The organism is Burkholderia sp. 9775_39, from assembly GCF_015712225.1.
GTDB classification, from domain to species: Bacteria; Pseudomonadota; Gammaproteobacteria; order Burkholderiales; family Burkholderiaceae; genus Burkholderia; species Burkholderia cenocepacia.
The window spans coordinates 57,672-171,319 of the sequence record NZ_JACCQC010000001.1; the positions used below are offsets into that span (position 1 = coordinate 57,672).

The window sequence follows — 113,648 nt, forward strand, 5'->3', positions numbered from 1 at the left end:
ACCGCAATCAATAACTCGCCACGATCGACAACGCGACGTCCGCTCCGCCTCGCAGGCTATCGATATCCCGTCGCGGAGAATTACCAAACAGCCGGCTATATTCCCGGTTGAACTGCGTCGGGCTCGCATACCCGACCCTGAACGCCGCCGACGCAGCGTCGAGCCGCTCGGCCAGCATCAGCCGACGTGCCTCGTTGAGCCGTATCCATTTCTGGTATTGCAGCGGACTCATGCCGGTGAGCTGACGGAAGTGGTGATGGAACGTCGAACTGCTCATCTGAACCTGCGCCGCAAGGTCATCGACACGCAACGACTCGTCATAGTGAGCGCGCAGCCACCGGATCGCGCGCGACACACGGTTGCACTGGCTGCCGGTGGACGCAATCTGTCGCAGGCGGCCGCCCTGGTCGCTCGTCAGCAGCCGGTAGTAGATTTCCCGCTCGATGTACGGGCCGAGAACCGCAATGGCGTGCGGGTCGTCCAGCAGCGCGAGTAACCGATTCAGCGCGTCGTACAGTGGTTCGGTCATGTCGCCGACGACGAGTCCGCGGCCTGCTGGCGCATCGTCGTGATCCGGCGCGACTTGCATCATCAGTTCGGCCATGACGCGAAAATCGAGCTTGAGACCGAGCCCGAGAAACGGTTTGTCGGGGCTGGCCTCAATGATCTGCGTCGAACCGGGCAGGTCGAGAGACGTGATCAGAAAGCGATCGGCATCGTAGATGTAGGCATCCCCACTCTGCATGACCCGCTTTGCACCTTGAACGACGAGGCCGAAGCTCGGCTCGACCATGCACTCCATCGGCTGCGTCGGCGCTTCCCGTCGGTGAAAGCTCAAGTTGGGAATGGCCGTGTCGAGGTGATCGACACCTTCGGTCCACCTCGCGACGCGCTCCGCAAGGGTCCGTCGCAGTTCGTTCTCGCGGCTGCGGCCGGTCGAACGGTGGCTTGCCTGGTCGAATGCCGCGATGGCGATGTCGTCGTCTTGTTGGCCGGATATGTATCGGGCGGATGCCGGGTGCATGACTTCTCACTCAGGTAATCGGGTCGACAGGCATGCCGTCGACGTGCAGGGGAGGCCGGCAACGCGTGCACCGCCTGGAATCGCGGCACGGCCGTCTTCACGGAAGGCATGTGCGTGCCGCGACTGGCGGACTACTTCGTTGCCTGAGATGCGCAAAACTGCCAGCGTCGCGATTTCGCCGCCGGTGCCGTCGCGCGCTCGTCGACCGTGCGCCACCAGCGTTCGCCGCGATGCGGTGTGTCGAGATCGAGGCGTTCGCCCATCCGCGGCGTCGACAGCTCGATGCCGCGCACGAGCGCCAGCGCCGTGACGCGCTCGAACGGCTCCTGCCAGCGATGCATCGCGAGGTCGAACGTGCCGTTGTGGATCGGGATCAGCCAGCGCCCGCGCAAATCGATGTGCGCCTGCACGGTTTCTTCCGGCTGCATGTGCACGTAAGGCCATTGCGTATCATAGGCGCCTGTTTCGATCAGCGTGACGTCGAACGGTCCGAGGCGCTCGCCGATTTCCCGGAAACCGTCGAAATAGCCGGTGTCGCCGCTGAAGAACAGGCGCAGGTCGTCGTCGACGATCACCCACGACGCCCACAGCGTACTGTTGCCGTCGAACAGGCTGCGCCCGGAGAAGTGCTGGGCAGGCGTCGCCGTCAGCGTCACCCCGGCCACGTCCACGCTTTGCCACCAGTCGAGCTGGCGGACCTGGTTCGCGTCGATCCCCCATTCGATCAGCCGATCGCCGACGCCCAGCGTCGTCACGAACACGCCGGTGGTTGCGGCGAGCGCGAGCACCGTGTCGCGATCGAGGTGATCGTAATGGTCGTGCGACAGGATCACGCCGCGCAGCGGCGGAAGATCTTCCAGCGCAATCGGCGGCGCATGGAAGCGCTTGGGCCCGATACGCCGAAACGGCGACGCGCGCTCGGCAAATACCGGATCGGTCAACCAGAATTCACCGCGCAACTTCAGCAACAGCGTCGAATGGCCGAGCCGGTAGAGGCTGCGATCGGGCGCCGCCTCGAGCTCCGCGCGGGTCAGCGAATCGACCGGCAACGTGCCGGCAGGCACCGTATGACGCGGCTTGTTGACCAGCATGTTCCACGCGATTCCCAGCGTCTTGCCCAGTCCTTCGGCGGGGCGCGGCGCGACATTGGCAAAGCGCTCGCCATCGTGCTGCGGCGAACTGCCGGACAGCGTCCGGCCACGTCGGGCGGCCGCGAAACCCAGAATGCGGTGAATCAAAACGAGAGGCGATGCCATGTCGGTTCATCCGGAGAATAAAGTACACTAAACAGTGTAGTTTATTTTTGGGATAAGTAAACTGCCCGGTGTAAAATTTCTCGATGGATACCAGCACTCCCCCTCAGCGTCTGACCGACCGAAAGCGCGCGGCCATCGTCGATGCGGCAATCGAGGAATTTCTCGCGGCCGGCTACGATGCGACGAGCATGGATCGCATCGCTGCGCGCGCGGACGTGTCGAAGCGCACCGTCTACAACCACTTCCCGGGCAAGGAGACGCTGTTCGCCGCGATCCTGAACAAGCTGTGGGAGGCGACCCGGACCGGCAGCTCGCCGACCTATCGCGCCGACGTACCGCTGCGCGAGCAACTGCTCGCCTTGCTCGACCGCAAATTGCGCTTGATGAACGATGAGGCCTTCCTCGCGCTGGCGCGTGTCGCGATCGGCGCGGCCATCCATTCGCCGGAACGGGCGCGCGACATGGTCGAGCGTCTCAGCGAGCGGGAGGAAGACCTCACGGTCTGGGTGCGTGCGGCAGCGGCGGCCGGCCGCCTGTCGGTCACCGATCCGGTGTTCGCCGCGCATCAGCTGCATGGCGCCGTGAAGGCCTTCGCGTTCTGGCCGCAGATCACGATGGGCCAGCCGCCGTTGACGGCGCAGGAGCAGCAGAAAGTTGCGGAATCGGCTGCCGACATGTTCCTCGCGTACTACGCGCGACCGGACGACGGCGTCGCACCGCATCGCCAGCAAGACTGAACGCGCCACCGGAAGCATCCAGATCGACGGACAGCTCGAAGCCGCTGCGATGTGCGCGCGGCGTCGACGAGCGGGCAAACCGGCCGATCCCTGGAAGCACGAACGCCAACTGGCGCCTACCCCTGTCGATCGGCCATCTGGCCTAGACTGAACGATACCGCCGGCGCATCCGAAGCCGGACGCGAGCAACGACCCATGAAGACGCTGTTGATCGTCTATCACACGATGACCGGAGGCACGCAGCAGATGGCCGCAGCGGCTGCCGCAGCGGCGCGCGAGCAGCCTGGCGTCGACGTCAGGTTGCAGCGCGCGGACGCAACGAGTGCAGCGGACGTGCTGGCCGCCGACGCGTACCTGTTCGCGACGCCGGAGAATCTTGCGGCGATGTCCGGCCTGATGAAGGATTTCTTCGATCGCTGCTACTACGCGGCGCTCGATCGCGTGAACGGCCGGCCGTATGCGGCGATGATTTGCGCGGGAAGCGACGGACAGAACGCGTTGCGCCAGATCGACCGGATCGCGACCGGATGGCGGCTGAAGAACGTGGCGCCCGGGCTGATCGTCTGCACGCATGCGCAGACGCCAGAACGTATTCTCGCGACGAAGACGATCGACAGCGAAGCACTCGCGCGCTGCGCCGAACTGGGTGCGGGCCTTGCCGCGGGACTTGCGCTGGGCGTTTTCTGATGCCGGATTCGGCGGCGTCGATCTGCCGAATGAACATCGACAGGATTGGCGGCTGTTCGCGCAATACTCATTCCGCAAACGCCGAACCCGCCGGGTCCCGGCACTTCAGCTGTCTTTTACCGTGGTCGAAGGCCGGTGATATTCAGGCCAAAGACGCTTCACGAGATCGCGCGACGCGCCGTAGGCGTAGCAACTGTCGATCTTGAGCGGCTTTCCTTCGCTGTCGCGGTAATCGAGCGACGATCGCCGCATGCCGACCATCGTCTGATAGGCCGTCGTCGCGATCGGGCCGAGCAATTCCTTCAGGTGTGTGCACGTATCGCAGGACGGCAGGCGCTTGCGAACCTCGCTGTTCCAGCCGGCGCCGATGTTCAATCCGACGAGCGCCTGCAGCGAGTCGCCGCCGCCCGGACACTGCGCATACGGATGTGAACGAATGAACGTGGATACGGCGCGGACGACCATGTCGACGTCGAACACCAGCGTCACGCCGAGATCGTGGAGCGGCGTCCGCGCCACGACCGTCCGTGCGCCGCCGGGCGGTGTGAAATCGCTGGTCTTGCGGTCCGCGAGGCAGGCCGTCACTTCGAACAGGCCGTCGCTGCGCCGATAGCCGCGCATGTCGATCTGCCGATGGTGAATCTCCTCGCGCGTGATGCCGTCGTGTGGGGTGTCGTCTTGGGAAACCATGCATCCGCTCCATCTCGTGTAACCGGGGCTTTTCGCAGGCAACGGGATCGCGCCCGGCTGACCGGGCGCGTGGGGAAAAGCAGGCGAGACATGCTGCCAACGAAGTCGATGCGGCCATACTACGCACTTTCCGATATCTTCGTCCGCGCCGCGATCGATGCGGACGCAACGAGTCGTGTATCGATGCCGGTGCACACGAGCGTCAAGGACGCGTGTCGCGCGACGTCGCGGGTCCGCACAACGCGTCGCGGATGCGATACGCCGCCGTTCGACTGTGGGTCGCGCGGAAGATCGCGTATCGGTCGGCCCGCCCCGATTTCCGGCCGTGGCCGCGAATGGCGTGACATCCGGAAGCGTATCCATATAATGCGCAACACGACCGCGCGGACGCATTTCCGGTGCCCCGAATCGGGCGAATGCAGACCGGTGAGTCAACCGGCCGTCCCGCGTACCGGTATACTTCCACTCCTGCCTTGTCCGGCATCGAGGCCGGGTGCCTGAAAACAGAGTGGCGTGCGCGATGCGGCCCCGTAGTATTCCGCACCGGCGGCAGGCCGGCCGCGCGCATGGCGGCGAAGCTTTTGTGCCGCGCGGCATGGCCGCACGAACCACACCTTATATTCCTGGTGGATTGAATTTATGGGTTTTGAACAACTTGCCGAATTGCGGGCGCAGCTCGCAGCGAAGGCCAAGCAGGAGCGCAACGCGAAGCGGCCGGCAGCGCCGACGGACGCCGGTGTGAAGCCGAAGTCCGGCGACCAGCCGTCCCGCGGCGCCAAGCCGGGTGCCGGCGCGAAGGCGCAGCATCGGGCGAAGCCTGCCTCGGCAAAGCCGTCGGCGCCGGTCGATCCGGTCATCGTCGCAATCGGCAAACTGCAGCGGAAGTTTCCGCGCGCGTTCCCGAAGAATCCGGCCCCCAAAGTGCCGCTCAAGGTCGGCATTTGGGACGATCTCGCCCGCGAAGCGCAGGCCGTCGGCCTCAACGAAGCCGAACTGCGCGAAGCGATGTCGACGTGGTGCCGTGGCAACCGCTACTGGTCCTGCCTCGTCGAAGACGCGGTGCGCGTCGACCTGCAGGGCAACGAAGCCGGGCGCGTGACGCACGACGATGCGGCGCGTGCGCGCCGCCTGAAGGCTCGCCGCCCGAACAAGGGCGCGGCGCAGTCGGCCAAGGGGGCGCCGCAGCAGCCGAAGGCCGAGCAGCAGGCCGAGGCAGCTGCCGCGCCGCAACCGGCGGAAGCCGAAGCGGAAACGAAGGTGCAGACCGACGTCGCGCCGCAGGTCGAGCAGCAAGCGGCCGGCAACGAGTAATCCGCACTGCGCTGCCGTCGACCGTACGGCGCGTGCTCGCATGCAGGTTGCATGCGATGAATCACACGACAGACCGACTTGCCTCGACAGAGGCAGGTCGGGACTGCCTTCACCGGCGCCGATCCGGCCGGGACATTCCCCTCTCTCTCGTCGAACAATCAACGCGACCGGACGGACAACGTTCGATCCTGGCGCACACGATATTTCGACCGTGCTGATGGAACGTAAATAATACGCATCACCGATTAATCCGGTGCGTCAGTCAGATAATTCGTTTTACGAAATGATGGCGTGAAAAACGTCGATCGACGCGCGCGCGGTCCCGTGTGCCCATCCCGACAAAACGGCGCGCGATAATCACGGCTGGATCGTCGGACTGGGGGCAAGCCAATCGCCGCGATACAAGCAGCCTTTCGAAAAGTAAGGCAAGCCCGCGTCGGCCCCGAGTCATGCTCAGCTTCATCCACGTCGATACAACCCGGATCATGAACCCGAGACATTCCGCGATTTTCGTCGCGCTCGCCGCCGCTGCGCTGTTCGGCGCCGCGACACCGCTTGCCAAGGCGCTGATCGGCGCGATGTCGCCGTTCATGGTTGCGGGCCTGTTCTATCTCGGCAGCGGCATCGGGCTCGGCATCGGGATCCTGCTGCGCGGCTGGCACAGCCGTCGCGCACCGGCCGCGGATGTGGCGCCGCTACGGCGTACCGATCTGCCGTGGCTGGCCGGTGCGATCGCGGCGGGCGGCGTGGCGGGCCCGGCTTTGCTGATGCTCGGGCTGTCGAGCACGCCGGCGGCGACGAGCGCGTTGCTGCTCAATCTCGAAGGTGTGCTGACGGCGGTGATCGCGTGGGTCGTGTTTCGCGAGAACGTCGATACGCAGATATTCGTCGGCATGGTGGCGATCGTCGCCGGCGGCACGCTGTTGTCGTGGACGCCGGACCGCGCCGGCGTGCCGGTCGGCGCGTGGCTGATCGTCGGTGCGTGCCTGTGCTGGGCGATCGACAACAACCTGACCCGCAAGGTGGCCGCGAACGACGCGATGGTGATTGCGTGCCTGAAAGGGCTGATCGCGGGGCCGGTGAACATCGGCATCGCGCTGGCGACCGGCGCGACGCTGCCCGCGATACCGGTTACGGCCGCGGCGATGCTGACGGGGCTCGGCGGCTACGGGATCAGCCTCGTGCTGTTCGTCGTCGCGCTGCGTCATCTCGGCAGCGCGCGCACCGGCGCGTATTTTTCGATCGCGCCGCTGTTCGGGGTCGTGTTGTCGTTGCTGATCTGGCCCGCGCTGCCGCCCGCGACGTTCTGGATCGCAGCTGCGCTGATGGCGCTCGGCATCTGGCTGCACGTGCGCGAACGGCACGAGCACGCGCATGAGCACGAGCGGCTCGAGCATACGCACCGGCATCGGCACGACGACCATCACCAGCACTCGCACGATTTTCCGTATGACGGCGACGAACCGCACACGCATCCGCACGTGCATTTGCCGATCACGCACAGCCATGCGCATTTTCCGGATATTCATCACCGGCATCGGCATTGATCGTGTCGTGAGCAATGCGTGTCGCGCGTCGCAAGGTGACCGTTTATGGGAAACGCGGACAGCCGGTCGTCGACAGGTCGTCGACGCATGTGCCGGCGACCGCACATCGAAGGCCGCTCGTCACCGGGTCGCGTTGAGGGTGCGGAATGCGCTCCGTTAACCGGATCGCGCGTTCGACGATCATTCGGTCGATGTTGCGCGCGATGCCGGCTCGTGGAAGCGGAATGTGGCGTCGAAGTCGCGTAACGGCAGGTTCTCGCTAGCGACGCGACGAAACAGACGACGGTACGTACGTTGCCGCGCCGATTATCGCGCGCGAGGAAAGCAGAAACCGAAATCCTCGCAGCCCGGGCATCCGGGGGCGGGCCCGGGCGCCACACCGAGCGATGCGGCCACTTCCTGCGCAAGGAATTTCTTCCAGCGCAGATGCGCGACGTTGCGCGCGGCAAGCGCGGGGAAAAAGCGTTCGAGCATCGCGGATACCGCGTCGCGCCCATCGAGCCCGAGGTCGCGCCACAGATGATCGGGGCGCAGACACGCATGCGCGATGATCGCGGCGAGGCAGTCGGCATCGTCGCGAGCGACCGCGGGATTCGCGTCATCCATCAACCGCGCGTGCAGCGTCGCGACGAATGCCGCGTGCGTGGCCGGCAGCGCTGGCGGCGTGACCGTCGGCGCGAGTGCGGCGATATCGGCGGATCGCAGATGCGGAAACTGCCGGGCCAGCAGCCAGGCGAACCGGTCGGGAGACAAGCCCAGCAGCGTCAGTTCGTTACGCCCCGCGCGTGCCGCAACGAGTGTGCCGAACAACCGGGCATCGGGCACGTCGGCGTTGGCTGTCGCAGATTGCAGCGACTGCAACGCCTGTTCGTACGTGCGATCGGCCGAAGCGGTCATCGTCAGCCTCCGGACGGGAACCAGGCCGCACGCATGCGAGGTGCACGACGTATCACCATCGCGATCGTCACACGATCACTCGACGCCGACGATCACGCTCGACGCCTTGAAGATCGCGGACGCAGCGGTGCCGCTCGCGAGGCCGAGACGATCGACGCTGTCGTTGGTGACGATCGCGACGATCTCCGCGCCGCCCGCGGCCTTGATCACGACTTCCGAATTGACCGCGCCCTTCGCGACCGACGCGACGGTGCCCGTCACGCAGTTGCGCGCCGACACCTTGCTGCTGTCCACATCGACCATCACGATGACCGACGATGCCTTGACGAGCGCGAACGCCTTCGTGCCGGCCGCGAGGCCCAGCGACGCCGCGCTGCCGTGGGTGATCACGGCGACGATCTCGAGGCCGTCCTGCGTGCGCAGCGTGATTTCGTCGTTGACGGCACCGGGCTTGACGGCGCCGATCTGGCCGGCGAATTGGTTGCGGGCGCTGGTTCGCATGATGATTCTCCGAGGTGGATGCCGCGGCCGGCCCGGCTGCGGCAGCAGATGAATGGAAATGCATCGGCCAGTGTACCGGCAACGCGGGTGAGCGTCGCCCAGCGGATGCCATGACGCGCATCACGAAAACTCGCTGTCATCGCGCGTTTCGTGCCGGCGGCGATGACGCTACGGCGCTGACGGGCCGCTCGCGGGCGTCGCGGCGGCGGAGCCGGCAGCCGTCGCGCCGTCGCTCTCCCACCCGCCACCGAGCGCGAGGAAGAGCCGCACCTGGTCGGCCGCGACCTGGCCTTCGGCCGCCGCGACCTGCGCCTGCACGCTCGTCAACGTGCGCGTCGCATCGAGATCGGCGATGAACGATTCGCGGCCGGCTGCGTAGAGACGATGGGTTTCGGCGGCGGAATTGCGGGCCGACTCGTACGCGGTGCGCAGCGCGTCCGTACGCTGCACGTCGGCGGCATAGGTCGCGAGGCTCGACTGCGTTTCGCGCAGCGCGTTCAGCACGACGCCGTCGAAGTGCGCGAGTGCGCCACCCGTCGCGGCTTCGGCCTCGCGCACGCGCGCGCGCTGGCCGTTGACGGGGAACGACCAGCTGATCAGCGGACCGAACGACCAGCGATTCGTGGTGGACGAGAACAGATCGGCGGCGACGCCGACCGAGCCGGCCGACGCGCCGATGCTGACCGACGGGTACAGCGCGGCGGTCGCCACGCCGATCCGCGCGGTCGCGGCGGCGAGCTGCCGCTCGGCTTCGCGCACGTCGGGGCGGCGGCGCAACAGCGCGGCGCCGTCGCCGATCGGAATCGGCTGACGCAGCTTCGGCAGGCGTTCGCATTCGGCGGCGGCCTTCGGCAGATCGGCCGGCGCGCGCGCGAGCAGCGCCGCGAGCTGGTACTGCGCGACCTTGCGGCGGCCCTCGAAGCGCGGAATGTCGGCGGAGAGCGTGCGCACCTGCGTCACGCCGCGCGTCACGTCGGTCTGGTTGCCGCGTCCGGCATCGCGCAGCCGCTGCGACAGTTTCACGCGCTGCTGCTGCAACGCGAGCGACTGCTTCGCGATCGCCAGTTCGTCGCCGGCCGAGCACGCTTCGACGTACGCGCGCACGACGTCGGCCACGACCGTGATGCGCGCGAGGTCGCCGGCCGCCTTGACGGCCTCGCTGTCCGCGCGCGCGGCTTCGACGCCGCGCCGCAGCTTGCCGAACAGGTCGAGCTCGTACGACACGTTGATGCCGACCGTGCCTTCGTTGACGACCGGCAGCTTGTTCTCGAGCAGGTATTGCTCGGCCGATTCCTGCGCGCGCTGCACGGCCGCTTCCGCGCCGCCCGAGAATCCGCCCTGTTCGTTCGCGACCACCAGCGCCGCGCGCGAGCGGGCGAGGTTGGCCGCGGCGACGCGCAGGTCGGTGTTCGACTTCAACGCGTCGCGCACGAGCCCGTCGAGTACCGGGTCGTCGTACAGCTGCCACCAGTTGCCGGGCACCGCGTCGCGCGACACCAGCGCGCCGTTCGCGTCGTCGAGCGCATGATTCGCGAGCGGCGCATTGACGTACGCGTGCTGCGGCAGCGTGTAGTCGGGGCCGACCGACTTGCACGCACCGAGTGCGAGCGCCAGCGGGGCGAGCGTTGCCGCGACGCGCAGACCGTGCCGCTTCATTGCGAGGCTCCGGTGGCGCTCGCGGCCGTACCGGACGCGGCCGGAACCGGCGCGCTCGCCGATGCGGTGCTGGCGCCCGCCGGCTTCGCGTTGTCGTTGCGGCGCGCGTCGGCGCCGCGCATCGACACGGTCGCGGTGCGGCCCGCGATCATCCGGAAGTCGTCGGGCACCTCGTCGAGCACGACGCGCACCGGCACGCGCTGCGCGAGCCGCACCCAGCTGAACGCCGGATTCACGTTCGGCAGCAGGTTCGCGCCCTGCGTGCGGTCGCGATCCTCGATCGCGGCGACGATGCTCTGCACGTGGCCGCGCAGCGCATGCGGCTCGCCCATCACGATGATGTCGACCGGCTGGCCGATATGGATGCCGCGCAGCTTGGTTTCCTCGAAGTAGCCGTCGACGCGGAACGAGTTGCGATCGACGACCGACAGCACCGCGCGGCCGGCCGGCACGTACTCGCCGACGCGCGGGGCGCGGTCGTTCAGGTAGCCGTCCACGGGACTGACGATCGTCGTGCGCTGCAGGTTCAGCTTCGCGGTGTCGAGCGACACCTGCGCATCGGCGACGCTCGCTTCGCCCTGCTCGACGCGCGTGCGGCTTTCCTCGACCTGTTCGCTCGCGACCAGGTTGCCGAGCTGCAGGTTGCGCGCGTATTCGCGCTTCGCCTGCGCCAGCGTCGCGCGGCGCTGCGCGAGCGTCGCTTCGGCGAGCCGCTCCGCGAGCGCGTAGCGCGCCTGGTCGATCACGAACAGCACCTGGCCGCGCTTGACCTCCTGGTTGTCGGCGACCTGCACCGACGTGATGAGGCCCGACACGTCCGGCGCGACCTGGATCACGTCGGCGCGCACGTGCCCGTCGCGCGTCCACGGCGAGAACATGTAGTAGTTGATGATGCGCCACAGCACGAGGCCGGCCACGACGACGACGATCAGGGTGAGCAGGACTTGCCCTGCCGAGAGCCAGGTTTTTTTCACGTTAGGTAGCCACGAGTTGGTGGGACACGATCACGACGGCGGCCAGCACGAATACGTAGATGCCGAGGTCGAAGATCGAACGGTGCCAGACGAGGCGGTAGAAGCCGACGCGTTCGAGCACCGCGCGCACGACGATGTTGATCAGGTAGGCGATCAGCATCAGCACGAGCGGGGCCGGCACGAACACGCCGAAGATATCGATTTCGCCGATCATGGTCGCGGTCGGAAGGACAAGATGGAAAGCCGGCTCATGCGCGCGCTCCGTCCGGCGGCTGCGGCGCTTGCGCGGCCGCGGCCGGATACAGCGACAGGCGCAGGCCGACGAGCGCATGCAGCGTGTCGCGCAGCCGGCGGTGCGTGGCGGGCACCGCGGGTGCGGCCGTGCCGTCGGTCGGCGCGGCGTCCGGCAGGGTGCGGCCGGCCACGCGCCGCAGCGCGTCGTCGATCGTCGCCAGCAGCGCGGGCGGCGCGGGCTGGCGCGCGTTCGCGGCCGCGCAGCGCGTGTAGTGATCGGTGACGCCGGCCAGCACGCGATCGATCGCATCGGGCACGTCGCCCGACAGCCGGCGCCGCGAGCGGCGCAGGTCGAGCGCGTTCAGCGCGATGCGCAGGTCGCGGAAGCTTTCGATCGACGGATGGCGGTGGTCGTCGGACGCGCCGAGGCGCGGCAGCAGTTGCGTGACGCGATCGAGCATCCGCGACGCGTGGTTGCGCTGGTCGTCGAGCGGCTGCGTCGACGCGGAGCGCGCGACGTCCTCCCAGCCCGAGCGCAGCAGGCGCCGCACCGCGAGCTCCGCGCCGAACGGCCGCGTCGCGCGCGTCCACACGTATGCGAACAGCAGCCCGGCGACGCCCGCGAGATTGCTGTTCAGGAACACGAAGAAATCGGCTTCGTATGCGCTCTGGATGCTGATGAAGGTGGCCGTGTTCACCGCGACGAGCATCGTCACCATGTTGAACTGCGGGCGCGGCAGCAGCGTGCCGATCAGGATGAACGGGCCCGCGAACATCAGCACGAGCATCGCGAAATCGTGCACGTGCGGCAGCACGACGAACAGGTACAGGCCCGCGAACACGACGCTCGCGGTGGTCGACAGGAAAAACTTGAACACCAGCGGCGCCGGCTCGTCGAGCGCGGCGAAGAAGCTGCACGACACGGCCACGAGCGTGACGGCCGCCGCGCCGTCGTGCCAGCCGGACGAGATCCACAGCCAGCACGCGAACACGATCGCGAACACGACGGTCAGCGTCGAGAACAGCATCATCCCGCGATCGAAGAAGCGCTCGGTGCCGCCGAGCCGCCAGTGCCGGTAGCGCGGCTGCCATACGCCCGATTCGTTCGCGATCAGCGCGCGCAGCGAGCGGCAGTCCTGCCAGATGTCGATGACCTGGCGCAGCCGCCACAGTGCATTCGACATCAGCGCGCCGTCCCAGCTCGCCAGCGCGCTGTCGGGCGGCTGCAGCGCGGCGATGCGCGTGCGCAGGTCGTCCGCGACCGGATCGTGCGCCATGTCGCCGCCCGCGTCGGTCTGCACGGCCGGCAGCGGTGCGTCGAACCACTTCGCGGCGTCGGCCAGCAGCGCGTCGAGCGCGGGCGGGCGCACGTGCAGGTCGCGCATCAGCGCGATCAGCGGATCGGCGAGCGACGACATCAGCGGCAGGAACAGCTGCATCCGGCCCGCGAGCGCCTGCGCGCGCGCGAGGACGCGCGGATGCGCATGGTCGTAGCCCAACTGGCTCAGCAGGAACTCGAGGCCGGTGATGGTCGCGGCGAGCCGCTGCCGGCACGCGGACAGCGCCTTGCCCGCCAGGTGCCCGGACAGCGTTTCGCGGCCGTAGAACGCGGCGTCCTTGAACCACGCGTCGGTGCGCTCGATCAGCGTCGGCGCGAGCCGGTTCGGGAACACGGCGCTGCCGACCACGCTCGCGCACACGATGCCGAGCACGATTTCCTCGGTGCGCGCGATCGCGACGTCGAACACGGTGGACGGATCGGTGACGGTCGGCAGCGCGACCAGCGGCATCGTATAACCGGCGAGCATGAAGACGTAGCTGCGGGCGGTGCGGTCGGAGATCGCGAGGTACAGCAGCGTGCCGCACCAGGTCGCGACGATGATGCTGAACAGGAGCGGCGTCTCGACGAACGGCGGCACGAAGAAGATCGCGGCGGCCGCGCCGAGCGCGGTGCCGAGCGCGCGGTACAGCGCTTTCGAGCGCGTCGCGCCGACGAACGGGTTCGACACGATGTAGACGCTCGCCATCGCCCAGTACGGGCGCGGCAGCTGGAAATACAGGCCGAGGTACAGCGCCAGCATCGACGCGGCGAACGTCTTGCCCGAGAACAGCCAGTCGCGAAGGCTCGGATAGGTCATGACGCGGAATCGTCGGAGTGGGGCGGGCGCGACGCCGGCGGATGCGGGTCGGCCGCGTTGAACGCGTTCAGCACGCGCAGCGTCGCCTCGAGATCGGCGCGCGACACGCCCTTGAGCACCTGGGCGCGCAGCGCGCGCAGGTCTTCCTCCATCTTCGCGGTGACCGCGCGGCCGGCGGCCGTCAGCGAGATCGTTTTCGCGCGGCGGTCGTGCGGATCCTCGTCGCGGCGCGCGAGGCCGGCCGCGCACAGCTGGTCGAGCAGGCGCACGAGCGACGGCCCTTCGATGCCGACGTGTTCGGCGAGCGTGCCTTGCCGCACGCCTTCGCCGAGGCGCCCGGCCATCAGGAGCGGCGTCGCGCAGGCCTCGGACACGTTGTACGCGGTCAGCACGCCGTCACTGGTGCGGCGCCACTTGCGCGCGGTGAGCACGAGCAGGCTGCTGACGGCGAGGCGGAGGTCGTGCAGATTGGTCATGGGCGAGATGATAGGGGCAAAAACATTCGATAGCAAACTATCGTTTTTTGTCACCCGGATGACACGTCGCATGCGGCCCGGCCGGCCCGTCTGAAGCAATGTAGGCGGCGTGCCGGCCGGGGTCAAGCCGTAAGGGGGGCGACCCCGAACCGTCCACATCCGGCGCGGCGACTATATTGAATAGTCAGACGAGAACCGTCCGGCAGCCCGGCGCACCGCCGCGCGCGTTAAGCAAATTCGAAGCCCCGGTTCGGCAAAGCCGACTTCGCGGCCGCGCGCGCGGCGTGCATATTAGGGTCATTGCAAGCGCACCGGAGGCTCCACCCGTGTCGACCTCATCCTCGCAGCCCGCCACGCCCGCATCGCTCGATGCGTGGCTCGGCAAGACCGAAACGCTCGACGACGACATCACCGCGTTCCCGCTGAACGCGCTGGCCGCCACGCTCGACCGCCCGTCGCCCGGCGACGTCGTGCCGCCGATGTGGCACTGGCTCTACTTCCTGCCGATCGCGCCGCTGGCCGAGCTCGGCCCGGACGGTCACCCGAAGCGCGGCGGCTTCCTGCCGCCGGTGCCGCTGCCGCGCCGCATGTGGGCCGGCGGCCGCCTGACGTTCCATGCGCCGCTGCGTGCGGGGCGGCGCGCGACGCGCGAATCGACGATCGCGAACATCGAGGACAAGACGGGTCGCAGCGGCCGGCTCGTGTTCGTGACGGTGCAACACCGGATCGAATCCGGCGGCGCGCTGTGCGTCGAGGAGGAGCACGACATCGTCTATCGCGACGCGCCGCAGCCAGGTGCGCCGGCACCGAAGCCGGTCGCGCCGCCCGCGGGCGAGACGTGGTCGCGCACGGTCACGGCCGACGCTGTGATGCTGTTCCGCTATTCGGCGCTGACCTTCAACGGCCATCGCATCCACTACGACCGCCGCTACGTGACGCAGGAAGAAGGCTATCCGGGGCTCGTCGTGCATGGCCCGCTGATCGCGACGCTGCTCGTCGATCTCGTGCACCGCGAACGGCCGGACGCGACGCTCGCGAGCTTCGCGTTCCGCGCGGTGCGCCCGACCTTCGATTCGGAGCCGTTCACGCTGTGCGGCAAGCCGTCGGACGACGGCCGCACGATCGAGCTGTGGGCGAAGGATCGCGACGGCTGGCTGACGATGCAGGCCACCGCGACCCTCGCATGACGTGATTCCTTCCTTTCCCTCATTCATCGACGACGGACATGCAGACGACGCAACACGACCCGTACCAGGACATCCGCGAAGCGGTGCGCGACCTGTGCAGCCAGTTTCCCGGCGAGTATTTCCGCCAGATCGACGACGCGCGCGGCTATCCCGACGCGTTCGTCGACGCGCTGACGAAGGCCGGCTGGCTCGCCGCGCTGATTCCGCAGGAATACGGCGGCTCGGGGCTCGGCCTCACCGAGGCGTCGATCATCATGGAGGAGATCAACCGCGCGGGCGGCAACTCCGGCGCGTGCCACGGGCAGATGTACAACATGGGCACGCTGCTGCGCCACGGTTCGGCCGAACAGAAGCGCGCGTATCTGCCGAAGATCGCGAGCGGCGAGTTGCGCCTGCAATCGATGGGCGTGACCGAGCCGACCACCGGCACCGACACGACGAAGATCAGGACGACCGCCGAGCGACGCGGCGATCGTTACGTGATCAACGGGCAGAAGGTGTGGATCTCGCGCGTGCAGCATTCGGACCTGATGATCCTGCTCGCGCGCACGACGCCGCTCGCCGACGTGAAGAAAAAATCCGAAGGGATGTCGATCTTCGTCGTCGATCTGCGCGAGGCCATCGGCCACGGGCTGACGGTGCGGCCGATCCCGAACATGGTCAATCACGAGACCAACGAGCTGTTCTTCGACAACCTCGAGATTCCGGCCGACAACCTGATCGGCGAGGAGGGGCAGGGCTTCAAGTACATCCTCGACGGGCTGAACGCCGAGCGCACGCTGATCGCTGCCGAATGCATCGGCGATGGCTACTGGTTCATCGACAAGGTGTCGCAGTATGTGAAGGAGCGCGTCGTGTTCGGCCGCCCGATCGGGCAGAACCAGGGCGTGCAGTTCCCGATCGCGCGCGCGTTCGTGAACGTCGAGGCCGCGAGCCTGATGCGCTTCGACGCCGCGCGCCGGTTCGATGCGCACGCGCCGTGCGGCGCGCAGGCGAACATGGCGAAGCTGCTCGCGGCCGACGCGTCGTGGGAGGCCGCGAACGCGTGCCTGCAATTCCACGGCGGCTTCGGCTTCGCGTGCGAATACGACGTCGAGCGCAAGTTCCGCGAAACGCGCCTGTACCAGGTCGCGCCGATCTCGACCAACCTGATCCTGGCCTACGTCGCGGAGCACCTCCTCGACCTGCCGCGCTCGTTCTGACGGAGGCCGACGATGCGACCCCTCGACGGCATCAAGGTAATCACCCTCGAACATGCGATCGCGGCGCCGTTCTGCACGCGCCAGCTCGCCGATCTCGGCGCGCGCGTGATCAAGATCGAACGGCCGGGCAGCGGCGATTTTGCGCGCGGCTACGACGAACGCGTGCACGGGCTGTCGTCGCACTTCGTGTGGGTGAACCGCTCGAAGGAGAGCCTGACGCTCGACGTCAAGCAGCCCGCTGCGGCGGCCGTGCTCGACGCGCTGCTCGCGGATGCCGACGTGCTCGTGCAGAATCTCGCGCCCGGTGCGGCCGAGCGTCTCGGGCTCGGCTACGACGCGTTGAAGCACACGCATCCGCGCCTGATCGTCTGCGACATCTCGGGTTACGGCGACGACGGCCCGTATCGCGACCGCAAGGCGTACGACCTGCTGATCCAGAGCGAAGCCGGGTTCCTGTCGATCACGGGCTCGCCCGGGCAACCGGCGAAGGCCGGCTGCTCGATCGCGGACATCGCGGCCGGCATGTACGCGTACACGAACATCCTGAGCGCGCTGCTGATGCGCGGCCGCACCGGCGCAGGGTGCCGGATCGACGTATCGATGCTGGAGAGCATGGTCGAGTGGATGGGCTACCCGCTCTACTACGCGATCGACGGGCAAAGCCCGCCCGCGCCGTCGGGCGCGTCGCACGCGACGATCTGTCCGTACGGCCCGTTCCCGGCCGGCGACGGCAAGACCGTGATGCTCGGGCTGCAGAACGAGCGCGAATGGAAGCTGTTCTGCGAGCAGGTGCTGCGGCAGCCGGCGCTCGCCGACGATCCGCGTTTCAACGCGAATTCGAAACGGCATGCGGCGCGCGACGCGGTCGATGCGCTGATCGTCGATGCGTTCGCGACGCTGACGGCCGCCGAAGTGATGCAGCGGCTCGACGCGGCCGGCATCGCGAACGCGCAGATGAACACGCTCGACGACGTATGGCGGCACCCGCAATTGCAGGCGCGCGAGCGTTGGCGCAGCGTCGACACGGCCGCGGGCCCGGTGTCCGCGCTGTTGCCGCCGGGGCTGCCCGCCGGCGTCGAGCCGCGCATGGATGCGGTGCCGGCGCTCGGCCAGCATACCGATGCGATCCTCGCCGAACTCGGCTACGACCGCGCGCGGATCGCTGCGCTGCGCGCGAACGGCACGATCTGATTCCGCTTTCACGACGACGATGACCCATCCGATTCCCGCCATTGCCACCGCCCCCGGCCGCACGCTCGCGACGTTCGCGTCGCAGCTGCGCTTCGACGCGATTCCCGCCGACGTCGTCGCGCGCACCGTCAACCTCTACGTCGACTGGCTCGGCTCCGCGCTGGCCGGCAAGGGCGCGCGCCCGGTCGAGACGATCGCGGCGTTCGCGCGCCGCGCGGGCGGCTCGCCCGGCGGGCCCGGCACGGCCGACGTGCTGATCGACCGCACGCGCGCGACGCCGTACTTCGCGGCGATGACGAACGGCGCGGCATCGCATTTCGCGGAACAGGACGACGTGCACAACGGCGCGGTGTTTCATCCGGCGACCGTCGTGTTTCCGGTCGCGCTCGCGCTGGCGCAGGCCCGCGGCGCGAGCGGGCGCGACTTCATCGCGGCGGCGGTCGCCGGCTATGAAGTCGGCATCCGCGTCGGCGAGTTTCTCGGGCGTTCGCACTACAAGGTGTTCCATACGACCGGCACCGCCGGCACGGTGGCGGCCGCCGCGGCGGCCGGGCGGCTGCTCGGGTTGCCGCCGGAGCGGATGCTCGATGCGTTCGGCTCGGCCGGCACGCAGGCGAGCGGATTGTGGGAATTCCTGCGCGATGCGGCCGATTCGAAGCAGCTGCATACGGCGATGGCCGCCGCGAACGGGCTGATGGCGGCCGAGCTTGCGCGCGACGGGTTTCGCGGCGCCACGCGGATTCTCGAAGGCGCGCAGGGGATGGCAGCCGGCATGTCCACCGATGCGGACCCGGCCCGACTGACCGACCGGCTCGGCGCGCGCTGGGCGACCGCGGAAACGTCGTTCAAGTATCACGCGTCGTGCCGCCACACGCATCCGGCCGCCGACGCGCTGCTCGCGGTGATGGCGCGCGAGCGGCTGGCGGCGGCGGACATCGGGACGGTCGTCACGCACGTGCACCAGGGTGCGCTCGACGTGCTCGGCACGGTCACGGTGCCGCGCACCGTGCATCAGGCGAAGTTCAACATGGGCACCGTGCTCGCGCTGGCCGCGTTGCACGGGCACGCGGGCGTCGACGAATTCGAGCGCGATTACGCGGCTGCCCACGTCGCCGCGTTCCGCGACCGCGTGTCGATGGCGTTCGACGACGAAGTCGATCGCGCGTATCCGGCGCGCTGGATCGGCAAGGTCACGATCACGACGCGCGACGGCCGCACGTTCACGGGCCGCGTCGACGAGCCGAAGGGCGATCCGGGCAACACGCTGTCGCGCGACGAGATCGCGCGCAAGGTACGCACGCTCGCCGCGTTCTCGGGCGCGGCGTCCGGCGCCGAGGTCGAGCGGCTCCTTGCCGATGCGTGGCAGGTCGCATCGTGCGACGCGATCGGCACGCTGTTTCCGGAGGCCTCGGCATGAAGTCCGCGTCCGCCCGTTCGTGGCTGTTCGTTCCCGGCAATCGTCCGGAGCGCTTCGAGAAGGCGCGCGCGGCCGGCGCCGACGCGGTGATCGTCGATCTCGAGGATGCCGTGCCGCCGGACGGCAAGCCGGCGGCGCGCGATGCGGTCGTCGCGCAGCTCGATGCCGCGCGGCCCGTGTGGGTGCGCGTGAACGCGGCCGACACCGCATGGTTCGCCGACGACCTCGCGGCGCTGGCCGCGCATCCGGGCGTGGCCGGCGTGATGCTGCCGAAGTGCGACACGCGTGCGCAGGTGGACGCGGTGCTCGCGCATGCGCATCGCGCACTCGAACTGCTGCCGATCGTCGAGACGGCGACCGGCATCGCGGGGCTCGACCAGGTGTGTGCGGCGCCGCGCGTCGTGCGCGTGGCGTTCGGCACGCTCGATTTCCAGGTCGATCTCGGGATCGACGGCGACGGCGAAGCGCTGAACGCGTTCCGCTCGCGGATCGTGCTCGCGTCGCGGCTGGCGGGGATCGCGCCGCCGGTCGACGGCGTGTCGACGGTCATCGACGATCCGGCCGCGATCGAACGGCATGCGCGCTACGCGCGGGGCTTCGGCTTCGGCGGGAAACTGTGCATTCATCCGAAGCAGATCGACGCGGTGCACCGCGCGTATGCATGGACCGACGCGGAACAGGCGTGGGCGCGGCGCGTGCTCGATGCCGTCGACGCGAGCGGCGGCGCGGCCGTGGCGCTCGACGGCAGGATGGTCGACACGCCGGTGATCCTGAAGGCGCGGCGGATTCTGCGCGGGTAGGCGGCCCGCGACATGGGTCCGAACGATAAAGGTGCCGGATTCGTCTGCGTCCCGGGCACGCCGATTGCCTCGCCCGATTCGACCCGTAAGTCCTGCTTTCGCACGCGATTGCACTAGGACAATATTTTCGGGGTGTCTTTCTGAGCGACCATGCGGAAGCCACGACGGAGACATCGAGATGGGACGGACCGAGGTATCGGCAGGCTGGCGCGACGCGATCGGCGCGGTGCACGGCATCGAGTCGAAATACAAGCGGCTCGTGAAGGCGATCGCCAGCGACATCGAGAACGGCGCGCTCGCGCCGGGCGCCCGGCTCGCGCCGCAGCGCGACGTCGCATCGAGCCTCGGCGTCAGCGTGCAGACCGTCACCAATGCGTACAAGGAGCTGGAGCGCCAGGGGCTGATCCGCTGCGAGGTCGGCCGCGGCAGCTTCGTGGCCGCGCGCGTGACCGAATCGATGTCGAACTACATCCTCGATACGACCGAGCGCGAACTGGTCGACTTCTCGATCGCCCGCATCGTGCACACGCCGGAGCACGATGCCGCGTGGCGCGGCGTGTGCGCGGCGCTGGCCGGCACCGACGACCAGCCGTGGATCCGCTCGTTCCGGCCGATCGCCGGGCTGGATGCGCATCGCGACGCCGGCGCCGCGTGGCTCGCGTCGCTGAACATGCCGGTGCACCGCGAATCGCTGCTGGTCACGAACGGCGCGGCGCACGGGATCTTTCTCGCGCTCGCGTCGATCGTCGGGCCGGGCGATACCGTGTTGTGCGAAAGCCTGACCGATCACGGCGTGATCGGCTCCGCGAACGTGCTCGGGTTTACGCTGAAGGGGCTCGAGATGGACGAGCACGGCATTCGTCCCGAACATTTCGAGGAGATGTGCGACGGCGAGCGGATCAGCGCGCTCGTCTGCACGCCGACCCTCAATAATCCGACCGTGTCGATGATGACCGAGTCGCGGCGGCGCTCGATCGCGCGCATCGCGACGCGCTACGGCGTGTACGTGATCGAGGACGACGTGTACGGTCCGCTGCCCGAGAAGACGGGCACGCCGATCGCGAGCCTGATTCCGGAGCTCGGCTTCTACTGCACGAGCATGACGAAATCGGTGCTGACCGGATTGCGCACCGGCTATCTCGCGATGCCGCGGCGGCTCGCGTTGCGCGTCGAGAGCGTGCTGCGCGTGAGCAGCTGGATGGCGACGTCGCCGATCGCGGAGATCGCGACGCGCTGGATCGCCGACGGCACCGCGCGGCGGCTCGTCGAACTGCAGCGCCAGCGGCTCGCCGTGCGTCAGGAGATGGTGAAGGCCGCGCTGGGGCCGTATGTGCTCGGTGCGCACCCGAACGCGCTGTCGGCCTGGCTGCGCGTGCCCGACTACTGGCAGGCCGAGCGGATCGTGCGCGAATTGCGCACCCGCAAGATCGCGGTGACGTCGCCCGATCCGTTTCTCGTCGGCGGCACGGAGCGGCCGAACGCGGTGCGCGTGTGCATCGGCGCCGAAACGTCCGATGCCGCGTGCAACGCGGCGCTCGAAACGATCGCCGGCGTGTTCGAACAGTATCCGCACCTGAACGATTTCCACTGAACCGGCGGCGCTGCCGCGATGTCGCGCGCAATGTATCAGGACATTCGAAAGCGCGATTTGGAACATTAGACTGGATCGCATCACATTCGTCGCGAGGCGTGCGTTCCATGTCTTTCCTGTCGCTGTCCGACGTCTATCGCGCGCGCCGCCGCCTCGCCGGGCGCGCCGACGGTACGCCGCTCGTCGCGTCCGCCGCGCTGTCCGCGCGGGTCGGCGCCCCCGTTCATCTGAAGCTCGAAACGCTGCAGCCGACCGGCAGCTTCAAGCTGCGCGGCGCGACCAACGCGCTCGCGGAACTCGCCGCGCAACGCGTGACGCGCGTGGTCACCGCGTCGACCGGCAACCACGGCCGCGCGGTCGCGCATGCGGCACGCGCGCTCGGCATCGACGCGGCCGTCTGCATGTCGTCGCTCGTGCCGGCCAACAAGGTCGACGCGGTCGCGGCGCTCGGCGCGCGCGTGGTGATCGTCGGCGACAGCCAGGACGACGCGCAGGTCGAAGCGCGGCGGCTGGTGCGCGACGAAGGCTACGCGTACGTGCCGCCGTTCGACGATCCGCGCATCATCGCCGGCCAGGCGACGATCGGCGTCGAGATTCTGGAAGCGCTGCCCGATACCGCGACGCTCGTCGTGCCGCTGTCGGGCGGCGGCCTGTTCAGCGGCGTCGCGTTTGCCGCGAAGGCGATCCGGCCGCCGATCGAGGTGATCGGCGTCTCGATGGCGCGCGGCGCCGCGATGCATGCGAGCCTCGCGGCCGGCCGCCCGGTCGACGTCGCCGAGCAGCCGACGCTGGCCGATTCGCTCGGCGGCGGCATCGGCCTCGACAACCGCTACACGTTCGACATGACGCGCGCGCTGGCCGACGACGTCGTGCTGCTCGACGAGCCGTCGATCGCGCGCGGCATCGCGCATGCGTATCGGGAAGAACGGCTCGTCGTCGAAGGCGCCGGCGCGGTCGGCCTCGCCGCATTGCTGGACGAGCGGATCGTGCGCCGCGATCGCGGCGGCCCGATCGTGGTCGTCGTGAGCGGCGCGAACATCGACATGGCCGCGCATCGCCGGCTCGTTTCGGAGCACTGACATGGCCCATCCCGTCACGTTGCTCGGCCAGGCGCAATTGCGTGCGCTGGTGCCGCTCGATCTCGCCGCGATCGACCAGGTCGAGGCCGCGTTCGCGTCGCTCGCGACCGACGCCGTCGTGATGCCGCCGATCCTGAATCTCGCGCTGCCGGCGCGCCACGCCGAAGTGGACGTGAAGACCGCGTACCTGCCGCGCTTCGACAGCTTCGCGATCAAGGTCAGCCCCGGCTTCTTCGACAATCCGTCGCTCGGGCTGCCGAGCCTGAACGGGCTGATGCTCGTGCTGTCGGCCCGCACCGGCCTGACCGAGGCCGTGCTGCTCGACAACGGTTACCTGACGGCCGTGCGCACCGCGGCGGCCGGCGCCGTGGCCGCGCGCCGGCTCGCGCGCGCCGATGCGCACCGCGCGGCGATCGTCGGTGCGGGCGAGCAGGCGCGGCTGCAACTCGCTGCGCTGAGGTTGGTGCGCGACATCACCCACGTGACGGTGTGGGCGCGCGACACCGCGCGGGCCGCGCAGTTCGCGGCCGACGTGCGCGCGGCGCACGGCATCGATGCGACGGTCGCGCGCTCGGTGCATGCGGCGCTGGCCGACGCGGACATCGCCGTGACGACCACGCCGAGCCGCGCGCCGCTCGTGCACGCGGAGGACTTGCATCCCGGGCTGCATGTGACGGCGATGGGTTCGGACGCCGATTACAAGACCGAACTCGCGCCGTCGGTGTTCGGCGCGGCACGCTATTTCTGCGACCGGCTGCAGCAGACCCGCGTGGCCGGCGAGCTCGCGCATGCGATCGCGGCTGGCGTGGTCGCGGCCGATGCGGTGTTTCCGGAGCTCGGCGAAATCATCGCCGGCCGGCGCGAAGGCCGCACGCATCGCGACGACATCACGATCTGCGACCTGACCGGCACCGGCGCGCAGGACACCGCGATCGCCGTGCTCGCGCTGCAGCGCGCCCGCGCGGCCGAAGCGGGCACGATTTTTCACAACGACCTCACGACTTGAGAGGAGACAGATGGCCGCAGTCATCGAAACCAACGAAGCCGCGCCGCGTCTCGCGTTCGCGCGCAGCGAATATGCTGCGCGGATCGCGAAGACGCGTGCGGCGATGGAGCGGGCCGGCATCGACCTGCTGATCGTCACCGACCCGACCAACATGGGCTGGCTGACCGGCTATGACGGCTGGTCGTTCTACGTGCACCAGTGCGTGCTGCTCGCACTGGACGGCGAACCCGTGTGGTTCGGCCGCAGCCAGGACGCGAACGGCGCGAAGCGCACCGCGTTCATGGCGCACGAGAACATCGTCGGCTATCCCGATCATTACGTGCAGTCGAGCGCGCGCCATCCGATGGATTACCTGTCGACCGAGGTGATCGCGGCGCGCGGCTGGAGCACGCTGCGCATCGGCGTCGAGCTCGACAACTACTACTTCAGCGCGGCGGCGTACGCGTCGCTGCAGCGGCATCTGCCGGGCGCGCGCTGGGTCGATGCGACCGCGCTCGTCAACTGGCAGCGCGCGGTGAAGTCGCCGCGCGAGATCGAGTACATGCGCGTGGCCGCCCGCATCGTCGAACGGATGCATGCGCACATCGTCGAGACGATCGAGCCGGGCATGAAGAAAAGCGATCTGGTCGCGCAGATCTATGCGACCGGGATCGGCGGCGCGGACGGTTTCGGTGGCGACTATCCGGCGATCGTGCCGCTGTTGCCCACCGGCGCGGATGCTGCCGCGCCGCACCTGACCTGGGACGACTCGACGTTCGCGCGCGGCGCCGGCACGTTCTTCGAGATCGCCGGCTGCTACCGCCGCTATCACTGCCCGCTGTCGCGCACCGTCTATCTCGGCAAGCCGCCCGCGCACTTCGTCGAAGGCGAGCGCGCGGTGGTCGAGGGCATCGAGGCCGGGCTCGCGGCCGCGAAGCCGGGCAACGTGTGCGAGGACATCGCGAACGCGTTCTTCGCGGTGCTGCGCCGCGCGGGCATCGAGAAGGACAGCCGCTGCGGCTATCCGATCGGTGCAAGCTATCCGCCCGACTGGGGCGAGCGCACGATGAGCCTGCGTCCGGGCGACCGGACGGTGCTCGAACCCGGCATGACGTTCCATTTCATGCCGGGGCTGTGGCTCGACGACTGGGGGCTGGAGATCACGGAAAGCATCCTGATCACCGAGACCGGCGTCGAGACGTTCTGCAACGTGCCGCGCAAGCTGTTCGTGAAGGAGTAGGGCGATGCGTGCTTCCCCGATTACGCCGACCGTCGATTTCGACGCGGACGGCGAACAGCACGGCTTCCTGAAGCTGCCTTACTCGCGCGACGATTCCGCGTGGGGCGCGATCATGATTCCGGTGACCGTCGTGAAGCGCGGCGACGGGCCGACGGTGTTGCTGACCGGCGGCAACCACGGCGACGAATACGAGGGGCCGGTCGCGCTGTCGAAGCTCGCCGGCTCGCTGAAGGCGGCAGACGTGACCGGCCGCGTGATCGTCGTGCCGTTCATGAACTATCCGGCGTTCCGCGCCGGCTGCCGCACGTCGCCGATCGATGCCGGCAACCTGAACCGCAGCTTCCCGGGCCGGCCGGACGGCACCGTGACCGAGAAGATTGCCGATTACTTCCAGCGCCACCTGCTGCCGCTCGCGACGCACGTGCTCGACATTCACGCGGGCGGCCGCACGCTCGACTTCGTGCCGTTCGCGGCGATTCACGTGCTGGAGGATCGCGAGCAGGAAGCGCGCTGCGAGCGTGCGATGCGCGCGTTCGGCGCGCCGTATTCGATGCGCATGCTGGAACTCGACAGCGTCGGCCTCTACGACAGCGCGGCCGAGGAAGCCGGCAAGGTGTTCGTGTCGACCGAGCTGGGCGGCGGCGGCACGTCGACGGCGGCGAGCGTCGCGATCGCCGAGCGCGGCGTGTACGGATTTCTCGCGCATGCGGGCGTGATCGCGAAGGACGTCGTGGACGGCAACGCGCCACGTACGACGACGCTGCTCGACATGCCGGACGGTTCGTGCTTCACGACGAGCGAGCATCACGGGCTGCTCGAGATGTGCCGCGATCTCGGCACCGAGGTCGACGCCGGCGACGTGCTCGCGCGCGTGCACGCCGTCGACCGCACGGGCGTCGCGCCGGTCGAATACGTCGCGCGGCGGCGCGGGCTGCTCGCGGCCCGGCACTTCCCGGGCATCGTGCAGCCCGGCGACACGGTCGCGGTGGTGGCCGACATCGTCGAGCGCAACATTCCGGTGGCCGTATGAGGACGCGCACGACGTGATCAAGCTCGACCGATACGACCTCGCGATCCTGCGCCTGCTCGAGCGCGACGGGCGCATCACGAAGTCGAAGCTCGCCGAGGCCGTGAACCTGTCGATTTCGCCGGCATGGGAGCGCGTGCGCAAGCTGGAGGAAAGCGGCGTGATTCGCGGCTATCGCGCGGACGTCGATTGGATCGGCGCGTTCTCGGGCAGCCGCATCGTCGTCGAGGTGACGCTGTCGCGGCACACCGCGCCCGACATGCGGCGCTTCGAGGATCGCGTGGCCGCGGCGCCCGAGGTCGCGCAGTGCTACGCGACGGGTGGCGGCGTCGACTACGTGCTGCACGTGGTCGCGCGCGACATCGACCATTACCAGCGCTTCATCGATGCGCTGCTGATGGAAGACCTCGGCATCGAGCGCTACTTCACGTACATCGTGACGAAGGTCGTGAAGTGCGCATCCGGCGGCGCGCCGGACTGGCTGTAAAAGTTCGCGCCGACGCGCGGCAATACGGAAAAAACCGGCATTTCCGGCCGTGCAAACCGAAATTTCCGCATGCGCCGGCGCGACACAATGAAGTCCGTGCCCACCAACGAGGAGACGCAGCATGCTGCCCGGACACCCCGTTCTGTTCAAGTCGACCTGCTACGTCGACGGTCGCTGGATCCACAGCGACAGTGCCGCGACGGTCGCCGTCGTGAACCCTGCCGACCAGGCCGTGATCGGCCACGTGCCGATGCTCGAACGCGCGCAGATCGTCGCGGCCGTCGACGCCGCGCAGCGCGCGTACGAGACCTGGCGCTGGACGCCGCAAGCGGCGCGCAGCGCGGCGTTGCTGCGCTGGCATGCGCTGATCCTGCGTCACGTCGACGATCTGGCCGCGCTGCTGTCGCTGGAACAGGGCAAGCCGCTGGCCGAAGCGCGCGGCGAGATCCGCTATGCGGCGAGCTTCGTCGAATGGTTTGCGAGCGAGGCGAAACGCGTCGCGGGCCGCACGATCCCGACGCATATCGACGGAGCGCATCTCGGCACCGTGATGGAGCCGGTCGGCGTCGCCGCGCTGATCACGCCGTGGAATTTCCCGGCCGCGATGATCACGCGCAAGGCGGCGGCCGCGATCGCGGTCGGGTGCGCCGTGGTCGTGAAGCCCGCGCACGAGACGCCGTTCTCGGCGCTCGCGCTCGCGCAACTCGCCGACGAGGCCGGCTTGCCGGCCGGCGTGTTCAACGTGGTGCTCGGCGAACCGCAGATGGCGATGGAAACGCTGGTCGGCGATGCGCGCGTGCGTGCGGTGAGCTTCACCGGCTCGACGCGCGTCGGCCGGCTCGTGACCGAAACCGCCGCGAAGGCCGGCATCCGCAAGATCGCGCTCGAACTGGGCGGCAATGCGCCGTTCATCGTGACCGAGGATGCGGACGTCGACCAGGCGGTACAGGTTGCCGTCGGCGCGAAGTTCCAGACGTCCGGCCAGGACTGCTGCGCGGCGAACCGGATGCTCGTCGCCCGCCCGCTGTACGACACGTTCGTCGAACGGTATGCGCACGCGGTGCGGGCGCTGAAGACGGGCCCCGCGTTCGAGCCGGGCGTGGACGTCGGTCCGTTGATGCACCAGGCCGCGTTCGACGCGACCGTGGCGCGAGTCGAGGATGCGCGGGCACGCGGCGCGCGCATCGTCGCGGGCGGCCGGCCGCACGCGCTCGGCGGCTGGTTCTACGAGCCGACCGTGATCGCGGATGCCGCGCCCGGCATGCGCGTGGTCGACGAGGAAAACTTCGCGCCGATCTCGGCCGTCAGCGCGTTCGACACGCTCGACGAAGCGGTCGAAACGGCCAACGACACCGAGTACGGCCTCGCCGCGTACGTGTGCGCGACCCGCATCGACACGATCTTCCAGCTGGTGCGGCGGCTCGATTTCGCGATGGTGTCGGTCAACGGCGTGAAATTCACCGGTGCGCCGATCCCGTTCGGCGGGATGAAGGCGTCGGGCCTCGGGCGCGAAGGCGGCGCCGAAGGCTTCGAGCCGTTCACGGAAACCAAGTACTTCTGCCTCGGCAATCTCGGCCTGCCTGTTGCGGCGACGGCCTGACCCATTCAAAGGAGCTCATCATGACGAAATCGATCGACGCACTGCTGCGCGAGGACCGTGCCCACTTCATGCACCCGTCGACGCACGCATACGACCATGAGACCGGCGCGCTGCCGGGCAAGATCGTGCGCAGTGGCGAAGGCATCCGCATCGAGGATCACCAGGGCAAGCGTTACATCGACGCGTTCGCCGGCCTCTATTGCGTGAACATCGGCTACGGCCGCACCGAAGTGGCCGACGCGATGTACGAACAGGCGAAGCAGCTCGCGTACTACCACACGTACGTCGGCCACGCGTCGGACGCGATCATCGAGTTGTCGTCGCGGATCATCGACTGGTCGCCGGCCGGGATGAAGAAGGTCTATTACGGGATGTCGGGTTCCGACGCGAACGAGACGCAGGTCAAGATCGTCTGGTACTACAACAACGTGCTCGGCCGCCCGAACAAGAAGAAGATCATCTCGCGCGAGCGCGGCTATCACGGCTCGGGCATCGTGACGGGCAGCCTCACGGGGCTGCCGAGCTTCCACCAGCATTTCGACCTGCCGATCGACCGCGTGAAGCATACGGTGTGTCCGCACTGGTATCGCAAGGCGCCGGCCGGCATGAGCGAGGCGCAGTTCGTCGCGTACTGCGTCGACGAGCTCGAGAAGCTGATCGCCCGCGAGGGCGCCGATACGGTCGCCGCGTTCATCGCGGAGCCGGTGATGGGCACGGGCGGCATCATCGAACCGCCGGCCGGCTACTGGCCCGCGATCCAGGCCGTGCTGCGCAAGCACGACATCCTGCTGATCTCCGATGAAGTCGTGTGCGGGTTCGGGCGGCTCGGCTCGAAGATGGGCGCGCAGCACTTCGGGATCGAGCCCGACCTGATTACGGTCGCGAAAGGGCTGACGAGCGCGTATGCGCCGCTGTCGGGCGTGATCGTCGGCGAGAAGGTGTGGGACGTGATCGCACGCGGCTCGCAGGAACACGGGCCGATGGGGCACGGCTGGACGTATTCCGGTCATCCGGTATGCGCGGCCGCCGCGCTCGCGAACCTCGCGATCCTCGAGCGCGAGAACCTGGTCGGCAACGCGGCCGACGTCGGCGGCTACTTCGGCGCGAAGCTGCGCGACGCATTCGGCGCGCATCCGCTCGTCGGCGAGGTGCGCAGCGTCGGCATGCTGGCCGCGCTCGAATTCATGGCCGACAAGGACGCGCGCACGCCGTTCGATCCCGCGCTGAAGATCGGTGCGCAGGTGTCGGCGGCCGCGTTGCAGCGCGGCGTGATCGCGCGGGCGATGCCGCACGGCGACATTCTCGGCTTTGCGCCGCCGCTCGTGATGACGCGTGCGGAGGCTGACGAGATCGTCGCGATCGTCAAGGATGCGGTGGACGAGGTCGCCGAGCGGAACCTGTCGGCCGTCGCGTGACGTTCGAGCGGTGCTGATGCGCGCCTCGGCGCGCGAGATGACGCCGCCGCATGCAAATGCGGCGGCGTTTTTTCTTGCCGGTACGGACACGGTTCGAGCAAACCGTCAGTGCATCGCCTGCGGTGCGCGTCGGCTACCGATCGTCACTCAGTAATCCCACACGACCGGCACGAAACGGAAGCCGTCGCCGTTTCGCGCAACATGGCCGATGGACGGGAACGCGACATGGGCGGCGGCCAGCAGCGCGCCGGTGTCGGCCGCTTCGTTGAACAGCGCGAGACGCACGTCGACCGCCGCGTCCGGATCGTGTTCGAAGCCGTTTTGCCAGTCGGGATGGTCGAAGTTCACTTCGAAAATCGCGTCGCCCGCGAACGTCAGCTTTTCCCCGTTCGATGCGACGTCGACCACGCAGTGCCCCGGCGTATGTCCGCCCGTCACCCGCGCCGACACGCCCGCGGCGACTTCCACGGTGCGATCGAACTGCACGATGTTTTCGCCGTAGAGTGCCATGAACCGCGCTGCCGCCTTGCGCAGCGCGGGCGGCACGGTTTCCGGCATCACCGTCTTGCTGAAGTCCGGATTCTCCCAGAACGCCACTTCCGCGGCCGATACGTGAATGCGGACGTCGGGGTTCAGCTTCGCCTTGACGCCGTCGACGTTCAGCCCGCCGACGTGATCCATGTGCATGTGCGTGATCACGATATCGGTGATCGCGGCCAGGTCGATGCCGGCCGATTCAAGGCGCATCACCGAGCGCCCGGCGCGCGTGAAGTATTCGAAACCGTCGCCGACGCCCGAGTCGATCAGGATCAGGCGATCGGCGCTGCGCACGAGCGCGATGTTGAGCGCCCAGTCGAACATGTCGCGTTGCAGGAAACGGCCGTCGAACCACGCATTGCGGTCTGTTTCGCTCACGTTGGTGGACATGGTGGAAGTCGGCAGCGGTAACACGCCGTCGCTGATCAGTACGACGTCGACTGCGCCGATGCGCACGGCGTAGCGGGACGAAACGAGCTCGCCCGAACCTTCGTGGCCCAGGCGGGCGACAACCGGCTGGACGTTGCGGATGGGTGCGTTCATGTTCAGTAATCCTGTTCGTCGAGTGAGGGAGTCCGCACTGCGCGGTGCAGAGCGGTTCGCGAGCGCGATCGCGAAGGTCGCGCATGTCGGTGCGCCCGGATTCCGATCGAGCGTGTCAGCGATTGTAGTGACGGCCCGCACCCGCCGACAGCGCCGCACGGGGGCACATCGTGTTGTCCGGACGACAACAATCCGGCGGCGGTTTCGGCCGCCCGAAATGCACATCGCCCGCCGTCCGTGGCCGGACGGCGGGCGATGCGATGGATGCCGTTTATGGGAAGCCGGGCGCCGCCGGCGCGCGGGTCAGCCCGGCTGACCGGGAAGCGTGTCCCCGCGCAGCGAACACCCGCGCGTCTCGATCACCGCCAGCAGCGCGATCAACCCGACCGCGCACGCAGCCATCATGTAGTACGCGGGAATCAGCGCGTTGCCGGTCTTGCCGATCAGCCAGTCGTTGACGATCGGCGCGGTGCCGCCGAACAGCGACGTCGACACGTTGTACGCGATCGCCATGCCCGCATAGCGGACGTGGGTCGGGAACATCGCCGGGAACATCGCGGAAATGGTGGCGAGCTGCGGCACGTACAGCACGCCGAGCACCGCGAAGCCGATGAACGCGCCGAGCGGACCGTGCGTCATCAGCGTGAACATCGGCACGGCCGCGACGAACAGCCCGACGAGCGAGATCCACCACATCGTCTTGCGGCCGACGCGATCGGACAGCCAGCCGGCGAACGGCAGCAGCACCATCATCGCGAGCATGCCGATCAGCGGAATCAGCAGCGACATGTTCTCGCTGACGCCGAGTTCCTTGTGCATGTAGGTCGGCATGTATGCAAGCAGCACGTAGTTGACGACGTTCAGCGCGACGACGAGCCCGCCGAGCAGCACCAGCGGCTTCGCATAGCGCACCAGCAGCAGCCGGATCGGCAGCGCGGCCGTCGCACTTTGTTCGCGGCGGTGCGCCTGTTCCTCGAGTTCGCGGAACACCGGCGTTTCCTCGAGGCGCGAGCGCAGGTAGAAGCCGATCAGGCCGAGCGGCGCGGCGACCAGGAACGGCAGGCGCCAGCCCCACGCATGCATCGCCGAATCGCCGAGCAGCAGTGCGAAGCCGAGCATCAGGAACGCACCGAGCGAGAAGCCGGCGAGCGTCGCGAATTCGAGGAAGCTGCCGCACAGGCCGCGCCGCGAATCGGGCGCGTATTCGGCGATGAAGGTTGCTGCACCGCCGTATTCGCCGCCGGTCGAGAAGCCCTGCACCATGCGCAGCACGATCAGCGCGGCCGGTGCGAGCCAGCCGGCCGTCGCATAGCTCGGCAGCACGCCGACGAGCAACGTCGCGCCCGACATCGTCAGCACCGTCAGCGCGAGCACGCGCTTGCGGCCGAGCCGGTCGCCGAGCGGGCCCCAGAACAGGCCGCCGAGCGGGCGGATCAGGAACGAGATCGCGAACGTGCCGAGCGCGAACAGCGTCGCGCTCGCGGTGTTGCCGGGAAACAGCGCGGCGGAAATGTACGCGAGGCCGTACGCGTAAATACCGTAATCGAACCATTCGGTCGCATTGCCGAGGGCGGCGGCCGCGATCGCGACCCGCGGCAGACTGTGCGGCTCCTCGCCGCGTTGGGTGGTCGCATCGTCGGGAATCGACGACGCGGCGGAAACGGAAGTCCACGATGGCACGTATCGCATGAGGGATCCTCGCTATCAGCATGCGCCCGGGCGGGCGCCGACGAGGATCAAAGTAATCCCGCCAATTCGCGATGCCCGATGTCATAGGACGATGTGGGGATCGGGGTTTTCCCGTGGCGGGGCGGCCCGTGTGGCGGCGGGCCGGATGCTCAGGACCGCGTATCGGCCGACGGCAGCAGCGCGGCGAAACGGTCGGCGAGCGTCGGGCGCGACCGTGCGGGCCAGATCGCGCTGAGTTCGAAATTCGGCAGCGCGGCGCCGTCGCGGATCGGGCTGTATGCGACCCCGTCGAACGCGAACGCGTGGATCGACGTCGGCAGCAGCGATACGCCGCAGCCGGCGGCCACGCATGCGACGACCGTCAGCGTGCGGTTCACGTCGAGCACGATGTCGACCGGATGCCCGGCCTGGCGGAACGCGCTGAGGATACCGGCGCGGATCAGCGGCAGTTGATCGTGCGGAAACCACACGAGGCCGGCCGCGGCCAGATCGGCCAGCGTCACCGTGCCGTCGGGCTGGCGCGGGAACGCCTTCGGCAGCACCGCGACGAGTGGATCGCGCCGGATCAGTTGCTCGCGCATCCGGCCGTTCACCGCGACCGGCGTATGCAGCAGCCCGATGTCGATTTCGCCGCGCTCGAGCGCGATCGCCTGCTCGGCATTGCTCATCTCGCGCATCACCAGCTCGACGTCGGGCGCGCTTTCGCGCAGCGCACGGATCGCGCGCGGCAGCGTGTCGAACAGCGCCGCGGTGACGAAGCCGATGGTCAGGCGCCCGGCGCGCTGCGCGCCGATTTCGCCCGCCCGGTGCGCGGCCGCGTCGAGCCGCGCGACGCTCAGGCGCAGATCGTCGACCATCGCGAGCCCGGCCGGCGTGAGCGCCGCGCCGCGCCGCGACCGGTCGAACAGCCGGACCCCCAGCTCCTTTTCCATCCGGTTCAGCGCCTGGCTGAGCGCCGGCTGCGCAATGCCCAGCTCGCTGGCGGCGCGCGTAAAGCTGCCGGAATCCGCGATCGCGAGGAAGTAGCGGACGTGCCTGATTTCCATAAGCGTGTGTTATGAATAATTATTCGAAACATAGTAGCGAATTATCCAAATGATTCATAGGATGCACATCGGGCGTCGTCGAACCCGGCCGCGCCTCCGATAGCGGCGCGCTCAGGCGACGCACGGCGACGACACGAGGAGACCTCCGTTGACCTGGATGCGCGAACTCTCGACGACCGAACGGCGCACGTTGCGCGGCTGCTTTGCCGGCTGGGCGCTCGACGGGCTCGACACGCAGATGTTCAGCCTCGTGATCCCGGCGCTGCTCGCGACCTGGAGCATCGGCAAGGGGCAGGCCGGCCTGATCGGCGGCGCGACGCTCGTGTCGGGCGCGCTCGGCGGCCTGCTGGCCGGCGCGATCGCGGATCGCTACGGGCGCGTGCGGGCGCTGCAGATCACCGTGTGCTGGTTCTCCGCCTTCACGTTCCTCAGCGCGTTCGCGCAGAACTTCGAGCAGTTGCTGGTGCTGAAGGCGTTGCAAGGGCTCGGCTTCGGCGGCGAATGGACCGCGGGCGCGGTGCTGCTCGCGGAGACGGTCGGCGCGCGCCATCGCGGCAAGGCGATGGGCGTCGTGCAGAGCGCGTGGGGATTCGGCTGGGGCGCGGCGGTGCTGCTGTACATGATCGTGTTCGCGTGGCTGCCGTCCGAGTGGGCGTGGCGCGTGCTGTTCGCGATCGGCGCGCTGCCTGCGCTGCTGGTGCTGTATATCCGCCGCGCGATTTCCGAGCCGCCGCGCGCGACGCCTGCGCCCGCGCACCGGGACGATGCGCCGACGGTGGGCATCTTCGACCGGTCGGTGCTGCGCACGACGGTGGTCGGCGGCCTGATCGGCGTCGGCGCGCACGGCGGCTATCACGCGATCACGATCTGGCTGCCGACCTACCTGAAGACCGAGCGGCACCTGTCGGTGCTCGGCACCGGCACGTATCTCGCGGTCGTGATCGTCGCGTTCATCTGCGGCTGTTTCCTGAGCGCGTATTTGCAGGACCGGATCGGCCGGCGTCGCAACGTGATGCTGTTCGCCGCGTGTTGCGCGGTGATGGTGAACCTGTACGTGTTCCTGCCGCTGAACGACGTCGCGATGCTGCTGCTCGGGTTCCCGCTCGGGTTGTGCTCGGCCGGCATCCCGGCGACGCTCGGCACGCTGTTCAACGAGCTGTATCCGCAAAACGTGCGCGGCCGCGGCGTCGGGTTCTGCTACAACTTCGGCCGCATCGTGTCGGCGGGCTTTCCGGTGCTGGTCGGGCGGATGGGCGAATCGCTGCCGCTCGGCACGGCGCTCGGCATCGACGCGGGCATTGCGTACGGGCTCGTCGTGATCGCGGTGTGGTTCCTGCCGGAAACGCGCGGGCGCCGTCTGCCCGACGCGGCTGCTGGGCCGGGCGCCGACGACGACGCGCGCGCCGGCGCATCGCTGTAGTTTTCGTCCTTCGTTCATTCCGTCGCCTGTCGCCCGCTGCCGGGCCGGGCCCCTCTTGCAGGCAAGTCGTCATGGATCGAGCAGTCAATCCGCCGGTCGAACCGGTTTCAGCGGCGCCGGATACGGCCGCGTGGTACGCGTCATCGACGGCCGTCGCGGCGGTCGACGCCCATGCGCACGTGTTTGCGCGCGGCCTGCCGCTCGCGCCGGTCGTGCGCCATGCGCCCGACTACGATGCGTCGCTCGACGCGTACGTCGCGCATCTCGCCGCGCACGGCATCACGCACGCGGTGCTGGTGCAGCCGAGCTTTCTCGGCACCGACAATACGTTCTTCGTCGACGTGCTGCGGCGCTACCCGAGCCGCTTTCGCGGCGTCGCGGTCGTCGATCCGGTGATCGACGACGACGCGCTCGCCGCGCTCGACCGCGCGGGCGTCGTGGGCATGCGGCTCAATCTGGTCGGCCTGCCGATTCCGGATTTCGGCACGCGGGTGTGGCGCGCGCTGTTCGCACGCATCAACGCGCTGGGCTGGCATGTCGAGATTCATCGCGACGCGGCCGACCTGCATGCGATCGCCGCGAGCCTGCTTGCGCAATCGTGCACGCTCGTGATCGACCATTTCGGCCGCCCGTCGCCGGCGCTCGGCGAACGCGATCCGGGCTTCCGTCATCTGCTGTCGCTTGCCGATACCGGGCGCGTGTGGGTCAAGCTGTCGGCCGCGTACCGGAACAGCCTGACCGGCGACGGCACCGACACCGCGCTCGGCGCGGCGCAGGCGCTGCGCGGCGCGTTCACGCCGGAGCGGCTCGTGTGGGGCAGCGACTGGCCGCATACGCAGCATCGCGAACGTGTCGATTTCGGCGCGACCTGCGCGGCGCTCGAACGCTGGCTGCCCGATGCCGGCGAACGCGCGCGCGTGTTGCGCGACTCGCCGCGCACCCTGTTTCGTTTCGACCAATGAGGCCTCGCATGACCGATTCCACCGCCCTTCGTCGCGCCGCTTTCCGGCGCAGCATCGCCGCCCGCCAGGGGCTGCTCGTCGCCGGCACGTTCAATGCGCTCAGCGCGCGGATCGCCGCCGATCTGGGCTTCGGCGCGCTGTACCTGAGCGGCGCCGGCGTCACCAACATGTCGCTCGGCTTGCCGGATCTCGGCTTCGTCGGGCTCGGCGAACTGGCCGAGCACACCGCGCGCGTGCGCGACGCCGTCGATCTGCCGCTGATGGTCGATGCCGATACCGGTTTCGGCAACGCGCTGAACGTGCTGCATACGGTGCGCACGCTCGAGCGCAGCGGCGCCGATGCGATCCAGCTCGAGGATCAGGTGCTGCCGAAGAAATGCGGCCACTTCGCGGGCAAGGAAGTGATTCCGGCCGCGGAAATGATCGGCAAGCTGAAGGCGGCCGTCGACGCGCGCGTCGATCCGAACCTGCTGATCGTCGCGCGCACCGATGCGGCCGCCGTGCACGGCATCGACGACGCGATCGAGCGCGCGCACCGCTATGCGCAAGCGGGCGCCGACGTGCTGTTCATCGAGGCGATGGACACGCCGGAGGACGTCGAACGGCTGCCCGCGCTGTTCGATACGCCGCAACTGATCAACATCGTGATCGGCGGCAAGACGCCGACCCGCTCGCGCGACGAACTGGCGCGCCTCGGTTACGGCGTCGTGCTGTACGCGAATGCGGCGTTGCAGGGTGCGGTGCACGGGATGCAGGCCGCGCTGACCGAATTGCGCGACACGGGCCGGCTCGACGAAAACCCCGCGCTCGTCGCGCCGTTCGCGGAACGGCAGCGGCTCGTCGACAAGGCGCGCTTCGACGCGCTCGACGCACGCTACGCGGCCGGGCAGCCGTAAGGCCGGCATGCGGCACGGGCGGCCGCCTGCCGGCCGCCCGAAACAGAACGAACAGGAGACAACCGTGACAACTTCCCCAACGGGGGCGGGCGACGCGCCGCCGCGCATCGGCTCGATCGTCGGCGGGCTCGCCGGCAACCTGATCGAGTGGTACGACTTCCTCGCATACAGCATCTTCTCGATCTATTTCGCGCCGTCGTTCTTTCCCGCCGACCGGCCGACCGTGCAACTGATGAATACCGCGGCGATCGCGGCGGTCGGCTACGTCGCGCGGCCGGCGGGAAGCTGGCTCGTCGGCCTGTACGCGGACCGGCACGGGCGCAAGGCCGCGCTGACGAAATCGGTGCTCGCGATGTGCGCGGGCTCGATGCTGATCGCCGTCACGCCCGGCTACGCGACGATCGGCATGCTCGCGCCGGCGCTGCTCGTCGCCGCGCGGCTCTTGCAGGGCCTCAGCATGGGCGGCGAGTACGGCACTAGCGCGACCTACCTGAGCGAGATCGCACCGCCGAACCGGCGCGGCTTCTACGTCGGCTTCCTGCAGGTGAGCGTGGTCGCAGGCCAGCTCGTCGCGCTCGGCCTGATGCTGGCGATGCAGCGGATCTTCGCCGGCACGCACGACATCGAGCGCTGGGCGTGGCGGATTCCGTTCTTCGTCGGCGGCGTGCTGGCGCTGTTCGCGCTGTACATGCGCCGCAACGTCGTCGAGAGCGATGCATTCGTCGCAAGCCGGGCGCGCGCGGCGAAGACGCGCGTGACGGCCGATCTCGCGGCGCACTGGCGCGAACTGCTGCTCGCGATCGGCATCACGATCGGCGGCACCGTCGCGTTCTATACGTACACCGTCTATATGCAGAAGTACCTGGTCAACTCGGTCGGCCTGCACAAGGAAACGGCGACCTGGATCTGCACGCTCGCGCTGTTGCTGTACATGCCGCTGCAGCCGCTGTTCGGCCTCGTATCGGATCGCGTCGGGCGCCGGCCGGTGCTGCTGTGGTTCGGGCTCGGCGGCACGCTGCTGTCGGTGCCGATCTTCACGACGCTCGGGCATGTGCACGAGCCGCTAGCCGCGTTCGCACTGGTGTTCGCGGGGCTCGTCGTGCTGAGCGGCTTCACGTCGGTGCACATGCTGGTCAAGGCCGAGCTGTTCCCGCCGCAGATCCGCGCACTGGCGGTCGGGCTGCCTTATGCGCTGACGACGGCGATCCTCGGCGGCACGACGGAGTTCGTCGCGCTGCGGCTGAAGGCGGGCGGCAACGAGACGATGTTCTTCTGGTACGTGGCGGCGTGCGCGGCGATTTCGCTGATCGTGTACTGGCGGATGCCGGAAACCCGTCCGGCACCGCGCGCGCCGGCGGCGCGGCCGGCGGTGGGCGCCGCCGCACCGCGTTGAATTGGTGCGAAGCCGCATGCGAAACGCTTATGGATAAATAACACCGGCGTAATGCTTCGCCGCGGCGATTGCTTCTAGTATCTGCAGAACGCCGGCGGGCTGCCTGGCCGCCGGCGGCGAGTAGACGAGACACACGACCTACATTAGTACATCTAAAAGAATGGAGTCGAGTCAATGATCCAACTATCCGAGGGCCAACGGATATCCACGCACGACGGCGCGCTGCCACGGCCGCCGATCCCGGTGCATCCCGTGTTCAAGGCGTACAACCGGTCGAAGCTGGACGACCTCCCGCAGCTCGCGAGGTTGCCGCCGCGAATGCGCGAGCAGATCGGGCTGGTCGCGCGCGTGCTGCCGTTCAAGGTCAACCGTTATGTCGTCGAGCAACTGATCGACTGGACCAACGTCCCGGACGATCCGCTGTTCCGGCTGACGTTTCCGCAGCCCGACATGCTCGCGCCCGACGATCTCGGCGAGCTGGCCATGCTGTCGCGCGACGCGGCGCGCGGTGCCGACCTGGACGCGCTGATCGGGCGCCTGCGCGCCCGGATGAACCCGCATCCGGCGGACCAGCGGCTCAACGAGCCGGAGCTCGACGGCGAGCCGTGCCCGGGCATCCAGCACAAGTACGCGCAGACGGTGCTGTACTTCCCGAGCCACGGGCAAACCTGCCATGCGTACTGCACGTTCTGCTTTCGCTGGCCGCAGTTCGTCGGCGACGCGTCGCTGAAATTCGCGTCGAGCGAAGCCGCGCGGCTGCACGCGTACCTGCGCGCGCACGGCGAAGTGACCGACCTGCTGATGACGGGCGGCGATCCGATGGTGATGAGCGCGACGCGCCTGCGCGAGTACCTGATGCCGCTGCTGGCGCCCGGGCTCGAGCACGTCGGCAACATCCGGATCGGCACGAAGGCGCTGACCTACTGGCCGTACCGTTTCGTCAGCGATCCGGATACGCCCGAGCTGCTCGCGCTGCTGCGCACGCTGATCGATGCGGGGCGCAACGTGACGGTCATGGCGCACCTGAACCACTGGCGCGAACTGTCGACGGAGGTCGCCGAGCAGGCCGTGACGAACCTGCGCCGCATCGGCGTCGTGATCCGTTCGCAGGGGCCGGTGCTGCGCCACATCAACGACGATGCGGAAGTCTGGCGGCGCAACTGGGTCGGGCAGGTGCGACTCGGCATCGTGCCGTACTACATGTTCGTCGAGCGCGATACCGGGCCGCGCGGCTATTTCGAGCTGCCGCTCGCGCGGGCGCTCGATATCTACAACACCGCGATCGCGTCGGTGTCGGGGCTCGCGCGCAGCGCGCGCGGCCCGTCGATGAGCGCAGGCCCCGGCAAGGTCGAGGTCGCGGGCACGCTCGAGCTGCAGGGACAGCGCTACTTCCTGTTGAATTTCCTGCAGGCGCGCGATCCGCGCTGGCTGCGCCGGCCGTTTCTCGCGAAGTATTCGGCGACGGCCTGCTGGCTCGACCAGCTCGAACCGCCGGATGGCGAGCCCGCGTTCTTCTTCGACGCGCCGTACCGCGCATTCGTCGACGCGCGTCAACGCCAGCTGGAGCACGCATGAGGACGCCCGGCACACGAACCGCCGACGTCGCGATCGTCGGCGGCGGCTACACGGGGCTGTCCGCCGCGATCCACCTGGCGGAGCAGGGCGCGACGGTCGACGTTTGCGACGCTGATCCGCCGGGCGACGTGCCGAGCGCATTCAACTTCGGCTCGGTCGCGAGCGTCGCGCCGGCACTGCCGCGCGGCCCGGTTTCGGCCGCGCACGCGCAGGCCGCCGAGCGCGCGGCGGCGCAGGCCATCGCCTACCTGAAGCGCTTCGTCGACAGCCGCAACCTCGCCTGCGGCTGGGCGCATCCCGGCCACATCACGCTCGCGTGCGACGACGCGTCGGCGGCGCAACTGGCGCACCGGTTCGCGTGCCATGCGGCGCAGCAGGAGGCGTGCGTCGCGTGGCTCGACGCGCGGGCGGTCACGCAGGAAACCGGCGCGGCGCACGCGATCGCCGGGTTGCTGAACCTGCGCTTCGCGCTGATCCGGCCGCGCGCGCTACGCGATGCGATGCGGGTGCGGGCCGCGACGCTCGGCGTGCGGATCCGGCGCGGCGCGCGCGTGCATGCCGTGCGGCCCGCGCCCGGTGCGGCCGTGCTCGATCTCGGTGACGCGACGGTCGACGCCGGCGCCGTGCTGGTGTGCGCGGAGGACGCATGGTCGCTGCTGCCGGCCGACGTGCGCCCGCCGCTCGAACGCTACGGCACGCACCTGCTGGCGACCCGCATCCTCGACGACGCGACGCAGCGCCGCATTTCGCGGCAGCCGCGCGCGTACGGCACGCTGTCCGCCGACAAGGACTATTTCCGGCTCGACGAGCGCGGGCGGCTGCTGTTCGGCAGCCGGCTCGGCCTGTCGGCCGATGTGCCGCCCGCGGGCGTCGAGGCCGCGTTGCGCGCGCGGCTGGCCGCGTATTTCCCGGCGCTCGAACACGCGCAGGTCGAGCACGTATGGTCCGCGCCGCTCGGCTTCACCGCGTCCGGCGTGCCGCACGTCGGCATGGCCGGGCGGCTGGGCTGGTGCGGCGGCTATTGCGGCAGCGGGATCGCCACGGCCGTTCGCGGCGGCGCGGCGCTGGCCGCGCGCGTGCTCGGCCACGCCGACGACGTTGCCTTTCACGATTCGATCACCGGTGCCGGGGAGGCGCGATGAACCCTTTCGAAATCCAGACGCTCGACGGCGCGAAGCCGCGGGCATTCGCCGGCGAAGAAGTCGACGTGCTCGGCATCGGCGTCGGTCCGTTCAACCTGAGCCTGGCGGCGCTGCTGGCGCCGCTGAACGGCCTGCGTTCGCTGTTCGTCGAGCGCCGGCCCGAGTTCCGCTGGCATCCCGGGTTGATGCTCGCGGATTCGTCGCTGACGACCAGCTTCCTGAAGGATCTCGTGACGCTGGCCGATCCGTGCAGCCGCTACTCGTTCATTGCGTTCCTGCAACGCACCGAACGACTGTATTCGTTCGCGAACGCGCGCTTTCCGACCGTGCGCCGCCGCGAGTTCGAGCAGTACATGCGGTGGGTGTGCGCGTCGCTCGACAACCTGCGGTTCGACTGCGAAGTCGAAAGCGTCGTGCGCGACGGGCGCGCGCTGCGCGTCACGACTTCGCACGGCGTCGTGCGCACCGCGAACCTCGTGGTCGGCGTCGGCCTGCGCCCGACCGTGCCTGCCTGCGCGCGGCCGCACCTGGGCGCCGACGTGCTGCATTCGTCGCAGTTCTGCACCGTGCGGCCGGCGCTCGCCGGCCGGCGCGTCGCGATCGTCGGCGGCGGCCAGAGCGGCGCCGAGCTCGCGCTGCATCTGCTCGGCCTGACGGGCGACGCCGCGCCCGCGCACATCGCCTGGCTGACGCGGCGCGAGAACTTCCTGCCGATGGACGACTCGCCGTTCGTCAACGAATGGTTCGTGCCGCAATACAACGAACATTTCTCGCGGCTGTCGCCGCAGCGCAAGCGCGACGCGCTCGAGACGCAGCGCCTCGCGAGCGACGGCGTCACGTTGGCGCTGCTGACGGCAATCTACCAGCGGCTCTACGAGATCACGCACATCGAGGGGCGTCCCGGCCATTGCGCGCTGATGCCGGGCCGCAGCATGGCGAACCTGCACCGCGCGGACGGCGGTTTCGTGCTGAGCGTCGACGACGGCACCGGCGTGCATGCGCCGCTGCATGCGGACGTCGTGCTGCTCGCGACGGGCAGCGAATTCCAGATGCCCGGCGCGCTCGAATCGCTGCGCTTCGAGATGCACACGCGCGACGGCGCACCGGAACTCGACGACGACTACGCGGTGCGCTGGAACCGGCCGAGCGCCGCGCGAATTTTCTTCCAGAACGCCGCGCGCACGACGCGCGGCATCGCCGACCCGAACCTGAGCCTTGCCGCGTGGCGCAGCGGCCGGATCGCCAACGCGATCGCGGGCGCGTCCATCTACGAAGTCGGCACGCCGCCGGGATTCGTCGACTGGCCGCACGGCGAAGCGCCGCAGGCCGCCACCCAACAACTCGTGAACTGACAGGAGCACACCGCCATGACCCATGCACCGGCCATGCTGTATCTCGACACACGCGCGCTTCCGGGCGAGCGGATCGCCGAAATCGACGCGGCGCGCAGTCTCGGGCTCGACCTCTACGTGGCGACGCCGACGCCCGACGCATTCCGCTCGTTCGGCTGCGCGGGCATCATTCCGACGCGCCTCGGCGATTACGACGCGGCCGAGCGGACGATTCTCGACTACCTGCGCGAACATCGCGTCGAGTTGTCCGGCGTCGTCGCGTGGAAGGATCTCGAAGTCGTGCTCGCGAGCCGGCTGTCGCATCGGCTCGGCTTGCGCGGCACGGCGCCGGATGCCGCGCTCAACGTGCGCGACAAGGCCGCGACCCGCCGCGTGCTCGACGCGGTGCCGAATGCGAACCCGCGCTATGCGGTGGTCAGCAGCGAAGCCGAATTCACCGCCGCGCTGAAGCGGATCGGCGCGCCCGCGCTGCTCAAGCCGGCCGGCAACTCGGGCAGCCGCGGCATCTTTCCGGTCGATGCGCTCGCCGATCCCGTCGAGGTCTATCGTGCGTTTCGTGCGTACAACTCGCCGGAGAAGGGCGAGATGTTCAGCCTGTACGGCGATCACGCGCTGCTCGAGGAACAGCTGACGGGCAGCGAGCATTCGGTGTCCGGCGTCGTCGCGCAAGGCCGCGTCGCGATCAACGCGATCATCGACAAGACCTTCGACCGGTCGATCCCGATCCAGTACGAGAACGTGACGCCGTCGCTGCTGCCGGCCGACACGCAGGCGGCGATCCGCGACATGGTGCGTGCGGGTGTCGCGGCGACCGGCATCGACTGGTGCGGCTTCCACGCCGACGTGATGGTGACGCGCGACGGCCCGAAGATTCTCGAGATCGGCGGGCGGCTCGGCGGCGAGTTCATCAACTCGCACCTGATCCCGTACAGCGTCGCGGGCTTCTCGCCGTACCGCACCGTGCTCGATCTCGCGCGCGGCGCGATCGACGGCCCGCTCGACGACCGGCTCGGCACCGCGTCGACGCGCGCGGGCCAGCGCATCGTGATGCCGCCGGGGCTCGGGCGCATCGCCCGCGTCGAGGGCTTCGAGCGGCTGTGGCGGCGGCCGGAACTGCGCTTTCTGCAGATCGTCGCCGGCAAGGGCGCGCAGATGGCGTTGCCGAAGGACGTGTTCAAGGCGTACGAGATCGCGTACCTGATCGCGCAGTGCGAGCTCGATCGCGACATCGTGGCGCTGCTGCGCGAGCTCGCGGCCGACGTGACCGTCACGCTGGACTGACCCGGAGGCCATCATGCCGATCGACACGATCCGCGACCCGCGCCACTACCTGCTCGTCCCCGCGATGCCGGCGCCGAACGGGCGCCTGCACCTCGGTCATATCGCGGGCCCGTACCTGCGGCTCGACATGCTTGCGCGCCATCTGCGCAGCCGCGGCGAGGTCGCACGCATCGCATGCGCGAGCGACCCGTACGATTCCTACATCCCGCTGCGCGCCGGGCAGGCCGGCATCGACGCGGCGGCGCTCGCGCGGCAGAGCTGCGCGGGCATCGTCGACGATCTCGCCGCGATGAACATCGACGTCGATCTGTTCGTCGATCCGCTCGGCGATGCGCATCACGACGCGTACCTCGCCGCGCACGACGGGCTCGTCGCACGGCTGGCCGCGCAGCGGCGCGTGTCGACGGTGCGCGAACGCATGCCGTATTCGGCCGCGCGCGACGGTTACGTGACCGGCAGTTTTCTGCTGGGCCATTGCCCGCAGTGCGCGCGCGACGTGTCGGGATTTTTCTGCGAGGACTGCGGCGCGCATTTCCAGCCGGAAGACGTGCGCGAACCGTCGGCACGCTGGGGCGAGACGCTCGCGATGCGCGAGCAGGACAACCTGTTCTTCGACATCGCGGACCCGGCCGCGCTGGTCGCGCAACTGGTGGGCACCGAGACCGCGCCGGTGTTCGTCGATATCGCGCGCCGCCATCTGGCGCGCGACGGCGCGCGTTTCCGCCTGACGAGCCATGCCGGCTGGGGGTTGCCGTATGTGCTGGACGGCGAGCCGCGCACGCTGTTCGGGCACGGGCTGCTGTTCGGCGCGATCCGCTTCGTCGGCGATCTCTACGCGCGCAGGCACGGGCTGCGCGCCAACCCGTTCGATCGCGATTCGGACGTGATCACCGTCAACGGCTTCGGGATCGACAACTGCGTGTCGCATCTGGTCGGCATCCAGGCGATGGCGATGGCCGACGGCGTGTCGAAGCCGTTCGATCGTTTCGTGATCAATCATTTCTACACGCTGGAAGGGCGCAAGTTCTCGACGAGCCTGCGTTGGGCGATCTGGGTCGAGGATCTCGCGGCGCGCACGCGCGTGCCGGCCGATGCGGTGCGCGGCTTCGTCGCGTCGACCAATCCGGTTGCCGGGCGCACGGACTTCGATCGCGATGCGTTCTGCCGGTTCGTGAACGGGCCGTACGCGACGGTCCGGCGGCATGTGGCCGAGGCAATCGGCGGGCCGCTCGCCGCGCGCGTGCCGACCGACGAGACGGTGCGGGCAGCGGAGGCGGCGTGGCGCGACGCGCAGCGCGCGATGGATTTCGCGACGTTCGACCCGACGGCGATGGCCGGCATCGTCGAGCGCTGGAGCGCGCGCTTCGACGGCGCGCGCGCGGCCGGCGACCTGTACGGCTGGACCAAGGGTTTCGCGCTGCTCGCGTGGCCGTTGATGCCGGCGCTCGCGCAGACCGCGTGGCGGGCGCTCGGCTTGCGCGGCGAGCCGAACGCGGGCGACTTCGCACGGTTGTCGTCGCCGGTCGTCACGCCGCTGGCGAACTTCGACCCGGTTACGCCGGGAGATCTGGCGGCGGTCCTGCCGCCCGGCATGCGGGAGGTCGCATGATGGAAGGCGCACTCGAAGGATTGCTGATCGTCGACCTGACGCGCGTGCTGGCCGGCCCGTTCTGCACGATGCTGCTGGCCGATCACGGTGCGCGCGTGATCAAGGTCGAACGGCCGTCGACCGGCGATGATGCACGCGCGTACGGCCCGTGGTACGGCGGCAAGTCCGCGTATTTCGCGTCGCTCAACCGCGGCAAGGAGAGCATCGCGCTCGACCTGAAGGATCCGTCCGATCGCCGCGTGCTCGACGCGCTGCTCGAGAAGGCCGACGTCGTCACCGAGAATTTCCGGCCCGGTACGATGGCGCGCATCGGCTACGACTGGGACACGCTGCACGCGCGTTTCCCGCGCCTGATCTACGGCAGCGCGTCGGGGTTCGGCCATACCGGGCCATTTCGCGATCACCGTGCATACGACATGATCGTCCAGGGGCTCGGCGGGATCATGAGCGTGACGGGCGAGCCCGGGCGCATGCCCGTGCGGGTCGGGCCGTCGATCGGCGATCTGGCGGCCGGCCTGTTCCTGACGACCGGGCTGCTGATGGCGCTCGTGCGGCGCGGGCGCACCGGGCAGGGCTCGAAGGTCGACATCGGCATGTTCGACTGCCAGCTCGCGCTGATGGAATATTTCATCGGCCGTTACTTCGCGACCGGCGAGGTCACGGGGCCGGTCGGCAGCTATCGGCCGGCGATCGCGCCGCCGTTCGGCGTCTACCGCGCGGCGGACGGCCCGCTCATCATCGCGGCCGGCAACGACAAGCTGTTCCGGCTGCTGTGCGACGCGCTCGGCGTGCCGGCGCTCGCGGCCGATCCGCGCTTCGCGGGCGGCGAGGCGCGCAAGGATCACGAGGCCGAACTCGAACGCACGCTCAACGGGCTGCTGGCGGCGCACGGCGTCGCGGCCTGGTGCGAGCGGTTCGCGCGCGCGGGCCTGCCGGCCGGCCCGATCAACCGGGTCGACCAGGCCGTCGTCCATCCGCAGACGGCCGCGCGCAACATGCTGATCGACGTCGACGATCCCGACGTCGGTCCATACCGGCTGGTCGGGACGCCGATCAAGATCTCGGGCTGCCCCGACCCGGCCACGCGCCGGGCCGCGCCGGCGCTCGATCGCGACCGCGACGCGATTCTCGCGGAACTGGGCCTCGTCGGCGAGGAGGTGCACGATGAACGCGCGTAAGTTTCCGCACGTCGGCGCGCTGCCGCCGGAGTCCCATGTGCCGGGCGTCGTGTTGCGCCAGGCCGATTTCGCCGGGCTCGGCGACGGCGAGATTCCGTTTCGCGGCGGCCTGTTTACGGTCGAGCCGAACTGCACGTCGCGGCTGGACGTTCACGCGGTACGCGAATGCTGGATGATCGCGCAGGGCAGCGGCCGGCTGACCTACGACGGCGAACCCGTGCGCGTGCAGGCCGGCGACGTGCTGTATTTCGAATCGCACCGCTCGCACCAGGTGCAGAACGACGGCGCGACGCCGCTCGTGATCAGCACCGTCTGGTGGCAGGCCGATGCGGTTTGATCTCGCGATCATCGGCGCAGGCGTGACGGGGGCGACGATCGCGCACGTCGCGGCTCGGCATGCGGGCGCGCTGCGCATCGCCGTGTTCGATGCGCGGCCGGCCGTGCAGACGGCCACGGCCCTGTCGGCCGGCGTGGTTACGCCGTTCTGCGGCAGCGGCGCGCGGCGCGCGCGATCGCTGGTCGCGCACGCGTACTACGGTGCGTGGGCACGGGCCGGATGCTGCGTGCGCGCCGCGCCGTTCACCTTCGTTGCGGACGCACCCGATGCGGGTGGTCCGTTGCTCGCGCCGCCGGTGGCCGACGATCCGCCGGACCCCGGCGCCACACCACTCGTTGCGCTGCCGGCCGGCGCGCGCCTGTGGCGCGGCGGCCGCGCGTGGCTGGTCGACGTGCCGCGGCTGGTCGCGCACTACCTGACGGGCGCGCGCACCGTCGAGCGCTTCGATGCGCCGGTCACGCACGTGACGCGCGATGCCGGCGGCTGGACCGTCGTCGCCCCCGGCGTGACGCTGCGCGCCGACCGGCTCATCCGTGCCAGCGGCCCGTGGCCGGCCATCGACGGCGAAGCCGGCGTCGACGCGGGAACCGACATCGTCACGAAGAAGATCGTCGCGTTCGATGTCGACGGCCGCGGCTTGCCGCCGCCGGCGGATGCGCCGGTCGTCTACCTGCCCGACGCGCAGGCCTTTCTCGCCCCGGTGCATGCGCGGCGCGGCTGGCTGCTGAGCATCACGTCGCACGCGTGGGGCTGCGCCGCCGGCGCACGCGTCGCGCCGAGCGCCGACGAGCGCGCGCTCGCGCACGCGTTGCTCGATCGTCATTTCCCCGGCTTGCGCGATGCCCATCTCGCCGCGCGTACGGCGGTCGACGGGTACACGGCCGACCGCAATCCGCGGGTCGCGCCAATCGGTCGCGACGGCTGCGCGGTGGCCGGCGCGTCGGGCTCCGGCGTGCGCTTCGCGCCGGCCCTCGCGTACGAGGCGCTCGCCGCCGTCGGGTTGCCGTTCGAACCCGATGCCGCGACGACCGCACCCGAGCCACCGCCTTGCCACCGGGCAGACAAACCCGCTGCTTCCCTCACCGAATCCGTCCAACCATGCATACCGAACTCGCCTGGGTCGCCGTCGCACCCGCCTTCGCCCTGATCTGCATCGGCATCGCCGTGCGCCGCCTCGCGCTGGTCGATGCGGCGTTCTGGCCGTCCGCCGAAAAGCTCACCCACTACGTGCTGTTTCCCGCCTTCCTCGTGCATTCGATCGGTCTGGCCGGCCCGCTCGACGCGTCGTCGAAGTCGACGATCGTGCTGCTGACTGGGCTCACGCTCGCGGTGCTGGCCGCCGTCGTGCTCGGCTGCCGATGGTGCGCGGTGCCGCACGCATCGTTCACGTCGATCGTCCAGGGCTCGATCCGCTTCAACAGCTACATCTTCCTGTCGGTCGCGTCGGGGCTGCTGAGCCGCGCGGATTACGGGATCGCGGCGGTCGTCGTCGCGTACATGGTCGCGATCTCGAATACGCTCGTGCTGTTGTCGTTCGAACATGGCCAGGCCGGCGGCCGCGGGCTCGTGCGGATCGTCGGCAAGGTGGCGGCGAATCCGCTGATCGTCGCGAGCGCGTTCGGGGTCGTGCTGAACCTGACCGGCTGGCGTCTGCCCGCCGCCGTGGATCAGACCGTCGACGTGCTCGGCGGCGCCGCGCTGCCGTTGAGCCTGATCTGCGTGGGCGCCGCGCTGCGGCTGCCGCTGCCGCGCAAGGAGGCGGCACTGGTGCGCGCGGGGCTCGTGACCACCGCGATCCGGCTGGTCGGCTTTCCGCTGCTCGCGCTGACCGCGACCAAGGCATTCGCCGTGACGCCGTTGTCCGGGAACCTGATCCTGCTCTATTCGGTGCTGCCGTGCGCGAGCAACTCGTACGTGCTGTCCACGCAGTACGGCGGCAACCATCGGCTGATGGCGTTCGTCGTCGCGCTGTCGACGGTGCTGTCGTTCGTCCCGATATTCCTCGTCGCGCGCACGATGTAGGCTGATGCGCCGCCTCGCGGCCGGCGGGGCCGCGCCGTTCACCCTCAATCGAAAAAAACAGGAGACACCCATGATTTCGAGGCGGTCGTTCAACCGCGCACTCGCCGGCATCGCGATGGCCGAGGTGCTGGGCGGATGCGCCGGCGCGACGCCGGATCGGCGGACGGTTACCGGCGTCGACGCGCACGCGCACGTGTTCCTGAAGTCGCTGCCGCTCGTGCCGGGCCATCGCTACACGATCGCGTACGACGCGTCGCTCGACCAGTACCTCGCGATGCTCGACCGGCACGGCATGTCGAATGGCGTGCTGATCCAGCCGAGCTTTCTGGGCACCGACAACCGCTATCTGCTTGCCGCGCTGCGCGCGCAACCCGCGCGTTTGCGCGGCATCGTCGTGATCGATCCCGCGCGCGATGCGGAGCAGGTTGCCGCATGGACGCCGCTCGGCGTGCGCGGCATCCGGCTGAACCTGATCGGCGAACGCGATCCGGATTTCGCGGACGCGGCGTGGCGCACGCTGTTTCCGCTGCTGCGCGCGCATGGCTGGCAAGTCGAGCTGCATGCGGAGGCCGCCCGGTTGCCGGCGCTGATGCCGCCGCTGCTCGACGCGGGCGTCGACGTCTCGCTCGACCATTTCGGCCGGCCCGATCCGCGGCTCGGGATCGACGATCCCGGCTTCCGCTATCTGTTGACGACGGCGACGAGCAAGCGCGTGTGGGTCAAGGTGTCGGGCGCCTACCGGAACGACCGCGCCGATCGCTGGCAGGCGTCCGGGCTGGCGGCGATGCGCGCGCTGCGCGATGCGTTCGGTACGCAGCGGCTCGTGTGGGGTAGCGACTGGCCGCATGTCGGATACGAGAAGGCCGTCGACGATGCGCTCGCGTACTGGTATCTGGCGACGCTGCTGCCGGACGAGGCCGGACGCAGACAGGTACTGGTCGATACGCCGGCGGCGCTGTACCGGTTCGACGGGAACGGGTGAGCGGGTAGGCGGCACGCATGTGCATGGCGAAAGCGCGGCCATCCGCCGTGCGCGACGCGACCATGAACCTGACGACGGCTTCCGCCATGCCGGTCCGGCCGCCGATGGGCCGCGCGGCCCGCGTGCCGTTCTCTCTCGTGTCGGGGCGGAAGAACGCGCGCACGCCAGGCTGACGCGCGCGCCGCCACCGTTCAGCGCACGTGCGGCAGCAACGCCCGCAACCAGTACGACACGGCCACCGCCCCGCCATCCGGCGTGCCGATCGCGCGCTCGCCGAGATAGCTGGCCCGTCCCGCGCGCGGCGTCATGCGCGCCGTATCCTCCGCGCCTCGCTCGGCCGCTTCCACGGCCGCCGTCCAGGCACTCGCGGGATCGCGATCGCCGTCGAGCGCACGGCTGAATGCATCGACGGCCGGCACCAGCGCATCGAGCATCGTCCGGTCGCCTGCCTGCGCGCCGCCGAGTTCGCCGATCGCATCGACCGCCGCGCGGAATGCCGCGGCCCAGTCGCGCGGCGACGGCTCGGCGAGATCGGCCAGCCGGCGCGACGCGCGCAGCAGCGCGGTCGCATAGAACGGCCCGGAGCTGCCGGCGATCGCGCGGCGCAACGCGGCGCCGAGCGCCGCGAGCGCACCGGACGGCGTGCCGTACGCGGTGTCGGGTAGTTCGAGAATCGCGTGCGCGGCGCGCCGCATGCTCGCGCCGAGATCGCCGTCGCCGGCTGCCGCATCGAGATCCGTCAGCATCTGCTCGTGATCGATCAGCGTCTGCGCCACGGCGTGCAGCGCCGGTTGCAGGCGCGCGGCCCATGCGCGGCCGGCCGCATCGAGCGGCGGCGGCGGCGCGTCCTGCGACGCGGCCGCGGCCACGCGAATCCGCGTGTTCACGAGGCCGCCGCCCGGCCACGCGCGCGCCTGCGTCGGCGCGTCGAGCAGCGCTGCGCGTTCGTCGTTCAGCCGCAGCACCGAGATCGAGCAGCCCGGCATGTTCAGCGCGGACAGGAACGTGCCGGCCCACGCGCGCGCGACGACGATGCCGCGCCGGCTCAGGTTGTCGAACGCGGCGCGCAGCACGATCGCGAGTTCCATGTCCGGCGTCGCGCCGAGACCGTTGACGAACAGCGCGACGCGTTCGTCGCGGTCGAGCACGAGATCGGCGACGATGCTCGACAGCAGCGTATCGGCCAGCGCATCGGCCGGCAGCGGCGCGCGGCGCTCGACGCCTTTCTCGCCGTGGATGCCGAGGCCCAGCTCGATCTCGTGATCGGCGAGGCTGAAGCCCGATTTGTCGGCGCCCGGGATCGTGCAGCCGTCGAGCGCGACGCCCATCGTGCCGAGCTCGGCCGCCGCGTCGCGCGCGATGCTCGCGACGCGGGCCAGCGGCAGCCCGCGCGCGGCGGCGGCGCCCGCGAGCTTGTGGATCAGCACGGTGCCGGCGATCCCGCGTCGCTGGCCGCGCTCGACGCGGCCGCGCAGCGACACGTCGTCGGCGACGATGACGGTTTCGACCGGAATGCCTTCCGCACGCGCAAGCTCGGCGGCGAGCCCGAAATTGAGCCGGTCGCCGGTGTAGTTCTTCACGATCAGCAGCGCGCCGTTCGGGCCGGCGCTCGCGCGGATCGCGGCGAGCACGGCGTCGGTCGACGGCGACGTGAACACTTCGCCGCACACGGCCGCGCTCAGCATCCCTTCGCCGACATAGCCGCCGTGCGCGGGTTCGTGGCCGCTGCCGCCGCCGGACAGGACCGCGACCGGCCGCTGCGACGGCTCGGGCAGCGGCTGGCGGACGAGCACGTGCTCGTCGCCGAGGATCGCGAGATGCGGCGATTGTCGCGCGATGCCTTCCAGCATTTCTCGCACGACGTCGGACGGGCGGTTCACAAGCTTTTTCATGGCGAAGGATTCCGGACGGGTGAACGGGGCTCGGCCGGGCGCGCACGGGCGCCGGACGGCTTTCGTGTTGCGGAGCATCGTGCGCGAGCCGTTGCCTGTCGCAGCCGATCGCATGACCGACGACCGGTGCGGGGCGGGCAACGAAGCGTACGCTTCGCGCCACGATACATCAGGTTCGGACGTTGCGGCGCGGATCGCGGCGCGATGGCGTCATGGCGCCGGGGCGGAACGGCGGCGTGCGCCGGGAGCCGGGCGCCGCTACTTCAGCGCGGTGATCGCCTTCGCGCGAATCAGCCGCGCGCGCAGCACGTTGCGGCTGATGCCGAGCAACTGCGCGGCCCGGATCTGGTTGCGATGGCTGAATTCGAACGCGACGCGCATGACCGTGTCCTCGATGTGCTCGAAGAGATTGCCGTGCCCGTCGTCGAACAGGTCGCGCAGCGCGTGTTCGAGCGCCGCCTGTGCGTCGGCGGACGAATGGGCCGCGGGCGCGGCGATGGTCGGCGGACACGGCGGCGCGATGTGCAGGTCAGTGTCCTGCAGCGTGTCGTGGCAGCTCACGAGCAGCGCGTGATGGATCACGTTCTCCAGTTCGCGGATATTGCCGGGCCAGTCGTGTGCGTGGAGCCGGCGCTCGGCGCGCGGATCGAGGCGGTGTGGCCCGCCGCCGAGCCGGTCGCGGTAAACGTCGAAGAAGTGCCGCGCGAGCGGCAGGATGTCGCCCGGCCGCTCGCGCAGCGGCGGGACCGCGAGCTGGACGACGTTGAGCCGGTAGAACAGGTCGCCGCGAAACTGTCTGGCCGCGACCGCCTGCTGCAAGTCGACGTTGGTCGCCGCGACCACACGCACGTCGACCGGAATGCCCGTGCGCGAACCGAGCCGCACGACCTCGCGTTCCTGCAGCACGCGCAGCAGCTTGACCTGCATCGCGAGCGGCAAGTCGCCGATTTCGTCGAGAAACAGCGTGCCGCCGTTCGCGGCTTCGAACCAGCCGGGCTTCGCGCTCAACGCGCCCGTAAACGCGCCTTTTTCGTGGCCGAACAGTTCGCTGTCGACGAGCGTTTCGGAGAATGCGCCGCAGTTCACCGCGACGAACGGTCCGTCGCGACGGGCGCCGAGCGCGTGCACGCGGCGGGCGATCAGTTCCTTGCCAGTGCCCGTCTCGCCGACGATCAGCACGTTCGCGTCGCTCGGCGCGACGCGGCGAACCTGTTCGAGCAGCGCGAGCGAACGCGGGTCGGCGAACACCTGCGCCTGCGCGCGGGACGGTGCGTGACGTTCGGGCAGCGCGAGCACCGGCGCCGCGGCCTGCCGTGCAGCCGGGTCGCGCGATGCGGCGACGATACGAAGATTGAGCGGGCGTGGCGATGCGGAAATCGAAGTCATGGCGATGAACCGTTGGATGGCCGGGCCGAGCGCGCCCGTGCCGGCGGGCGCCGCGGTCCGGCTGCTGCGTGGTCAGCAGAGTGTTGAACGTTTCGCCGCGCGCGAAAAGCATCGATTTCTGATAACCAAAGTGCGATTGCTGCGGAACCCGCAATGGCGCGGCAGAGCGGCGGTGCCGCGACGTCGAGACGTCGAATTCGACGCTATCGCGCGTGATGCGTTGCTGCCTGATCAGCAGCACATCAGCAGACCCGCTGCATCCCGTTCATCGCGTCGCGGAATATCGATGTGACACGCGCGTCGCAACGCTTGCCAGCATCGCGCATTTGGCGGCGCGCCAGTGCCGGCGGGCGATGACAAGAAATTTCGTTATCCGGACGAGATTTCTTTCGCGCATCCATGCCGATGGCACGCTCCTTGCTGACCCGAACCGGTATCGCCGCATCGACACGCGGCTTCACCACGGGAACGCATTGCATGAGCCACACCCTCAACGTCGTCGCGATATCGGGCAGCCTGCAGCGGCCGTCGCGCACGCTGGCGCTGACCGACGCGATCGTCACGGCGCTGGGCGCCGCGCTGCCGATCGAGACGCGGCTGATCGAACTCGGCGAGATCGGCAGCCGGCTGGCCGGCGCGCTGACGCGTGCGCAGGTACCGGCCGATCTCGACGCGCTGATCCGCACGATCGAGACGGCCGATGCGCTGGTCGTCGCGAGCCCGGTGTATCGCGCGTCGTACACGGGCCTCTTCAAGCACCTGTTCGATCTCGTGCGCCACGACGCACTCGTCGACGTGCCGGTGCTGCTCGCGGCTACCGGCGGCAGCGAGCGGCATGCGCTCGTGATCGACCATCAACTGCGCCCGCTGTTCAGCTTCTTCCAGGCGCGCACGCTGCCGATCGGCGTGTACGCGTCCGAAAGCGATTTCGACCAGTACCAGATCGCCAGTGCGGCGTTGCGCGAGCGCATCGCGCTCGCCGTGGACCGCGCGGTGCCGCAACTGCGCGCGCCCGCGCCTTCCGTCGCGGCCGCGTAAGCCGCTTTTTCGTTTCCCCTTCGACCAGGACACCTTCATGAGCCTTCCCGACCCTTCCGCCGACGGCGTCAAATTCGCGTACTGGGTGCCGAACGTCAGCGGCGGCCTCGTCGTCAGCACGATCGAGCAGCGCACCGACTGGAGCCTCGAGTACAACCAGACACTCGCGCGCACGGCCGAGGCGGCCGGCTTCGACTACGCGCTGAGCCAGATCCGCTTCACGGCCGGCTACGGCGCCGAATACCAGCACGAGTCGGTGTCGTTCAGCCAGGCGCTGCTGCATGCGACGACGAAGCTCAAGGTGCTCGCCGCGATCCTGCCGGGGCCTTGGCATCCGGCCGTGGTCGCGAAACAGCTCGCGACGATCGACCACATCTCGAACGGGCGCATCGCGATCAACGTCGTGAGCGGCTGGTTCAAGGGCGAATTCACCGCGATCGGCGAGCCGTGGCTCGAGCACGACGAACGCTATCGGCGCTCGAAGGAATTCATCCAGGCGCTCAAGGGTATCTGGACCCAGGACAACTTCACGTTCAAGGGCGATTTCTATCGCTTCAACGATTACACGCTGAGCCCGAAGCCGGTGCAGAAGCCGCATCCGGAAATCTTCCAGGGCGGCAGCTCGCGCGCGGCGCGCGACAACGCGGCGAGCGTGTCCGACTGGTATTTCACGAACGGCAATACGCCGGAGAACCTGAAGCCGCAGATCGACGACATCCGCGCGAAGGCGGCCGCGAACAACCATCGCGTGCGGATCGGTGTCAACGCGTTCGTGATCGCGCGCGACACCGAGGAAGAAGCGCAGGCCGTGCTCGACGACATCATCCGGCATGCGCACGTCGAGGCCGTGCACGCGTTCGGCGATGCGGTGAAGCAGGCCGGCAAGGCGTCGCCCGAAGGCGAGGGCAACTGGGCGAAGTCGACGTTCGAGGATCTGGTGCAGTACAACGACGGCTTCCGCACGAACCTGATCGGCACGCCGCAGCAGATCGCCGAGCGGATCGTCGCCCTGAAGGCAATCGGCGTCGATCTCGTGCTGGCCGGGTTCCTGCACTTCATCGAGGAAGTCGAATACTTCGGCAAGCGCGTGCTGCCGCTCGTGCGCGAACTGGAGGCGCAGCGGCAGGCCATCGCCGCGTGACGCTTACGCTGCTTGTCCGCCGCACGCGCGCGGCCCGCGACCGTGCGGGAGCGTGCGGCGGCGTGACGCTCACGCGACGCCCGCGAGCTTCGATGCTTCGATCACCATCTGCACGCCGAGGCTGCCGAGGATGATGCCCATCACCCAGCGCTGCGCGAGCAGCAGCGCCGGGCGGCCGTGCAGGAACGTCGCCAGGCTGCCCGAGCAGATCGCCACCAGCCCGTTGGCCGACGCGAATGCGGCGATCAGCAGCGAGCCGAGAAACAGCGACTGGCCGAACACGCTGCCTTGGCCGTAGTCGATGAACTGCGGCAGCAGCGACACGAACAGCATCGCGAGCTTCGGGTTCAGCACGCTGGTCGTCGCGCCCATCGCGAGCAGCCGCAGCGGCTGCTCGTTCGGCAGCGTCTTCACCTCGAACGGCGAGCGGCCGCCGGGCCGCACCGCCTGCCATGCGAGGTACAGCAGATAGGTCGCCCCGACCGCGCCCAGCACGCTGCCCGCATAGGGCACGCTCATGAACAGCGTCGTGATGCCGAACGCCGCGGCGAACATGTAGAACAGGTAGCCGATCATCACGCCGGCGAGCGAAATGAGTCCGGCCGCCCGCCCTTGCGCGATCGAGCGCGACATCACGTAGACCATGTTCGGCCCCGGCGTCACCGCGAGCATGCCGCCGATGACGAGAAACCCGTAGAGCGATCCGGACGTATGCATGTTTTCTGCTTCCTGCATCGAGTGAGTGCCGACGGAATGCATTGTCCGGCGATGGAGATGAACAGTAAAACGGGATAAACTGAATCGATTGATCAGTTTTTCTGAATCGACATGAAGAAGCTCGACCTCGATGTGCTCGCGATGGTGGTCGCCGTCGCGGATTCCGGATCGTTCGCGCAGGGCGCGCAGGCCGTGCATCGGTCGCCGTCGGCGGTGAGCATGCAGATCAGGACGCTGGAAGACGCGCTCGGCAAGCCGCTGTTCATCCGCGACACGCGCAACGTGACGGCGACCGACGACGGCAGGATGCTCGCCGACTACGGCCGCCGGATGCTCGCGATGCGCGACGAGGCGTGGGCGTCGGTCGTGCGCCCGGAGATCCGCGGCCGTGTGACGATCGGCGTGCCCGACGACTACATCTCGTCGCTGCTGCCGCAGGTGCTCGGCAAGTTCGCCGCGATGCATCCGCGTGTGGAAGTGCGCGTGATCGGCCAGCCGAGCAGCGCGCTCGTGCCGATGCTGAAGGACAACACGGTCGACCTCGCGTGCCTGACCCGCGTCAAGGGCGTGTCCGGCGAGCTGATCCGGCTCGAACCGATCGTCTGGACCGGATCGGCGAAGCGCAACGTGTGGGAAGAGCGGCCGCTGCCGGTTGCGCTGTTCTCGCACGGCAGCATGGCGCGCGATCATGCGATCAAGGCGCTGAACCGGCGGAAGATTCCGTACCGGATGTCATACGAAAGCCCGAGCTTTCTCGGGCTGCTCAGCATGGTCGAGGCCGGCCTCGCCATCGCGCCGCTCGCGCGCTGCTGCGTGCCCGATCACCTGTTGCAGCTGTCGGAGAGCCACGGGCTGCCGTCACTCGGCGAACTCGAGGTCGTGCTCGCGCGCAGCGCGCAGTCTGCGCGCCCGCCGTGCGACTACCTGGCCGAGCAGATCCTCGGCGAGTGGCGTGCCTGAAGCCCGCTACGGGCGGCACGTCAGCACGACGTCAGCAGCCATTCGCGGAACGCGACGAGCGACGGCAGCGTCTCGTTGCCCGGCGGATAGACGAGGTAATAGCTGCGCTGGCTGGTGATCGCGTCACCGATCGAGTCGAGTTCGCCGCGGCTCAATTCATCCTCCACCAGCACCTTCGGCACCAGCCCGATCCCCATTCCGGCGCGCACGGCCTGGATCAGGTGCGACGTCAGCTCGAAACTCGGACCGATCCGCATCTGGCGATGATCGAGCCGATAGTGCGAGAACCACTCGGCCCAGGCCTGCTGATTGCTCGTCACGCCCAGCAGCGTCTGCTTCGCCGCCCATGCCGGCGTGCGCGCGTCGGCCTTGCGGCGGCCGCCGGTGTCGGGCGGCGCGATCGCGATCAGGAACTCGTTGTACAGCCGGTGCGCGTGCAGGCCCGGCCAGTCACCCGCGCCGACGGTGATCGCCGCGTCGAGGTCGTCGTTGAGGAAATCGAGCGCGCCGATCCGCGAATGAAGGTGCACGGTCACGCCCGGATGCGCGGCGTAGAAGCCGTGCAGGTGCGGCAGCAGCCATTTCGACCCGAACGTCGGCAGGGTGGCCAGCCGCAGCGTGCCGGCGCCGGCTTGATGCGACATCGCCTGCAGCGTCGCGCCGCGAATGCGCCCGAGCGCGCCGCTCAGCTCGGCGAAGTAGCGGCGGCCGACTTCGGTGAGCTTGACGGAACGGCCTTCACGCCGGAACAGCGGCACGCCGAGCTGATCCTCGAGCGTCTGGACCTGCCGGCTGATCGCGCTCTGGCTCAGCGACAGCTCGTCGGCCGCGCGCGTATAGCTTTCATGCCGGGCGGCGGCCTCGAACACGAGCAGCAGCGACATCGACGGGGTGAGGCGACGGTAATTCATGAGTTTTATGCAAGCTTCGCCGGATAAGAATTCGTTTGTTTCTGACGGAATATCCAAAGATACTGGAATTCCCGGTCGAGCGGAAACTTGCCAAAAAATCATGTTTTGGCGTGCGCGAACCGGCCGGCCCCACCCACATTGCGCCTTTGCCCCATGTCGATCGTCCCGTTGCCCCGTCCCGCCAGCCCGTCCACGACCGTTTACCGCGATTTTCTCGTCGCGCTGCAGGCCGCCGGCTTCGCCGGGGAAATCCGCGCGGACCACGCGAACCGGACCGTGCAGGCCACCGACAACTCGATCTACCAGCGCCTGCCGCAAGCGGTGATCTGCCCCGCGCACGCGGATGACGTCCAGCTGCTGGCCCGGCTGCTGGCCGAGCCCGCGCACCGCGACGTCGCGGTGGCCGCGCGCGGCGGCGGCACCGGCACCAACGGGCAGTCGCTGACCGACGGCATCGTCGTCGACCTGTCGCGCAACATGAACCGGATCCTCGAAATCAATGCGCAAGCGCGCTGGGTGCGCGTGGAGGCGGGCGTCGTCAAGGATCAGCTCAATGCGGCGCTGAAGCCGCACGGGCTGTTCTTCGCGCCGGAGCTGTCCACGTCGAACCGCGCGACCGTCGGCGGGATGATCAACACCGACGCGAGCGGGCAGGGCAGCTGCACGTACGGCAAGACGCGCGACCACGTGCTCGAACTCGATTTCGTGCTGATGGGCGGCGAGCGGCTGCACAGCGACGCGCTCGACGAAGCAGAACTGGAGCGCCGCTGCGCGCGGCAGGACCGCGTCGGCAAGGTATATCGCACCGCGCGGCGCATCCGCGACGACAAGGCCGCGTTGATCGACGCGAAGTTTCCGAAACTCAACCGCTGCCTGACCGGCTACGACCTCGCGCACCTGCGCGAAGCGGACGGCCGCTTCAACCTGAACAGCGTACTGTGCGGCGCGGAAGGGTCGCTCGGCTTCGTCGTCGAGGCGAAGCTCAACGTGCTGCCGATCCCGAAGTTTTCGGTGCTGGTCAACGTGCGTTACGCGGGCTTCATGGACGCGCTGCGCGACGCGCGCGCGCTGCTCGAACACCGGCCGCTGTCGATCGAGACGGTCGACTCGAAGGTGCTGATGCTCGCGATGAAGGACTTCGTGTGGAGCAGCGTGGCCGAGTATTTCCCGCAGGACGACGCGCGTCCGACGCTCGGCATCAACCTGATCGAATTCAGCGGCGACGACGAACACGACGTCGATGCGCAGGTGCGCGCGTTCGTCGAGCATCTGCGCACCGATACGAGCGTGGAGCGTCTCGGCCATACGCTGGCGGCCGGCGACGATGCGGTGAAGCGCGTGTATGCGATGCGCAAGCGCGCGGTCGGCCTGCTCGGCAACGTGCAGGGCGAAGCGCGTCCGCAACCGTTCGTCGAGGACACCGCGGTGCCGCCGGAGAACCTCGCCGCGTACATCGCCGAATTTCGCGCGCTGCTCGACGGCCACGGGCTGCAGTACGGGATGTTCGGCCACGTCGACGCGGGCGTGCTGCACGTGCGCCCGGCGCTCGACATGAAGGACCCGAAGCAGGCGGCGCTGGTGCGGCCGGTGTCGGATGCGGTGGCCGAACTCACGCAGCGTCACGGCGGCCTGCTGTGGGGCGAGCACGGCAAGGGCGTGCGCTCCGAATATGCGCCGGCGTTTTTCGGCGAGCTGTATCCGTCGCTGCAGCAGTTGAAGGCCGCGTTCGATCCGCACAACCAGTTCAACCCGGGCAAGATCGCGACGCCGCCGGCCCCCACGCTGCGGCTGCTGAAGATCGACGAGGTGCCGACGCGCGGCGACCACGACCGGCAGATCGACGAGCGCGTGTGGCAGAGCTACGGCACCGCGATGCATTGCAACGGCAACGGTGCGTGCTACAACTTCGATCCCGACGACGCGATGTGCCCGTCGTGGAAGGCGACGCGCGAACGCGTGCAGTCGCCGAAGGGGCGCGCGTCGCTGATGCGCGAATGGTTGCGCCTGCAAGGGCAGGCCGGCGTCGACGTCGTCGCGACGGCGCGCACGCGGCAGCCGTTGCTGCGCGGTCTGGCCGAGCGCTGGCGCAACAGCCGCAACGCGCGTCATCGCGACGCGGATTTCTCGCACGAGGTGTACGACGCGATGGCCGGATGTCTTGCATGCAAATCGTGCGCGGGGCAGTGCCCGGTCAAGGTGAACGTGCCCGAGTTTCGCTCGCGCTTTCTTGAGCTGTATCACCAGCGCTACCTGCGACCGCTGCGCGATTACCTGATCGGCTCGCTCGAATTCACGATGCCGTGGATGGCGCGCGTGCCCGCGCTGTACAACGGGTTGATGGGCGCCGGCTGGGTAAGGACGCTGCTCGAGCGCCAGGTCGGCATGGTCGACAGCCCGCTGCTGAGCCGCTTCGATCTCGCGGCCGTGATCCGCGCATGGAACGTGAAGCCGGCCGATCCGCATGCGCTCGCCGCACTGAGCGAGGCGCAGCGCGCGCGCAGCGTCGTCATCGTGCAGGACACGTTCACGCGCTATTTCGATACCGAGCAACTGGCGACGCTGATCGAGCTGGCGGCGCGCGTCGGTTTCCAGGTGTGGCTCGCGCCGCTCGCGCCGAACGGCAAGGCGCTGCACGTGCAGGGCTTTCTTCACGCATTCGCGAAGGCGGCGATCCGCAACGCGACGCAACTGGCCGCACTGGCGCGCTCGGGCGTCGCGCTGGTCGGTCTCGATCCGGCGATGACGCTGACGTATCGGCAGGAATACCTGAAGGTGACGGGACTCACCGATGTGCCGACCGTCGCGCTGCCGCAGGAGTGGCTGCTGGGCGCGTTGCCGGAAGCCGGTGCGGGCAGGGCGACGGTTTCATATCGGTTGCTGCCGCACTGCACCGAGAAGACCAATGCGCCGGACAGCGGCAAGCAATGGGCGCAGGTGTTCGCGCGTCGCGGGTTGCGCTTGCAGGTTCAGGCGACCGGGTGTTGCGGGATGTCGGGCACGTACGGGCACGAGGCGCGTAATCTCGCGACGTCGAAGACGATCTATGCGCAGTCGTGGGCCGCGCACGTCGACGGGCCGGAGCAGGAGGGCGAGGCGCTGGCGACCGGGTATTCGTGTCGCAGCCAGGTGAAACGCCTGTCGTCGAAGCAGGTGCGCCATCCGTTGCAGGCGCTGCTCGATCATGTGCGCGCGGTAGGGTGATGCGGTAGCGGTGCGGCCCGTCAGGGCACGTCGATCGCGCGTCGAGCGGCCGTCCCCGTGCCGCTTTCGACCTGGCCGGCGGGGGTCAGGCGTCGGCTTTCGCCGCTTTCCGCGGACGCGGTTTTTCCGCGGCGGGAAACACGCCGACGCCGCGCGGCCGTTTCGGCTCGATCCGCATTTGCCGGATCACGCGCCGGAAGTCGATCTCGTGCGCGGCCAGCGTGCCGATCAGTTTCGCGATGACCGCGAGGTGGGAAGGGACGGTGCCCTTGCTCGAATAGTTGGTGATCGAACTTTCGTTCATCCGGATCAGGCGGGCGAACTCGCGCGCCGTCAACTGCGCCTTCTTCAACTCCTGTTGGAATTCCGCATACGCCATTGCACACATGATGCTTCGTCTCCGTGAATCAGAATCCGGCCCGCGCGGCGCCGGCGCCGACGGGTGGCGTTCCCGTCGTGCCGACGCCGCGTCGGGTTACATCTTCACCTGGTCGAGGAAGGTCTTCTTGCCGCTCTTGTAGCCGTAGATCGAGATGATCCCGTGCGTCAGGTCGCCCTTCGCGTCGAACGTCGTCGTGCCGATCACGCCGTCGTACTTGGTCGCCGGCATCGCCGCGAGGATCTTCGCCGGGTCCGTCGAATTCGCGCGCTTCATCGCGTCGACCGCGATATAGACCGCGTCATACGCGAACGGCGCATCGAACTTGATGCCCTGGTTGAAGCGCTTCTGGTACTTCGCGAGGAAGTCCGCGCCGCCCGGCATCTTCTCGAGCGCAGCGCCTGCCTGCGAGCACAGCACGTTGTCGGCCGCCGGGCCGGCCAACTCGGCCAGCGAGTCGGTGCACACGCCGTCGCCGGACAGGATCTTCGCGCGCAGGCCGAGCTGCTTCGCCTGCTTCGCGAGCGGGCCGCCGGTGGCGTCCATGCCGCCGTACATGATCGCGTCGGGGTTCTCGCCCTTGATCTTCGTCAGGATCGCGCGGAAGTCGACCGCCTTGTCGTTGGTCGCGTCGTGCGACAGCACCTTCAGGCCGAGCGCCTTCGCCTTCTTCTCGAATTCGTTCGCGAGGCCCTGGCCGTACGCGGTCGAATCGTCGATCACCGCGACGCTCTTCACGCCCTTCGACTGCGCATAGCTCGCGAGCGCCGGGCCCTGCTGCGCGTCGGTCGCGACGACGCGGTAGGTCGTTTTGAAGCCTTGCTGCGTGTAGGTCGGGTTCGTGGCCGACGGCGAGATCTGCACGATGCCCGCGTCGCTGTAGATCTTCGACGCCGGGATCGACGTGCCCGAGTTCAGGTGGCCGATCACGGCGACGACCTTGTCGTCGACCAGCTTCTGCGCCACCTGCGTGGCCTGGCGCGGGTCGGCCGCGTCATCCTGCGCGTCGAGTTGCAGCGTGACTTTCTTGCCGCCGATCGTCAGGCCCTTCGCATTGATTTCCTCGACCGCGAGGCGCGCGCCGTTCTCGTTGTCCTTGCCGAGGTGCGAGATGCCACCCGTCGTCGGTTCGACGCTGCCGATCTTCACGACCTGGTCGGCCAGCGCGGTCGACGCGGCCGCGAACGCGGCGGCGGCCAGTGCAACGGTGATCAGGGGTTTGCAGCGCATGCCGACAGTGCTTCGTTCCATCTGCCATCTCCGAATTGAATGTCTTTCTATTGACGTCTCGACCGGCCGGCTGCGGGGCCGGGGCGATCGGACGAGTCTCCATACCCTCACGGGCTTCACTTGCATCGCGCCGGGCCGCATGACGTGCCGCCCGGGCGAGCGGGCAGGCCGGTACCCGACGCGGTGCAATTCATATGAATATATCTGAAGCCGGTTTTGCGCGCTGCGGCGAATCCCGTAGCGGGCCGGCGCGACACGGGTCGGCGCCGGAGATCGAAGATGCCGGATGCCGGAAATCGTGCGCTGCGGCGGCCCGAAGGCTGCGATTCGCTGTCGTCGGCCTTACGGCCGCATCCATTATTCGGCCGGTCGCCGGGGCGAAGCCATGGACACTGACGCGCGGTCAATCGGGAACTGTTCGGTCGATTTGTCTGCACAGTTTGGTCACGCGAGAATCGTGTACCCGGTTTCATCCGTCGTGCCGCATCGAGCGCGATCTCCGTTTTTATGCAACTAACGGTCAGGTTCGGCGCGCGCCCACGAGTGGGTGCCGATTCCACGGGCCGAACCGTTCATCCGGATCGGCAGAAGCCGAGGCGTTTTGGGACCGGCTCGCTTCTGCCGTCGGATCGTCGCGTCAGCCGCGCAATTCGCTGCCGGCTCGACTTCAGCTAGGCACGTCCGCGCAACGCGACGACGATCACTCCCGCAATCGCGAGCAGGCCGCCGCACGCCGTCGCGATGCCCGGCCGCTCGCCCGTCAGCACCACCGACAGGAGCGTCGCGACCGCCGGCGTCAGGTAGAGAAAGCTGGCCGCGCGCGCCGCGCCGAAGTAGCCGAGCGCGAAGGTCCAGGTGGCGTAACCGAGCGCGGCGGGAAAGACACCGAGTACGACGACGGCCAGCGCCGTATCGCGCGATCCGCCGCCGAGCGACACGAGCGCGCCGGGCAGCCAGGGCGCGAGCGGGACCGCGCCGGCCAGCAGCGTGTACGCGGTGCATGGCAGCGCGCCGTACACGGGGATCAGCCGCCGCTGCAGCACGAAATAGCTGGCCGAACACAGCGCCGCGCCGAGGATCAGCGTGCTTCCCGAGCCCAGGACGAGGCCGCCGGGCTGCCCTTGCGCGATCACCGCGATGCCGGCCAGGCTGACCAGCGAACCGAGCCAGCCCCAGCGATTGAAGCGCTCGCGCAGGAACACGGCGGCCAGCAACGCGGTGAAGATCGGCAGCGTGTTCACGATGAAACTCGCGGCGCCGGCCGACACGGTCTGTTCGCCGGTATTGAGCAGCGCGTTGTAGAGTGCGATGCCGAGCAGGCCGCACGCGAGAAAGCGCCACGCATCGGCTTTCGTCGGCCGCGGTGGCCGTCGCCACGCGAGCCATGCGATCACGACCAACGCGGCGGTCGCGAAGCGCGCCGCCGCGAGCTGCAGCGGTGCGAGGCCGTGCAGGCCGATGCGGATGAACGGGAACGCGGACGCCCACGAGACGATCGTGAACGCAACCGCGGCTGCCGCGACGAGCGGTTGTCGCGCGCTGCGCGACGTCGGTGACGAAACGGTATTCATGCGGCAATGGTGCGGTGTGCCGAGATGCTAAGCTAGCGCACAGATCAACACCCGGATATGAATATGGCTCACAGCTCGGACGCGCGGCGCGCCGGCGGTCCGGCGCGGGTGCGCCAGATGGCCGGCGGGCTGGCGGCCGCCGCGTCGATGCCGGTCCCGCGGCCGCCGCTCGCGAGCCTGGAGACGGTCTGCACGGTGGCGCGCGAAGGGTCGTTTCTCGCGGCTGCCGACGTCTCCGGCGTCACGCACGGTGCGATCAGCCGACGGGTGGCCGCCGTCGAAAACTGGCTCGGGATGGCGCTGTTCGAGCGGCATGCGCGCGGCGTGCGCCTGACGCCGGACGGGCAGCGCTTCGTCGGCCGGATCGAGCAGGCGTTCGCGATCATCGACAGCGCGGCCGATCAGTGGCGTTCGCCGCGCACGCCGCGACTCGTCCGGATGAGTGTGGTGCCCGCATTCGCGCAGCTGTGGCTGTTCGAGCGGCAACCCGCGCTCGAAAGCGAAGCGCCCGCGCTGCGCATCGAACTCGGCATCGAGCTGCGCAACGTGGATATCGCCGGCGGCGAAGCGGATCTGTCGATCCGTTACGGTCGCGGCAACTGGCGTCAGCTCGAAACCCGCCAGTTCATGCCGGAACGGCTGTATCCGGTCGCGCATCCGCGGCTCGCCGCGCAACTGGCAAGGATGCGCCGAGGAACAGGCGACGCGGCGCTGCTCGACATGCCGTTGCTGCACGATTCCGACGTGACCGGCTGGCGTACGTGGTTCGATGCGCTCGGCATTCCGTTCAAGCCGCGTGCGCAGGATCGCCGGTTCGAGGATTACAACCTCGTGCTGGCGGCCGCCGAAGCCGGGCTCGGCGTGGCGCTCGCGCGCACGCCGCTTGCTGATGCGTATCTGCAGCGCAGCGCACTCGTGCGCGTGAGCCGTCACGAGGTCGATTCGCTGCTCAGCTATCACTTCGTGCATGCGAAGGGCGAGAATCGGCCGGAGGTCCTCGCGTTGATGGAGCGCATGGTGAAGGCGCTGCGGTAGCGCGTCCGTTGCGGTTCGCGCAGGCGGGCGCCGCGGCCCGCGTGTCCCGTTCGTTCTGCCGCTACCGCCAAATCGTTACAATGCAGCCGCGGAAAACGGCGAGATTGCCGGAGTGAGGCAGAATCGCGCCTTTGGCCAGCGGATGGGCCAATCACCAACCATTGCAGTACGGGTTCAAATTTGCACAAAAGGGAACCGATGAATAGACCAGACAAATCGTCGAAGGCGCGTGCGGCGCTGGATCAGCTTTTTTCCGGCCTGGCGCCTGCGGACGCGAAGCGCGAATCGCCGCGTCCGGGCAATCCGTTCGAAGCGGACGACGAGGTGTCGAGCGCATCCGGCGGTCGCGGCGGGGTGGAAGTCACGCTGTCGACCCGCATCCAGCTGCGCGGTTATCCGAGCGCCGACGCGTTCATGAAGCGCATGGCCGAAGCGTGGGGCCTCGAGTGGGGCACCTACGACAGCGTCCGTGCGGTGGCGACGCTACCCGCCGGATGGCGCTCGCGCCGGCTTCCGGAAGTCACGCAGATCGTCGACGAGCGCGACGTGCTGCGCGCGGAGAGCAGCCTGCAGGGCGGCGAGATGTCGTATCTGAAGGTGCATCCGCGCTACTACATCGATGCGCGCAAGCGTTTCGGCTGGAGCAAGTCGTCGAAGGCATCCGACGATCCGGATCTCGACGGCCCGGACTGGAACTGCTTCGTGATGGATCGGGAAAAGTCCATCGAACTGCACGAACTGACGACGTCGTCGTTGAAGGCCGACATCGACAATGCGCGGGCGACGCTGCTGAAATGGCTGGACGAGCACTATCCGAAACATCGTGATCCGTTCGCGTACTGGTCGGACTGTGAAGGGGCGTAAGCCATATTGCATGGCGGCCGCCTCGATCCGTCGACTCGTTCGCCACGAGGGCGACCATTGAAACGAGCGAGTGCGGTCCCGATTCTCTGCGCGGCGGTTGGCGCGGCGATCGCATCGACCGTCATCGAGTTGCTGCTCTGGGCGATGAGCGGCGATGACGCCGTCCGGAACCTGTTGCGCGACGCGCGCCTCACGGCCGCGATCGTGATGGGGCCGCGCGTGCTCGGTGCGCCCGGCGGGTTCGATCCGCTGGTCATGGGCGTGGCGACGCTCGTGCATGCGGTGCTTTCGGTGGCCTATGCGGCCGTGCTGGTACGTGTCATCCGGCGCCTGTCGTTCGGGCCCGCGTTACTCGCCGGCGGCGTGTTCGGGCTCCTTCTGTACGGCGTGAACCTGTACGGGTTCACGACGATCTTTCCGTGGTTCATCGCGGTTCGCGACACGATCACGCTGATCGCTCATCTGATGTTCGGGATCACGGCGGCGGCCGTTTATTGCGTTGCCCAGCGCCACGCTACGCGCTGATCCCGGCATCGACCGCCGCGGGCGTCAGCCATCTTCATCGGTGTCCCGACCTGCCGAAGCGAGAGGCGGGAAATCAGGCAGTACGCGACATGCCGATGCGACCGGCCTCGCACCCGCTCAGTCGAGCTTGCCGCGCAGCTCGTCGAACGGGATCATCATGTGCGCGCGATACGCAGGCCGCGCCTTCAATCGTTCATACCACGCCGTGACGTGCGGCACGTCGGGTCGCGCGATATCGAGCTCGAAATACCGGTAGAGGTGCGTGCCGACCGCGATGTCGGCGAGCGTGATCGCGTCGCCCGCGAGAAACGGCTGCCCGGCCAGCACGGTGTCGAGCAGCCGGAAATACTGCGCGCATTGCGCGATGCTCTGTTCGACGCGCACGGTGTCGCGTTGCTCGGGCGGCGTGCGGTAGTAGCCGCGGAACACGCCGTTGAGGAACGCCGGCTGCAGGGTCGTCTGCGCCCAGTCCATCCAGCGGTCGGCGCGCGACTGCTCGGCGGGATCGTCGCGCCAGAAGCCCGGGCGCCCGTGACGCGCGGCGAGGTAGCGCAGGATGCTGTGCGATTCCCAGACGACGGTTCCGTCGTCGTCGATCACCGGGATGCGCCCGTGCGGGTTCATCGCGAGGAAGTCGGGCGTATCGAGCACGCCGAACCCGCCGCCGGCCGGTACGTGCCGATGCGGGAGCGCGAGCTCGTCGACGAGCCACATCACCTTCTGGACATTGAACGCGTTGCGTCGTCCCCATACCGTCAGCATCGCGGGCTCCCTGTGTCGTGACGAACGTGAAGATGGACAGTGTAAACGCAGCAGGCGCGCCTCGTGGTGCGCGCCTGCGGCGATCGTCGTGCGCCGGGACGATCAGAACTTGTGGCGGATGCCGACGATCGCGAGCTCCTGCGTATCGGTGCCGGAGTTCACGCCGTACGCGCCGACCGATGCGGCGGCCTTCACGGTCGCGCCGCTCGCGTCGAGCGTGTTGCCGCTCGCCTTCTGGTAGCCGAACAGCGCATACAGGTCGGTGCGCTTCGACAGCGCGTAGTCCGCGCCGAGGTTGACCTGGTTGTAGTGCGCGGAAGCCGGGCCCGTCAGCGACGTGTAGTTGTAGCCGACGCCCGCGCGCAGCGCCGGCGTGAACTGCCAGTTGAAGAACGCCGAGCCGTTGTTGAACTTCGCGTTCCGGTTGAACGCCGACAGCGTGTCCGCGCCGTATTGCGTGTTCGAGTACGCGAGGCCGAAGGTCGCCGGCCCGGCGACGTACTGGCCGGCCGCGCGCACGATCTGGATCGACTTCGCGCTCGAGAAGCCCTGGTTGATCACGGTGTTGAACAGCGTGTCGGAGCTGCTCGACCACGTCCGCACGCCATTGGCGAGCGTCGTGCCGCCGTTCGCGTAGAAGTAGCCGGCGCCGAGCGACAGCGGGCCGTTCGCGTAGCTCGCGCCGAAGCTGTACGTGCGGCCGCTGCCGGTCGCGCCCGCGACGCCGCCGAAGCCGTACAGCGCGGCGAACTGGAAGCCGGAGATCAGCGGGCTCGTGTATTTCACCGAGTTGCTGACGCGCAGGCTGTTGTCGTAGTTGTCGAGGTCGCCCGGCGTCGCGAACACGCCGCCGAAGTAGTTGTCTTCGGTGAGGCCCTGTACGAGATCGACGATCGGATCGTACTGGCGGCCGAGCGTCACGGTGCCGTAGGTGCTGCTCGCGAGGCCGACGACGGCCTTGCGGCCGAATTCGCGCTGGCCCTGGCCGAGCGCGCCGGTGCCGATGTTGAAGCCGTTCTCGAGCTGGAACAGCGCGGACAGGCCGCTGCCGAGATCCTCGATGCCGCGCAGTCCCCAGCGGCTGCCCGACAGGTTGCCGCTGCCGAACTTGACGAGGTTCGACGCGTTGCTGCCGTTCGCGTTCTGCGCGTTGTGGACGTACGCGATGCCCGCGTCGGCGATGCCGTACAACGTGACGCTGCTTTGTGCGTGGGCGCCCGCGACGAAGAGCGCGGCCGGCAGCGCGAGCAACGCGAATGACCGGATCTGTTTCATTGTTGAATTCCCCCGTTGGTCGATTGGTCTGACGAATCGGTGAACGATACGGACGGCGCATCGTCAAGGGAACCAATAAATTGTCGGATCGTTATGAGGCGGCGCGGCGATGGGTGCGTGCGCAACGGATTGACGAGCGGCGCGCGGAGGGCTCGTGCATCGCGGCCGTGCGGTGCGATCCGGCGCCGCGGGTCAGTGGCGCTCGTCGCCCGATGCGAACAGGCGCGGCTGCGCCGCGTTCAATGCATCGTCCGCTTCCGGTTGCCACGGAAAAATCCCGTTGCGGTCGGGCCACAGCAACTGGACGCACGGGAACGCGTCGTTGCCGTAGAACCAGCGGTTCCAGCCGAGATGGGCTTCGTAATGCGCTGGCTCGACCGGCATCAGCAGCGCGTTCGCGTTGCCGTAGACGGCGGACGTGACTTCCCCGACCGGCGGCGGCGTGCCGGCCGCGACTTTTCGGTAGACGCCCCACAGCACGTCATGGACGAGGCGCGCCGGCAGAGAGAACACGATGATTTCCGGAAAGCCGTGGTTGACCCACAGCCCGGTCGTGAACGAGAAGCCCGGTTGGTCGTCTTCCGCGAACACTTCCGTGCGGAACCACCCGTGCTGGCGGATTTGATGCACGAAGCGCTGCTCGTCTTCGTCGAGCACCGAATCGGGCGCGTCGAGCGCAGTGGCGATATCCGGCCGTGTGTTCACGGAGTTTCCTTGATTCCGGGTCGGGCGGCGGCAAGCAGCGATGGCGTCCTGCCGGCGGGTAGGCGATCGCGGTGAAGCCCACCCGCGATCGCCGTGCCGCCATGTTGCCACAGCGGTTCCGGCTACTGCTCGACGCTTTCCGCTTCCGCCGTCTCCCCGAGGAACCCGCCGCTCTGGTGCGCCCACAGCGCGGCGTAAATGCCACCCGCCTGCAGCAACTGCTGGTGCGTGCCTTCCTCGACGATGCGCCCTTCGTCGAGCACGATCAGCCGGTCCATCGCGGCGATCGTCGACAGCCGGTGCGCGATCGCGATCACCGTCTTGCCGCTCATCAGGCTGTCGAGGCTGCGCTGGATCGCGACTTCGACCTCGGAATCGAGCGCGCTGGTCGCTTCGTCGAGCACGAGGATCGGCGCGTCCTTGAGCATCACGCGCGCGATCGCGACGCGTTGCCGCTGGCCGCCCGACAGCTTCACGCCGCGCTCGCCGACCTCGACGTCGTAGCCGCTGCGGCCGTGGCGGTCGCGCAGCCGGTCGATGAACTCGGACGCTTCCGCGCGCACGGCCGCGTCCCGCATCTCGCGCTCGGTCGCGTCGGGGCGGCCGTACAGCAGGTTCTCGCGCATCGTCCGGTGCAGCAGCGACGTATCCTGCGTGACCATCCCGATCGCGCCGCGCAGGCTGTCCTGCGTCACGTGCGCGATGTCCTGCCCGTCGATCCGGATCGCGCCGCCGCCGACGTCGTAGAAACGCAGCAGCAGGTTCACGAGCGTCGACTTGCCGGCGCCCGAGCGGCCGATCAGGCCGATGCGCTCGCCCGGCCGGATCGTCAGGTTCAGCCCGTCGAATACCGCGCGATCGTTGTCCTCGTGCGCGAACTGCACGTTGTCGAACACGATTTCGCCGCGCTGCACCACGAGCGGCTTCGCATCGGGCGCGTCGACCACGCTGCGCACCTTCGTCAGCGTGTTGATGCCGTCCTGGATCGTGCCGACGTTCTCGAACAGCTCGGTCATTTCCCACATGATCCAGTGCGAATAGCTCGACAGGCGCAGCGCCATCGCGATCACGGCCGCGACCACGCCCGCGCTCGCCTCGCCGTGCATCCACAGCACGAGGGCGAGGCCGGCCGAGCCGATCAGCAGCAGCGTCGACAGCAGGTGGTTGACGATCTCGAACGCGCTGACGAGCCGCATCTGCGCGTCGCCGGTCGCCTTGAACGCTTCCATCGCGCGCCGCGCGTGGTCGGCTTCGCGCCGCGTATGCGAGAACAGCTTCACGGTCGTGATGTTCGAATACGCGTCGGTGATGCGGCCCGTCATCAGCGCGCGCGCGTCGGCCTGCCGGCTGCCGACCGCACCGAGACGCGGCACGAAATACGCGCACGCCGCGCCGTAGCCGAGCGCCCACAGCGCGAGCGGAATCATCAGCCGCCAGTCGAAGCTGGCGGCGAGCACGAGGATGCCGATCAGGTAGGCGGTGACGCCGATCACGACGTCGACCGACATGAACAGCGCGTCGCGCACCGCGAGCGCGGTCTGCATGATCTTGGTCGTCACGCGGCCCGCGAACTCGTTCGCATAGAACGACAGGCTCTGGTCGAGCATCAGCCGGTGAAACAGCCAGCGCAACCGCATCGGAAAGTTGATCGCGAGCACCTGGTGCTTGACCATCGTGTGCAGTGCGATCAACAGCGCGCTGCCGGCGAGGATCGCCGCGAAGCCCGCGAGCGCGCCGAAGTGGCGACCGCCGAATTCGGCCGGCGTCGACGACGACAACCAGTCGACCACGTGCCCCATCATCGCGAACAGCGCGGCTTCGTACGCGGCCAGCGCGGCCGACGTCAGCGCGATCAGCAGGAGCCAGCCGCGCGCGCCTTTCGTGCACGCCCAGACGAACGAGAAGAATCCCTTCGGCGGCGTGACGGGATCTTCGAGCGGGAAAGTCGGCAGGCGCCGTTCAAACCACGAATACATTGAAAACCTCTCCTTGATGCGATCGCGCGAGCGGGCGCGACCGATATTGCCTGATGCCTGTTCCATGTGCGGCGGCGCGCGCGGCGCACGCGTTCACTGCGACCGGATCCACGCCTCGATCGGACCGAGCGTGTCCGGTGCGTACGCGTGGCGCCCGAGCGCCATGTACAGCCACGTCTTCCATTTCGGCCAGTCGGACTCGAGCTGATAGTCGAACCAGCGGCCGCGCAGCAACGCATGCGTCGCGCCCGGCACCACGACGACGCGCCGGTCGGGCCGGTTCCCGAAGGCGTGCGCATAGGCATTCGCCTCGTCGGCCGGATCGACGTTGCGGTCCAGTGCGCCCCACACGGCCAGCACCGGCCCTTGCATCGTCGCCAGCGCCTGCGATGCGTCTTCCAGGTAGTTGAGCGCGATGAAACCGAAGCGGCGCGGCTCGATGTCCGGGCGCCGGGCCGGATCGGCCGGCGCGTCCGCCCGGCCGAAGATGGCGTCGTTCTCGCGTCGCTCGGCGGCCAGTGTCGCATCGATTCGATCCGGCTGCAGGCCCGTTGCCGCGAGTTGCTGGCGCGTCAGGTAGGTGCCTTGGCGGCGCCAGTTGACGGCGCCGCCGACGATCACCGAGAACGCGGGCCGCACCGCATTCGCCACGCGCGGAATCACCCAGCCGCCCTGCGAGAAGCCGAGCAGGCCGATCTTGTGCGCGGGGCCGGCCGCGGCGCGCACGCGCGCCATCGCGGCGACCGTTTCGTTCGCGCGGTCCTGCATCGATTGCGCGAGCCAGTCGCCGCTGCTGCGGCCGGTGCCCTGCTTGTCCCACGCGAATACGCCGATGCCGGCGTCGAGCAGGCTGTTGACGAGCGGCAGCATCGCGTCGTCCGCGAAGCGCGTGCGCGGCCCGTCGCCGTGCACGAGCAGCGCGATCGGCGCGTCGGGGGCGTGCGCCGGCAGCGCAAGCGTGCCGACGAGGTGGGCGTCGCCCGCATGGAATGTCAGCGTCGACACGGTCGCGCCCTTCAGCTCGAAGTCGGACAGGCCGCGCAGCGCAAGCGCGCCCGCCGCGACGCAAGCGAACGCGACGAGCGCGATACCGACGATGACGATGCGTTTCATGGGCCCTCTGATTGTTCGTGTGAGCGGATGTCGTGAGCGACGCATGCGAAGCGCACGCTGTCTTGACGGTTCCGAGATCTCGCAGAGATAATAGATCGACTGATCAGTCTAATAAATATTTGAGCCATCGTCGAGCACGGAGTTCCCGTTGAGAAAGATCGATCCTGAAAGAGTGGAAGCGAAGCGGCGCCAGATCCTGGATGCCGCGATCGACTGTTTTGCGCGCGACGGCTTCCATGCGACGTCCACGGCCGCGATCTGCAAGGCGGCGGGGATGAGCCCGGGCAACCTGTTTCACTATTTCCCGACCAAGGCGGCGATCATCGAGGCGATCGCGCAGGACGACCAGCGCGAGATGGCCGAGCTGTTCGCGAAGCATGCGGACGCCGACGATGCGCTGGCCGCGATCGAGGAGATCGCACTGACGTTGATGGAACTGTCGAGCGATCCCGTCTATGCGCGCATCTGCGTCGAGACCGCGGCGGAGGCGACGCGCAATCCCGACGTCGCCGCGTTGTTCGCGGCGAACGAGGCGCAGGTGAAGGGGCGCATGGTCGCGCTGATCAAGCGCGGTGTCGCGCAAGGGCGGATCGACGGGAGCCTGAAGCCGGATCTCGTCGCGACCTGGCTACTCGCGCTGGCGGAAGGGGCGGTCGGGCGCGTCGTGTTCGAGCCGGGATTCAAGCCGCGCGCGCATCGCGCGATGCTGCGGACGATCATTCGGCGGATGTTGAAGCCGCAGTGAGCGGAAGGGCGCGGCCCGGGCCCGATTTGCGCGGGACACGGCCCACCGGCAGCCATCGACACGCATTCCGCCAGGGCCGTAAAAAAGTGCTTGACTATCTATCTATGAGTAGATAAAGTTCGACCCATGGAAACGAAACCGACCGTCCGCGAACAGATTCTCGACCACGCGATCACGCTGATGATGCAGCGCGGTTACAACGGCTTCAGCTATCGAGACCTGTCCGACCTGGTGGGCGTGAAGACGTCGAGCATCCACTACTACTTCCCGTCGAAGGACGATCTCGTGCTGGAAGCGGTGGCGGCTTATAGCGACGAAGTCCTCGCGGCCATGCGGGCGATCGATCCGGCGTTGCCGGCCGACGTGAAGCTGAGCCTGTACACGAAGATGTTCGGCCGCACGCTCGGCGACGGCCACCTGATCTGCCTGTGCGGGATGCTCGCGGCCGACATCGAGACGTTGCCGGACAACGTGCGGCAGGCCGTGCAGGCGTTCTTCAGCGCCAACGAGCGCTGGCTCGCGGAATTGCTGGCGCAAGGCGCGAAGGAAGGCACGCTGCAGTTCAGCGGCGAGCCCGACACGGCGGCGCGCACGTTGTACGCGGCGTTCCAGGGCAGCGTGCTGGCCAGCCGGCTGTTTCACACGCGGGCGCGTCTCGAGGATGTCGAGGCCGTCTGGAAAACGCGGTCCTGACGGACGGCGCCAGCAGTCAGGCGGTTCGCCGCCTTTTATTGGATCTCGTTATCTATCATGTAGTAGATAGATGGCTGGCGCAGATGGATCGACCATCTGCATTTTTTGGGGATATTTGTCTATCTATGAGTAGATAAATAACGCGATGTCGGCGAGAACCCGCCGGCACGCGGTCCCCGGTTCGAAGGCTGTTTCATTCATTTGCTGAAAAAGGAGTCTGTCATGTCGATCGAAAAAGTGCTGTACCGCGCCCATGCAAAAGCCACCGGCGGCCGTGACGGCCGTGCGACGGTGCCCGAAAGCGGGCTCGACCTGAAGCTGACCACGCCGCGCGAACTCGGCGGCGCGGGCGGGGCGGGCGCGAACCCCGAGCAACTGTTCGCCGCCGGCTATAGCGCGTGCTTCATCGGCGCGATGAAGTTCGTCGCGGCGCGCGACAAGATCGCGATCCCCGCGGACGCGGCGATCGAGGGCAGCGTCGGCATCGGCGCGATCCCGAACGGGTTCGGCATCGAAGTCGAACTGAAGATCTCGCTGCCCGGCCTCGATCGCGATATCGCGCAAACGCTGATCGACCGCGCGCACGTCGTCTGCCCGTACTCGAACGCGACGCGCGGCAACATCGACGTCACGCTCACGCTCGTCTAATCGATCGCAGTACAGAACATTCATCGCCATTCGAAGCATCAACCAAGGAGTCGCACCATGAAGATCGTCAAGCCGCTGCTGATCGCCGCCGCCGTTGCAGCCGCGCTGTCCACCGCACCTGCCGCGTTCGCCGCGGGCGCCGACGCCGTCCGTCCCGATACGAAGACGAGCGCGTTCCTCGCCGCGCTGAACGGCCAGAAGGGCCCGGGCCTCGAAACGCTGAGCCCCGCGAAGGCACGCCAGGTGCTGGTCGACGCGCAAAACGGCGTGAAGGTCGATCTGTCCGGCATCGACGTGTCGAACCGCACGATCGAGCAGGACGGCCTGTCGGTGCCGGTCACGATCGTGCGCCCGCAAGGCGTGACGGGTACGCCGCCGGTATTCGTGTTCATCCACGGTGGCGGCTGGGTGCTCGGCGATTTCCCGACGCACGAGCGGCTCGTGCGCGATCTCGTCGTGCAGTCGGGCGCCGTCGCGGTGTTCGTGAACTACACGCCGTCGCCGGAAGCGCGTTACCCGGTCGCGATCAACCAGGCGTATGCGGCGACCAAGTGGGTGGCCGCGCACGGCGCGGAGATCGGCGTCGACGGCAGCCGCCTCGCGGTGGTCGGCAACAGCGTCGGCGGGAACATGTCGGCTGTCGTCGCGCTGATGGCGAAGGACAAGGGCGGTCCCGCGATCCGCTTCCAGGGGCTGATGTGGCCGGTCACGGACCACGACTTCAACACCGGTTCGTACAACGCGTATCAGCAGGGCCACTTCCTGACGCGGCCGATGATGAAGTGGTTCTGGGACGCCTATACGAAGAACGAAGCGCAACGCAACGAGATCTATGCGTCGCCGCTGCACGCGAGCATCGCGCAGTTGAAGGGCCTGCCGCCCGCGCTGATCCAGGTCGCGCAGTTCGACGTGCTGCGTGACGAAGGCGAAGCGTACGGCCGCAAGCTCGACGCGGCTGGCGTGGAGGCGACGACCACGCGCTACGACGGCACGATCCACGATTTCGGCTTGCTGAACGCGCTGGCCGACGATGCGCCGACGAAGGCCGCGACGAAGGCGATGGCCAACGAAATCGCGACGCGGTTGAAGTAACGCGACCGGTGGTCGTTCGAACCTGAACGGCGGGACGGCGGGCATCTGCCCGCCGTTTTTCCGTATGTGGACGTTTCATCGCTGCCCGCAGCGTGTCGCGCGCAACGGTGGAATGGCGATCGCGAAATCGGGCGACCGCGAAGGCCCGCGCCGCCGTCATTGTTGGTACGATCGCGCGTATCGTTCACGCCGGCGTCGCACGCCGCCGGCTCACCGGCCGCACGGTCGCGCGGCCACGTTCGGGAGAAGCGGTTCATGTTGCAGGCGTTCGCGGTCTTGCTGATCTTCCAGTGTCTCGGGGAAGGCGCGTCCTATCTGTTCGGCCTGCCGGTGCCGGGCCCGGTGATCGGCATGCTGTTGCTGTTCGGCTTCGTGATGCTGCGCCCGCAGGTGGCCGATGCGATCGAGCCGACCGCGCTCGAGCTGCTGCGTCACCTGTCGCTGCTGTTCGTGCCGGCCGGCGTCGGCATCATGGTGTCGGCCGACCGCGTGCGCGGCGACGCGGTCGCGGTCGTCGTCGCGCTGGCCGTCAGCACCACGCTCGCGATCGCGGTGACGGCGCTCGTCACGCGCGCGCTGCTGCGGCGCCAGCGCCGCGCGGGCGACACCGCGGAGGGCGCGCAATGACGGCCTTCCCGAAGCTCGGCGCGATCTGGGTCTATCTCGCCGCGAGCCCGCTGCTCGGCCTGACGATCGCGCTGGTCGCGTATCTGTTCGCGCAGGCCGTCTATGCGCGGGCACGTTTCAATCCGCTGGCGAATCCGGTGCTGATCGCGGTCGCGGTGATCGTCGTGCTGCTGACGCTCACGCATACGCCGTATCCGACGTATTTCGAAGGCGCGCAGTTCGTCCACTTCCTGCTCGGCCCGGCGACCGTCGCGCTCGCGCTGCCGCTGTACCGCCAGTGGTCGAAGCTGCGGCGTACCGCGCTGCCGCTGCTCGTCGGCCTGCTCGCGGGCTCGCTCACCGCGATCGTGTCGGCGGTCGGCATCGCCGCGCTGTTCGGGGCGTCGCACCAGACGATCGCGTCGCTCGCGCCGAAATCGGCGACGACACCGATCGCGATGGCCGTCGCCGCCGAGATCGGCGGCATTCCGTCGCTCACGGCCGTGCTGGTGATCTCCACCGGGATCTTCGGCGCGGTGTGCGCACGCGGGATTCTCAATCTGCTGCGGATCGACGAGCCGGCCGTGCGCGGTTTCGCACTCGGCGTCGCGTCGCACGGGATCGGCACCGCGCGCGCGTTCCAGGTCAGCGAGGAAGCCGGCGCGTTCGCGGGGCTCGGGATGGGCTTGAACGGCGTGCTGACGGCATTCGTCGTGCCGATCCTGCTGCCGGTGCTGTCGCGCTGGATCTGAGGGCGCCGGCCGGCCGCGGGGTATCGGTTTCCCTGATGGCGCGCACGACAGGCCGAAAGGACGGCGCATACGGCGCGCATGTATCGTAGGCGTTATCAGGAGAATTCAGGAATCCGCGGGGACATTTGCGTAGCGATCGGCTAACGTTGCATCGGCGCCGTTTGTCGCAAGCCGTCGCGTGCGCGCCGGTGTCCGACCCACATTCAACAATCGACAAGGAGATCCGGCCATGAAGCAGTCTCGCGTGGTTTCGGTGGCAGTAGCAGTAGCGGCGTCGTTCGGTCTGTCGTTGACCGCCGCGCCGGCGGCCTATGCGCAGGACCCGGCGTCCGCGCCGGCGCAGAAGCAGCTCGACAAGGCGCAGAAGAAAGCGGCGCGCAAGGCGGCCCGCGCGCGGCACGCGTCGGACCTGAAGGCGATCGGCACCGGCAGCGGTTACCGGCTGACCAACGACCAGAGCAACTATCCGCAGAACGCCGTGCAGCAGGCGCCCGCGACGAAGGCGGCGCCGGCCGTGCCGGCTTCGGGCCAGTAACGGCTGAACGCGTTGCACAGGACGAACGGCGCCGGTCGAACCGGCGCCGTTCGTTCATCTGCGAACTGCAGCGCGACGGAAAGGGGGGGCCGCGAGGCCGCCGCGTTACGACGCGAGCTTGTTCGCGAGTTCCGCCACGTGCTTGCCCTGGTAGCGCGCGATGTCGAGCTCGTTCGCGCTCGGCTGGCGGCTGCCGTCCGCACCGGCGAGCGTGGTCGCGCCGTACGGCGTGCCGCCGGTGATTTCGTTCATGTTGACGAGGCCGCTGCACGCATACGGCACGCCCACGATCACCATCCCGTGATGCAGCAGCGTCGTATGGAACGACGTGATCGTCGTTTCCTGGCCGCCGTGCTGCGTGCCGGTCGACGCGAACACGCTGCCGATCTTGCCGACGAGCGCGCCTTTCATCCACAGGCCGCCGGTCTGGTCGAGGAACGTGCGCATCTGGCCGGCCATGTTGCCGAAGCGGGTCGGCGTGCCGAAGATGATCGCATCGTAGTCGGCGAGTTCGTCCACCGTGGCGACCGGCGCGGCCTGGTCGACCTTCACGCCGATCGCGCGGGCCTGGTCGACGGGGATCGTTTCCGGCACGCGCTTGAGCGTGACCTCGACGCCGGGCACCGATTTCGCGCCCTCCACGATGTGCTGCGCCATCGTTTCGACGTGCCCGTAGGACGAGTAGTAAAGAACGAGAACCTTGGCCATGTTGCGAATCTCCGATTAAAAGGGCCCCGCACTCAGCGGGGCCCGGTTTCCCGAACGGGCGTCACGCCCATTCGGCCGTCACTTCGACCGGACGCAGGTCGAACACCAGCACTTCGGCATCCTTGCCGTCGGCGATCGTCAGCGCCTGTTCGCCGCGGATGCGCGCGCCGTCGCCTTCGCCGAGCGTCACGCCGTTGACCGTCACGCTGCCGCGTGCCACGTGCACGTAAGCAAAACGGCTCGGATCCAGTTCCAGCGTAGTGCTTTCGTCGCCATCGAACAGGCCCGCGTAAATCCGGGTGTCCTGCCGGATCTTCAGCGAACCGGCGTCACCGTTCGGCGATACCACGAGCGCGAGCTTGCCGCGCTTGTCGTCGGCCGCGACATTCGTCTGCTGATAACGCGGCTCGGCACCCTTTTCGGCCGGCCCGACCCAGATCTGCAGGAAGTGGACCGGCGCGTCCGGCGAGTGGTTGAACTCGCTGTGGCGCACGCCCGTGCCCGCGCTCATCAGTTGCACGTCGCCCGGCACGATCACCGAACCGGTGCCCATCGAGTCCTTGTGTTCGAGCGCGCCGTCCAGCACGTACGACAGGATTTCCATGTCGCGGTGCGGGTGCGTGCCGAAGCCGCGGCCCGGAGCGACCCGGTCGTCGTTGATCACGAGCAGGTCGGAGAAGCCGACTTGCTTCGGATCGTAGTAATTCGCGAACGAAAACGTATGACGGGAACTGAGCCAGCCATGCTCCGCACGGCCACGTTGGTTTGCTGCACGGATTTCGATCATGATTTTTTCCTTAAGTCGCCGGACCTCGGAAGTGGGCCCGGCCGTTCGTTGAGATGAATCTTAGGTCAATCGATTTGACAAATAAATCGCCGTGAAGATAATGACTGTCGCTATGGAGTGGACAATATGGAACTCAACGACCTGAGGATCTTCGTCGCGACCGTCGATGCGGGCAGCTTCACGGCGGCGGCCGACCAGCTGATGCTGTCCAAGCAGTTCGTCAGCCGGCGCACGATGGCGCTGGAGGCGTCGCTCGGCGTGCGGCTGCTGCACCGGAATACGCGCAATCTCGCGGTGACCGAATCGGGGCAGGAGTTTTACGTGCGCGCGCAGCGCATCCTCGCGGAGATCGCCGACGCCGAGCAGGCGATGTCGGTACGCAGCACCGAGCTGCATGGTTCGCTGAAGATCAGCGCGCCGCTGTCGTTCGGGATCACGCACGTGTCGCCGCTGATCGCCGAATTCCTGTCCGCGCACCCGGCCGTGCGGCTGAACCTCGATCTGACCGATCGGCGCGTCGACCTGATCGGCGAGGGCTTCGACCTCGTGCTGCGGATCGGCTCGCTCGAGGATTCGACGCTGATCGCGCGTCCGCTGGGTGCATGGCGGATGATCGCGTGCGCGAGCCCCGCGTACCGGAAGCGGCACGGCACGCCGCAGACGCCGGCCGATCTCGCTGGCCACACGTGCGTGCTGTACGGGCGCGAGCGGCGGGTCGGCTGGGAATTCCGCGTCGACGGCGCGGTGCGGACGTTCGACGTGCAGGGGCCGCTCGTCGCGAACAACGGCGAAGTGGTGCGCGATGCGGCGATCGCGGGGCTCGGCATCGCGCTGCTGCCGCACTTCATCGTCGGCGCGGCGCTCGACAGCGGTGCGCTCGTGCCGGTGCTCGACGCCTACGTGCCGCCGCCCATCACGCTCAATGCGGTGTTTCCGCAGCATCGGGAAGGGTTCGTCACGTTGCGCACGTTCATCGGCTTTCTCGCGGAGCGGCTCGCGGAGCCGGCGCCGACGGGGGCGAGCGGGGCAGGCCGGGTACGGTAGCGGGCCGCGTTGCGGTGAATAGGGTGATTAATCACCGCAAAATATGCGGAGATTGTTGAGTCATGCGGCGAATGCGCGGATAATCTCCGCATGATGAGCGGAGATTACACCTTTATCTGGGAATCGGCCGACTGGCCGGCATGGCGCTTCGACCTCGCGGCCCTCGCCACGCCGCTCGCCGATGTCAGCCGTGCGCAAGGCATGCTGGCCGGGCGACTGGCGGATGTCGGGCTGGCGCTGCGCGACGAGGCGAGCCTGGCCGCGCTGACGGATGACGTCGTCAAGACCAGCGCGATCGAGGGCGAGAACCTGAATGTCGCCTCGGTCCGGTCGTCGATCGCGCGCCGGCTCGGCGTCGACATCGGCGCGCTGGCGCCGGTCGATCGCCACGTCGAAGGCGTCGTCGACATGGTGCTGGATGCGACGATCCACTCGGCCGCGCCGGTCACCGAGGCGCGGCTGTTCGGATGGCATGCCGCGCTGTTCCCGACCGGCTATTCGGGGCTGTCGCGGATCACGGTCGGCGGCTGGCGCTCGGACGCGAGCGGGCCGATGCAGGTGGTTTCCGGGCCGATCGGCCGGCAGCGCGTGCATTTCGAGGCGCCGCCGGCCGCGCGGTTGACGCACGAGATCGGGCGCTTTCTCGCGTGGCTCAATGCGCCGCCGGCCGAGCCGTTGCTGATCCGGGCCGGGCTCGCCCATCTGTGGTTCGTCACGCTCCACCCGTTCGACGACGGCAACGGTCGTATCGCGCGTGCGCTCGGCGATCTGGTCCTGGCGCGCGCCGATCGGAGTCCGCAGCGTTTCTACAGCCTGTCCGCGCAGATCCAGCGCGAGCGCAATGCGTATTACGACGTGCTGGAGCGTACCCAGCGCGGCTCGCTCGACGTCACCGAGTGGCTCGCGTGGTTTCTGAATACGCTGGGCCGGGCCATCGATCACGCGCACACGACGCTCGACGCGGTGCTGATCAAGGCGCGTTTCTGGCAGCGATACGCCGGCGTCGCGATGAACGAACGCCAGATCAAGGTCATGAATCGCGTGCTCGACGGCTTCGAAGGGAAGCTGACGACCACCAAGTGGGCCGCCCTCGCGAAATGTTCGCAAGACACGGCGCTGCGCGACATCACGGAGCTCGTCGAGCGCGGCATGCTGCGTCGCTCGTCGTCCGGCGGCCGGAGCACGAGCTACGAACGGGTGCCGTTCGACGGCTGACGTCGTCGCGGCGGCTCGCACCGGCCGAGGTGGCCTGCCGTGGCGGTGTGCCGCCGATCGCTCCCGCGCCGCGCCGGCGGCCCGCCGCTGGCCCAAGCGATTGCCCGCGTCTGGCACTATCGCGCGCCTTTTTGTCTTCGAATACTGGGTTCGCCGCCGGATGTCGCGCAGGCGCCGCCTGCCGCGTCCGCGCACCGGCTTTCCGTACGAACCCGCATTCGAGGAGACACGCATGCTCAGGTATCTGATCGGCATCGGTATTCCGTATCTCGGCGTGATGGGCGTGCTGCCGTGGGTGGCCGCGCAGGATCGCTACGTGCTGGGCGTGCCGTTCATCTTCATGTGGATCTTCGCGTGGTTCGTGCTGACGTCCGGCTGCCTGTTCGCATGCTGGATGCTGTTCGACCGCCGCGCGGGCGGCGCAGCGTAGCGCTCGTCGTGTCGCGGTCCGCCGGCCGCTCCCCGCGTTTTCCGGCGAACCCCGTGCTTTCCGTCCTTTCGCAGAGGTGCGCATGTCAACGGTCGTCTTCGCCGCGCTGATCGCGCTGTCGCTCTATCTCGCCGTTCGATCCGGCCGCGGCCGCGGCCAGCAGAGCGTGCATGACTTCTTCGTCGCGTCGCGCCAGTTCGGCACGGCGCTCGTGTTCTTCCTGACCGCCGGCGAGATCTACAGCATCGGCACGATGGTCGGCTTCCCCGGCGGCATCTACGCGAAAGGCCCGACCTACGGCGTGTGGTTCCTCGGCTACATCCTGCTGGCCTACCCGATCGGGTATTTCGTCGGCCCGAAGATCTGGGAGGCCGGCAAGCGCCACAACGCGATCACGCTGCCCGATCTGTTCAAGGGCCATTATCGCAGCCGCGGGCTCGAACTAGTGGTTGCGTGCGCATCGATCCTGTTCCTGATTCCGTGGGGGCAACTGCAGTTCACGGGGCTCGTCGCGGCGCTCAAGGGGCTCGGCTGGCACGTCGAGCCGCTGTACCTGATCCTCGTGTGCGCGGCGCTGGCTTTCACGTACATCGCGATTTCCGGCGTGCGCGCGTCGGCCTATATCGCGATCCTGAAGGACATCCTGATGCTGCTCGCGATCGTCGTGACGGGCATCGCCGTCGCGTGGCAGGTCGGCGGCGTGCATCCGGTGTTCGACGCCGCGAGCCGGCAGGTCAGCAACACGATGAGCGGCTCGCAGTTGCGCTTCTCGATGAGCACGATGCTGTTCCAGTCGCTCGGTTTCTACCTGATGCCGTTCGCCGCGCAGAATTTCTTCACCGCGCGCGGGCCGAACGCGATCCGGCGCACGCAGGTCGTGATGCCGCTGTACATGCTGATGTATCCGTTCCTCGTGATCGCGTCGTACTACGCGATCACCGCGAACCTGACGCTCGCGTCGCCGAACGACGCGTTCTTCGCGGCCGTCACGCACCTGTTGCCCGGCTGGCTGATCGGCCTCGTCGCGGCCGGCGCCGCGCTGTCGGGATTGCTGGTGCTGGCCGGCATCTGCCTCGCGATCGGGCCGATCGTCACGCGCAACCTGATGCCGAACCTGCCCGAGTCGCGCCAGAAGCGCGCGGCGAAATACGTGATCGTCGGTTACCTGCTGCTGTCGATCGCGACCACGCTGCTCACGCCGAACCTGATGCTCACGCTGATCAACACCACGTACTACGGCGTCACGCAGTTCCTGCCGGGCGTGCTGATCCTGCTCGCGCGGCGCCAGGTGCGGCCGGTCGCGGTGGGCGCCGGGATGATCTGCGGCCAGGTGCTCGCGATGGTGTTCTACGTGTTCCATGTCGATTTCGGCGGCATCAACCTCGGGCTCGTGTGTCTCGTCGTCAACGTGCTCGTCGTCGTGGCCGTGCATGCGATGCTGCATGGCCGCCCCGTCAAGCAATACGCCGTATCCTGACACAAAGGAGAAACGCGCCCCATGCACGCATCCGCAACTTCGGCCGCGCCCGTGACGATCTTCACGGCGCGCCGCATCCTGACGATGAACCCGGCGCAGCCGTCGGCCACGCACGTCGCCGTGCGCGACGGTCGCATTCTCGCGGTCGGCGACGCCGCCGACGCGGCTGCATGGCCCACGCGCTTCGGCGCCTGCGCGGCGGACGACACGCTGCGCGACAAGGTGCTGATGCCGGGGCTCGTCGAAGGGCACTGTCATTTGATGGAAGGCGCGATGTGGGACGCCGTGTACGTCGGCTACTACGACCGGCGCGGCCCCGACGGCACGCTGTGGCCGGGCCTGCGCTCGCTCGACGCGGTGCTCGACCGGCTCATGGAAGCCGAACGCGCGATCACCGACGACGGTCCGCTGCTCGCATGGGGTTTCGATCCGATCTTCTTCGGTACCGCGCGGCTGACGGTGCGCGAACTCGATCGCGTGTCGGCGGCACGGCCGATCGCGATCCTGCATGCGAGCGTGCACCTGATGAACGTGAACGGCGCGATGCTCGTGCGTGCGGGCATCGACGAGGATACCGACATCGATGGCGTGTCGCGCGACGCCGACGGTCGCCCGACCGGCGAGCTGCAGGAGTTCGCGGCGATGCTGCCGGTGTATCAGACGATCGGCGGCAAGCTCGCGATTTCCGCGAGCGAGAAGCCGCACGCGGTCTGGAATTTCGGGCGCGTCGCGCAGCTCGCGGGCGTGACGACGGCCACGGATCTCGTCAACGACCTGTCGCCCGACGGCAATCGCACGCTGCACGAGGTGACCGCCGATCCCGACTACCCGGTGCGGATCGTGCCGGCGTTCGCGCCGCAGCGCAATCCGGCGCGCTCCGTCGACAGCGTGCTCGCGGAGATCGAACGCAATACCGACAAGCTGCATGTCGGGCCGGTGAAGTTCATCGTCGACGGCTCGATCCAGGGCTTCACCGCGCGCGTGCGCTGGCCCGGCTACGCGGGCGGGCAACCGAACGGGCTGTGGCTGATCCCGCCCGCGCAACTCGTCGACGTGTTCGAGCCGTTTCATCGCGCCGGGCTGCAACTGCACGTGCACACCAACGGCGACGAGGCGACCGACGTCGTGCTCGATGCGATGACGACGCTGCTCGCCCGCCATCCGCGCCCCGACCATCGCCATACGCTGCAGCATTGCCAGATGGCGGACGCCGCGCAGCTCAAGCGCGTGCGCGCACTCGGGATGTGCGTGAACTTCTTCGCGAATCACCTGTACTACTGGGGCGACGCGCACTACAGCCAGACCATCGGCCCCGATCGCGCGAACCGGATGGACGCGGCCGGCTCCGCGCGGCGGCTCGGCATTCCGTTCGCGCTGCACTCGGATGCGCCGATCACGCCGCTGAACCCGCTGTTCACCGCGTGGTGCGCGGTGCAGCGCGAGACGGCGTCCGGGCGCGTGCTCGGCGAAGGCGAACGGCTGTCGGTGGACGACGCGCTGCATGCGATCACGCTCGGCGCGGCTTATACGTTGCGGATGGATCATCTCGTCGGCAGCATCGAGGTCGGCAAGTTCGCGGATTTCGCGGTGCTCGACGACGATCCGTCGGTGTGTGCGCCCGCCCGCCTCAAGGAACTCGCGGTGTGGGGCACCGTGCTCGGCGGACGCGTGTTCCGGTCGCCGCGATGAATGCGCACGCCGATGCAGCCGGGGCGACTGCACGTACGCCGATCGACCTCGCGGTGATCGGCGGTTATCTCGGCGCGGGCAAGACGACGGTCGTCAACGCGATCCTGCAGGCGCCGCACGGCCGGCGCATCGCGGTGCTCGTCAACGATTTCGGTGCGGTGAACATCGACGCGCGTCTCGTGCGAGCCCGCGGCGACGACGTGATCGAACTCGACAACGGCTGCATCTGCTGCACGATCGGCGGCGCGCTCGTCGATGCGCTGACGCGCGTCGCGACGCGCGACGTGCGGCCCGACCTGCTGCTCGTCGAAGCGAGCGGCGTGGCGGATCCCGCGAAGATCGCACAGATCGGACTGCTGAACGGTGCGTTCCGGCTGACGTCGGTGCTCGTCGTCGCCGACGCGCTCGCGTGGCGCGACACGCTGGCCGACCCGCTGGTCGGCGCGATGGCGCAGCGCCAGCTCGACGGCGCGGGCGCGATCGTCGTGACCAAGCTCGATCTCGTGGCGCCCGAGCGGCGCGATGCGGTGCTCGACGACGTGCGCGCCCATGCGTCGACCGACATCGTCGTTGCGGCACGACATGGCGAGATTCCGCTCGCGTTGCTGTTCGATGGGGTCGTGCCGGATCGTCGCGCGACGACCGACCTCGCGCGTTCGCACCGGGCGATCGGGCATCACGCGATGCCGGCGTTCGCGAGTCTCACCGTCACCGTGCGGGCCGTGCTCGACAAGGCGCGGCTGCGCGCATGGCTGAAGGCGTTGCCACGCACGATCCTGCGTGCGAAGGGCATCGTGCGCGTGGCCGATGCAGACGGGGCGATCGCCACGCGCGTGTGTCAGGTCGCCGCGCGGCGCATCCGGTTTTCATCGCTGGAAGACGAAGGCTTGACCGCGCGCGACGGCGTGATGGTGTTCATCGGGTTCATCGACCCCGCGACGGAAGCGGCGTTGCGCGACGGCATCGCGCACTGCGGCGTGGCTGACGAAGCGGTTGCGACGGCATCGAACGTCGATTGATCGGCGTCGCGCATTCGGGTTACGCTTCGGCGGGGCGGCCGCATGCGCTGCATGCCGGGCCGGGTGTTTTTACCTCGAATGTCGCGCACCGGTAGCTTCTACGGGCGCGCGACCCAGCGACGATCAAGCCGATGACCATCCACAACCGATCGAATGTGCGCGGGCAAGTCGCGATTCCCGCATGTGAAACGCAGCGTCCGCACTGGCCATTCGCCGCGGCGGCCGCGCTGCTGATGCTGCTGCCGGTCGCCGCGCATGCGGCCGGCTTCGACTGCGCGAAGGCCGCGTCGCCCACCGAGAAGACGATCTGCGCGAACCCCGCGCTGTCGAAGCTCGACGGCGAGCTGTCGACGGCGTGGAAGCGGGCGCTCGCGCAGGGCGGCGATACGGCCGCGCTGAAGCAGGCGCAATTGAAGTGGCTCAAGCAGCGCGACCAGTGCGGCGGCGATGCGCCGTGCCTGCGCGACCGTTATCGCGAACGGCTTGCGAGCCTGAACGGCACGCCGCTCGCGGCCGATCGCTGGCAGCAGACGTGGTATCTCGACAGCGACAACCCATCGTTCGGCGGTGTGCTGACGTTCACCGGCACGGCGCCGCGCCTGCATTTCGCGTTGAGCGCCAACAACGGCGCGCACGATGGCGGGCTCGACGGCGACATCGTGCTGCACGGCGACAGCGGCACCTATCGCCGGGACAAGTGCCGGCTCGATTTCGACCGGAAGGGCGGACGCATCCGCGTCACGCAGCAGGGTGCCGATATCGATTGCGGCGCAGGCATGGGCGTCATGTACGCAGGCGACTACGTGACCGCCGCGCAGTCGCAGTCAAAGCCGCCGGCCGACCTGCTGAGCCTCAAGGTCGTCGCCGACGCACAGCAGAACGCGACCGCGCACAAGCTGCTCGGCGCCGACTATCAGACGCTCGTCGACGTGGTCAATCTCAGCGCGGACGAAAAGGATCTCGACGGCCTCAACGCACAGGTGACGTCGTACTGGGTGCGCGGCATCGCGACGACGAACGCGGCGATCGTGATGCGCCGCGGCACCGATCTGTGGATCGGGCTGCTGGTGTTCGATGCGAAGAACAACGTCCGGATGCGTTATTACTCGAACGTGCCGGCGTGGAAGAAAACCGTGCCGAAGACGATCAACGCGTGGCACGACCGTCTCGACAAGACACTGCCGATCGACGTGATGCAGTAAGCAGGCGCTGCTTCGCTATTTCTTGCGTGCCGCACGCGTGCGGGTCTGCGCCGGCGCCGCCGCGGATGCCCGGATGCGCAACTCGGGCTGGACCGCATGGCCGGGCCCCGTAGCGCCGTTCTCGAGCGCATCGAGCAACGCATGCGCGGCCTGGCGTCCGATCGCGTCGGTGTCGACCCACATCGTCGTCAGCGGCGGCTGGATCTCGCGCGCGAGCGCGATGTCGTCGAATCCGGTGATCGACAACTGCGCGGGCACGTCGATGCCGAGCGCCTGTGCTTCGAGCAACGCGCCGAGCGCGAGCGCGTCGTTGCCGCAGATCACCGCGGTCGGCCGCGTCGCCGCGTCGCTGCCGACGATCGCGCGCAGGCTCGCCCGCCCGAACGCGATCGTGGCCGCGCCTTCGTGCTGATGCACGGGGCGCACCGCGAGCCCATGCGCGGCAAGCGTGTCGTGAATGCCGCGCAGGCGAGCCTGGACGCGGTCGTTGTCCGTCGACGGCTGCATGATGATCGCGAAATCGCGGTGGCCGAGGTCGAGCAGATGGGTGGTGAGCCGCGCGAATGCCGCGCGGTTGTCGAAGCCGATGCAGCAGTGCGGGCTGTCGTCGCGATACGCATACGTGACGACGTACGGTACGCGATGCATCGCCAGGAGTTCGAACAGTTCAGGCGGATACGCTTCGCCGACCAGCGACACGGCTTCCACGCCGCGCGACAGCATCGCGCGCACCTGCGCGAGCGCCTGCGCGGGGTCGTAGTTCGAGCAACCGAGGAACAGCGTGATGCCGTGCTCGGCCATGACCGTCTGCATGCCGGCGACCTGCGATGCGAACACCTGGTCGTCCAGCGTCGGGATGATCGCGCCGGTGATGTGGGTGCGCGTGGACGCCAGCGCGCGGCCGGCCGCATTCGGGATCCAGTTCAGCGCGAGCGCCGCGTCGCGCACGCGCTGCTGCACGTCGGCCGAAACCTTGCCGGGATCGTTGTACACGCGCGAGACGGTCGCGGTCGACACGCCGGCCAGTTTCGCGACGTCGCCGAGTACCGAGCGGCCGCTGCCGCGGCGTGCCCGCGACGCGCCACCGCGGGACGGGGGCGAGCTCATCGGCGGTCTCCCGGCGGCATGGGCCTGCCGGCGCGGTGCGTTGCCAGTCGCGTCATTGTTTACCCTCGATTCATGGTGGTCCCGCTTGCATCTCCATTCGATCCTGTGAGAATGTAAGCGCTATCTTGATGCTGCTCCGTATTATGTCAGACATGGATTTCACCTGCATCGCGGAATTGTCAGAGGCGATGGCCTGTCCGGCCATTTTGTCGGCTTTAAATGTAAGCGGTTACATTCGAGCATGAGCGACACCACGTCAGCGCGTATCGCCGTCGTCGGCAGCGTCAACATCGACCTCGTCACGCGCGCGCCGCGCCTGCCGGTGCCGGGCGAAACGCTGCTCGGCACGACGTTCGAGACCGTCCACGGCGGCAAGGGCGCGAACCAGGCGGTCGCGGCCGCGCGCCTCGGTGCATCGGTCACGATGATCGGTTGCGTCGGCGACGACGCGTTCGGTGCGCGCCTGCACGGCGCGCTGGCGGCAGAGCGCATCGACGTGACGCACCTGCACCGGATCGGCGGCACGGCGACCGGGGTCGCGACGATCACGGTTGACGACGACGGCGCGAACAGCATCGTCGTCGTGCCCGGCGCGAATGCATGCGTCGATGCCGACCGGATCGATGCGGCGCGCGACGCGATCGCCGAGGCCGCGCTGCTCGTGTGTCAGCTCGAGGTGCCGGTCGCCACCGTGGCGCGCGCGATTGCCTGTGCAAGCGCGCATCACACGCAGGTGCTGCTGAATCCCGCCCCCGCACGGCCGCTCTTCGATGCGTTGCTGGCGCGGGTCGACTATCTGGTCGTCAACGAAACCGAGGCCGAGTCGCTGACCGGCATCGCGGTCGGCGACGACGCGTCGGCCGCGCGCGCCGCCGAGGCGCTGTGCGCGAAGGGCGTCGGCAACGTGCTCGTCACGCTCGGCGCGCGCGGCGTCTGCTGGCGCGGCAGCGCAGGCAGCGGCCGCCATCCGGCGATCGCGGTGGCGGCCGTCGATACGACCGCGGCCGGCGACACGTTCGTCGGCGGGTTCGCGGCCGCGCGAGCCGGCGGCGCGTCGATGGACGACGCGATCGGCTTCGGCCAGCGTGCGGCCGCGATCAGCGTCACGCGCCACGGCGCGCAGACGTCGATTCCGACGCGCGACGAAGTCGACCGTATGGAGAGCTGAATTCCGCATGCGACGGAACGGCCGAACCCGGCCGAAACCAGTGACATGGAGACAATCGACATGAACGACAACCCACCTGTTCCGCACGCGCCGCCACGGATTCGGCGCGGTCAACGCATCGCGCTCGCGCTGTTGATGGCGAGCGGGATCGTCAACTATCTCGATCGCGGCACGCTGGCCGTCGCGAGTTCGGCGATCCGCGGCGATCTCGGCCTGTCGCTCGCGCAGATGGGGCTGCTGCTGTCGGCCTTCTCGTGGAGCTATGCGCTGTGCCAGTTTCCGGTCGGCGGGCTGGTCGACCGCATCGGCCCGCGCCGGCTGCTCGGCATCGGGCTGATCGTCTGGTCGTTCGCGCAGGCGGCGGGCGGCATCGTGTCCACCTTCGGCTGGTTCATCGTCGCGCGCATCGTGCTCGGCATCGGCGAGGCGCCGCAATTCCCGTCGGCCGCGCGCGTGGTGAGCAACTGGTTTCCGCTGCGCGCGCGCGGCACGCCGACCGGCATTTTCAATGCCGCGTCGCCGCTCGGTACCGCGCTTGCGCCGCTGCTGCTGTCGGTTCTCGTCGCCTCGTTCGACTGGCGCTGGGCGTTCATCGTGACCGGGGCGCTCGGTCTCGTCGTCGCCGTCGTGTGGTTCGCGCTGTATCGCGACCCGGTGCGCGCGGAACTGTCCGTCGCCGAACGCGGTTATCTCGATGCCGATGCGCAAAGCGTCGTCGCCGCGCCGAAACTGACCTTCGTCGAATGGCGCAGCCTGTTCTCGCACGGCACGACCTGGGGCATGCTGATCGGCTTCTTCGGCTCCGTGTACCTGAACTGGGTCTACCTGACCTGGCTGCCGGGCTACCTGACGATGGAGCGGCACATGAGCCTGGTTCGCACGGGGTTTGCCGCATCGGTGCCGTTCCTGTGCGGGTTCGTCGGTTCGCTGGTCGCGGGCTGGCTGTCGGATTTCGTCACGCGCCGCAGCCGGTCGCCGGTCGCGAGCCGGCGCAATGCGGTCGTCGCCGCGATGCTCGGGATGGTCGCGTTCACGATTCCGGCCGCGCTCGTGCAGAGCAATACGGTTGCGCTCGCATGCATTTCGGTCGTGATCTTTCTCGCCAACGCGGCGTCGGCGTGCTCGTGGGCGCTCGCGACGGCGGCCGCGCCGCCGAGTCGCATCGCGTCGCTCGGCGCGATCCAGAATTTCGGCGGCTTCATCGGCGGCGCGCTGGCACCGATCCTGACCGGCATCATCGCGCAGAGGTGGTCGTTCGTGCCCGCGTTGCTCACCGCGGCCGCGATCGCGTTCACCGGTGCGATGGCGTACCTGCTGCTCGTGCGCAAGCCGATTCCCGAACAGGCCGCGAACGCCGCGCCCGGGCCGTTGCCGGCTTGAGCATGCCGCCTGCATCCGCATTCATTGAAGCAAGGAGAAACAGATGCAACACCCGCAGCAATCGAACGTGACCATCGAAGGGATCGTGCCGGTGATGCTGACGCCGTTCGACGACGCCGGTGCGATCGACTACGCCGGACTCGAGCGGCTCATCGAATGGTATCTGGCGCACGGATCCGACGCATTGTTCGCGGTCGCGCAGTCGAGCGAGATGCAGTTCCTGAGCCTGGCCGAACGCGCGGCACTCGCGCGCTTCGTGGTCGAACGGGTGGGCGGGCGTGTGCCGGTCGTCGCGTCCGGGCACATCAGCGACGATCTCGATGCGCAGGTCGCCGAACTGTGCGCGGCGGCCGAATCGGGCGCGCAGGGCGTCGTGCTCGTGACCAACCGGCTCGATCCGCAACGCAAGGGCAGCGCCGCATTGCTCGACCATCTGCACCGGCTGCTCGCGCGGTTACCGTCGGATCTCCCGCTCGGTCTGTACGAATGTCCGGCGCCGTACCGGCGGCTTCTGTCGGATGACGAACTGCGCGCGTGCATCGACACGGGCCGGTTCGTGATGCTCAAGGACGTGAGCTGCGATCTCGCGACGGTGAAGCGTCGCGTCGCGCTCGCCGCAGGATCGCCGCTGAAGATCCTGAACGCGAACGCCGCGATTGCCTGGGACGCGATGAAGGCCGGGTCGGCCGGTTTCAACGGCGTGTTCACCAACTTCCATCCCGATCTCTACCAGTGGCTGCGCACGCGGGGCGAGTCGAATCCGGCGCTGGCCGACGAACTGTCGACGTTCCTGGTCGTCTCGGCGGTATCGGAGGCGCTGGGCTACCCGGCGCTCGCGAAGCTCTATCACCAGCGGATCGGTACGTTCGGGTCGATCAAATGCCGTGCGATCGACTACGACGTGCGCGAACGCTTCTGGGCGCTCGACGCGGTGCTCGACAAGATCGTGGCCGGCACCGAACATTTCCGCCGGCGGATTGCCGGGTCATAACGGAGGGCGCGTGCCGCGCCAGCCGCGCGGCGCGTGATCGCATCGCGTGCCGTGCATGCGGCGGCACGCTCGGTGCCTGCAAGCACGAGCCGCTTTGCACGATGCGCCGCAATCGCGGCGCACTCGTTGCGATCCCCTTCCGTCGATGGCGGCAACGCCTGCCGCCGCGCCCCTCCTGCCGTCAGTCACGACATCACGAACTCGAACCGCCCGCGGTCCGCGAGCGCGCTGTCGACGTTCGTCTCGTCCATCCGCCACGCCGCGCATTTGCCGTGTCCGACGAACTGTCGACATGTCTTGCGCGAGGCGACGAAAGCACACAAATCTGCGCAATTCCGCGGCCGTGCGTTGTAACGGTTCGTCATACCATGCTCCGGAGTGATTTTTGCCGATGAACCGCTGAAGCCGCATTCGCCCATGCAACACGTGACGACGACAAGCCAGCCGCCGATCCTGGCGGCGCCGGTTGATCCCATGCTGCACGCCGTGATCGATGAAGTCGTCCACCGGAGCGTGTCGGAAGCGACGACGCGTAGCGGCTACATGCGCTGCGCCGACTATGCGATCGTCGGCGCGCGGGTGCTGACGCTGTTGACCGGCCAGTCTTATCGGCCGTTCGCCGGCGGTGAAGTGATGGATTTCGGCGGCGGCAACCTGTACGCGCTGTGCACGACGCGCGAGCGGCGCCGCACCGCGCGGCATCTGTCGCAACTCGCGCGGTATCACTGCTGGATCGAGGCGCGCCACGACGACGTGAGCGGCCGCACGCGCAAGGAGATCGTCGACTTCACGCTGCGCCATGACGAGACCGTCGCGCAACAGCTGGGCATGCCGTTCGCCCGTGCCTACCAGGCCTATTTCTGGGGCTGGGAGGACGAGCACGCGGTACCTGCCGAGTTGCGCGACCATCCGGTATTCGCGAAGCAGGGCCCGGTGTGGCGCTGGGCCGAGCGCGAATGCACGTCGCTGCTGCGTGCGTATGAGCACGAACGGCCCGGCTATTTCGGGCGTCAGGTGTCGCGCGCGATCGATTGGTTCGCCGATCGCGTCGAAGGTCTCGGCTGACGCGCGCCTGCGTCGAGGACGACTGCGGGCCGGCTGCCGGCCGCGGTGACGTCGATCCGGCGGGCGCTGGCGCGCCGCCGGGCATGGGCGACGTCTGCGGGTCGCGCGTACCGCGACCCGGCCGTTCACCTCTTGGACAGCGTACCGTTACTGTTCGCACCACCAAACAAACGCGTCAGGTATTGCGAGTTGGTATTCATCCGGGTCATCAGCGTATTGAGCGCGGTGAACTGGGCCTGATACTGCTTGGTCAATTGCGCGGCATAGTCGGACAGATCCGACTGCTGCTGCGCGACACGTTTCAGATCGGCGTTCAGCGCGGTCGTGCGCACGTCGATCATTCCGTTCTTCTTCGTGAACTGCGTGATCTGGTCGGCCAGGCGCGTGCCGATCCCGTTCTCCGGATTGAACAGGCGCGCGACGCCCGACGGATTGGCGGATAGCGCGCTATCGAGCTTTGCGCTGTCGACGTTCAGCGTGCCGTCCCGCTCGAGCTTGATGCCGATCGACAACAGGTTCACGTGTCCGTTGCCCTTTTCGGTGGCGCCGCCGTCGACGCCGCGCGCGACGATCGACGCCAGCGCGTTGCGGATCGTGTTCAGCGTCGAATCGCCGATCAGCGCGCCTTGCGAGCTCGCGCCGGCCGTGTAGCTCGACAGTGCGCCCATCGTCTTGACGACCGTGTTGTACAGGCTCACGAAATTCGTGATCGTGGCGGCCTGCGATTTCGTGTCGGTGCTGACCGTCAGCGTCTGCGTATCGGTCGCGCTGACCGCGGCCGCCGACAGGTTCAGCGTGATGCCGGTCAGCACGCCCGACACCGTGTTGCTCGCGCTGGTCGATGCGATCCCGTTGAGCGTGAATTTCGCATCCTGCGCGACGGCGCTCTGCCGCCAGGCGGCCGCGCCGTTTGCCGAATCGATCTTCGACGCGCCACCCGACGGATCGGCCGTCGACGTGACGCCGAGGTTCGACAGGCCGCTGTCGTTGGCAACGTTGGCCACGGCGACGCTGATCGCGTTCGCCGAGCCCGTCTTCGACGACGCGAGCACGAGGTGCGCGCCGTCCGTGCCGTTGATGACCGTCGCGCTGATTCCCGGGTTGCCCGACGCGCCGTTGATCGCCGCCGCGATGCCCGCCAGCGTGTTGTTGGTGCTGCCGACCTCGACCTTGAACGACTGGCTGCCGAGCGACAGCGTCAGCGTGCCGGTGCCGAGCGCCTTGCTGCCGTTGAAGCCCGCGGACGACAGCGCCTGCGCGGTCGCGATCTGCGTGACGCCGACCGTGTAGGTGCCGGCCACCGCGCCCGCGCCCGCCGTCGCGGTCAACCCCTTGCCGCTCGCGACGGCATTGAACGTCGACTGCAGTGCGCCGTTCTTCAGCGACGTCAGGCCCGCCTCGAGCGCGCCGAGCGCCGACGACAACGCGCCGAACGCGGAAATCCGCGTGTTGCCGCTTGCTTGCGAAGCGGCCAGCGTCGCGACCCGGCCAGCCGTTTTCGCGTTCACCAGCGTCTTGACGAGCGCGCCGACGTCCATCGCCGGATTGCCGGTCGAGCCGTTGATGATCGATTGCGCCGCCTGTTGCATCAGGCTGTTCGCGTTCGCGCTGCTGTTGACGGGCGTGTTCGTTGGCATGGGTGGGCTCCGGGTTGAAAGGCGATCCAGTCGCGAACGGCGGTCCAGCCGGCCGGCGGCGATCCGGGCGGGTGCGTGGCGATCCGCGTGCATGCCGCTTCTCGCGCGCCGCGGATGGCTGGGGTGTCGGGAAAACGTAAGAATGAATCGGTGCGCTATCGTATTCTTAAATCGGTATTGGTTGGTAATTTTTTGTAATGATTCTTGCGGAAAGTGTGGCTGGGGGAAAGGTTGGTGCGGGTTCGGCGAAAACGAGCGGCGTTTCAGTCCAAGTGCATGATTATGTTTGTATTTATCAAGGAATTTCGCCGGATTTTAAAACCTGCCGGAAACATGAATGTTCGATGACATGTTTTTCGTCGATTTTGCTAAACAGCACGCGGATGGGCGGTGTGCTGAAGGGGAGTCATTTCTTGCGAGTATCCGATACGCTCTCGGATTCGAGGTATCCGTCGTCTTTGAATCATATGGATTTTTTATCAAAAATATTTCATCGTGGTTCGACCCACTGGGGTACTTTTTCTTCGCTGGCATCGAGTGACCGAGTGTGACCCTTAGGACAAGGAGCGTAAAGAATGCGATACGAGGTGTTGAGTGGTGGTCCGACCAAAACCGCGGGTGAAACGGTGGTGGCTCTCCAACGCAAGGTCAACGAAGCGGTGAGCATCGGAGCGGTATTAGTGGGTGGGATTAGCGTTGTTTTTGGGCGTGCACCGGGATTCATCGCCAAGGACGCACATGAAGCATTTCAGGCTGTCACATATCCGGACCAATAGGGGAAAAGTGCCAGTTGGCCCTACCGAAGGGGCAGGCCGGGGCTGTTACAGTGGATACGCCTCAGGCGAAGATGAAACCATTCCGGATCGAGCGTTGACGTTGGCGGTCGCGACGCCGCTGGACACCTCGTTCCGTATCCTGCCGAACCGGCGCACGGCCAATGTACCGACCACGAAGGTGCGTTGATCCGCGTGGCTTTTACACGAATGCACTCAATGACAGCAATCGATTCGTCGACTTCTCTCCCCACCATCCTCCTCGTCGGCGCCTCCGGCCTGCTCGGCCGCGCGGTCGCCGCGTCCTTGTCCCGCGAACCGTCGCTGACGCTGCTCGCGACCATCCGGAACCCGCAAGGCGCCGGTGCGAAACGGCTCGCATTGCCGCCGGACAACATCGCCGAACTCGACGTCCTCGACCAGCCGTCCCTCGAACGCCTTTTTGAAATCCACAAGCCGGCAGCGGTGATTCTCTGCGCCGCCGAACGTCGCCCCGACGTCTGCGAACGCGACCCGGCCGCCGCCCGCGCCATCAACGTCACGGCGCCGGCCCGCATCGGCGCACTCGCCGCGCGATACGGCGCATGGACGCTCGGCATTTCGACCGACTACGTCTTCGACGGCAAGGCCGCCCCCTACAGCGAGGACGCCACCCCGAATCCGCTGAACATCTACGGTCGCACCAAGCTGGAAGGCGAGGCCGCGCTGCTCGCCGCCTCGCCGCTGTCGTGCGTGCTGCGTCTGCCGTTGCTGTTCGGCCCGATCGTCGACTGGAGCGAATCGGCCGTCACGAGCCTCGTTCCGGCCGTCGTCGCGTCGGCGCGCCCGGGCGCCGACGCGGTCGGCATGGACGCATGGGCGATCCGTTACCCGACCTACACGCCCGACGTCGCGCAGGTCATCCGCGATCTGACGCTGCGCCATCTCGCGGGTGACACGGTCACCGGCATTCGCCATTGGTCGAGCGAGGAGCCGATGACGAAGTACGCCATCGCGCAGCGAATCGCGGCCGCGCTCGGCATCGAGGCGTCGCTCACGCCGATCACCCAGCCGACCGACGCGACGCCGCGTCCGTACGACTGCCATCTCGACGCGACACGCGTGCGCGCGCTCGGGATCGATTACGCGACGCCGTTCGATACGGCGCTGCACGCGATCCTGCACGACGGCCGCCCGATGCCGTAAAGCCGCACGCGGGCGGCCGATTGTGCGAACGCCGCCCCTATGCGATGCTTGTCGCGCTGCGCGCGCGGGTTCCCGCGGGTCGCGCGACGCAGGATGACGCGATACCCGCGCCGTTCCCACGGCTCAACGAACAACAACCATGACCACCGTATCCCCCCGTCCGACGACGCGCACGCTGGCGCGTGTGCGTACCACGTTTCGCCAGTACTTCAGCCTGCGCGAAGGCCAGGCCGACCGGGAAACGATCGATCAGGACATCCGCGGCGGCGTCGGATTGCGCGGGACCAACCTGTGGATCCTGATGTCCGCGATTTTCATCGCGTCGATCGGCCTCGACGTGAACTCGACGGCCGTCATCATCGGCGCGATGCTGATCTCACCGCTCATGGGGCCGATCATGGGCCTGGGCTACGGGATCGGCATCTACGACTTCGCGTTGATCCGGCGCTCGCTGAAGACACTGGCCGTCGCCACGCTGATCAGCCTTGCGACTTCGGCGCTGTATTTCTCGCTGAGTCCGCTGACGGGCGAACACTCCGAACTTCTCGCGCGCACGTCGCCGAGCATCTGGGACGTGTTGATCGCGCTGTTCGGCGGGCTCGTCGGGATGGTCGGCGCGACGCGCAGCGAAAAGACCAACGTGATCCCCGGCGTCGCGATCGCGACCGCGCTGATGCCGCCGCTGTGCACGGCCGGCTACGGGCTCGCGCATGGCAGCCTCGCGTATTTCGCGGGCGCGTTCTACCTGTTCTCGATCAACTGCGTGTTCATCGCGTTCGCGACCGTGGTGGTCACGTGGGTGATTCGCGCGAAGCCGGCCGCGCGCGTGGACGAGGCGATGCAGCGGCGCGTGCGGCGCTTCGTGCTCGCGGCGGTCGTCCTGACCGCCGTGCCGAGCGTGATCCTCGCGTACCGGCTCGTCACGCAGGAAGTGTTCAACGCGCGCGCCGACCAGTTCATCAAGGCCGAGCTGTCGCTGCCGTTGTCGGTGGTCGCGAGCCGGCATATCGATCCGCGCGGCCGTGTGATCGAGGCGATGCTGGTCGGCCGGCGTGTCGACCAGGCGATGCTCGACCGGCTGGCGGACAAACTGCCGGCCTACGGTTTGCCGAACAGCCGGCTCGTCGTGCGGCAGGCCGGCGACGAACGCATCGACACCGGGGCGCTCGCGTCGTCGCTGAAGGCGAGCATCGCGCAGGACCTGATCGCCGCGAACCATGCCACGCGCACCGAGATGGACGTGAAGGACCAGACCATCGCGCGCCTGCAGCACGAAATCGACGGCCGGGCGGCGCAGCAGGCCGAACTGGCGCGCGTCGCGCGCGAACTGCGCACGCAGTATCCGCAGATCCGCGAGATCCTGTATGGCGCGACCGATGCGTGGGACAGCGGCGCAAGCGCGCCGGACGCCGAGCCGCTCGTGACCTTCGTGGTGTCGACCGCGAAGCCGCTGCCGCGCACCGACCGGCAGCGAATCGAACGCTGGCTGAGCGTGCGGCTCGATTCGCCGCGCGTGCGGGTCGTGACGGCCGGCTGATGCGACGCGCATGCCGATGATTCAGCGTCGCCCCGTGCCGTTGACTGCAGGAGCCCTGCCATGCAACTGAAATGGCTCGAAGACTTCGTCGAACTCGCGCGCACGCGCAGTTTCACGCGTGCAGCGGAAAACCGCTTCGTCACGCACCCGGCGTTCGGCCGCCGCATCCGTTCGCTCGAGGAATGGGTCGGCACGCGCCTGATCGCGCGCACGAAGCCGCTCGAACTGACGGCGGCCGGCACCGTGTTCCTCGATGCCGCATCGAACGCGCTCGACATCCTGCACGGTGCGCGCACGCAACTGCAGGAAGCGTCGCCGGTGCCGGAAAACACCCTCCGGATCGCGACCGGCCGCACGCTGTCGGCCACCTTCTTCCCCGACTGGTACGACGAGACGGTTGCGCGCGCAGGCTTTTTCACGGCGACCGTGTCGACCGGCAGCGCGGAGGAAGCGATCCTGCAGCTGACGGCCGGCGAGGCCGACATGCTGATCGTCTATTCGAGCCCGCACACGCGGCTGCTGATCGACCGCGACCGCTTCGACTGGCTGTCAGTCGCGCGCGAGGTGCTGGTGCCCGTCAGCGCGCTCGATGCGCGCGGCAGCGCGCGCTACCGGCTGCCGGCCGGGCAGGCGCCGGTGCCGTGGCTCGCGTTCGCCCGTACGCTGACGCTGCGCGCGGTGCTCGCGCGCCATCTCGCCGAAATGCCGAACCGGCCGACGTTGCGCCCGGTGTACCAGGCCGACTCCTACGAAGCGATCCTCGCGATGGCGCGGCGCGGGCTCGGCCTCGCGTGGCTGCCGCAGCGGCTCGTCGCGGACGACGTGCGGCGCGGCGAACTCGCGATCGTCGGCGGCGCGGACTGGCAGATCGGTTTCGACGTCGCGCTGTATCGCCGCCGGAACGAATCGCATCCGGTCCTCGACGCGATCTGGCGCACCGCGCCGTCCCGCGACGACGGCGGAGCGCCGGCCGGCTGAACCCGCGACCCGGGTCGCCCCGGCGCGCGATGCACCGATCAGCACGATCGCGTGCCGAAACGGCACGAACGCACGCGCCGCGGTGCCTACACTCCGCGCTTGACTGGCCCGGACGCACGCCGGCAACCGCCGCGCGCCGTCTTTCACAATCCTGACGGCCAGCATCAACGGAGGAGCACAGGCATGACCCGCAACCCGCACGCCGCGCAGCCGGCCCCGCACAATCCGTGGCGCGAGATCTGCGCCGCGAGCATCGGCAACGCGCTGGAATTCTACGATCTGCTGATCTACGGCTATTTCGCGATCGTCATCGGTCAACTGTTTTTCCCGACGCACGACGCGGCCACCTCGCTGCTGCTGTCGGTCGGCACGTTCGGCATCTCGTTCGTCACGCGGCCGCTCGGCTCGATCGTGCTCGGCAGCTATGCGGATCGCGCGGGCCGCAAGGCATCGCTGACGATTTCGATCGGGCTGATGATGCTCGGCACCGCGATGATCGCGTTCGCGCCGACGTATGCGCAGATCGGCATCGCGTCGCCGCTGCTGATCATCGTCGCGCGGATGCTGCAAGGCTTCTCGACGGGCGGCGAATTCGGCGCGGCGACCGCGTTCATGGTCGAGCAGGCCGACGCGAGGCGGCGCGGCTTCTTCGCGAGCTGGCAGATGTCGACGCAGGGGCTCGCGACGGTGCTCGCGGCCGGCGTGTCCGCGCTGCTGAGCCTGCTGCTGACCGCCGACCAGCTGCATGCGTGGGGCTGGCGCGTCGCGTTCGCGGTCGGACTGCTGATCGGCCCGGTCGGGCTGTATATCCGCCGCAACATCGACGAACCGGCCGATTTCCGCCGGCTCGGCGAGGCGGGGCGCGCGAAGTCGCCGCTGCGCGACGTGTTCGTGCGCGACCGCGCGAACATGCTGCTCGGCGCGGGCGTGGTTGCGACGGCCACGGCGTTCAACTACGTGCACAAGCTCTACATGCCGACGTACGCGGTGAAGCAGCTGCATATCCCGGCTACGTCGTCGTATCTCGGCGCGGTCGTCACGGGCGCGATGCTGATGATCGCGGCGCCGGTCGTCGGGCACCTGTCGGATCGGTTCGGCCGTATTCGCGTGATGCTGATCGCGCTGATTCTCGTGGGCGTGACGACGTGGCCGCTGTTCGTCCTGCTGAACCGCTATCCGACGGTCGAAACGCTGCTCGCGGTGCAGGCGCTGGTCGGGCTGCTGATCGCGGTGAGCCTGGCGCCGCTGCCGGCGCTGCTCGCGGACATCTTCCCGACCAGCACGCGCGGCACGGGCCTCGCGCTGTCGTACAACTTCTCGGTGACGCTGTTCGGCGGCTTCGCGCCGCTGATCGTGACCTGGCTGATCGACGCGACGCACGACAAGCTGGCGCCGAGTTTCTACGTGATGGCGACGGCCGTGCTCGGCATCACGTCGGTGATCTCGCTCGGCCGCCGGATGCGCGGCGCGGCGGCCGGTTCCGCGCCGGCGACGCGCGCGACCGAGGCGTGATCCGTCATGCCCGAACCCGATTCCGGCGCAGCCGGCCGACGCCGGTCGCGCCTTTCCCGAACCCTGACGAATCCTTCCGACACTTCCGACATGACCACGCTTGAAGCCATCCGCGCCGCACTGCCGGCCTATCCGATCGAAGTGACGTTCCCGGACATCTCGCGCTGGCGCGCGGGCAACACGGGCATCGACTATCTGCACACGTTCGACAGCGGCAAGCCCGGCAAGCACGTGATGATCCTCGCGCTGACGCACGGCAACGAAGTCAGCGGCGCGATCGCGGTGGACGCGCTGCTGACGGCTGGCCTGCGGCCGGTCGCGGGCCGGCTGTCGCTCGGCTTCGGCAACGTCGGCGCGTACGAGCATTTCAGCGCGGAGAATGCCGACGCGACGCGCTACCTCGACGAAGACATGAACCGCGTATGGACGCCGGCCGCGCTCGACGGCACGCGCGACAGCCGCGAGCTCGCGCGGGCGCGGGCGATGCGGCCGCTGCTCGATACGGTCGACCTGCTGCTCGACATTCATTCGATGCACGAAGCATCCGCGCCGCTGATGATGACGGGGCCGCTCGACAAGGCGATCGCGCTGGCCGCCGCGCTCGGCACGCCGGAGCACGTGATCGTCGATCGCGGCCATGCGAACGGCACGCGGCTGCGCGACTACGGCGGCTTCGGCGATCCGGCGAGCGCGAAGAACGCGCTGCTGATCGAGACGGGCCAGCACTTCGCGGCGAGCGCGCGCGCGGTCGCGCTCGACAGCGCCGCGCGCTTCCTGCTGCACGCGGGCGTCGTCGCACGCGACGACGTCGCGGCGTTCCTGACGCAGGCCGCGCCGGTGCGGCAGAAGTTCATCGAGATCACGCAGCCGGTCGTCGCGCGCTCGATGGATTTCCGGTTCTCGCAGCCGTTCACCGGGCTCGAAGTGATCGCGAAGGCGGGCACCGAGATCGCCCGCGACGGCGACGACGTGATCGTCACGCCGTACGACGACTGCGTGATCGTGCAGCCGTCGATGCGCCATCTCGGCGTGAACGTCACGATGATGCGGCTCGGGCGCCTGCTCGAACGCTGAGCCGGGCGGGTCGGCGCCGGCCCGTGTCGACATGCTGCAATGCAGCGCTTGCGATGCTCCCGGCAAGCGCTCATTTGTCGTCGGGTCGAAAAGCGGCCGGAGGGGCATGGCCTGACGATCGAATTCGGAATTTGTCTAGTCATCCTTGCGATTCGGCCACCCGAACTGCACCAAACATGTGCCGGAATTCCCCGCGACGGCGCACGCCGGATGCCTGTAATTAGGGGATTTCCCGCGTTTGCTTCGTTTTTATTGATCGCTGCTTGTCGCGCTGTTTTTCTTCTTGCATGCTTGTATAGACAAATTCCTGAGGCGGCTTGCTGCACCGAAGGGATGGCGAACTTCAACGCAAGGAGAAATCTCGTGAACGGCAAGCGCATCAAGTGGGCAATCAGGACGATCGGCATCATCGCGGCTGCGGCGGCCACGCTCGCGGCGCCGGTGCAGGCAAAGGAATGGAAGACGGTGACGGTCGCGCTCGAAGGCGGCTACGCGCCGTGGAACATCACGCTGCCGGGCGGCAAGCTGGGCGGTTTCGAACCGGAGCTGCTCGCCAACGTGTGCGAGCGCATCAAGGTGCAGTGCAACATGGTCGCGCAGGACTGGGACGGGATGATCCCCGGCCTGCAAGCCGGCAAGTTCGATGTCCTGATGGATGCGATTTCCATCACGCCGGAACGCGAAAAGATCCTGCTGTTCTCGCGTCCGTATGCGGCGACGCCGGCGACGTTCGCCGTCACCGATACGAAGATCCTGCCGAAGGCCGCGCCCGGCGCGCCGATCGTCAAGCTGACGGGTGACGCCAACGCGGACAAGCCGACCGTCGACACGCTGCGCAAGCAGCTGAAGGGCAAGACGATCGGCATCCAGTCGGGCACCGTCTACACGAAATTCATCAACGACAGCTTCAAGGACATCGCGTCGATTCGCGTGTACAAGACGTCGCCCGAACGCGATCTCGATCTGGTCGCCGGGCGCATCGACGCATCGTTCGACGACGTCACGTACTACGCGGCGAACAACGCGAAGAAGGACAACGCGTCGATCGTGCTCGCGGGACCGAAGCTCGGCGGCCCGATCTGGGGGCCGGGCGAGGGGCTCGCGTTCCGCAAGCAGGATGCCGACCTGAAGACGAAGTTCGATACGGCGATCGCCGCGGCGCTCGCGGACGGCACCGTGAAGAAGCTCGCCGACAAGTGGTTCAAGACCGACGTCACGCCGTAAGCGCGTGTTCGGCTGCCGCCGCGTGAGCCGGTCGAACGGCACACGGGGGCACGCATCCAGTGGCTTCACCCAACGCATGCCGGGAGGCACGCATGGCGATTCTTGAAATGCTCGGTTTCGGTACCGAAGGCTGGGGCGGTGTGCTGCTGCTCGCCGCACTGATGACGGTCGCGCTGACGCTTGCCGCGCTCGCGGTCGGGGCGGTGATCGGCGCGGCGATCGCGGCCGCGAAGCTGTCGCGCTACCGCACCCTCCGCCTGCTCGGCGATCTGTATACGACGGTATTTCGCGGCGTGCCCGAACTGCTCGTCATCTATCTGTTCTACTTCGGCGGCTCGACGCTCGTGACGGCCGTCGGCCAGTGGTTCGGCGCGGAAGGCTTCATCGGCGTGCCGCCGTTCGTGATCGGTGCGCTCGCGGTCGGGATGATCTCGGGCGCCTATCAGGCAGAGGTCTATCGCGCGGCGGTGCTCGCCGTGTCGAAAGGCGAGCTCGAGGCGGCGCGCTCGATCGGCATGCCGCGCAGCATGGTGCTGCGGCGCATCCTGGTTCCCCAGGTGCTGCGCTTCGCGTTGCCCGGGATCGGCAACGTGTGGCAACTGAGCCTGAAGGATTCCGCACTGATCTCGGTCACCGGTCTTGCCGAGTTGCTCCGCACGAGCCAGATCGCCGCCAATTCGACGCACCAGTACTTCGTGTTCTTCGTCGCGGGTGGCGCGTTGTATCTGCTGATGACGGGCTTGTCGAACCGCGTGTTCAACCGGGCGGAAGCGATCGTCGGCCGGTCGTTCCGCCGCAATTTCGCGCGCAACTGACGGAGAACGGGCATGTCCATCGATTTCGCTTTTCTCGTCGATACGCTGCGCCAGTTGCTCGCGGCCGTGCCGACCACGCTCGGCCTGTTCTTCGCGTCGCTCGTGCTCGGCGGCCTGCTGTCGATCGTGATCGTCACGATGCGCGTATCGCCGCGCTGGTTGCCGAACCGTTTCGCGCGTGCCTATATCCTCGTGTTTCGCGGCTCGCCGCTGCTGATCCAGATGTTCCTCGTGTATTACGGGCTCGGCCAGTTCGGCGTGATCCGCGAGAGCTTCATGTGGCCGCTGCTGCGCGAGCCGTACGTTTGCGCGGTATTGTCGCTCGCGCTGTGCACGGCGGGCTACACGGCCGAAATCCTGCGCGGCGGGCTGATGGCCGTGCCGATCGGGCAGATCGAGGCCGGCTATTCGATCGGCCTGTCGGGCTTCGCGCTGCTGCGGCGCGTGATCGGCCCGATCGCGCTGCGCCAGTGTCTGCCCGCGTATTCGACCGAAGCCGTGCTGCTGGTCAAGTCGACCGCGCTGGCGAGCCTCGTCACCGTATGGGAAGTGACGGGCGTCGCGCAGCAGATCATCCAGCAAACCTACCGGACGACCGAAGTGTTCGTCTGCGCGGCCGTCATCTATCTGGGCCTGAACTTCATCGTCGTGCGCCTGCTCGGCGCGCTCGAATGGCGGCTCTCGGGGCACCTGCGTGCGCCGAAGCCATCCGGTGCGCCAGCCGCCGCGACCCGAAATGCCCGGCGCGTCGCGTCCTGAGCGCGCCATTCCTTCCAGGAGAATCCGATGAACACCGCTGCTCCCGTTGCGCTGTCGGTCAGAAACATCCACAAGTCGTTCGGCGATCATCATGTGCTGAAGGGCATTTCGCTCGACGCGCACGAGGGCGACGTCATCTCGATCCTCGGCGCGAGCGGATCGGGCAAGAGTACGTTCCTGCGTTGCCTGAACCTGCTCGAGACCCCCGATGACGGTTCCGTCGCCCTGGCCGGGGAGGAACTGGCGATGAAGCGCGCGCGCGACGGCAAGCTGCATCCGCGCGACCGGCGCCAGGTCGACCGGATCCGCTCGCAGCTCGGGATGGTGTTCCAGAACTTCAACCTGTGGTCCCACATGACGGTGCTCGACAACCTCGTCGAGGGGCCGCTGCGCGTGCAGAAGCGCAGTCGCGCGGAAGCGGTGGAGGAGGCCGAGGCGCTGCTGGCGCGCGTGGGCCTCGCGGACAAGCGTGGCTACTATCCCGCGCACCTGTCGGGCGGCCAGCAGCAGCGGGTCGCGATTGCACGCGCGCTCGCGATGCATCCGAAAGTGATGCTGTTCGACGAACCGACGTCGGCGCTGGACCCGGAACTGGTGGGCGAGGTGCTGCGCGTGATGCGCTCGCTCGCGGAGGAGGGGCGCACGATGCTGGTCGTCACGCATGAAATGGGATTCGCGCGCCACGTGTCGAATCGCGTGATGTTCCTGCATCAGGGCGAGGTCGATACGGACGGCACACCCGACGAAGTCTTCGGCGGCCAGACGTCCGAGCGCTTCCGGCAATTCGTGTCGAGCCACCACGACCGCACCGCGAACTGAGGCTGCCATGACCGTATTCCGTGCGGCTCGGCCGCTTGACTGGCGGCAGGTTGCGGCGGTGGCGGCCGGCGCGCCGCTGGCGTTGGCCGACGATACGCGCGCGCGCGTCGTGGCCGCTCGCGAACTCGTCGACGAGATCGTCGCGCGCGGCATTCGCGCCTACGGCGTCAATACCGGCGTCGGTGCGCTGTGCGACGTGATCGTGTCGCCGGCGCAGCAGAGCACGCTGTCGCACAACATCCTGATGAGTCACGCGGTGGGCGTCGGCATGCCGCTCGGCGCAGCCGAAACCCGCGCGATCATCGCGGCCGCGATCAACAACTATGCGCACGGGCATTCGGGCGTCCGTCCCGATGTCGTCGAACAGCTCGTCGCGCTGCTCGAGCACGATTGCCTGCCGGAAGTGCCGGCGCACGGCTCGGTCGGGTACTTGACCCACATGGCGCATGTCGCGCTCGTGTGCGTCGGGCACGGCCATGCGCGCCATCGCGGCGAACGCATGCGCGGCGACGAGGCGCTGCGGCGTATCGGCCGCGAACCGCTGGTGCTCGGCGCGAAGGAGGGGTTGAGCCTGGTCAACGGAACGCCGTGCGTCACGGGGCTGGCTGCGCTCGCGCTCGCCCGCGCCGAACGGTTGCTCGACTGGGCCGACTGGATCGCGGCGATGAGCTTCGAGAACCTGGGCGGGCAACTCGCCGCATTCGATCCGGCTTCGCTCGCGCTGCGGATTTCCCCCGGTATCGGGCAGGTCGGCGCCCGTGTGCGTGCGCTGCTGGCGGACAGCGGCATGCTTGCCGCGGCGAGCGGCCGGCATACGCAGGATCCGCTCAGCCTGCGCACGATTCCGCACGTGCATGGCGCGGCGCGCGACGTGTTCGACGTCACGGCGGAGGTCGTCGATCGCGAACTCGCATCCGTGACCGACAATCCGGTCGTGGCCGGCACGCGAGACGCGCCGGCCGTGCATTCGCAGGCGCACGCGGTCGGCGCCGGCATCGCGCTCGCGATGGACAGCCTCGCGGCGGCGATGGCGCAAGTCGCCGCGATCGCCGAGCGGCGTCTCGACCGGCTCGTGAATCCGCTCGTCAGCGGGCTGCCGGCGTTTCTTGCCGCGCCGGGCGGCAGCTGTTCGGGTTTCATGATCGCGCAGTACACGGCGGTCGCGCTGGTCGCGCAGAATCAGCGGCTTGCCGCGCCGGCGAGTCTCGACGGCGGCATCACGTCGGGGCTGCAGGAAGATCACCTGTGTCATGCGACGCCGGCCGCGCTGAAGGCGCTCGACATCATCGAGAATACGACGCGCGTGCTCGCGATCGAGCTATTGGCCGCCGCGCAGGCGTACGACCTGCAGCCGGGCGACACCGCGCGGGCCGCATCGACGGACGCGCTGTGGCGGCATGTGCGCACGCGCGTGCCGGTCTATCGCGACGACCGGCCGCTCGCGGACGATATCGCGATCGCGGCCGGCATCGTCGCAGGCGTGCCGCCTTCGTTGCAGTGACGACAGGCGAGGACGGGCCGATTACCCAACATTCATTCGGTCGAGGGCGCATGAGCGAAACGGAACGCAAGCTTTTCGCACGGCCGGCGCAGGCGTCGGCCGACACCGTGCCGGCGCGGGCACTGCCGGCCTATCAGCAGATCAAGCGCTACGTCGTCGAGCGGATCGCGAAGGGCGACTGGAAGCCCGGCGCCGCGATCCCGACCGAGGCCGAACTGGTCAAGGAATTCGGCGTGGCCCGGATGACGGTGTCGCGCGCGCTGCGCGAACTGACGGCCGAGCGCGTGCTGACCCGCATCCAGGGGGCCGGCACGTTCGTCGAGCGCCGGCATTACGAGTCGACGGTGCTGGAGATCCGCAACATCGCGGACGAGATCGCCGAGCGCGGCCATCGGCACAGTGCGCGCGTGCTGCTGATCGAGCGCAGCGTCGAGCCGGACGCGATCGATGCGCTCGGACTGCGCGCCGGACCCGTGTTTCATTCGCGCATCGTGCATTACGAGGAAGACGAGCCGATCCAGTTCGAGGATCGCTACGTCAATCCGGCCTTGTTTCCCGCGTATCTGGAGCAGGACTTCACGCTCGAGACGCCGAATCATTACATGGTGAGACTCGCGCCGATCCAGCGGGCGGAGTTCCGGATCTACGCGGAGAAGCCCAACGCGCAGGTGCGTCGGCATCTCGTGATGGAAATCGGTGAACCGTGTTTGCTGCTACGACGCCGCACGTGGGTCGGCGAGCATGTCGCCACGTCGGTCAGGCTGTGGCATCCGGCGTCGCGGTTTCATCTGGCGGGCAAGATGTAGGGACGTGCGGCGGCCCTGGGCGGGACGCACATTTGCCGCTGCGGCCGGCGCTGGCGATGTACCCGTATGGGTCGTGATGGCGCAATGTCGCACCTGCATCGAAAGACGATACACTGCGCGGGTTCCCGATCCGGTCGGGAGCGTCGGGGAACCGGGCGACCGCATCGCGGCACCCGCGCGGAGCACGCCACGGGCCCGGACTCATTCGAAAAAAATCGAGAGAAAGAGAGGGCCCATGCTGACACGTCTTCGTAACGGCATCCTTCGTGCACAGGACCTGCGCGAATCCGGAGCCGCTTCACCCACCCAGCGCCCATCGATGGCGTGCGAACTGGTCGAGCTGAGCGCGAAGCGCGCGACGTGGCGCGTCCCCGTGCCGAATCAGGCGGACTGCTATCTGAAGGCCGAGCCGGGTGGACCCGAGCGGTTTGTCGTCCATATCGACGCGGAGACGTTCTATCGCCGCTGGCTCGAGACGAGCCCCACGTTCCCGAAACAGAATTCGCAGGATTGCGTACCGCGCCGGGCCATGTCGCTCGACAGCAAGTTCGCGGTAGCGGCCACCGCGTTCAGGGGCGGCCGCGACGCACCTGTGACGCTGCCGTCGGTCGGCTACTGGGCGGCGGCAAGCGGCTACGAGGTCGCGATGAGCGACGGCATGACGCGCACCTTCTGGCTGCTCGCCCATCGCGTGCGGTCGTTTCCCGTCAGCGTGGCCGACGCGAGCTGGGCGACGATACTGAACGGCATGGCCGGCATCGGCGTGGCGCCGATCGCGTTCAGCGAACTGTTCGCCCGGCGCGCATAAGCGCGACGCCGCCGCGCAGCGCGCATCGTCCGGCGCGATTTGACACCTGGCGTCGCCGCCCATTAAAGTCGCGACGCGGGGCGGTGGGTCAAGCACACGCCCGGAACAGGCAGCCGATGTTCCAGGACTACGGGGCTACCCCGTGGATCAGATCGATACGCCGATGCGTCGCAAGTGCGCATGTTGCGCGTTGCGCAACGACGGCTCTCGCAGCACCAGCCACGTTGACTCATCGTCCCGCCTTCCTTTTCCCATGCACTCATCCCTGCGCAATACCACCCGCACGATTGCCGAGGCGATGCTCGCCGGTCCGCCCGAACGCGACGGCGTCGTCGCGCGGATGGCCGCCGTGCTCGGCGAGGCACAGCCGTGGACGCGCGAATGCGCGGACCTCGCGCTCGCCCGCTTCGGCGCGGACTGGGCCGATACCGACACCGACGCGCTCGCGGCGCTCCTGGCCGAGGCGCCCGCGTTCGTGCGCGCATGGTATGGCGAGCGTCGGCCGGTGGTGATCCGCATCGTGCGGCGGCCGCTGGTCCAGCGACCGTTGCCGGCGCCGCTCGCGGGCTGCGATGTGCCGCAATGGCCGACGCCCGGCGATCTCGCCGGCTGGCTCGGGGTGAGCGCGCCGGAACTCGACTGGCTGTCCGACCACTGGCGCGTCGACGCGCGCAGCGGCGCCACGCCGCTGCATCACTACACATACGTCGCGGTCGACAAGCGCAGCGGCGGGTGCCGCCTCGTCGAAATCCCGAAGGGGCGGCTGCGCGAAGCGCAGCGCCGCATCCTGCACGGGCTGCTCGATCGCATCGCGCCGCATGGCGCGGTCCACGGTTTTCGCAAGGGGCACGGGATCGTGTCGTTCGCGACGCCGCATGCGGATCGCGATGTCGTCGTGCGTTTCGATCTCGCGGACTTCTTCGTGTCGGTGCGCGCCGCGCGCGTCCATGCGCTGTTCGCGACGCTCGGCTATCCGGCCGAAGTCGCGCGGATCCTCACCGGGCTCTGCACCAATCGCGTGCCGTCGGCGCGGCTGCTCGCGCCGGACCTGCGCGACCGGTTCGACTGGATCGGCCGTCAGCGCTATCGCGAACGGCATCTGCCGCAGGGCGCGCCGACGTCGCCGGCGCTCGCGAACCTGTGCGCGTTCCGGCTCGACCTGCGGCTCGCCGCGCTCGCGCGTTCGGTCGATGCGACCTATACGCGCTATGCGGACGATCTCGCGTTTTCCGGCGGCGGCGCGCTCGCACGCGACGTCGAGCGGCTGCAAGTCCGGGTCGCCGCGATCGCGCTCGAGGAAGGCTTCGCGCTGCAATTGCGCAAGACCCGCGTGATGCGGCGGGGCACGCGGCAGCAACTGGCCGGCGTGGTCGTCAACCGGCATCCGAACCTGTCGCGCGACGCATTCGATCGACTCAAAGCGATCCTGACCAACTGCATCCGGCGCGGCCCGGCGTCGCAGAATCGCGATGCGCATCCGGATTTCCGTGCGCATCTGGCCGGGCGCGTCGCGCATGCGACGGCGCTGAATGCGGCGCGCGGCGCGAAGCTGCGCGTGCTGTTCGACCGGATCGTGTGGGACGCCGGCGGCGCGGGCCGCTGACCCGTCGGCCCGCGTCGACGCCGGTCGGCAGACTTCTGCAACACGACGCCGCGCACTGCTATCATTCGCGCCATGCCGCGCCCGTGCCAGGGGCGGCGAATCACTTGCCGCCGCCGTTCGCTTCATGCATGCGTACGCGGCGTGCCGCCCGTTGCCGGCTTGGTTCAAGCTGCCAGTGACGCACGACGTCGTTTAGTGCGCATCGCGCAAATCATGCCGGCTCAGGTGGACGATTCACCTATTTGACAGCCCCGATCGGCGGAACTTCGTGGTAGGTTCGGCCATCGGAGCTTTTTGCAAAAACATGCCCAAAGAGGATGAATACATGACCCAGGCCCTGCAGGAACTCGAAGCACAACTTCGGGACCTGAACATCAAGCTGTCAGAGGCGAAGCAGAAGGAGAAGCAAGCCGCGCTCGCGGCCTTCAAGGAACAGGTCGAGCTTTTGGGAATTTCGCAGCAGGAAGTGCTGAGCGCGCTCGGCTACATCGTCCAGCGCAAGCGCAAGGCGCCTGCCAAGTACTACGATCCGTCGACCGGCCGCTCGTGGTCGGGGCGCGGCCCGCGGCCGAAATGGCTCGAAGGCAAGGATCTCGAAGCGCTGGCGGTCGACCGCGAGGCCAAGACCTGGTGGCCCGGGGACGATCAGGGCTGAAGCCCGGCGCGCCGCAAGGCGACCGGGCGCCGTCCGGTTCGCGCAGGCGGGCCGGCCGGCAATTCGCCGCCCGCCCGCCGTCTTTCATTCGGTGTCCGGCCTGATCGCGACATCGCCGGCCTCGCCGCCGACACCGGATCGACGTTTTCCTTTTCCTTTTCCCGCTCGTTGCCTCCGTTGTTGCCTCCGTTGCCCGCGCGCCGTCCGGCCAGCGCGGGCGCGACGCGCGTCCACCGCCGTCGTTCGCCGTCGTTCGCCGGCACAGGCCTTAGAATGTCGCCGGACATTCGTGGCAGGACACCATGGCAGCAAACATGAAATCTTCGACGCTCGGCGGCCCGTCGGCCACGCGCGTGGAGCAGGTCGGCGCGTACGCGTGGAAAGCGCTGGCCGGATCGGCGATCGGCTACGCGATGGACGGCTTCGACCTGCTGATCCTCGGCTTCATGCTGCCGGCGATCACGGCGGCGCTGCACCTGACGCCCGGACAGGGCGGCGCGCTGGTCACGTGGACACTGATCGGCGCGGTCGCGGGCGGCATCGTGTTCGGCGCGCTGAGCGATCGCTACGGACGCGTGCGCGTGCTGACCTGGACGATCCTGCTGTTCGCGATCTTCACCGGCTTGTGCGCATTCGCGCGCGGCTTCGAGGATCTGCTCGTCTATCGCACCATCGCGGGCATCGGCCTCGGCGGCGAATTTGGGATCGGCATGGCCCTCGCGGCCGAAGCGTGGCCTGCAGCCAAGCGCGCCCGCGTGTCGTGCTACGTCGCGCTCGGCTGGCAGGCCGGCGTGCTGCTGGCCGCGCTGCTGACGCCGTTTCTGCTGCTCCACATCGGCTGGCGCGGCATGTTCGTGGTCGGCGTGCTGCCCGCGCTGCTCGCGTGGGTGATGCGCAACAAGCTGCACGAGCCGGAAGCGTTCGTGCAGCGCGCGACGCAGCCCACGTCCAACGCGTTCCGCATGCTCGTCGCCGACGGCCGCACCGCGCGCACGAGCCTCGGCATCGTGATCCTGTGTTCGGTCCAGAATTTCGGCTACTACGGGATCATGATCTGGCTGCCGACCTTCCTGTCGAAGCAGATGGGCTTCTCGTTGACGAAATCGGGGCTGTGGACGGCGGCGACCGTCGTCGGGATGATGATCGGCGTCTGGGTGTTCGGCCAACTGGCCGATCGCATCGGCCGCAAGCCGACGTTCCTGCTGTATCAGCTCGGCTCGGTCGTGACGGTCATCGCGTATGCGCGGCTGTCGGACCCGACGACGATGCTGTGGGCCGGCGCGCTGATGGGGATGTTCGTCAACGGGATGGTCGGCGGCTACGGGACGCTGATGTCGGAAGGCTATCCGACGGCCGCACGCGCGACCGCGCAGAACGTGCTGTGGAACATCGGCCGCGCGGTCGGCGGCTTCGGCCCGGTCGCGGTCGGCGCGCTCGCCGCGCACTACGGGTTCCAGACGGCCATCGCGCTGCTCGCCGGCCTGTACGTGCTCGACATGATCGCGACGCTGTTCCTGATCCCCGAGCTCAAGGGCGTCGAGCTCGAATGAGCGCGGCGCGCGTACGCGCCGCCACGATTTCACCGGAAACCACGATGCAACGGAAAACCAGGACGATTGGCGTGATGGGCTCGGGCAAGGAGCCGTGGGCCGCATTTTCGGAACCGCTCGGCGCGTGGCTCGCGCAGGCCGGGTTCAACCTGCTGACGGGCGGCGGGCAGGGCGTGATGCTGGCGGTCGCGCGCGCGTTCGCCGGCGTGCCCGGTCGGACCGGACGATCGATCGGCATCGTGCCGACGCAGGCCGATCCGGTCGCGGGCTTCGTGCCGCTCGACGGCTATCCGCATCCGTTCGTCGACATTCCGGTCCTCACGCCGCTGCCGCGCCGCGAGCCGGGCGCGGCTCCGGACACGATCAACCGCAACTACGTGAACGTGCTGAGCAGCGACCTGATCGTGGCCCTGCCGGGCGGGCACGGGACGGCGGAAGAGATCGCGCTCGCGCAGCGCTGGCGCAAGCCGCTCGTCTGCTTCGGGCCGGACGGTGCGTTTCGGTCGCTTGCCGCGGACGCGGTGTGCACGTCGTCGCTCGACGACGTGATCCGGTTCGTTGGCGATGCGTTTGCGGCGGAGCGGGAGCAGGCGTTGCGGTAGCTCAGGGCCGGTGTCACCGCATCGAGGTCGATGAAGGTCGACCCGGGCCGCATGCATGCAACCAAGGCTTCGACGACGTCGGCCGCGGACGCCGCCGCGACGGCGGAAACGATCCACCATGCGTCGCGATTGCCATGCACTTGCCCGATCGCACGACGACAGTGTGCGGCGCGCGCGAATGGTCGTCCGTCGCACCCGGTCGATGGGCTCAGAATGAATGCGTCATCCCCACATGCGCGAGCAGTTGCGAGCGCCCCGACGACGGGCCGTTCGGATAGGTCGCCGCCGTCGCCCCGTTGCCCGATGCGAGCTGCCACGTCAGCGTCGCCTGCAATTGCGTGCGTTTCGACAGCGCGTACAGGTTGCCGGCCTCGAGCGTGTTCCAGTGCATGCCGTCCAGGCGCGAATACGTGTAATCGAGCGTGACCGCTTCCGCCGCGGTGAACTGGTAAAGCGTGCCGACGTCGATGTTCTGCATGTGCGTGGCCGTGCGTGCGCCCTTGATGTCCGTCCGCGTGTACAGCACGTTGACGTGCCACGGTTCCGTGATCCGGTACGTGAGCCCAATACCCAGGTTGTTGACCTCGTTCGACTGGAAAGTCTTTTGCGCGGATAGCGTCTGGTCGAGGAACCGGGTCCAGCCGAAGTAGTTGTACAGGTCGAGCACGCGACGCTGGGTCGTCATGTACGTGACGCCGACCGACAGCGGGCCGCGATCGTAGGTGGCGTACGCGCCCGCACTGTGGCCGGTCGCGTCCGACCCGGTGAAGCCGTACAGGGCACCGACGCGTATGCCGTACCATTCCGGACTCCGATATTTCACCGCATTCTCGATCTGGTAGCCGTTGGTCAGGCTGTCCAGGTTACCCGCATGGAACGCGTACAGGCTGCGATTCCAGAACGCGTTCGAATAGCGGATCGCGACGTCGTCCATCAGGTCGGCCTGGCGGCCGAACGTGATCGTGCCGAACGGACCGTCGAGGCCGACATACGCCTGCCGGTCGAATAACGTGTTGGACTTGATCAGCATGCCCGTATTGACGTTGAAGCCGCTCTCCAGCGCGAACACCGCGCGATAGCCGCCGCCGAGCGCCTCGTTGCCGCGCAGTCCCCAGCGCGTCGGCGCGCCGATCCCGGACGCCGTGCCCCACGACGCGCCACCGCGCTTGTTGCTGATGTAGGTAACGCCGGAATCCACCTGGCCCCACATGGTGACCGAACTGCTTTGTGCGTGTGCGAGCGAAACCAGCGAGGCGCCGCATCCGGCGATAAGAAAGGTGCGAGGCAGGATTTTCATGTGTCAGGGACCGGGAAGCGGGCGGACAGACCAACCGAGCGATATATACAAATGACCACTGGTGGACATTTCGTTATCAAGTGAAAAAAATCATAGGGCCCGGTTTTGATATGAATCAAGCGGAAAATAATTAAACGCGCCTTGACCCGTGCTTTTGTCCACGCGA

General features: G+C 68.3%; 105 protein-coding genes. 74 read left to right on the top strand and 31 right to left on the bottom strand.

The window, feature by feature from the left end:
* Nucleotides 1–7 precede the first annotated feature (7 nt).
* A complete protein-coding gene (locus H0X90_RS00180) occupies nt 8–1,024 on the bottom strand; it encodes an AraC family transcriptional regulator (protein WP_006491931.1) in 1,017 nt (338 codons plus the stop codon).
* Between the two features lie 131 nt (nt 1,025–1,155).
* Entirely contained in the window at nt 1,156–2,280 is a 1,125-nt protein-coding gene (locus H0X90_RS00185) for an MBL fold metallo-hydrolase (RefSeq protein WP_077190503.1), read from the bottom strand.
* A gap of 83 nt (nt 2,281–2,363) precedes the next feature.
* Between H0X90_RS00185 and H0X90_RS00190 the strand changes: the two genes are divergently transcribed.
* Nucleotides 2,364–3,017, top strand: a complete 654-nt coding sequence (locus H0X90_RS00190; protein WP_006489088.1) for a TetR/AcrR family transcriptional regulator — start codon at nt 2,364–2,366, stop codon at nt 3,015–3,017.
* Nucleotides 3,018–3,212: 195 nt separating this feature from the next.
* Nucleotides 3,213–3,704 (top strand): flavodoxin family protein, encoded by a 492-nt coding sequence (locus H0X90_RS00195; RefSeq protein ID WP_006489078.1) that lies wholly within the window; start codon nt 3,213–3,215, stop codon nt 3,702–3,704.
* A gap of 105 nt (nt 3,705–3,809) precedes the next feature.
* Here H0X90_RS00195 and H0X90_RS00200 read toward each other — a convergent pair whose 3' ends face one another.
* Complete coding sequence (locus tag H0X90_RS00200; RefSeq protein WP_006497843.1) at nt 3,810–4,394, bottom strand: DUF2889 domain-containing protein; 585 nt, start codon at nt 4,392–4,394, stop codon at nt 3,810–3,812.
* Between the two features lie 639 nt (nt 4,395–5,033).
* On the opposite strand from H0X90_RS00200, the gene H0X90_RS00205 reads away from it, so the two are divergent.
* Both H0X90_RS00205 and H0X90_RS00210 read left to right on the top strand, forming a co-directional pair.
* Nucleotides 5,034–5,705 carry a ProQ/FinO family protein gene (locus H0X90_RS00205; protein ID WP_006497845.1) on the top strand — a complete coding sequence of 224 codons (672 nt, stop codon included), beginning with the start codon at nt 5,034–5,036 and terminating at the stop codon, nt 5,703–5,705.
* Between the two features lie 485 nt (nt 5,706–6,190).
* Nucleotides 6,191–7,252, top strand: a complete 1,062-nt coding sequence (locus H0X90_RS00210) for a DMT family transporter (RefSeq protein WP_034204061.1) — start codon at nt 6,191–6,193, stop codon at nt 7,250–7,252.
* A 306-nt stretch (nt 7,253–7,558) separates the two neighbouring features.
* Here the strand turns inward: H0X90_RS00210 and H0X90_RS00215 are convergent, their stop codons facing one another.
* The 7 genes from H0X90_RS00215 to H0X90_RS00245 form a co-directional block, all read right to left on the bottom strand.
* Complete coding sequence (locus tag H0X90_RS00215) at nt 7,559–8,149, bottom strand: nitrogen fixation protein NifQ (RefSeq protein WP_034203800.1); 591 nt, start codon at nt 8,147–8,149, stop codon at nt 7,559–7,561.
* Between the two features lie 75 nt (nt 8,150–8,224).
* Entirely contained in the window at nt 8,225–8,650 is a 426-nt protein-coding gene (locus tag H0X90_RS00220) for a molybdopterin-binding protein (RefSeq protein ID WP_006489093.1), read from the bottom strand.
* A 168-nt stretch (nt 8,651–8,818) separates the two neighbouring features.
* Nucleotides 8,819–10,306, bottom strand: a complete 1,488-nt coding sequence (locus H0X90_RS00225) for an efflux transporter outer membrane subunit (protein ID WP_006497848.1) — start codon at nt 10,304–10,306, stop codon at nt 8,819–8,821.
* Complete coding sequence (locus H0X90_RS00230; protein ID WP_059721492.1) at nt 10,303–11,280, bottom strand: HlyD family secretion protein; 978 nt, start codon at nt 11,278–11,280, stop codon at nt 10,303–10,305. Before H0X90_RS00230 ends, H0X90_RS00225 begins: the two co-directional genes overlap by 4 nt.
* A 1-nt stretch (nt 11,281) precedes the next feature.
* Complete coding sequence (locus H0X90_RS00235) at nt 11,282–11,494, bottom strand: DUF1656 domain-containing protein (RefSeq protein ID WP_006481008.1); 213 nt, start codon at nt 11,492–11,494, stop codon at nt 11,282–11,284.
* A gap of 34 nt (nt 11,495–11,528) precedes the next feature.
* The gene (locus H0X90_RS00240) at nt 11,529–13,652 is read right to left on the bottom strand and encodes an FUSC family protein (protein WP_034203801.1); all 2,124 of its coding nucleotides are present in this window, start codon (nt 13,650–13,652) and stop codon (nt 11,529–11,531) included.
* Nucleotides 13,649–14,128 (bottom strand): MarR family winged helix-turn-helix transcriptional regulator, encoded by a 480-nt coding sequence (locus H0X90_RS00245; protein WP_006482157.1) that lies wholly within the window; start codon nt 14,126–14,128, stop codon nt 13,649–13,651. The genes H0X90_RS00240 and H0X90_RS00245 overlap by 4 nt, the downstream gene beginning before the upstream one ends.
* Nucleotides 14,129–14,454: 326 nt before the next feature.
* Here H0X90_RS00245 and H0X90_RS00250 point away from each other — a divergent pair, with 326 nt between their 5' ends.
* The 13 genes from H0X90_RS00250 to H0X90_RS00310 all read left to right on the top strand — a co-directional run bounded on the left by H0X90_RS00250 (nt 14,455) and on the right by H0X90_RS00310 (nt 29,349).
* Nucleotides 14,455–15,315: a MaoC family dehydratase N-terminal domain-containing protein gene (locus H0X90_RS00250; RefSeq protein ID WP_006497851.1), complete on the top strand. Its 861-nt coding sequence runs from the start codon at nt 14,455–14,457 to the stop codon at nt 15,313–15,315.
* Nucleotides 15,316–15,353: 38 nt separating this feature from the next.
* Entirely contained in the window at nt 15,354–16,517 is a 1,164-nt protein-coding gene (locus H0X90_RS00255) for an acyl-CoA dehydrogenase family protein (RefSeq protein WP_059721490.1), read from the top strand.
* A gap of 12 nt (nt 16,518–16,529) precedes the next feature.
* Nucleotides 16,530–17,708, top strand: a complete 1,179-nt coding sequence (locus tag H0X90_RS00260) for a CaiB/BaiF CoA-transferase family protein (RefSeq protein ID WP_077190505.1) — start codon at nt 16,530–16,532, stop codon at nt 17,706–17,708.
* A 19-nt stretch (nt 17,709–17,727) separates the two neighbouring features.
* The gene (locus H0X90_RS00265; protein ID WP_077190507.1) at nt 17,728–19,125 is read left to right on the top strand and encodes an MmgE/PrpD family protein; all 1,398 of its coding nucleotides are present in this window, start codon (nt 17,728–17,730) and stop codon (nt 19,123–19,125) included.
* Nucleotides 19,122–19,925 carry a CoA ester lyase gene (locus tag H0X90_RS00270; protein WP_077190509.1) on the top strand — a complete coding sequence of 268 codons (804 nt, stop codon included), beginning with the start codon at nt 19,122–19,124 and terminating at the stop codon, nt 19,923–19,925. The genes H0X90_RS00265 and H0X90_RS00270 overlap by 4 nt, the downstream gene beginning before the upstream one ends.
* 178 nt (nt 19,926–20,103) lie before the next feature.
* A complete protein-coding gene (locus H0X90_RS00275) occupies nt 20,104–21,516 on the top strand; it encodes a PLP-dependent aminotransferase family protein (protein ID WP_006482158.1) in 1,413 nt (470 codons plus the stop codon).
* A 107-nt stretch (nt 21,517–21,623) separates the two neighbouring features.
* On the top strand, nt 21,624–22,595 hold the full coding sequence (gene eutB / locus H0X90_RS00280; protein WP_069352129.1) for a hydroxyectoine utilization dehydratase EutB: 972 nt from the start codon (nt 21,624–21,626) through the stop codon (nt 22,593–22,595).
* A 1-nt stretch (nt 22,596) separates the two neighbouring features.
* A complete protein-coding gene (locus H0X90_RS00285; RefSeq protein ID WP_069352130.1) occupies nt 22,597–23,601 on the top strand; it encodes a cyclodeaminase in 1,005 nt (334 codons plus the stop codon).
* Between the two features lie 10 nt (nt 23,602–23,611).
* Nucleotides 23,612–24,820 carry an ectoine hydrolase DoeA gene (gene doeA, locus H0X90_RS00290; RefSeq protein WP_006497858.1) on the top strand — a complete coding sequence of 403 codons (1,209 nt, stop codon included), beginning with the start codon at nt 23,612–23,614 and terminating at the stop codon, nt 24,818–24,820.
* 4 nt (nt 24,821–24,824) lie between these two features.
* Complete coding sequence (gene doeB / locus H0X90_RS00295; RefSeq protein ID WP_006489637.1) at nt 24,825–25,850, top strand: N(2)-acetyl-L-2,4-diaminobutanoate deacetylase DoeB; 1,026 nt, start codon at nt 24,825–24,827, stop codon at nt 25,848–25,850.
* Nucleotides 25,851–25,863: 13 nt separating this feature from the next.
* Nucleotides 25,864–26,334 carry an Lrp/AsnC family transcriptional regulator gene (locus H0X90_RS00300; protein ID WP_006489640.1) on the top strand — a complete coding sequence of 157 codons (471 nt, stop codon included), beginning with the start codon at nt 25,864–25,866 and terminating at the stop codon, nt 26,332–26,334.
* Between the two features lie 121 nt (nt 26,335–26,455).
* Nucleotides 26,456–27,934 (top strand): NAD-dependent succinate-semialdehyde dehydrogenase, encoded by a 1,479-nt coding sequence (locus H0X90_RS00305; RefSeq protein ID WP_077190511.1) that lies wholly within the window; start codon nt 26,456–26,458, stop codon nt 27,932–27,934.
* Between the two features lie 20 nt (nt 27,935–27,954).
* The gene (locus H0X90_RS00310; RefSeq protein ID WP_048988461.1) at nt 27,955–29,349 is read left to right on the top strand and encodes an aspartate aminotransferase family protein; all 1,395 of its coding nucleotides are present in this window, start codon (nt 27,955–27,957) and stop codon (nt 29,347–29,349) included.
* Nucleotides 29,350–29,496: 147 nt separating this feature from the next.
* Here the strand turns inward: H0X90_RS00310 and H0X90_RS00315 are convergent, their stop codons facing one another.
* The 3 genes from H0X90_RS00315 to H0X90_RS00325 all read right to left on the bottom strand — a co-directional run bounded on the left by H0X90_RS00315 (nt 29,497) and on the right by H0X90_RS00325 (nt 33,164).
* The gene (locus H0X90_RS00315) at nt 29,497–30,429 is read right to left on the bottom strand and encodes an MBL fold metallo-hydrolase (protein WP_034203810.1); all 933 of its coding nucleotides are present in this window, start codon (nt 30,427–30,429) and stop codon (nt 29,497–29,499) included.
* Between the two features lie 303 nt (nt 30,430–30,732).
* Nucleotides 30,733–32,118 (bottom strand): MFS transporter, encoded by a 1,386-nt coding sequence (locus H0X90_RS00320; RefSeq protein ID WP_006489635.1) that lies wholly within the window; start codon nt 32,116–32,118, stop codon nt 30,733–30,735.
* 149 nt (nt 32,119–32,267) lie between these two features.
* Entirely contained in the window at nt 32,268–33,164 is an 897-nt protein-coding gene (locus tag H0X90_RS00325) for a LysR family transcriptional regulator (protein WP_077190513.1), read from the bottom strand.
* Nucleotides 33,165–33,312: 148 nt separating this feature from the next.
* On the opposite strand from H0X90_RS00325, the gene H0X90_RS00330 reads away from it, so the two are divergent.
* The 14 genes from H0X90_RS00330 (at nt 33,313) to H0X90_RS00395 (ending at nt 49,313) form a co-directional block, all read left to right on the top strand.
* Nucleotides 33,313–34,584: an MFS transporter gene (locus tag H0X90_RS00330; protein ID WP_058903797.1), complete on the top strand. Its 1,272-nt coding sequence runs from the start codon at nt 33,313–33,315 to the stop codon at nt 34,582–34,584.
* 71 nt (nt 34,585–34,655) lie between these two features.
* Entirely contained in the window at nt 34,656–35,546 is an 891-nt protein-coding gene (locus H0X90_RS00335; protein ID WP_006497867.1) for an amidohydrolase, read from the top strand.
* Nucleotides 35,547–35,554: 8 nt separating this feature from the next.
* Nucleotides 35,555–36,442: an oxaloacetate decarboxylase gene (locus tag H0X90_RS00340; RefSeq protein WP_034203813.1), complete on the top strand. Its 888-nt coding sequence runs from the start codon at nt 35,555–35,557 to the stop codon at nt 36,440–36,442.
* Between the two features lie 64 nt (nt 36,443–36,506).
* Nucleotides 36,507–37,835, top strand: a complete 1,329-nt coding sequence (locus tag H0X90_RS00345; protein ID WP_012493659.1) for an MFS transporter — start codon at nt 36,507–36,509, stop codon at nt 37,833–37,835.
* A 174-nt stretch (nt 37,836–38,009) separates the two neighbouring features.
* The gene (locus H0X90_RS00350) at nt 38,010–39,410 is read left to right on the top strand and encodes a KamA family radical SAM protein (RefSeq protein WP_077190515.1); all 1,401 of its coding nucleotides are present in this window, start codon (nt 38,010–38,012) and stop codon (nt 39,408–39,410) included.
* Nucleotides 39,407–40,552 carry an FAD-binding oxidoreductase gene (locus tag H0X90_RS00355; RefSeq protein WP_077190517.1) on the top strand — a complete coding sequence of 382 codons (1,146 nt, stop codon included), beginning with the start codon at nt 39,407–39,409 and terminating at the stop codon, nt 40,550–40,552. The genes H0X90_RS00350 and H0X90_RS00355 overlap by 4 nt, the downstream gene beginning before the upstream one ends.
* The gene (locus H0X90_RS00360) at nt 40,549–41,904 is read left to right on the top strand and encodes a lysine N(6)-hydroxylase/L-ornithine N(5)-oxygenase family protein (protein WP_077190519.1); all 1,356 of its coding nucleotides are present in this window, start codon (nt 40,549–40,551) and stop codon (nt 41,902–41,904) included. Before H0X90_RS00355 ends, H0X90_RS00360 begins: the two co-directional genes overlap by 4 nt.
* A 15-nt stretch (nt 41,905–41,919) precedes the next feature.
* Nucleotides 41,920–43,185 carry an ATP-grasp domain-containing protein gene (locus tag H0X90_RS00365; protein ID WP_006497872.1) on the top strand — a complete coding sequence of 422 codons (1,266 nt, stop codon included), beginning with the start codon at nt 41,920–41,922 and terminating at the stop codon, nt 43,183–43,185.
* A gap of 13 nt (nt 43,186–43,198) precedes the next feature.
* Nucleotides 43,199–44,794 carry a methionine--tRNA ligase gene (locus H0X90_RS00370; RefSeq protein WP_006497873.1) on the top strand — a complete coding sequence of 532 codons (1,596 nt, stop codon included), beginning with the start codon at nt 43,199–43,201 and terminating at the stop codon, nt 44,792–44,794.
* A complete protein-coding gene (locus H0X90_RS00375) occupies nt 44,791–45,972 on the top strand; it encodes a CaiB/BaiF CoA-transferase family protein (RefSeq protein WP_006497874.1) in 1,182 nt (393 codons plus the stop codon). The genes H0X90_RS00370 and H0X90_RS00375 overlap by 4 nt, the downstream gene beginning before the upstream one ends.
* On the top strand, nt 45,959–46,309 hold the full coding sequence (locus tag H0X90_RS00380; RefSeq protein ID WP_048988468.1) for a cupin domain-containing protein: 351 nt from the start codon (nt 45,959–45,961) through the stop codon (nt 46,307–46,309). The genes H0X90_RS00375 and H0X90_RS00380 overlap by 14 nt, the downstream gene beginning before the upstream one ends.
* On the top strand, nt 46,299–47,456 hold the full coding sequence (locus H0X90_RS00385; protein WP_048988470.1) for an FAD-binding oxidoreductase: 1,158 nt from the start codon (nt 46,299–46,301) through the stop codon (nt 47,454–47,456). Before H0X90_RS00380 ends, H0X90_RS00385 begins: the two co-directional genes overlap by 11 nt.
* Nucleotides 47,408–48,331, top strand: a complete 924-nt coding sequence (locus H0X90_RS00390) for an AEC family transporter (RefSeq protein WP_034203818.1) — start codon at nt 47,408–47,410, stop codon at nt 48,329–48,331. Before H0X90_RS00385 ends, H0X90_RS00390 begins: the two co-directional genes overlap by 49 nt.
* Before the next feature lie 70 nt (nt 48,332–48,401).
* Entirely contained in the window at nt 48,402–49,313 is a 912-nt protein-coding gene (locus H0X90_RS00395) for an amidohydrolase (protein WP_034203819.1), read from the top strand.
* A 191-nt stretch (nt 49,314–49,504) separates the two neighbouring features.
* Here the strand turns inward: H0X90_RS00395 and dhaL are convergent, their stop codons facing one another.
* Both dhaL and H0X90_RS00405 read right to left on the bottom strand, forming a co-directional pair.
* Nucleotides 49,505–51,205: a dihydroxyacetone kinase subunit DhaL gene (gene dhaL, locus H0X90_RS00400; protein WP_059721484.1), complete on the bottom strand. Its 1,701-nt coding sequence runs from the start codon at nt 51,203–51,205 to the stop codon at nt 49,505–49,507.
* A gap of 258 nt (nt 51,206–51,463) precedes the next feature.
* Nucleotides 51,464–52,591 carry a sigma-54-dependent Fis family transcriptional regulator gene (locus H0X90_RS00405; RefSeq protein ID WP_077190521.1) on the bottom strand — a complete coding sequence of 376 codons (1,128 nt, stop codon included), beginning with the start codon at nt 52,589–52,591 and terminating at the stop codon, nt 51,464–51,466.
* On the opposite strand from H0X90_RS00405, the gene H0X90_RS00410 reads away from it, so the two are divergent.
* The 3 genes from H0X90_RS00410 to sfnG all read left to right on the top strand — a co-directional run bounded on the left by H0X90_RS00410 (nt 52,590) and on the right by sfnG (nt 54,770).
* Entirely contained in the window at nt 52,590–52,883 is a 294-nt protein-coding gene (locus tag H0X90_RS00410) for a hypothetical protein (RefSeq protein ID WP_006490946.1), read from the top strand. The two genes, H0X90_RS00405 and H0X90_RS00410, sit on opposite strands and share 2 nt — an antisense overlap.
* 185 nt (nt 52,884–53,068) lie before the next feature.
* Nucleotides 53,069–53,629 carry an FMN reductase gene (gene msuE, locus H0X90_RS00415; protein ID WP_006490935.1) on the top strand — a complete coding sequence of 187 codons (561 nt, stop codon included), beginning with the start codon at nt 53,069–53,071 and terminating at the stop codon, nt 53,627–53,629.
* A gap of 37 nt (nt 53,630–53,666) precedes the next feature.
* Nucleotides 53,667–54,770 carry a dimethylsulfone monooxygenase SfnG gene (gene sfnG / locus H0X90_RS00420; protein WP_077190523.1) on the top strand — a complete coding sequence of 368 codons (1,104 nt, stop codon included), beginning with the start codon at nt 53,667–53,669 and terminating at the stop codon, nt 54,768–54,770.
* A 69-nt stretch (nt 54,771–54,839) separates the two neighbouring features.
* Here the strand turns inward: sfnG and H0X90_RS00425 are convergent, their stop codons facing one another.
* On the bottom strand, nt 54,840–55,487 hold the full coding sequence (locus H0X90_RS00425) for a LysE family translocator (RefSeq protein ID WP_077190525.1): 648 nt from the start codon (nt 55,485–55,487) through the stop codon (nt 54,840–54,842).
* Between the two features lie 111 nt (nt 55,488–55,598).
* On the opposite strand from H0X90_RS00425, the gene H0X90_RS00430 reads away from it, so the two are divergent.
* A complete protein-coding gene (locus H0X90_RS00430) occupies nt 55,599–56,447 on the top strand; it encodes a LysR substrate-binding domain-containing protein (RefSeq protein WP_006490930.1) in 849 nt (282 codons plus the stop codon).
* 20 nt (nt 56,448–56,467) lie between these two features.
* Here H0X90_RS00430 and H0X90_RS00435 read toward each other — a convergent pair whose 3' ends face one another.
* Complete coding sequence (locus tag H0X90_RS00435) at nt 56,468–57,358, bottom strand: LysR substrate-binding domain-containing protein (protein WP_006497880.1); 891 nt, start codon at nt 57,356–57,358, stop codon at nt 56,468–56,470.
* A gap of 153 nt (nt 57,359–57,511) precedes the next feature.
* Between H0X90_RS00435 and H0X90_RS00440 the strand changes: the two genes are divergently transcribed.
* Nucleotides 57,512–60,559, top strand: coding sequence for an FAD-binding and (Fe-S)-binding domain-containing protein (locus tag H0X90_RS00440; RefSeq protein ID WP_077190527.1), 3,048 nt, complete (start codon nt 57,512–57,514; stop codon nt 60,557–60,559).
* Nucleotides 60,560–60,644: 85 nt separating this feature from the next.
* Here the strand turns inward: H0X90_RS00440 and H0X90_RS00445 are convergent, their stop codons facing one another.
* The 3 genes from H0X90_RS00445 to H0X90_RS00455 all read right to left on the bottom strand — a co-directional run bounded on the left by H0X90_RS00445 (nt 60,645) and on the right by H0X90_RS00455 (nt 63,739).
* On the bottom strand, nt 60,645–60,947 hold the full coding sequence (locus H0X90_RS00445) for a hypothetical protein (RefSeq protein ID WP_006490931.1): 303 nt from the start codon (nt 60,945–60,947) through the stop codon (nt 60,645–60,647).
* A gap of 87 nt (nt 60,948–61,034) precedes the next feature.
* Nucleotides 61,035–62,189 carry a branched-chain amino acid ABC transporter substrate-binding protein gene (locus tag H0X90_RS00450; protein ID WP_059721482.1) on the bottom strand — a complete coding sequence of 385 codons (1,155 nt, stop codon included), beginning with the start codon at nt 62,187–62,189 and terminating at the stop codon, nt 61,035–61,037.
* 650 nt (nt 62,190–62,839) lie between these two features.
* Complete coding sequence (locus H0X90_RS00455) at nt 62,840–63,739, bottom strand: DMT family transporter (RefSeq protein WP_077190528.1); 900 nt, start codon at nt 63,737–63,739, stop codon at nt 62,840–62,842.
* 57 nt (nt 63,740–63,796) lie between these two features.
* Here H0X90_RS00455 and H0X90_RS00460 point away from each other — a divergent pair, with 57 nt between their 5' ends.
* The 3 genes from H0X90_RS00460 to H0X90_RS00470 all read left to right on the top strand — a co-directional run bounded on the left by H0X90_RS00460 (nt 63,797) and on the right by H0X90_RS00470 (nt 66,163).
* Nucleotides 63,797–64,774 (top strand): LysR substrate-binding domain-containing protein, encoded by a 978-nt coding sequence (locus tag H0X90_RS00460; protein ID WP_077190530.1) that lies wholly within the window; start codon nt 63,797–63,799, stop codon nt 64,772–64,774.
* A gap of 198 nt (nt 64,775–64,972) precedes the next feature.
* A complete protein-coding gene (locus H0X90_RS00465) occupies nt 64,973–65,638 on the top strand; it encodes a hypothetical protein (protein WP_006490963.1) in 666 nt (221 codons plus the stop codon).
* Between the two features lie 57 nt (nt 65,639–65,695).
* Entirely contained in the window at nt 65,696–66,163 is a 468-nt protein-coding gene (locus tag H0X90_RS00470) for a sodium:proline symporter (RefSeq protein ID WP_077190532.1), read from the top strand.
* 117 nt (nt 66,164–66,280) lie between these two features.
* On the opposite strand, the gene H0X90_RS00475 is transcribed toward H0X90_RS00470, so the two are convergent.
* The 5 genes from H0X90_RS00475 to H0X90_RS00495 all read right to left on the bottom strand — a co-directional run bounded on the left by H0X90_RS00475 (nt 66,281) and on the right by H0X90_RS00495 (nt 71,994).
* A complete protein-coding gene (locus H0X90_RS00475; protein ID WP_077190534.1) occupies nt 66,281–66,925 on the bottom strand; it encodes a glutathione S-transferase family protein in 645 nt (214 codons plus the stop codon).
* Nucleotides 66,926–67,027: 102 nt separating this feature from the next.
* Entirely contained in the window at nt 67,028–68,200 is a 1,173-nt protein-coding gene (locus H0X90_RS00480) for a porin (RefSeq protein ID WP_077056913.1), read from the bottom strand.
* Nucleotides 68,201–68,392: 192 nt separating this feature from the next.
* The gene (locus tag H0X90_RS00485; RefSeq protein ID WP_102898725.1) at nt 68,393–68,905 is read right to left on the bottom strand and encodes a DUF4262 domain-containing protein; all 513 of its coding nucleotides are present in this window, start codon (nt 68,903–68,905) and stop codon (nt 68,393–68,395) included.
* Nucleotides 68,906–69,027: 122 nt separating this feature from the next.
* On the bottom strand, nt 69,028–70,881 hold the full coding sequence (locus tag H0X90_RS00490) for an ABC transporter ATP-binding protein (RefSeq protein WP_034203892.1): 1,854 nt from the start codon (nt 70,879–70,881) through the stop codon (nt 69,028–69,030).
* Nucleotides 70,882–70,974: 93 nt separating this feature from the next.
* Nucleotides 70,975–71,994 (bottom strand): S9 family peptidase, encoded by a 1,020-nt coding sequence (locus H0X90_RS00495; protein ID WP_059721477.1) that lies wholly within the window; start codon nt 71,992–71,994, stop codon nt 70,975–70,977.
* Nucleotides 71,995–72,142: 148 nt separating this feature from the next.
* On the opposite strand from H0X90_RS00495, the gene H0X90_RS00500 reads away from it, so the two are divergent.
* From H0X90_RS00500 to H0X90_RS00530, 7 genes are all read left to right on the top strand, one after another.
* Entirely contained in the window at nt 72,143–72,739 is a 597-nt protein-coding gene (locus H0X90_RS00500; protein ID WP_006490952.1) for a TetR/AcrR family transcriptional regulator, read from the top strand.
* A 126-nt stretch (nt 72,740–72,865) separates the two neighbouring features.
* Nucleotides 72,866–73,432 carry a TetR/AcrR family transcriptional regulator gene (locus H0X90_RS00505; protein WP_006490955.1) on the top strand — a complete coding sequence of 189 codons (567 nt, stop codon included), beginning with the start codon at nt 72,866–72,868 and terminating at the stop codon, nt 73,430–73,432.
* Between the two features lie 222 nt (nt 73,433–73,654).
* Entirely contained in the window at nt 73,655–74,080 is a 426-nt protein-coding gene (locus tag H0X90_RS00510; RefSeq protein WP_006481042.1) for an organic hydroperoxide resistance protein, read from the top strand.
* 57 nt (nt 74,081–74,137) lie between these two features.
* Entirely contained in the window at nt 74,138–75,172 is a 1,035-nt protein-coding gene (locus H0X90_RS00515) for an alpha/beta hydrolase (RefSeq protein WP_060213299.1), read from the top strand.
* A gap of 255 nt (nt 75,173–75,427) precedes the next feature.
* Nucleotides 75,428–75,799: a CidA/LrgA family protein gene (locus H0X90_RS00520; protein WP_006497900.1), complete on the top strand. Its 372-nt coding sequence runs from the start codon at nt 75,428–75,430 to the stop codon at nt 75,797–75,799.
* Nucleotides 75,796–76,530: an LrgB family protein gene (locus H0X90_RS00525; RefSeq protein WP_077190536.1), complete on the top strand. Its 735-nt coding sequence runs from the start codon at nt 75,796–75,798 to the stop codon at nt 76,528–76,530. Before H0X90_RS00520 ends, H0X90_RS00525 begins: the two co-directional genes overlap by 4 nt.
* Nucleotides 76,531–76,759: 229 nt before the next feature.
* A complete protein-coding gene (locus H0X90_RS00530; RefSeq protein WP_048988500.1) occupies nt 76,760–77,065 on the top strand; it encodes a hypothetical protein in 306 nt (101 codons plus the stop codon).
* Between the two features lie 105 nt (nt 77,066–77,170).
* Here H0X90_RS00530 and wrbA read toward each other — a convergent pair whose 3' ends face one another.
* On the bottom strand, nt 77,171–77,773 hold the full coding sequence (wrbA, locus tag H0X90_RS00535) for an NAD(P)H:quinone oxidoreductase (protein ID WP_006490964.1): 603 nt from the start codon (nt 77,771–77,773) through the stop codon (nt 77,171–77,173).
* Nucleotides 77,774–77,834: 61 nt separating this feature from the next.
* On the bottom strand, nt 77,835–78,560 hold the full coding sequence (locus H0X90_RS00540; RefSeq protein ID WP_006490939.1) for a pirin family protein: 726 nt from the start codon (nt 78,558–78,560) through the stop codon (nt 77,835–77,837).
* A gap of 126 nt (nt 78,561–78,686) precedes the next feature.
* On the opposite strand from H0X90_RS00540, the gene H0X90_RS00545 reads away from it, so the two are divergent.
* From H0X90_RS00545 to H0X90_RS00575, 7 genes are all read left to right on the top strand, one after another.
* Complete coding sequence (locus H0X90_RS00545) at nt 78,687–79,604, top strand: LysR family transcriptional regulator (RefSeq protein WP_077190538.1); 918 nt, start codon at nt 78,687–78,689, stop codon at nt 79,602–79,604.
* Nucleotides 79,605–79,694: 90 nt separating this feature from the next.
* Nucleotides 79,695–80,819 (top strand): Fic family protein, encoded by a 1,125-nt coding sequence (locus H0X90_RS00550; RefSeq protein WP_077190540.1) that lies wholly within the window; start codon nt 79,695–79,697, stop codon nt 80,817–80,819.
* 232 nt (nt 80,820–81,051) lie between these two features.
* Nucleotides 81,052–81,249, top strand: coding sequence for a DUF3311 domain-containing protein (locus H0X90_RS00555; RefSeq protein WP_006490947.1), 198 nt, complete (start codon nt 81,052–81,054; stop codon nt 81,247–81,249).
* Between the two features lie 82 nt (nt 81,250–81,331).
* On the top strand, nt 81,332–82,726 hold the full coding sequence (locus H0X90_RS00560) for a sodium:solute symporter (protein WP_006490932.1): 1,395 nt from the start codon (nt 81,332–81,334) through the stop codon (nt 82,724–82,726).
* Between the two features lie 21 nt (nt 82,727–82,747).
* Nucleotides 82,748–84,415 (top strand): amidohydrolase, encoded by a 1,668-nt coding sequence (locus H0X90_RS00565; protein ID WP_077190542.1) that lies wholly within the window; start codon nt 82,748–82,750, stop codon nt 84,413–84,415.
* Nucleotides 84,412–85,434, top strand: coding sequence for a GTP-binding protein (locus tag H0X90_RS00570; protein WP_077190618.1), 1,023 nt, complete (start codon nt 84,412–84,414; stop codon nt 85,432–85,434). Before H0X90_RS00565 ends, H0X90_RS00570 begins: the two co-directional genes overlap by 4 nt.
* Before the next feature lie 131 nt (nt 85,435–85,565).
* Nucleotides 85,566–86,636 (top strand): lysozyme inhibitor LprI family protein, encoded by a 1,071-nt coding sequence (locus H0X90_RS00575; RefSeq protein WP_077176603.1) that lies wholly within the window; start codon nt 85,566–85,568, stop codon nt 86,634–86,636.
* A 15-nt stretch (nt 86,637–86,651) separates the two neighbouring features.
* On the opposite strand, the gene H0X90_RS00580 is transcribed toward H0X90_RS00575, so the two are convergent.
* A complete protein-coding gene (locus tag H0X90_RS00580) occupies nt 86,652–87,743 on the bottom strand; it encodes a LacI family DNA-binding transcriptional regulator (RefSeq protein WP_006497907.1) in 1,092 nt (363 codons plus the stop codon).
* Nucleotides 87,744–87,984: 241 nt separating this feature from the next.
* On the opposite strand from H0X90_RS00580, the gene rbsK reads away from it, so the two are divergent.
* The 3 genes from rbsK to H0X90_RS00595 are packed head-to-tail and all read left to right on the top strand — an operon-like array spanning nt 87,985 to nt 91,282.
* Nucleotides 87,985–88,911: a ribokinase gene (rbsK, locus tag H0X90_RS00585; RefSeq protein ID WP_077190544.1), complete on the top strand. Its 927-nt coding sequence runs from the start codon at nt 87,985–87,987 to the stop codon at nt 88,909–88,911.
* A gap of 60 nt (nt 88,912–88,971) precedes the next feature.
* Nucleotides 88,972–90,291, top strand: coding sequence for an MFS transporter (locus tag H0X90_RS00590; protein WP_006485868.1), 1,320 nt, complete (start codon nt 88,972–88,974; stop codon nt 90,289–90,291).
* Between the two features lie 43 nt (nt 90,292–90,334).
* Nucleotides 90,335–91,282: a dihydrodipicolinate synthase family protein gene (locus H0X90_RS00595; protein WP_006485867.1), complete on the top strand. Its 948-nt coding sequence runs from the start codon at nt 90,335–90,337 to the stop codon at nt 91,280–91,282.
* Between the two features lie 185 nt (nt 91,283–91,467).
* Here the strand turns inward: H0X90_RS00595 and H0X90_RS35650 are convergent, their stop codons facing one another.
* On the bottom strand, nt 91,468–91,758 hold the full coding sequence (locus tag H0X90_RS35650; protein WP_226245005.1) for a hypothetical protein: 291 nt from the start codon (nt 91,756–91,758) through the stop codon (nt 91,468–91,470).
* Between H0X90_RS35650 and H0X90_RS00605 the strand changes: the two genes are divergently transcribed.
* Nucleotides 91,700–92,347, top strand: coding sequence for a hypothetical protein (locus tag H0X90_RS00605; RefSeq protein WP_077190619.1), 648 nt, complete (start codon nt 91,700–91,702; stop codon nt 92,345–92,347). The genes H0X90_RS35650 and H0X90_RS00605 overlap by 59 nt on opposite strands.
* Before the next feature lie 125 nt (nt 92,348–92,472).
* Here H0X90_RS00605 and fliD read toward each other — a convergent pair whose 3' ends face one another.
* Nucleotides 92,473–93,984, bottom strand: a complete 1,512-nt coding sequence (fliD, locus tag H0X90_RS00610) for a flagellar filament capping protein FliD (RefSeq protein WP_077190546.1) — start codon at nt 93,982–93,984, stop codon at nt 92,473–92,475.
* Between the two features lie 575 nt (nt 93,985–94,559).
* Here fliD and H0X90_RS00615 point away from each other — a divergent pair.
* From H0X90_RS00615 to H0X90_RS00695, 17 genes are all read left to right on the top strand, one after another.
* Nucleotides 94,560–94,760: a hypothetical protein gene (locus H0X90_RS00615; protein ID WP_077020527.1), complete on the top strand. Its 201-nt coding sequence runs from the start codon at nt 94,560–94,562 to the stop codon at nt 94,758–94,760.
* Between the two features lie 216 nt (nt 94,761–94,976).
* Nucleotides 94,977–95,942, top strand: a complete 966-nt coding sequence (locus H0X90_RS00620) for an SDR family oxidoreductase (RefSeq protein ID WP_058903820.1) — start codon at nt 94,977–94,979, stop codon at nt 95,940–95,942.
* Between the two features lie 139 nt (nt 95,943–96,081).
* Complete coding sequence (locus H0X90_RS00625) at nt 96,082–97,479, top strand: DUF389 domain-containing protein (RefSeq protein WP_006485862.1); 1,398 nt, start codon at nt 96,082–96,084, stop codon at nt 97,477–97,479.
* A 60-nt stretch (nt 97,480–97,539) separates the two neighbouring features.
* Nucleotides 97,540–98,457, top strand: a complete 918-nt coding sequence (locus H0X90_RS00630) for a LysR family transcriptional regulator (protein WP_006497915.1) — start codon at nt 97,540–97,542, stop codon at nt 98,455–98,457.
* Between the two features lie 183 nt (nt 98,458–98,640).
* Nucleotides 98,641–99,969, top strand: a complete 1,329-nt coding sequence (locus tag H0X90_RS00635; RefSeq protein WP_006484828.1) for an MFS transporter — start codon at nt 98,641–98,643, stop codon at nt 99,967–99,969.
* A gap of 90 nt (nt 99,970–100,059) precedes the next feature.
* Complete coding sequence (locus H0X90_RS00640) at nt 100,060–101,043, top strand: succinylglutamate desuccinylase/aspartoacylase family protein (RefSeq protein ID WP_006484839.1); 984 nt, start codon at nt 100,060–100,062, stop codon at nt 101,041–101,043.
* A 363-nt stretch (nt 101,044–101,406) separates the two neighbouring features.
* Nucleotides 101,407–102,267, top strand: a complete 861-nt coding sequence (locus H0X90_RS00645) for a transporter substrate-binding domain-containing protein (RefSeq protein WP_062886110.1) — start codon at nt 101,407–101,409, stop codon at nt 102,265–102,267.
* A 92-nt stretch (nt 102,268–102,359) separates the two neighbouring features.
* Nucleotides 102,360–103,082, top strand: a complete 723-nt coding sequence (locus H0X90_RS00650; protein ID WP_006481063.1) for an ABC transporter permease — start codon at nt 102,360–102,362, stop codon at nt 103,080–103,082.
* 12 nt (nt 103,083–103,094) lie between these two features.
* Entirely contained in the window at nt 103,095–103,841 is a 747-nt protein-coding gene (locus H0X90_RS00655; protein ID WP_077190548.1) for an ABC transporter permease, read from the top strand.
* A 27-nt stretch (nt 103,842–103,868) separates the two neighbouring features.
* Nucleotides 103,869–104,660, top strand: a complete 792-nt coding sequence (locus H0X90_RS00660; protein ID WP_006484818.1) for an ABC transporter ATP-binding protein — start codon at nt 103,869–103,871, stop codon at nt 104,658–104,660.
* Between the two features lie 7 nt (nt 104,661–104,667).
* Complete coding sequence (gene hutH, locus H0X90_RS00665) at nt 104,668–106,161, top strand: histidine ammonia-lyase (RefSeq protein ID WP_006484825.1); 1,494 nt, start codon at nt 104,668–104,670, stop codon at nt 106,159–106,161.
* Between the two features lie 50 nt (nt 106,162–106,211).
* Nucleotides 106,212–106,967, top strand: coding sequence for a histidine utilization repressor (hutC, locus tag H0X90_RS00670; RefSeq protein WP_006497918.1), 756 nt, complete (start codon nt 106,212–106,214; stop codon nt 106,965–106,967).
* A 235-nt stretch (nt 106,968–107,202) separates the two neighbouring features.
* A complete protein-coding gene (locus H0X90_RS00675; protein WP_034203909.1) occupies nt 107,203–107,775 on the top strand; it encodes a hypothetical protein in 573 nt (190 codons plus the stop codon).
* A 253-nt stretch (nt 107,776–108,028) separates the two neighbouring features.
* The gene (locus H0X90_RS00680; RefSeq protein ID WP_077190550.1) at nt 108,029–109,378 is read left to right on the top strand and encodes a reverse transcriptase family protein; all 1,350 of its coding nucleotides are present in this window, start codon (nt 108,029–108,031) and stop codon (nt 109,376–109,378) included.
* Between the two features lie 325 nt (nt 109,379–109,703).
* On the top strand, nt 109,704–110,033 hold the full coding sequence (locus tag H0X90_RS00685; protein ID WP_006484840.1) for an H-NS family nucleoid-associated regulatory protein: 330 nt from the start codon (nt 109,704–109,706) through the stop codon (nt 110,031–110,033).
* Nucleotides 110,034–110,335: 302 nt separating this feature from the next.
* The gene (locus tag H0X90_RS00690; protein ID WP_077190552.1) at nt 110,336–111,583 is read left to right on the top strand and encodes an MFS transporter; all 1,248 of its coding nucleotides are present in this window, start codon (nt 110,336–110,338) and stop codon (nt 111,581–111,583) included.
* Complete coding sequence (locus H0X90_RS00695) at nt 111,580–112,185, top strand: DNA-binding protein (RefSeq protein WP_077190554.1); 606 nt, start codon at nt 111,580–111,582, stop codon at nt 112,183–112,185. Before H0X90_RS00690 ends, H0X90_RS00695 begins: the two co-directional genes overlap by 4 nt.
* 208 nt (nt 112,186–112,393) lie before the next feature.
* Here the strand turns inward: H0X90_RS00695 and H0X90_RS00700 are convergent, their stop codons facing one another.
* A complete protein-coding gene (locus tag H0X90_RS00700) occupies nt 112,394–113,482 on the bottom strand; it encodes a porin (RefSeq protein WP_006484850.1) in 1,089 nt (362 codons plus the stop codon).
* Nucleotides 113,483–113,648 lie beyond the last annotated feature (166 nt).

What these genes read in the sequence shown, in the direction of transcription:
- dhaL (WP_059721484.1), bottom strand. Translation starts at nt 51,205, where the DNA reads ATGAAAAAGCTTGTGAACCGCCCGTCCGACGTCGTGCGAGAAATGCTG.
- H0X90_RS00530 (WP_048988500.1), top strand. Translation starts at nt 76,760, where the DNA reads ATGAAGCAGTCTCGCGTGGTTTCGGTGGCAGTAGCAGTAGCGGCGTCG.
- H0X90_RS00315 (WP_034203810.1), bottom strand. Translation starts at nt 30,429, where the DNA reads ATGAACGCACCCATCCGCAACGTCCAGCCGGTTGTCGCCCGCCTGGGC.
- H0X90_RS00360 (WP_077190519.1), top strand. Translation starts at nt 40,549, where the DNA reads ATGAACCCTTTCGAAATCCAGACGCTCGACGGCGCGAAGCCGCGGGCA.
- H0X90_RS00335 (WP_006497867.1), top strand. Translation starts at nt 34,656, where the DNA reads ATGGATCGAGCAGTCAATCCGCCGGTCGAACCGGTTTCAGCGGCGCCG.
- H0X90_RS00550 (WP_077190540.1), top strand. Translation starts at nt 79,695, where the DNA reads ATGATGAGCGGAGATTACACCTTTATCTGGGAATCGGCCGACTGGCCG.
- H0X90_RS00355 (WP_077190517.1), top strand. Translation starts at nt 39,407, where the DNA reads ATGAGGACGCCCGGCACACGAACCGCCGACGTCGCGATCGTCGGCGGC.
- H0X90_RS00590 (WP_006485868.1), top strand. Translation starts at nt 88,972, where the DNA reads ATGAACGACAACCCACCTGTTCCGCACGCGCCGCCACGGATTCGGCGC.
- H0X90_RS00695 (WP_077190554.1), top strand. Translation starts at nt 111,580, where the DNA reads ATGAGCGCGGCGCGCGTACGCGCCGCCACGATTTCACCGGAAACCACG.
- H0X90_RS00265 (WP_077190507.1), top strand. Translation starts at nt 17,728, where the DNA reads ATGACCCATCCGATTCCCGCCATTGCCACCGCCCCCGGCCGCACGCTC.
- H0X90_RS35650 (WP_226245005.1), bottom strand. Translation starts at nt 91,758, where the DNA reads ATGGGATCAACCGGCGCCGCCAGGATCGGCGGCTGGCTTGTCGTCGTC.
- H0X90_RS00425 (WP_077190525.1), bottom strand. Translation starts at nt 55,487, where the DNA reads ATGCATACGTCCGGATCGCTCTACGGGTTTCTCGTCATCGGCGGCATG.
- H0X90_RS00620 (WP_058903820.1), top strand. Translation starts at nt 94,977, where the DNA reads ATGACAGCAATCGATTCGTCGACTTCTCTCCCCACCATCCTCCTCGTC.
- H0X90_RS00190 (WP_006489088.1), top strand. Translation starts at nt 2,364, where the DNA reads ATGGATACCAGCACTCCCCCTCAGCGTCTGACCGACCGAAAGCGCGCG.
- H0X90_RS00555 (WP_006490947.1), top strand. Translation starts at nt 81,052, where the DNA reads ATGCTCAGGTATCTGATCGGCATCGGTATTCCGTATCTCGGCGTGATG.
- H0X90_RS00200 (WP_006497843.1), bottom strand. Translation starts at nt 4,394, where the DNA reads ATGGTTTCCCAAGACGACACCCCACACGACGGCATCACGCGCGAGGAG.
- H0X90_RS00395 (WP_034203819.1), top strand. Translation starts at nt 48,402, where the DNA reads ATGATTTCGAGGCGGTCGTTCAACCGCGCACTCGCCGGCATCGCGATG.
- H0X90_RS00410 (WP_006490946.1), top strand. Translation starts at nt 52,590, where the DNA reads ATGGCGATGAACCGTTGGATGGCCGGGCCGAGCGCGCCCGTGCCGGCG.
- H0X90_RS00210 (WP_034204061.1), top strand. Translation starts at nt 6,191, where the DNA reads ATGAACCCGAGACATTCCGCGATTTTCGTCGCGCTCGCCGCCGCTGCG.
- H0X90_RS00405 (WP_077190521.1), bottom strand. Translation starts at nt 52,591, where the DNA reads ATGACTTCGATTTCCGCATCGCCACGCCCGCTCAATCTTCGTATCGTC.
- H0X90_RS00625 (WP_006485862.1), top strand. Translation starts at nt 96,082, where the DNA reads ATGACCACCGTATCCCCCCGTCCGACGACGCGCACGCTGGCGCGTGTG.
- H0X90_RS00480 (WP_077056913.1), bottom strand. Translation starts at nt 68,200, where the DNA reads ATGAAACAGATCCGGTCATTCGCGTTGCTCGCGCTGCCGGCCGCGCTC.
- H0X90_RS00635 (WP_006484828.1), top strand. Translation starts at nt 98,641, where the DNA reads ATGACCCGCAACCCGCACGCCGCGCAGCCGGCCCCGCACAATCCGTGG.
- H0X90_RS00450 (WP_059721482.1), bottom strand. Translation starts at nt 62,189, where the DNA reads ATGGAACGAAGCACTGTCGGCATGCGCTGCAAACCCCTGATCACCGTT.
- H0X90_RS00560 (WP_006490932.1), top strand. Translation starts at nt 81,332, where the DNA reads ATGTCAACGGTCGTCTTCGCCGCGCTGATCGCGCTGTCGCTCTATCTC.
- H0X90_RS00495 (WP_059721477.1), bottom strand. Translation starts at nt 71,994, where the DNA reads ATGAAACGCATCGTCATCGTCGGTATCGCGCTCGTCGCGTTCGCTTGC.
- H0X90_RS00460 (WP_077190530.1), top strand. Translation starts at nt 63,797, where the DNA reads ATGAATATGGCTCACAGCTCGGACGCGCGGCGCGCCGGCGGTCCGGCG.
- H0X90_RS00240 (WP_034203801.1), bottom strand. Translation starts at nt 13,652, where the DNA reads ATGACCTATCCGAGCCTTCGCGACTGGCTGTTCTCGGGCAAGACGTTC.
- H0X90_RS00350 (WP_077190515.1), top strand. Translation starts at nt 38,010, where the DNA reads ATGATCCAACTATCCGAGGGCCAACGGATATCCACGCACGACGGCGCG.
- H0X90_RS00340 (WP_034203813.1), top strand. Translation starts at nt 35,555, where the DNA reads ATGACCGATTCCACCGCCCTTCGTCGCGCCGCTTTCCGGCGCAGCATC.
- H0X90_RS00185 (WP_077190503.1), bottom strand. Translation starts at nt 2,280, where the DNA reads ATGGCATCGCCTCTCGTTTTGATTCACCGCATTCTGGGTTTCGCGGCC.
- H0X90_RS00680 (WP_077190550.1), top strand. Translation starts at nt 108,029, where the DNA reads ATGCACTCATCCCTGCGCAATACCACCCGCACGATTGCCGAGGCGATG.
- hutC (WP_006497918.1), top strand. Translation starts at nt 106,212, where the DNA reads ATGAGCGAAACGGAACGCAAGCTTTTCGCACGGCCGGCGCAGGCGTCG.
- H0X90_RS00675 (WP_034203909.1), top strand. Translation starts at nt 107,203, where the DNA reads ATGCTGACACGTCTTCGTAACGGCATCCTTCGTGCACAGGACCTGCGC.
- H0X90_RS00520 (WP_006497900.1), top strand. Translation starts at nt 75,428, where the DNA reads ATGTTGCAGGCGTTCGCGGTCTTGCTGATCTTCCAGTGTCTCGGGGAA.
- sfnG (WP_077190523.1), top strand. Translation starts at nt 53,667, where the DNA reads ATGAGCCTTCCCGACCCTTCCGCCGACGGCGTCAAATTCGCGTACTGG.
- H0X90_RS00660 (WP_006484818.1), top strand. Translation starts at nt 103,869, where the DNA reads ATGAACACCGCTGCTCCCGTTGCGCTGTCGGTCAGAAACATCCACAAG.
- H0X90_RS00655 (WP_077190548.1), top strand. Translation starts at nt 103,095, where the DNA reads ATGTCCATCGATTTCGCTTTTCTCGTCGATACGCTGCGCCAGTTGCTC.
- H0X90_RS00465 (WP_006490963.1), top strand. Translation starts at nt 64,973, where the DNA reads ATGAATAGACCAGACAAATCGTCGAAGGCGCGTGCGGCGCTGGATCAG.
- hutH (WP_006484825.1), top strand. Translation starts at nt 104,668, where the DNA reads ATGACCGTATTCCGTGCGGCTCGGCCGCTTGACTGGCGGCAGGTTGCG.
- H0X90_RS00275 (WP_006482158.1), top strand. Translation starts at nt 20,104, where the DNA reads ATGGGACGGACCGAGGTATCGGCAGGCTGGCGCGACGCGATCGGCGCG.
- H0X90_RS00220 (WP_006489093.1), bottom strand. Translation starts at nt 8,650, where the DNA reads ATGCGAACCAGCGCCCGCAACCAATTCGCCGGCCAGATCGGCGCCGTC.
- H0X90_RS00245 (WP_006482157.1), bottom strand. Translation starts at nt 14,128, where the DNA reads ATGACCAATCTGCACGACCTCCGCCTCGCCGTCAGCAGCCTGCTCGTG.
- H0X90_RS00375 (WP_006497874.1), top strand. Translation starts at nt 44,791, where the DNA reads ATGATGGAAGGCGCACTCGAAGGATTGCTGATCGTCGACCTGACGCGC.
- doeB (WP_006489637.1), top strand. Translation starts at nt 24,825, where the DNA reads ATGCGTGCTTCCCCGATTACGCCGACCGTCGATTTCGACGCGGACGGC.
- H0X90_RS00545 (WP_077190538.1), top strand. Translation starts at nt 78,687, where the DNA reads ATGGAACTCAACGACCTGAGGATCTTCGTCGCGACCGTCGATGCGGGC.
- H0X90_RS00455 (WP_077190528.1), bottom strand. Translation starts at nt 63,739, where the DNA reads ATGAATACCGTTTCGTCACCGACGTCGCGCAGCGCGCGACAACCGCTC.
- wrbA (WP_006490964.1), bottom strand. Translation starts at nt 77,773, where the DNA reads ATGGCCAAGGTTCTCGTTCTTTACTACTCGTCCTACGGGCACGTCGAA.
- fliD (WP_077190546.1), bottom strand. Translation starts at nt 93,984, where the DNA reads ATGCCAACGAACACGCCCGTCAACAGCAGCGCGAACGCGAACAGCCTG.
- H0X90_RS00225 (WP_006497848.1), bottom strand. Translation starts at nt 10,306, where the DNA reads ATGAAGCGGCACGGTCTGCGCGTCGCGGCAACGCTCGCCCCGCTGGCG.
- H0X90_RS00325 (WP_077190513.1), bottom strand. Translation starts at nt 33,164, where the DNA reads ATGGAAATCAGGCACGTCCGCTACTTCCTCGCGATCGCGGATTCCGGC.
- H0X90_RS00700 (WP_006484850.1), bottom strand. Translation starts at nt 113,482, where the DNA reads ATGAAAATCCTGCCTCGCACCTTTCTTATCGCCGGATGCGGCGCCTCG.
- H0X90_RS00580 (WP_006497907.1), bottom strand. Translation starts at nt 87,743, where the DNA reads ATGAGCTCGCCCCCGTCCCGCGGTGGCGCGTCGCGGGCACGCCGCGGC.
- H0X90_RS00540 (WP_006490939.1), bottom strand. Translation starts at nt 78,560, where the DNA reads ATGATCGAAATCCGTGCAGCAAACCAACGTGGCCGTGCGGAGCATGGC.
- H0X90_RS00685 (WP_006484840.1), top strand. Translation starts at nt 109,704, where the DNA reads ATGACCCAGGCCCTGCAGGAACTCGAAGCACAACTTCGGGACCTGAAC.
- H0X90_RS00490 (WP_034203892.1), bottom strand. Translation starts at nt 70,881, where the DNA reads ATGTATTCGTGGTTTGAACGGCGCCTGCCGACTTTCCCGCTCGAAGAT.
- H0X90_RS00215 (WP_034203800.1), bottom strand. Translation starts at nt 8,149, where the DNA reads ATGACCGCTTCGGCCGATCGCACGTACGAACAGGCGTTGCAGTCGCTG.
- msuE (WP_006490935.1), top strand. Translation starts at nt 53,069, where the DNA reads ATGAGCCACACCCTCAACGTCGTCGCGATATCGGGCAGCCTGCAGCGG.
- H0X90_RS00270 (WP_077190509.1), top strand. Translation starts at nt 19,122, where the DNA reads ATGAAGTCCGCGTCCGCCCGTTCGTGGCTGTTCGTTCCCGGCAATCGT.
- H0X90_RS00690 (WP_077190552.1), top strand. Translation starts at nt 110,336, where the DNA reads ATGGCAGCAAACATGAAATCTTCGACGCTCGGCGGCCCGTCGGCCACG.
- H0X90_RS00515 (WP_060213299.1), top strand. Translation starts at nt 74,138, where the DNA reads ATGAAGATCGTCAAGCCGCTGCTGATCGCCGCCGCCGTTGCAGCCGCG.
- H0X90_RS00195 (WP_006489078.1), top strand. Translation starts at nt 3,213, where the DNA reads ATGAAGACGCTGTTGATCGTCTATCACACGATGACCGGAGGCACGCAG.
- H0X90_RS00235 (WP_006481008.1), bottom strand. Translation starts at nt 11,494, where the DNA reads ATGATCGGCGAAATCGATATCTTCGGCGTGTTCGTGCCGGCCCCGCTC.
- H0X90_RS00445 (WP_006490931.1), bottom strand. Translation starts at nt 60,947, where the DNA reads ATGTGTGCAATGGCGTATGCGGAATTCCAACAGGAGTTGAAGAAGGCG.
- H0X90_RS00370 (WP_006497873.1), top strand. Translation starts at nt 43,199, where the DNA reads ATGCCGATCGACACGATCCGCGACCCGCGCCACTACCTGCTCGTCCCC.
- H0X90_RS00475 (WP_077190534.1), bottom strand. Translation starts at nt 66,925, where the DNA reads ATGCTGACGGTATGGGGACGACGCAACGCGTTCAATGTCCAGAAGGTG.
- H0X90_RS00180 (WP_006491931.1), bottom strand. Translation starts at nt 1,024, where the DNA reads ATGCACCCGGCATCCGCCCGATACATATCCGGCCAACAAGACGACGAC.
- H0X90_RS00310 (WP_048988461.1), top strand. Translation starts at nt 27,955, where the DNA reads ATGACGAAATCGATCGACGCACTGCTGCGCGAGGACCGTGCCCACTTC.
- H0X90_RS00565 (WP_077190542.1), top strand. Translation starts at nt 82,748, where the DNA reads ATGCACGCATCCGCAACTTCGGCCGCGCCCGTGACGATCTTCACGGCG.
- rbsK (WP_077190544.1), top strand. Translation starts at nt 87,985, where the DNA reads ATGAGCGACACCACGTCAGCGCGTATCGCCGTCGTCGGCAGCGTCAAC.
- eutB (WP_069352129.1), top strand. Translation starts at nt 21,624, where the DNA reads ATGTCTTTCCTGTCGCTGTCCGACGTCTATCGCGCGCGCCGCCGCCTC.
- H0X90_RS00630 (WP_006497915.1), top strand. Translation starts at nt 97,540, where the DNA reads ATGCAACTGAAATGGCTCGAAGACTTCGTCGAACTCGCGCGCACGCGC.
- H0X90_RS00505 (WP_006490955.1), top strand. Translation starts at nt 72,866, where the DNA reads ATGGAAACGAAACCGACCGTCCGCGAACAGATTCTCGACCACGCGATC.
- H0X90_RS00435 (WP_006497880.1), bottom strand. Translation starts at nt 57,358, where the DNA reads ATGAATTACCGTCGCCTCACCCCGTCGATGTCGCTGCTGCTCGTGTTC.
- doeA (WP_006497858.1), top strand. Translation starts at nt 23,612, where the DNA reads ATGGCCGCAGTCATCGAAACCAACGAAGCCGCGCCGCGTCTCGCGTTC.
- H0X90_RS00260 (WP_077190505.1), top strand. Translation starts at nt 16,530, where the DNA reads ATGCGACCCCTCGACGGCATCAAGGTAATCACCCTCGAACATGCGATC.
- H0X90_RS00255 (WP_059721490.1), top strand. Translation starts at nt 15,354, where the DNA reads ATGCAGACGACGCAACACGACCCGTACCAGGACATCCGCGAAGCGGTG.
- H0X90_RS00440 (WP_077190527.1), top strand. Translation starts at nt 57,512, where the DNA reads ATGTCGATCGTCCCGTTGCCCCGTCCCGCCAGCCCGTCCACGACCGTT.
- H0X90_RS00430 (WP_006490930.1), top strand. Translation starts at nt 55,599, where the DNA reads ATGAAGAAGCTCGACCTCGATGTGCTCGCGATGGTGGTCGCCGTCGCG.
- H0X90_RS00570 (WP_077190618.1), top strand. Translation starts at nt 84,412, where the DNA reads ATGAATGCGCACGCCGATGCAGCCGGGGCGACTGCACGTACGCCGATC.
- H0X90_RS00205 (WP_006497845.1), top strand. Translation starts at nt 5,034, where the DNA reads ATGGGTTTTGAACAACTTGCCGAATTGCGGGCGCAGCTCGCAGCGAAG.
- H0X90_RS00605 (WP_077190619.1), top strand. Translation starts at nt 91,700, where the DNA reads ATGCAACACGTGACGACGACAAGCCAGCCGCCGATCCTGGCGGCGCCG.
- H0X90_RS00615 (WP_077020527.1), top strand. Translation starts at nt 94,560, where the DNA reads ATGCGATACGAGGTGTTGAGTGGTGGTCCGACCAAAACCGCGGGTGAA.
- H0X90_RS00380 (WP_048988468.1), top strand. Translation starts at nt 45,959, where the DNA reads ATGAACGCGCGTAAGTTTCCGCACGTCGGCGCGCTGCCGCCGGAGTCC.
- H0X90_RS00640 (WP_006484839.1), top strand. Translation starts at nt 100,060, where the DNA reads ATGACCACGCTTGAAGCCATCCGCGCCGCACTGCCGGCCTATCCGATC.
- H0X90_RS00650 (WP_006481063.1), top strand. Translation starts at nt 102,360, where the DNA reads ATGGCGATTCTTGAAATGCTCGGTTTCGGTACCGAAGGCTGGGGCGGT.
- H0X90_RS00575 (WP_077176603.1), top strand. Translation starts at nt 85,566, where the DNA reads ATGACCATCCACAACCGATCGAATGTGCGCGGGCAAGTCGCGATTCCC.
- H0X90_RS00365 (WP_006497872.1), top strand. Translation starts at nt 41,920, where the DNA reads ATGACCCATGCACCGGCCATGCTGTATCTCGACACACGCGCGCTTCCG.
- H0X90_RS00285 (WP_069352130.1), top strand. Translation starts at nt 22,597, where the DNA reads ATGGCCCATCCCGTCACGTTGCTCGGCCAGGCGCAATTGCGTGCGCTG.
- H0X90_RS00320 (WP_006489635.1), bottom strand. Translation starts at nt 32,118, where the DNA reads ATGCGATACGTGCCATCGTGGACTTCCGTTTCCGCCGCGTCGTCGATT.
- H0X90_RS00525 (WP_077190536.1), top strand. Translation starts at nt 75,796, where the DNA reads ATGACGGCCTTCCCGAAGCTCGGCGCGATCTGGGTCTATCTCGCCGCG.
- H0X90_RS00390 (WP_034203818.1), top strand. Translation starts at nt 47,408, where the DNA reads ATGCATACCGAACTCGCCTGGGTCGCCGTCGCACCCGCCTTCGCCCTG.
- H0X90_RS00510 (WP_006481042.1), top strand. Translation starts at nt 73,655, where the DNA reads ATGTCGATCGAAAAAGTGCTGTACCGCGCCCATGCAAAAGCCACCGGC.
- H0X90_RS00385 (WP_048988470.1), top strand. Translation starts at nt 46,299, where the DNA reads ATGCGGTTTGATCTCGCGATCATCGGCGCAGGCGTGACGGGGGCGACG.
- H0X90_RS00595 (WP_006485867.1), top strand. Translation starts at nt 90,335, where the DNA reads ATGCAACACCCGCAGCAATCGAACGTGACCATCGAAGGGATCGTGCCG.
- H0X90_RS00305 (WP_077190511.1), top strand. Translation starts at nt 26,456, where the DNA reads ATGCTGCCCGGACACCCCGTTCTGTTCAAGTCGACCTGCTACGTCGAC.